General features: G+C 72.9%; 102 protein-coding genes and 1 tRNA gene (2 of these 103 running past the window's edge). 46 read left to right on the top strand and 57 right to left on the bottom strand.

The genetic code is table 11. From position 1 onward, the window contains the following. The 8 genes from IE124_RS02710 to IE124_RS02745 form a co-directional block, all read right to left on the bottom strand. A protein-coding gene (locus tag IE124_RS02710) for a DUF2252 domain-containing protein (protein ID WP_189504346.1) crosses the window boundary here: on the bottom strand, positions 1–789 show its 5' portion. 648 nt of this gene lie to the left of the window's left edge; the window shows 789 of its 1,437 coding nt (coding positions 1–789); its start codon is at positions 787–789; its stop codon lies off the left edge, out of view. 214 nt (positions 790–1,003) lie between these two features. Further along, positions 1,004–1,330: a carboxymuconolactone decarboxylase family protein gene (locus IE124_RS02715; protein ID WP_189504347.1), complete on the bottom strand. Its 327-nt coding sequence runs from the start codon at positions 1,328–1,330 to the stop codon at positions 1,004–1,006. A gap of 43 nt (positions 1,331–1,373) precedes the next feature. Next, positions 1,374–1,805, bottom strand: a complete 432-nt coding sequence (locus IE124_RS02720; RefSeq protein WP_189504348.1) for a DUF7144 family membrane protein — start codon at positions 1,803–1,805, stop codon at positions 1,374–1,376. 207 nt (positions 1,806–2,012) lie between these two features. Beyond that, positions 2,013–4,070: a phosphocholine-specific phospholipase C gene (locus IE124_RS02725; protein ID WP_189504349.1), complete on the bottom strand. Its 2,058-nt coding sequence runs from the start codon at positions 4,068–4,070 to the stop codon at positions 2,013–2,015. Positions 4,071–4,277: 207 nt separating this feature from the next. Further along, the gene (locus IE124_RS02730) at positions 4,278–6,527 is read right to left on the bottom strand and encodes an HEXXH motif domain-containing protein (protein ID WP_189504350.1); all 2,250 of its coding nucleotides are present in this window, start codon (positions 6,525–6,527) and stop codon (positions 4,278–4,280) included. A 20-nt stretch (positions 6,528–6,547) separates the two neighbouring features. Further along, positions 6,548–6,730: a hypothetical protein gene (locus IE124_RS02735; RefSeq protein ID WP_189504351.1), complete on the bottom strand. Its 183-nt coding sequence runs from the start codon at positions 6,728–6,730 to the stop codon at positions 6,548–6,550. An 83-nt stretch (positions 6,731–6,813) separates the two neighbouring features. After that, positions 6,814–7,983 carry an effector-associated domain 2-containing protein gene (locus tag IE124_RS02740; RefSeq protein WP_189504353.1) on the bottom strand — a complete coding sequence of 390 codons (1,170 nt, stop codon included), beginning with the start codon at positions 7,981–7,983 and terminating at the stop codon, positions 6,814–6,816. After that, positions 7,980–9,044 (bottom strand): RBBP9/YdeN family alpha/beta hydrolase, encoded by a 1,065-nt coding sequence (locus tag IE124_RS02745; protein WP_229832053.1) that lies wholly within the window; start codon positions 9,042–9,044, stop codon positions 7,980–7,982. Before IE124_RS02745 ends, IE124_RS02740 begins: the two co-directional genes overlap by 4 nt. 293 nt (positions 9,045–9,337) lie before the next feature. Here IE124_RS02745 and IE124_RS02750 point away from each other — a divergent pair, with 293 nt between their 5' ends. Continuing rightward, the gene (locus IE124_RS02750; protein ID WP_189504357.1) at positions 9,338–10,666 is read left to right on the top strand and encodes a cation:proton antiporter; all 1,329 of its coding nucleotides are present in this window, start codon (positions 9,338–9,340) and stop codon (positions 10,664–10,666) included. A gap of 270 nt (positions 10,667–10,936) precedes the next feature. Here IE124_RS02750 and fxsT read toward each other — a convergent pair whose 3' ends face one another. The 4 genes from fxsT to IE124_RS02770 all read right to left on the bottom strand — a co-directional run bounded on the left by fxsT (position 10,937) and on the right by IE124_RS02770 (position 18,778). Further along, a complete protein-coding gene (fxsT, locus tag IE124_RS02755) occupies positions 10,937–15,583 on the bottom strand; it encodes an FxSxx-COOH system tetratricopeptide repeat protein (RefSeq protein WP_189504360.1) in 4,647 nt (1,548 codons plus the stop codon). Beyond that, positions 15,583–16,689, bottom strand: coding sequence for an AAA family ATPase (locus tag IE124_RS02760; protein ID WP_189504362.1), 1,107 nt, complete (start codon positions 16,687–16,689; stop codon positions 15,583–15,585). Before IE124_RS02760 ends, fxsT begins: the two co-directional genes overlap by 1 nt. Further along, positions 16,686–18,206 carry a VMAP-C domain-containing protein gene (locus IE124_RS02765; RefSeq protein ID WP_189504364.1) on the bottom strand — a complete coding sequence of 507 codons (1,521 nt, stop codon included), beginning with the start codon at positions 18,204–18,206 and terminating at the stop codon, positions 16,686–16,688. Before IE124_RS02765 ends, IE124_RS02760 begins: the two co-directional genes overlap by 4 nt. Before the next feature lie 155 nt (positions 18,207–18,361). Next, positions 18,362–18,778, bottom strand: coding sequence for an organic hydroperoxide resistance protein (locus tag IE124_RS02770; RefSeq protein ID WP_189504366.1), 417 nt, complete (start codon positions 18,776–18,778; stop codon positions 18,362–18,364). A gap of 122 nt (positions 18,779–18,900) precedes the next feature. On the opposite strand from IE124_RS02770, the gene IE124_RS02775 reads away from it, so the two are divergent. After that, positions 18,901–19,383, top strand: coding sequence for a MarR family winged helix-turn-helix transcriptional regulator (locus tag IE124_RS02775; protein WP_189504368.1), 483 nt, complete (start codon positions 18,901–18,903; stop codon positions 19,381–19,383). 138 nt (positions 19,384–19,521) lie between these two features. On the opposite strand, the gene IE124_RS02780 is transcribed toward IE124_RS02775, so the two are convergent. From IE124_RS02780 to IE124_RS02790, 3 genes are read right to left on the bottom strand one after another with little or no spacing between them, the layout of a single operon-like run. Beyond that, entirely contained in the window at positions 19,522–21,024 is a 1,503-nt protein-coding gene (locus IE124_RS02780) for an MFS transporter (protein WP_189504371.1), read from the bottom strand. Then, positions 21,021–21,626 (bottom strand): NAD(P)H oxidoreductase, encoded by a 606-nt coding sequence (locus IE124_RS02785; protein ID WP_189504373.1) that lies wholly within the window; start codon positions 21,624–21,626, stop codon positions 21,021–21,023. The genes IE124_RS02780 and IE124_RS02785 overlap by 4 nt, the downstream gene beginning before the upstream one ends. Before the next feature lie 51 nt (positions 21,627–21,677). Next, entirely contained in the window at positions 21,678–22,505 is an 828-nt protein-coding gene (locus tag IE124_RS02790; protein WP_229832054.1) for an SDR family oxidoreductase, read from the bottom strand. A gap of 146 nt (positions 22,506–22,651) precedes the next feature. Between IE124_RS02790 and IE124_RS02795 the strand changes: the two genes are divergently transcribed. The 4 genes from IE124_RS02795 to IE124_RS02810 all read left to right on the top strand — a co-directional run bounded on the left by IE124_RS02795 (position 22,652) and on the right by IE124_RS02810 (position 31,989). Beyond that, positions 22,652–26,335, top strand: coding sequence for an AfsR/SARP family transcriptional regulator (locus IE124_RS02795; protein ID WP_229832056.1), 3,684 nt, complete (start codon positions 22,652–22,654; stop codon positions 26,333–26,335). A gap of 67 nt (positions 26,336–26,402) precedes the next feature. After that, entirely contained in the window at positions 26,403–26,849 is a 447-nt protein-coding gene (locus IE124_RS02800; RefSeq protein WP_189504375.1) for a GNAT family N-acetyltransferase, read from the top strand. Continuing rightward, positions 26,846–28,126, top strand: a complete 1,281-nt coding sequence (locus IE124_RS02805; RefSeq protein WP_189504377.1) for an MFS transporter — start codon at positions 26,846–26,848, stop codon at positions 28,124–28,126. The genes IE124_RS02800 and IE124_RS02805 overlap by 4 nt, the downstream gene beginning before the upstream one ends. Positions 28,127–28,290: 164 nt before the next feature. Continuing rightward, the gene (locus IE124_RS02810) at positions 28,291–31,989 is read left to right on the top strand and encodes a S8 family serine peptidase (RefSeq protein WP_189504379.1); all 3,699 of its coding nucleotides are present in this window, start codon (positions 28,291–28,293) and stop codon (positions 31,987–31,989) included. 63 nt (positions 31,990–32,052) lie between these two features. On the opposite strand, the gene IE124_RS02815 is transcribed toward IE124_RS02810, so the two are convergent. From IE124_RS02815 to IE124_RS02830, 4 genes are all read right to left on the bottom strand, one after another. Next, complete coding sequence (locus IE124_RS02815; protein WP_189504381.1) at positions 32,053–33,528, bottom strand: acyl-CoA synthetase; 1,476 nt, start codon at positions 33,526–33,528, stop codon at positions 32,053–32,055. 61 nt (positions 33,529–33,589) lie between these two features. Next, positions 33,590–34,774: an MFS transporter gene (locus IE124_RS02820; RefSeq protein WP_229832095.1), complete on the bottom strand. Its 1,185-nt coding sequence runs from the start codon at positions 34,772–34,774 to the stop codon at positions 33,590–33,592. 175 nt (positions 34,775–34,949) lie between these two features. After that, on the bottom strand, positions 34,950–36,605 hold the full coding sequence (locus tag IE124_RS02825; RefSeq protein ID WP_189504385.1) for a GAF domain-containing protein: 1,656 nt from the start codon (positions 36,603–36,605) through the stop codon (positions 34,950–34,952). Between the two features lie 45 nt (positions 36,606–36,650). Beyond that, complete coding sequence (locus tag IE124_RS02830) at positions 36,651–37,712, bottom strand: rod shape-determining protein (protein ID WP_189504386.1); 1,062 nt, start codon at positions 37,710–37,712, stop codon at positions 36,651–36,653. 374 nt (positions 37,713–38,086) lie between these two features. Here IE124_RS02830 and IE124_RS02835 point away from each other — a divergent pair, with 374 nt between their 5' ends. Further along, complete coding sequence (locus tag IE124_RS02835; protein ID WP_189504388.1) at positions 38,087–38,992, top strand: SCO2400 family protein; 906 nt, start codon at positions 38,087–38,089, stop codon at positions 38,990–38,992. Positions 38,993–39,026: 34 nt separating this feature from the next. Here IE124_RS02835 and IE124_RS02840 read toward each other — a convergent pair whose 3' ends face one another. Next, complete coding sequence (locus IE124_RS02840; protein WP_189504390.1) at positions 39,027–39,461, bottom strand: MarR family winged helix-turn-helix transcriptional regulator; 435 nt, start codon at positions 39,459–39,461, stop codon at positions 39,027–39,029. Positions 39,462–39,567: 106 nt separating this feature from the next. Between IE124_RS02840 and IE124_RS02845 the strand changes: the two genes are divergently transcribed. The 4 genes from IE124_RS02845 to IE124_RS02860 all read left to right on the top strand — a co-directional run bounded on the left by IE124_RS02845 (position 39,568) and on the right by IE124_RS02860 (position 42,903). Further along, complete coding sequence (locus IE124_RS02845; RefSeq protein ID WP_189504392.1) at positions 39,568–40,587, top strand: NADP-dependent oxidoreductase; 1,020 nt, start codon at positions 39,568–39,570, stop codon at positions 40,585–40,587. A gap of 63 nt (positions 40,588–40,650) precedes the next feature. Then, positions 40,651–41,073, top strand: coding sequence for an organic hydroperoxide resistance protein (locus tag IE124_RS02850; protein WP_189504394.1), 423 nt, complete (start codon positions 40,651–40,653; stop codon positions 41,071–41,073). Positions 41,074–41,236: 163 nt separating this feature from the next. Next, entirely contained in the window at positions 41,237–42,076 is an 840-nt protein-coding gene (locus tag IE124_RS02855; RefSeq protein ID WP_189504396.1) for an EI24 domain-containing protein, read from the top strand. A gap of 11 nt (positions 42,077–42,087) precedes the next feature. Beyond that, positions 42,088–42,903: a pectate lyase gene (locus IE124_RS02860; protein ID WP_189504398.1), complete on the top strand. Its 816-nt coding sequence runs from the start codon at positions 42,088–42,090 to the stop codon at positions 42,901–42,903. Positions 42,904–42,997: 94 nt separating this feature from the next. Here IE124_RS02860 and IE124_RS02865 read toward each other — a convergent pair whose 3' ends face one another. Further along, positions 42,998–43,960, bottom strand: coding sequence for a LysR family transcriptional regulator (locus tag IE124_RS02865; protein WP_189504400.1), 963 nt, complete (start codon positions 43,958–43,960; stop codon positions 42,998–43,000). Positions 43,961–44,106: 146 nt separating this feature from the next. On the opposite strand from IE124_RS02865, the gene IE124_RS02870 reads away from it, so the two are divergent. Further along, complete coding sequence (locus IE124_RS02870) at positions 44,107–46,293, top strand: M4 family metallopeptidase (protein ID WP_229832058.1); 2,187 nt, start codon at positions 44,107–44,109, stop codon at positions 46,291–46,293. A gap of 127 nt (positions 46,294–46,420) precedes the next feature. Here IE124_RS02870 and IE124_RS02875 read toward each other — a convergent pair whose 3' ends face one another. Together IE124_RS02875 and IE124_RS02880 are read right to left on the bottom strand one after the other, a co-directional pair. Then, positions 46,421–47,134, bottom strand: a complete 714-nt coding sequence (locus tag IE124_RS02875) for a carbon-nitrogen hydrolase family protein (RefSeq protein ID WP_189504402.1) — start codon at positions 47,132–47,134, stop codon at positions 46,421–46,423. Positions 47,135–47,141: 7 nt separating this feature from the next. Then, positions 47,142–48,071, bottom strand: coding sequence for a LysR family transcriptional regulator (locus IE124_RS02880; protein ID WP_229832061.1), 930 nt, complete (start codon positions 48,069–48,071; stop codon positions 47,142–47,144). 58 nt (positions 48,072–48,129) lie between these two features. Here IE124_RS02880 and IE124_RS02885 point away from each other — a divergent pair, with 58 nt between their 5' ends. Further along, positions 48,130–48,927, top strand: a complete 798-nt coding sequence (locus IE124_RS02885) for an NAD(P)-dependent oxidoreductase (protein WP_189504405.1) — start codon at positions 48,130–48,132, stop codon at positions 48,925–48,927. A 30-nt stretch (positions 48,928–48,957) separates the two neighbouring features. Here the strand turns inward: IE124_RS02885 and IE124_RS02890 are convergent, their stop codons facing one another. After that, positions 48,958–49,533, bottom strand: coding sequence for a TetR/AcrR family transcriptional regulator (locus IE124_RS02890; protein ID WP_189504407.1), 576 nt, complete (start codon positions 49,531–49,533; stop codon positions 48,958–48,960). A gap of 161 nt (positions 49,534–49,694) precedes the next feature. On the opposite strand from IE124_RS02890, the gene IE124_RS02895 reads away from it, so the two are divergent. Then, a complete protein-coding gene (locus IE124_RS02895) occupies positions 49,695–52,154 on the top strand; it encodes a beta-glucosidase family protein (protein ID WP_189504409.1) in 2,460 nt (819 codons plus the stop codon). Between the two features lie 58 nt (positions 52,155–52,212). On the opposite strand, the gene IE124_RS02900 is transcribed toward IE124_RS02895, so the two are convergent. Continuing rightward, a complete protein-coding gene (locus IE124_RS02900) occupies positions 52,213–53,136 on the bottom strand; it encodes an SGNH/GDSL hydrolase family protein (protein WP_189504412.1) in 924 nt (307 codons plus the stop codon). A 258-nt stretch (positions 53,137–53,394) separates the two neighbouring features. On the opposite strand from IE124_RS02900, the gene IE124_RS02905 reads away from it, so the two are divergent. Both IE124_RS02905 and IE124_RS02910 read left to right on the top strand, forming a co-directional pair. Further along, positions 53,395–53,889 carry a DUF3145 domain-containing protein gene (locus tag IE124_RS02905; RefSeq protein WP_055643740.1) on the top strand — a complete coding sequence of 165 codons (495 nt, stop codon included), beginning with the start codon at positions 53,395–53,397 and terminating at the stop codon, positions 53,887–53,889. 65 nt (positions 53,890–53,954) lie between these two features. After that, complete coding sequence (locus IE124_RS02910; RefSeq protein WP_189504414.1) at positions 53,955–55,529, top strand: outer membrane protein assembly factor BamB family protein; 1,575 nt, start codon at positions 53,955–53,957, stop codon at positions 55,527–55,529. 75 nt (positions 55,530–55,604) lie between these two features. Here the strand turns inward: IE124_RS02910 and fabF are convergent, their stop codons facing one another. The 5 genes from fabF to fasR form a co-directional block, all read right to left on the bottom strand. Next, positions 55,605–56,867, bottom strand: a complete 1,263-nt coding sequence (gene fabF, locus IE124_RS02915) for a beta-ketoacyl-ACP synthase II (RefSeq protein WP_150270616.1) — start codon at positions 56,865–56,867, stop codon at positions 55,605–55,607. A gap of 79 nt (positions 56,868–56,946) precedes the next feature. Beyond that, positions 56,947–57,195, bottom strand: coding sequence for an acyl carrier protein (locus IE124_RS02920; RefSeq protein WP_150270618.1), 249 nt, complete (start codon positions 57,193–57,195; stop codon positions 56,947–56,949). A 58-nt stretch (positions 57,196–57,253) separates the two neighbouring features. Beyond that, the gene (locus tag IE124_RS02925; RefSeq protein WP_189504417.1) at positions 57,254–58,324 is read right to left on the bottom strand and encodes a ketoacyl-ACP synthase III; all 1,071 of its coding nucleotides are present in this window, start codon (positions 58,322–58,324) and stop codon (positions 57,254–57,256) included. Positions 58,325–58,342: 18 nt separating this feature from the next. Next, positions 58,343–59,260, bottom strand: a complete 918-nt coding sequence (locus IE124_RS02930; protein WP_189504418.1) for an ACP S-malonyltransferase — start codon at positions 59,258–59,260, stop codon at positions 58,343–58,345. A gap of 89 nt (positions 59,261–59,349) precedes the next feature. Further along, complete coding sequence (gene fasR, locus IE124_RS02935; protein WP_189504420.1) at positions 59,350–60,531, bottom strand: fatty acid biosynthesis transcriptional regulator FasR; 1,182 nt, start codon at positions 60,529–60,531, stop codon at positions 59,350–59,352. Between the two features lie 94 nt (positions 60,532–60,625). Here fasR and IE124_RS02940 point away from each other — a divergent pair, with 94 nt between their 5' ends. Next, the gene (locus IE124_RS02940) at positions 60,626–61,339 is read left to right on the top strand and encodes a pirin family protein (RefSeq protein WP_189504770.1); all 714 of its coding nucleotides are present in this window, start codon (positions 60,626–60,628) and stop codon (positions 61,337–61,339) included. Positions 61,340–61,352: 13 nt separating this feature from the next. Here IE124_RS02940 and IE124_RS02945 read toward each other — a convergent pair whose 3' ends face one another. After that, on the bottom strand, positions 61,353–62,531 hold the full coding sequence (locus tag IE124_RS02945) for a L,D-transpeptidase (RefSeq protein WP_189504422.1): 1,179 nt from the start codon (positions 62,529–62,531) through the stop codon (positions 61,353–61,355). 206 nt (positions 62,532–62,737) lie between these two features. On the opposite strand from IE124_RS02945, the gene IE124_RS02950 reads away from it, so the two are divergent. From IE124_RS02950 to IE124_RS02970, 5 genes are read left to right on the top strand one after another with little or no spacing between them, the layout of a single operon-like run. Continuing rightward, positions 62,738–63,928, top strand: a complete 1,191-nt coding sequence (locus tag IE124_RS02950; protein ID WP_189504424.1) for a lipid II:glycine glycyltransferase FemX — start codon at positions 62,738–62,740, stop codon at positions 63,926–63,928. Continuing rightward, on the top strand, positions 63,925–65,607 hold the full coding sequence (gene murJ, locus IE124_RS02955; RefSeq protein WP_189504426.1) for a murein biosynthesis integral membrane protein MurJ: 1,683 nt from the start codon (positions 63,925–63,927) through the stop codon (positions 65,605–65,607). The genes IE124_RS02950 and murJ overlap by 4 nt, the downstream gene beginning before the upstream one ends. Before the next feature lie 49 nt (positions 65,608–65,656). Further along, positions 65,657–66,340, top strand: a complete 684-nt coding sequence (locus tag IE124_RS02960; RefSeq protein ID WP_055643751.1) for a response regulator — start codon at positions 65,657–65,659, stop codon at positions 66,338–66,340. Continuing rightward, positions 66,337–67,878, top strand: coding sequence for an ATP-binding protein (locus IE124_RS02965; protein ID WP_189504428.1), 1,542 nt, complete (start codon positions 66,337–66,339; stop codon positions 67,876–67,878). Before IE124_RS02960 ends, IE124_RS02965 begins: the two co-directional genes overlap by 4 nt. After that, on the top strand, positions 67,875–68,537 hold the full coding sequence (locus tag IE124_RS02970) for a hypothetical protein (protein WP_189504431.1): 663 nt from the start codon (positions 67,875–67,877) through the stop codon (positions 68,535–68,537). The genes IE124_RS02965 and IE124_RS02970 overlap by 4 nt, the downstream gene beginning before the upstream one ends. Positions 68,538–68,584: 47 nt before the next feature. On the opposite strand, the gene IE124_RS02975 is transcribed toward IE124_RS02970, so the two are convergent. Beyond that, positions 68,585–69,418, bottom strand: a complete 834-nt coding sequence (locus tag IE124_RS02975; RefSeq protein ID WP_189504433.1) for a serine hydrolase domain-containing protein — start codon at positions 69,416–69,418, stop codon at positions 68,585–68,587. Between the two features lie 51 nt (positions 69,419–69,469). Between IE124_RS02975 and IE124_RS02980 the strand changes: the two genes are divergently transcribed. Then, on the top strand, positions 69,470–69,886 hold the full coding sequence (locus IE124_RS02980) for a MerR family transcriptional regulator (RefSeq protein ID WP_189504435.1): 417 nt from the start codon (positions 69,470–69,472) through the stop codon (positions 69,884–69,886). Continuing rightward, entirely contained in the window at positions 69,883–70,899 is a 1,017-nt protein-coding gene (locus IE124_RS02985; RefSeq protein WP_189504437.1) for an aldo/keto reductase, read from the top strand. The genes IE124_RS02980 and IE124_RS02985 overlap by 4 nt, the downstream gene beginning before the upstream one ends. 55 nt (positions 70,900–70,954) lie before the next feature. On the opposite strand, the gene IE124_RS02990 is transcribed toward IE124_RS02985, so the two are convergent. From IE124_RS02990 to IE124_RS03020, 7 genes are all read right to left on the bottom strand, one after another. Further along, entirely contained in the window at positions 70,955–72,172 is a 1,218-nt protein-coding gene (locus IE124_RS02990; RefSeq protein WP_189504439.1) for an acyltransferase family protein, read from the bottom strand. After that, positions 72,169–73,158, bottom strand: a complete 990-nt coding sequence (locus IE124_RS02995; protein WP_189504441.1) for an alpha/beta hydrolase — start codon at positions 73,156–73,158, stop codon at positions 72,169–72,171. Before IE124_RS02995 ends, IE124_RS02990 begins: the two co-directional genes overlap by 4 nt. Positions 73,159–73,350: 192 nt before the next feature. Beyond that, positions 73,351–74,031, bottom strand: coding sequence for a response regulator (locus IE124_RS03000; protein ID WP_189504443.1), 681 nt, complete (start codon positions 74,029–74,031; stop codon positions 73,351–73,353). 86 nt (positions 74,032–74,117) lie between these two features. Continuing rightward, the gene (locus IE124_RS03005; protein ID WP_229832063.1) at positions 74,118–75,464 is read right to left on the bottom strand and encodes a sensor histidine kinase; all 1,347 of its coding nucleotides are present in this window, start codon (positions 75,462–75,464) and stop codon (positions 74,118–74,120) included. Positions 75,465–75,873: 409 nt separating this feature from the next. Beyond that, complete coding sequence (locus IE124_RS03010) at positions 75,874–76,863, bottom strand: DUF4429 domain-containing protein (protein WP_189504447.1); 990 nt, start codon at positions 76,861–76,863, stop codon at positions 75,874–75,876. A 74-nt stretch (positions 76,864–76,937) separates the two neighbouring features. Next, entirely contained in the window at positions 76,938–78,152 is a 1,215-nt protein-coding gene (locus tag IE124_RS03015; RefSeq protein WP_189504449.1) for an alpha/beta hydrolase, read from the bottom strand. A 75-nt stretch (positions 78,153–78,227) separates the two neighbouring features. Beyond that, the gene (locus IE124_RS03020) at positions 78,228–78,884 is read right to left on the bottom strand and encodes a TetR family transcriptional regulator (protein ID WP_189504451.1); all 657 of its coding nucleotides are present in this window, start codon (positions 78,882–78,884) and stop codon (positions 78,228–78,230) included. A 126-nt stretch (positions 78,885–79,010) separates the two neighbouring features. Here IE124_RS03020 and IE124_RS03025 point away from each other — a divergent pair, with 126 nt between their 5' ends. Together IE124_RS03025 and IE124_RS03030 are read left to right on the top strand one after the other, a co-directional pair. Beyond that, positions 79,011–80,636: an MFS transporter gene (locus IE124_RS03025; protein WP_189504453.1), complete on the top strand. Its 1,626-nt coding sequence runs from the start codon at positions 79,011–79,013 to the stop codon at positions 80,634–80,636. A 141-nt stretch (positions 80,637–80,777) separates the two neighbouring features. After that, a complete protein-coding gene (locus IE124_RS03030; protein ID WP_189504455.1) occupies positions 80,778–81,185 on the top strand; it encodes a peptidase inhibitor family I36 protein in 408 nt (135 codons plus the stop codon). On the opposite strand, the gene IE124_RS03035 is transcribed toward IE124_RS03030, so the two are convergent. Both IE124_RS03035 and aceE read right to left on the bottom strand, forming a co-directional pair. Beyond that, positions 81,166–81,972 carry a potassium channel family protein gene (locus tag IE124_RS03035; protein WP_189504457.1) on the bottom strand — a complete coding sequence of 269 codons (807 nt, stop codon included), beginning with the start codon at positions 81,970–81,972 and terminating at the stop codon, positions 81,166–81,168. The genes IE124_RS03030 and IE124_RS03035 overlap by 20 nt on opposite strands. A 71-nt stretch (positions 81,973–82,043) precedes the next feature. Then, positions 82,044–84,776 carry a pyruvate dehydrogenase (acetyl-transferring), homodimeric type gene (gene aceE / locus IE124_RS03040; RefSeq protein ID WP_189504459.1) on the bottom strand — a complete coding sequence of 911 codons (2,733 nt, stop codon included), beginning with the start codon at positions 84,774–84,776 and terminating at the stop codon, positions 82,044–82,046. 440 nt (positions 84,777–85,216) lie between these two features. Between aceE and IE124_RS03045 the strand changes: the two genes are divergently transcribed. The 6 genes from IE124_RS03045 to IE124_RS03070 all read left to right on the top strand — a co-directional run bounded on the left by IE124_RS03045 (position 85,217) and on the right by IE124_RS03070 (position 89,639). Then, the gene (locus IE124_RS03045; RefSeq protein WP_150270660.1) at positions 85,217–85,639 is read left to right on the top strand and encodes a DUF3052 domain-containing protein; all 423 of its coding nucleotides are present in this window, start codon (positions 85,217–85,219) and stop codon (positions 85,637–85,639) included. A 154-nt stretch (positions 85,640–85,793) separates the two neighbouring features. Continuing rightward, on the top strand, positions 85,794–86,252 hold the full coding sequence (locus tag IE124_RS03050) for a peroxiredoxin (protein ID WP_150270662.1): 459 nt from the start codon (positions 85,794–85,796) through the stop codon (positions 86,250–86,252). A gap of 137 nt (positions 86,253–86,389) precedes the next feature. After that, on the top strand, positions 86,390–86,965 hold the full coding sequence (locus IE124_RS03055) for a TerD family protein (RefSeq protein WP_024761283.1): 576 nt from the start codon (positions 86,390–86,392) through the stop codon (positions 86,963–86,965). 83 nt (positions 86,966–87,048) lie between these two features. Beyond that, positions 87,049–87,624 carry a TerD family protein gene (locus tag IE124_RS03060; protein WP_141298214.1) on the top strand — a complete coding sequence of 192 codons (576 nt, stop codon included), beginning with the start codon at positions 87,049–87,051 and terminating at the stop codon, positions 87,622–87,624. A gap of 29 nt (positions 87,625–87,653) precedes the next feature. Beyond that, on the top strand, positions 87,654–88,793 hold the full coding sequence (locus tag IE124_RS03065; protein ID WP_189504461.1) for a DUF475 domain-containing protein: 1,140 nt from the start codon (positions 87,654–87,656) through the stop codon (positions 88,791–88,793). Between the two features lie 108 nt (positions 88,794–88,901). After that, positions 88,902–89,639: a TerD family protein gene (locus IE124_RS03070; protein WP_189504463.1), complete on the top strand. Its 738-nt coding sequence runs from the start codon at positions 88,902–88,904 to the stop codon at positions 89,637–89,639. A gap of 125 nt (positions 89,640–89,764) precedes the next feature. Here IE124_RS03070 and IE124_RS03075 read toward each other — a convergent pair whose 3' ends face one another. Then, on the bottom strand, positions 89,765–90,673 hold the full coding sequence (locus IE124_RS03075) for a TerD family protein (protein WP_189504465.1): 909 nt from the start codon (positions 90,671–90,673) through the stop codon (positions 89,765–89,767). A gap of 186 nt (positions 90,674–90,859) precedes the next feature. On the opposite strand from IE124_RS03075, the gene IE124_RS03080 reads away from it, so the two are divergent. The 3 genes from IE124_RS03080 to IE124_RS03090 are packed head-to-tail and all read left to right on the top strand — an operon-like array spanning position 90,860 to position 95,580. Beyond that, on the top strand, positions 90,860–92,056 hold the full coding sequence (locus tag IE124_RS03080; RefSeq protein ID WP_189504467.1) for an HpcH/HpaI aldolase/citrate lyase family protein: 1,197 nt from the start codon (positions 90,860–90,862) through the stop codon (positions 92,054–92,056). Positions 92,057–92,074: 18 nt separating this feature from the next. Then, a complete protein-coding gene (locus IE124_RS03085) occupies positions 92,075–94,690 on the top strand; it encodes a phosphoribosyltransferase (protein WP_189504469.1) in 2,616 nt (871 codons plus the stop codon). 32 nt (positions 94,691–94,722) lie between these two features. Beyond that, the gene (locus IE124_RS03090) at positions 94,723–95,580 is read left to right on the top strand and encodes an HAD family hydrolase (RefSeq protein ID WP_189504772.1); all 858 of its coding nucleotides are present in this window, start codon (positions 94,723–94,725) and stop codon (positions 95,578–95,580) included. Positions 95,581–95,597: 17 nt separating this feature from the next. On the opposite strand, the gene IE124_RS03095 is transcribed toward IE124_RS03090, so the two are convergent. The 3 genes from IE124_RS03095 to IE124_RS03105 all read right to left on the bottom strand — a co-directional run bounded on the left by IE124_RS03095 (position 95,598) and on the right by IE124_RS03105 (position 98,232). Beyond that, positions 95,598–95,816, bottom strand: coding sequence for an FmdB family zinc ribbon protein (locus IE124_RS03095; RefSeq protein WP_189504471.1), 219 nt, complete (start codon positions 95,814–95,816; stop codon positions 95,598–95,600). 202 nt (positions 95,817–96,018) lie between these two features. Continuing rightward, a complete protein-coding gene (locus IE124_RS03100) occupies positions 96,019–97,344 on the bottom strand; it encodes a coiled-coil domain-containing protein (RefSeq protein WP_229832099.1) in 1,326 nt (441 codons plus the stop codon). Between the two features lie 129 nt (positions 97,345–97,473). Beyond that, a complete protein-coding gene (locus tag IE124_RS03105) occupies positions 97,474–98,232 on the bottom strand; it encodes a DUF4097 family beta strand repeat-containing protein (RefSeq protein WP_189504473.1) in 759 nt (252 codons plus the stop codon). 167 nt (positions 98,233–98,399) lie between these two features. Between IE124_RS03105 and IE124_RS03110 the strand changes: the two genes are divergently transcribed. After that, a tRNA-Val gene (locus IE124_RS03110) sits at positions 98,400–98,474 on the top strand. Between the two features lie 225 nt (positions 98,475–98,699). Here IE124_RS03110 and IE124_RS03115 read toward each other — a convergent pair. After that, positions 98,700–99,923: an FG-GAP-like repeat-containing protein gene (locus IE124_RS03115; RefSeq protein ID WP_189504475.1), complete on the bottom strand. Its 1,224-nt coding sequence runs from the start codon at positions 99,921–99,923 to the stop codon at positions 98,700–98,702. Positions 99,924–100,130: 207 nt separating this feature from the next. Between IE124_RS03115 and IE124_RS03120 the strand changes: the two genes are divergently transcribed. From IE124_RS03120 to IE124_RS03125, 3 genes are all read left to right on the top strand, one after another. Further along, positions 100,131–100,640: a flavoprotein gene (locus IE124_RS03120; protein WP_189504477.1), complete on the top strand. Its 510-nt coding sequence runs from the start codon at positions 100,131–100,133 to the stop codon at positions 100,638–100,640. Between the two features lie 144 nt (positions 100,641–100,784). Beyond that, a complete protein-coding gene (locus IE124_RS35270; protein WP_268246698.1) occupies positions 100,785–100,910 on the top strand; it encodes a hypothetical protein in 126 nt (41 codons plus the stop codon). A 56-nt stretch (positions 100,911–100,966) separates the two neighbouring features. Continuing rightward, the gene (locus IE124_RS03125; RefSeq protein WP_229832066.1) at positions 100,967–101,500 is read left to right on the top strand and encodes a DUF4231 domain-containing protein; all 534 of its coding nucleotides are present in this window, start codon (positions 100,967–100,969) and stop codon (positions 101,498–101,500) included. Between the two features lie 57 nt (positions 101,501–101,557). Here IE124_RS03125 and IE124_RS03130 read toward each other — a convergent pair whose 3' ends face one another. Then, the gene (locus tag IE124_RS03130; RefSeq protein ID WP_189504479.1) at positions 101,558–102,007 is read right to left on the bottom strand and encodes a lamin tail domain-containing protein; all 450 of its coding nucleotides are present in this window, start codon (positions 102,005–102,007) and stop codon (positions 101,558–101,560) included. A 134-nt stretch (positions 102,008–102,141) separates the two neighbouring features. Here IE124_RS03130 and IE124_RS03135 point away from each other — a divergent pair, with 134 nt between their 5' ends. Next, positions 102,142–102,951 (top strand): MBL fold metallo-hydrolase, encoded by an 810-nt coding sequence (locus IE124_RS03135; protein ID WP_189504481.1) that lies wholly within the window; start codon positions 102,142–102,144, stop codon positions 102,949–102,951. Here the strand turns inward: IE124_RS03135 and IE124_RS03140 are convergent. Beyond that, the gene (locus tag IE124_RS03140) at positions 102,893–103,651 is read right to left on the bottom strand and encodes a GntR family transcriptional regulator (RefSeq protein ID WP_189504483.1); all 759 of its coding nucleotides are present in this window, start codon (positions 103,649–103,651) and stop codon (positions 102,893–102,895) included. The two genes, IE124_RS03135 and IE124_RS03140, sit on opposite strands and share 59 nt — an antisense overlap. Positions 103,652–104,008: 357 nt before the next feature. Between IE124_RS03140 and IE124_RS03145 the strand changes: the two genes are divergently transcribed. Together IE124_RS03145 and IE124_RS03150 are read left to right on the top strand one after the other, a co-directional pair. Continuing rightward, complete coding sequence (locus IE124_RS03145; protein ID WP_189504485.1) at positions 104,009–104,230, top strand: hypothetical protein; 222 nt, start codon at positions 104,009–104,011, stop codon at positions 104,228–104,230. A 59-nt stretch (positions 104,231–104,289) separates the two neighbouring features. Continuing rightward, the gene (locus IE124_RS03150; protein ID WP_189504487.1) at positions 104,290–104,550 is read left to right on the top strand and encodes a DUF2277 domain-containing protein; all 261 of its coding nucleotides are present in this window, start codon (positions 104,290–104,292) and stop codon (positions 104,548–104,550) included. On the opposite strand, the gene IE124_RS03155 is transcribed toward IE124_RS03150, so the two are convergent. The 3 genes from IE124_RS03155 to IE124_RS03165 form a co-directional block, all read right to left on the bottom strand. After that, the gene (locus IE124_RS03155; protein WP_189504777.1) at positions 104,510–105,133 is read right to left on the bottom strand and encodes a DedA family protein; all 624 of its coding nucleotides are present in this window, start codon (positions 105,131–105,133) and stop codon (positions 104,510–104,512) included. The two genes, IE124_RS03150 and IE124_RS03155, sit on opposite strands and share 41 nt — an antisense overlap. A 138-nt stretch (positions 105,134–105,271) precedes the next feature. Continuing rightward, a complete protein-coding gene (locus IE124_RS03160; RefSeq protein WP_189504489.1) occupies positions 105,272–105,754 on the bottom strand; it encodes a DoxX family protein in 483 nt (160 codons plus the stop codon). A 188-nt stretch (positions 105,755–105,942) separates the two neighbouring features. Next, positions 105,943–106,593: an HNH endonuclease family protein gene (locus IE124_RS03165; protein ID WP_189504491.1), complete on the bottom strand. Its 651-nt coding sequence runs from the start codon at positions 106,591–106,593 to the stop codon at positions 105,943–105,945. Between the two features lie 218 nt (positions 106,594–106,811). Between IE124_RS03165 and IE124_RS03170 the strand changes: the two genes are divergently transcribed. Then, positions 106,812–107,588, top strand: coding sequence for an ABC transporter permease (locus IE124_RS03170; protein ID WP_189504493.1), 777 nt, complete (start codon positions 106,812–106,814; stop codon positions 107,586–107,588). Here the strand turns inward: IE124_RS03170 and IE124_RS03175 are convergent. Together IE124_RS03175 and IE124_RS35275 are read right to left on the bottom strand one after the other, a co-directional pair. Next, a complete protein-coding gene (locus IE124_RS03175; RefSeq protein ID WP_229832100.1) occupies positions 107,566–108,132 on the bottom strand; it encodes an HAD-IA family hydrolase in 567 nt (188 codons plus the stop codon). The two genes, IE124_RS03170 and IE124_RS03175, sit on opposite strands and share 23 nt — an antisense overlap. A 132-nt stretch (positions 108,133–108,264) precedes the next feature. Next, positions 108,265–109,401, bottom strand: coding sequence for a peptidoglycan-binding domain-containing protein (locus IE124_RS35275; RefSeq protein WP_189504496.1), 1,137 nt, complete (start codon positions 109,399–109,401; stop codon positions 108,265–108,267). A gap of 315 nt (positions 109,402–109,716) precedes the next feature. On the opposite strand from IE124_RS35275, the gene IE124_RS03185 reads away from it, so the two are divergent. Further along, positions 109,717–110,991, top strand: coding sequence for a M23 family metallopeptidase (locus tag IE124_RS03185; RefSeq protein ID WP_189504498.1), 1,275 nt, complete (start codon positions 109,717–109,719; stop codon positions 110,989–110,991). Positions 110,992–111,130: 139 nt separating this feature from the next. Continuing rightward, positions 111,131–111,961, top strand: coding sequence for a hypothetical protein (locus IE124_RS03190; RefSeq protein ID WP_189504500.1), 831 nt, complete (start codon positions 111,131–111,133; stop codon positions 111,959–111,961). A gap of 96 nt (positions 111,962–112,057) precedes the next feature. Here the strand turns inward: IE124_RS03190 and IE124_RS03195 are convergent, their stop codons facing one another. Together IE124_RS03195 and IE124_RS03200 are read right to left on the bottom strand one after the other, a co-directional pair. After that, positions 112,058–112,546, bottom strand: a complete 489-nt coding sequence (locus IE124_RS03195; RefSeq protein ID WP_189504502.1) for a GNAT family N-acetyltransferase — start codon at positions 112,544–112,546, stop codon at positions 112,058–112,060. A gap of 29 nt (positions 112,547–112,575) precedes the next feature. Further along, the gene (locus tag IE124_RS03200; protein WP_174867422.1) at positions 112,576–112,917 is read right to left on the bottom strand and encodes an antibiotic biosynthesis monooxygenase family protein; all 342 of its coding nucleotides are present in this window, start codon (positions 112,915–112,917) and stop codon (positions 112,576–112,578) included. 258 nt (positions 112,918–113,175) lie between these two features. Here IE124_RS03200 and IE124_RS03205 point away from each other — a divergent pair, with 258 nt between their 5' ends. Further along, complete coding sequence (locus IE124_RS03205; protein ID WP_189504504.1) at positions 113,176–113,664, top strand: GNAT family N-acetyltransferase; 489 nt, start codon at positions 113,176–113,178, stop codon at positions 113,662–113,664. On the opposite strand, the gene IE124_RS03210 is transcribed toward IE124_RS03205, so the two are convergent. Further along, positions 113,661–114,341: an O-methyltransferase gene (locus IE124_RS03210; protein ID WP_189504506.1), complete on the bottom strand. Its 681-nt coding sequence runs from the start codon at positions 114,339–114,341 to the stop codon at positions 113,661–113,663. The genes IE124_RS03205 and IE124_RS03210 overlap by 4 nt on opposite strands. Continuing rightward, positions 114,338–114,700: the end of a DUF2330 domain-containing protein gene (locus tag IE124_RS03215; RefSeq protein WP_189504781.1), read on the bottom strand. It continues 762 nt past the right edge of the window; the window shows 363 of its 1,125 coding nt (coding positions 763–1,125); its start codon lies beyond the right edge, outside the window — the gene reads right to left on this strand; the stop codon is at positions 114,338–114,340. Before IE124_RS03215 ends, IE124_RS03210 begins: the two co-directional genes overlap by 4 nt.

Genomic DNA, 114,700 nt, shown 5'->3' on the forward strand with positions numbered 1-114,700 from the left:
GCGCTCGAAATCGGGCATCAGGTCGCTCGCGGGGACGAGCAGCGGGGGGTCCGCCGCGATGACGGGCCGGCCGTCGACCGTCTCGGTGAGCCTGTCGAAGGCCTGCAGGCTGTCGCGGGTGCGGGCCTTCGCCATGGCGCGGGCCAGCTTCTTCCGTCCGCTCTTGTGGAGCTGGTCCGTCACCAGGGACTCCAGGCGGTCCGAGTCGATCTTCGCGTACCAGACGTCGATGGTGCGCATGCCCGCGAGGCGGATCATCGCCTCGCGGTACGCGCGGACCGTGTGCCTGACGATGCGGGCGCGCTCGGCGTCGTCGAAGCCGTTCGCCCGGGCCGCGATGACGAGGCTCGCCGACAGCCGCTTGACGTCCCACTCCCAGGGGCCCGGGAGCGTCTCGTCGAAGTCGTTGATGTCGAACATCAGCCGCCGCTCCGGTGAGGCGAGGAGGCGGAAGTTCAGCATGTGCGCGTCTCCGCACAGCTGGGCCGTGAGGCCCGAGCGGGGAGTGCCGGCAAGGTCGGAGGCCATGATCGCCGCGGCGCCGCGGTAGAAGCGGAAGGGGGACTCCGTCATCCGGCCGTAGCGGATCGGTACGAGCTCGGGGACCCGGGTCGACGACTGCGCCTCCAGGATCGTCAGCGGGTCGGTCCTGTCGCCGGACGGCCGGTACTCGGCGTGGCCGGAGCGCGGCGCGTGGCGCCGGGCCTTCCTGCCGAGCGCCGCGCGCTCCTTCGGCGTGGCGTGGCGCGCCGCGCGCGTCGCCGTGGTCGCCTTCCCGTTCCGGGCCATCGGTGCTCCTCTTGCCGGGTCTTCGTGCCGGCTGTGCCTGCCGTGCCGGCTGTGCCGTGCCGTATCTGCCGTGCCGGCCGTGCCTGCCGTACCGGCCGTTGGAATGCCCGGCGCGAGAGCCAGGTCGCCGGAAGGCATCCGTGGCCTCTCCGGTGTGGTCGCGCCGGGCATCAGTGTCGGAGTGGAGGTGGAGGTGGGGGAGTTCTCGCCGGGTTCAGTCCGGGGAGTCGATCTCGGCATCCGCGACGGCGATGGCGATGCCGAGCGCCGCGGAGATGTTGCCCGCCGCGGTCATGACGCGGGCGGTGCCCACGATCGGTGCGATGGCGACGAGGACGTCCTGCACCTGTTCCGCCGTCATGCCGGCCTCGACGGCGAGCTCGATGTGGGCCGCGTAGGAGATCGGCGGGGCGTCCGAGGCGGCGAGGGCCGCGATCCGCACGATCATGAGCATGTCCGGAGCCAGGCCGCAGCGCTCGATCGAGTCGACCGTCATCGCGGCGAGGGTGTCCAGGACAGGGGTTTCCGAAGCAGTGGCCATGTCGTGTGCCCTCCTGCGTGCTGTGGGGTGGGGTGGGGTGCTGTCAGTCGGTGGTGTGCGACCAGCTGGCGCACAGCGCCCAGATGATGAACACGTCGATGGCCAGGAGGGTGAGCGCCCACCACGGCTGGTACGGCAGCCAGATGAAGTTGGCGACCGCGCTGAGGCCGGCCAGGGTGATGCCGCCCGCCCTCGCCCAGTTCGCGTCCTTGAAGAGGCCCACCCCGGTCAGTACGACGAGGACGCCGATGATGAGGTGGATCCACCCCCAGGCCGTCAGGTCGAACTCGAAGAGGTAGTCGCCGACGCGGGCGTACACGTCGTCGTTGGCGATGGCCGTGATGCCCTGGAGGATGCCGAGGAGGCCCGCGAGGCACAGCAGCACCGCGGCAAGGATGGTGCCTCCGCCCGCGACACCGCCGCCGGACCGATGTCCCCCCGCGGTTCTCTGTGCTCCGGGAGTGTGCTGGCTCATGGACGTCACCTCGCAGCTTGCGATCCGTTGCCGGGTGTCCCTTCCGAGTATCAGGGCGGTCGTGGCGGTCCGCCCGACGACCGCCCGGGCGGACGTGCCGGTGGTCCGCACCCGCCCTCGGCGGAGCAACCCGGAGTGCGTTGATCGTCACCGTGCGTACCCGGTGGGGGCGCAGGCAGTTCCTCCACGCCCCCACAGCCGTACGGATCAGTACGTCAGGACGCCCGGGTCCGTGACGCCCGGAGCTCCCGTCTCCACATGTCCCGCGAGGCGCCGGAGGTAGTCGGCGGACGTGTTCGAGGTGATCGTCACGTCGTACCAGGCGCGGCTGGAGGTCAGGTCGACGGTGTGGGTGACCGTGGCGCCGCGCGGGACGAGGACCGTCGCGGGGCCGCCCGCGTAGGCGTGGGTGACGGTGAGGCGGGCATCGGCCGTTCCCGCGTTGGTGAAGGTCAGGTCCAGGTTGCCCGTGGTGGCGTTGTGGCGGGCGGTGACCTCGGGGACGGCCGTCTTGCCGGGGGAGCGGAAGTGGCGGAGGAAGCCGTTCGGGCCGTGGACGGTGAGGTCGGTGAGGCCCTTGGAGTACTTGGTGTTCCAGGTGTCCGCGAGGGACTTGCCCGCCTCGGTCGTGTACGTCCAGGGGGCGTCCGTGCGGTTGGCCGAGGTCACGTAGAACTGGGCGCCCGCCGAGGGGCCGCTGCCGAAGGACAGGCGGTACGTGCCGGCCGCGATGTCGGCGGCGCCGTCCACGTGAGGGGCGTACCGCAGCGGGCGGGTGGGCTTGGCGCCCGGCTCCTGGCGGGGCATCGTGCCGGTGGCCGGGGCGGTGGCCGGGAAGTCGGGGTGCCGGGCGCGGTCCGGCGGGTAGTAGCCGGCGGTCGGCGGCAGCGGGGCCGGCCGGGTGTTCGTGGTCGTGAAGTCGAAGGCCGAGGTCAGGTCGCCGCAGACCGCTCGCCGCCACGGGGAGATCTGGGGTTCCTGCACCCCGAAGCGGCTCTCCATGAAGCGGATGACCGAGGTGTGGTCGAAGGTCTCGGAGCAGGTGTAACCGCCGGTGGACCAGGGGGAGACGACGATCATCGGGACGCGCGGGCCGAGGCCGTAGGGCCCTGCCACGTACCCCGTCTTGCCCGGGAAGTGGTCCAGGGCCGTCGGGGTGGTCGACAGGCCCTGGGACGCCGAGGCCGGGACGTACGGCGGGACGACGTGGTCGAAGAAGCCGTCGTTCTCGTCGTACGTGATGAACAGCGCCGTACGCGCCCACACGTCCGGGTTCGAGGTCAGCGCGTCCAGAACCTGCGCGATGTACCAGGCTCCATAGTTGGAAGGCCAGTTGGAGTGTTCGGAGAACGCCTCGGGGGCCGCGATCCACGAGACCTTCGGCAGCCGGCCGGCCTGGACGTCGGCGCGGAGATCGGCGAGGTAGGTGTCGCCGTTCTTGACGCTCGTACCCGTGCGGGCCTTGTCGTACAGCGGGTTGCCGGGCTGGGCGTTCCGGTAGGTGTTGAAGTAGAGGAGCGAGTTGTCGCCGTAGTTGCCGCGGTACGCGTCGTTGATCCAGCCCCACGAGCCGGCGGCGTCCAGACCGTCACCCGTGTCCTGGTAGACCTTCCAGGAGATGCCGGCTGCCTCCAGTCGCTCGGGGTACGTCTTCCAGCCGTAGCCCGCCTCGGCGTTGTTGAGGACCGGGCCGCCGCCCGTGCCGTCGTTGCCGGTGTGGCCGCTCCACAGGTAGTAGCGGTTCGGGTCGGTGGAGCCGATGAACGAGCAGTGGTAGGCGTCGCAGATCGTGAACGCGTCGGCCAGCGCGTAGTGGAAGGGGATGTCCTCACGGGTGAGGTACGCCATCGTGGCCTTGGTCTTCGCCGGTATCCACTGGTCGTACCTGCCCTTGTTGAAGGCCTTCTGCCCGCCCGCCCAGTCGTGGTTCAGGCCCTGGAGGAACTCCATGCCGAGCTTGGCGCTCTCCGGCCGGAAGGGCAGGGTGACCTTCGTGCCGTCCGCCTGGTTCCAGACCGGCTTCCCGCTCGGCAGCGTCACCGGGCGCGGGTCCCCGAAGCCCCGCACGCCCTTCATCGCCCCGAAGTAGTGGTCGAAGGAACGGTTCTCCTGCATCAGGACGACGATGTGCTCGACGTCCTGGATCGTGCCGGTCGAGCCCTGCGCCGGGATCGCGGCGGCGCGCGCGATGCTCTCGGAGAGCAGGGTGAACGCGGCTGCCCCGCCGGTCAGCTGGAGGAACCGGCGGCGATCGATGTCGGTCATGGGGGAGTTCTCCTCGGGAGTGCGAGCGGTCGGTGGGGGTGCGGGTGCGCGCGCGGCCGGCCGTGCGGAGCCTGTGTGCGGGCGCCCCAAGGAGAGCGCTCGCGGCCCACGTCCGGAAGGCCGCCTCATGGCTGCCCGCCGTACGGTGGGCGAACACCCCGCAGCCGCCGCTGTTTGTCCGGGACCTGTCAGGCGGGTCTCCTGCTGTCAGGCCCCCGGCCGAGGGGCCCCGTCCGCCAGGCCGGCGATTCCGGCCGCGAGCCAGCGGGCCAGCCGCCGCGGGTCGGCCGTCGTGCCGATGACACGGAGCTCGCGGTGGACCGCCCGGGGGAGTTCGGGGCGCCGGAGCAGCGGGCGAGCGGCGGGCTCGGCGAGGGCGAGTGCCAGGACGAGACCGGTCCAGGCGTCGGGGTCCTCGGGGTCCTCGGCCAGCAGGCGGACGTAGCCGTCGGCCGCGGCCGGGTCGCCGGCGATCAGGGCGCGTTCGGCGGCGGACGGCGCGGGCGGGGCCGCGGAGGGGCCGGAGGGCGGGGTGCCGGGTTCCGGAGTCCCCAGCACCTGCCGGATCAGGCGGGTGCGGGCGTGGGACCAGCGGGCGGTGAGGTCGGGGACCACGGTGGACCCGGCGCCGCGGAGATCGGCCGCGGCCCCGGTGACGTAGGCCCTCGCGAGGGCGCGTACGGCGTCCGGGGCGGGCACCAGATGCCGTATCCGCCACTCGGTGCGGTGGTCCGTGGCGGCGAACCCAGCCATGGCGTCGATCCCGGGCCGGACCCGCCTGTCGGCCGTCCACGAGGGCAGCCGCGCGGCCATGCCCCGCAAGAAACGGCGTCCGTGGTCGGTCAGAGCGGGATCGGCGCCGAGGGTCTCGACGGCCTCCCGCGTCTGGCGCAGACCGAGGGCGAACTCGAACTCGGCCGAGGCCCGTTCGGCCGCGGGCGCCCGGTCCAGGCGGCGGGACCAGAAGTCGGTGATCCCCAGGAAGGCGTACGCACCCTGGAGCAGGCCACTCAGGGGGCGCGGGTCATCGCGCCAGGGGGCGTGGTGCCGCTCGGCGCCGTCGTCCTGCTCCAGCGTCAGCAGATGGAGCAGCGCGCCGAGTTTGGTGTGCTGGAACTCGTGGACCAGCGTCACGGCGAAGGTGACCGGATCCGGCGGCAGCGAGGTTAGCAGACCGCCGAAGGCATCCCCGGAGGAGGCGCTGAGCACCCTCCAGGTCGATAACGACCGCACGGGCGTCACACTGCGCAGACCCTCCGCGAGCGCCGCGGCCGCCTCCGGGTCGCTGTCCTCCAGGAGACCCAGCGCCAGGCGGAACCGCTCCCGCCAGCGGGCGGTGTCGTCCGGGGAGAGGCGGTGCGCGGGGAGCGGTTCGCTCAGGTCCCGGTAGGGGTCGATGTCGTCCAGCCAGACCCCAACGGGCCGTCCCGCCACGCGCGCGTGCATCCGGTGCGGAGCCTGCCACCCCGGTGCGTCGACGCCCAGCAGCCCGGCCGGGCCGTCCAGAACGGGTGGGCCGGCCGGGCCGGGAAGGTCGGGCGGGCCGACCGTGGCGGGAAGGTCGGGCGGGCCGGGCAGGTAGGGAGGACCAGGCGGGTCGAGCCGACCGGGCAGGTCGGGCGGTTCGGGAAGGTCGGGCGGTTCGGGCAGGTCGGGCGGGCCCGGCGGATCGAACCGCCCGGGCAGGCCGGGAGGGTCGGGCAGGTAGGGCGGGTCGGCGGGATCGGCGGGATCGGCAGGGCGGTCCGGGGCGGCGGGGTCGTCGGGCTCGTCCGGGTCGGGGTCGGCAGGGTCGTCCGGCTCGGTCGGCTCGTCCGGGTCGAGCCGACCAGACAGGTCGAGCCCACCGGGCGGACCGGGCGGACCGGGCGGACCGGGCCGGTCCGGCGGGCCCACGCACGCTCCGTGCGGGTCGACCCGCAGGCGTCCCGCCTCCACCACCACCTCCGCAGTCCCCCAGCGCGGCCGGTCCGGCAGCCGGGCGAGGCCGAGCGTGGGGAACATGACGCCGCCGTCCCGCAGGGGCACGGTGGTGCGCAGCGGCAGTCCCGTGCGCAGCGCGGCGACCGCGCACACCGTGAAGACGTGCCCGAGGTCGGTCCAGAGGGGCCCGTCCCCCCACGCCGTCCGCCGCAGCCGCCGCAGCCCGTGTCCCAGCCAGACCCCGACCTGCGGATGCAGCAGCAGCTCCCCGAAGACCTCCGGGGAGCGCTCCTGCGCGGCCGCGAGCGTGTCCCACACACTGTCCACGCCCGGCAGCGGACCGAGCGCGCCGGGCGTCTCCGCGACGGCGTCGAGGAGAGCCCGGAGCAGCAGGAGGCGCCTGCTGTACTCGGTGGTCCGCAGGAAGCGGACCGTACCGGCGTCGCCCCGGCCCGCGGCCAGGGCGTCGAAGTGCGCCGAGGGAACGAGATGGTGCGGGCTACGGGCGGGTTCGTGACGTCCGTCGGTCTGCACGGATCTCCTCCCGGGGACCGTCAGTCGGCCCGCCCGGGCTGCCCGTCCCCCCCGGCGAAGTTGACCCGCGGACACTCGATCTGACGGAGCAGCCGGTCCAGCGAGCGCGCATGCAGGCTCGGGCTCTGCGACCTGAGGGCGGACAGCGGCACCTCGCTGAGATCGATCAGCTCGGATCCCATGTATTCGTCGGACGCGTGCATGCGACAACCCCCTCACAGCCATGAACCCCGTTGACTTCATGATGGCGTAGGCAGGGGGGTTCGGGAAGAGCGTGATCCGCCGGTCAGCCGCTTGATCCGGGCGTCAGCCGGCGGTCGGCCCAGTCCTTCAGCTCGCGCTGCTCCAGGGAGCCCGGTTCGAGCAGGGCGAGCGCCTCGACGAGGGCCGCCAGTCCTCCCGGGTGGCGCCGGCAGGTCCGGACGATGCTGATGATGTCGGGGCGCGGCGCCCCCATGCGGGGGATCGCACCGGCGAGGTCGGGAGGCAGCATTCCGACCACCAGCTGACGGTGGTCCCGGTCCGCCATGCTCGGCCATCCGGCGAGCAGGCCGATGAGTTCGGCGAGAGCGGCGTCCGTCACCGGTTCCTCGAGGCGCCGGGTCGCCGGGAACTCAAGGCGGCGCTCGTCGCCCGCCCACGAGCGGTGCCAGAGCGCGGTGGGTCGCTGCCCGCTACCGGCGAACGGGCCGATGGAACCGCCCGACTGCCCGCCGGACCGTCCGCCGACCTGCCCGGTGGACCCTCCCGTGAACTCCCCGAGGACGGTGTCCGCGACCGCGTTCATGTCGGGCGGCCAGACGCCGCCGTCCGAAGCGGCCAGGGCGGCCAGTACGGCCCGGGAGAACGCCCCCGTCTGCCGTACGGGGTCGTTTGCCGCCCGCTGTCCGGGCCGGGAGGCCAGCAGGACGAACTGCTCCCGACCCGGCAACCGCTCGCCTCCGGAGGGCAGTTCGGTGGGTAGGGAGCGGGCGAAGCCGAGGTCCTCGACGAAGGTCTGGCAGGAGTCCACCAGCCAGATCTGGCGCCGGAAGCCCGGCAGGAGATCGGTGGTGAAGGCGGTCAGCCAGGCGTCCAGGTCCAGGTTCCGGCGGTCGTCCGGACCGGCGTCTGCGTAGAAGAGCCTGCGGTGCCCCTGCGGGTCGGTGACGCCGTGGCCGCCCCAGAACACCCATAGCAGGTCGCCCTCCAGCGCCGGCAGCCGGCGCGTCAGCACCTCCTGCACGGCCTCCCGTCCGGCGGTGCCCGCGGTGACGTCGACCTCGGGTCCGCCCGCGCCGGGCAGCGGATCGAGCAGCAGGAAGACGTTGGCCGCCGGCACGCCGTGCCCGCGCAGCCAGCCGGTGAAACGCCGGGCGTCGGCGGCGGGCCCCGGCAGGTCCCACGAGGGCCCGGCCGCGTACCGCTCCGCGCCGACGACGACGGCGTACGTGCGCTCCGGTCGCGCTCCCGTCACGGCAGCTCCTCCGCGAGGAGGCGGTACAGCTCGGGGTTGCTCCAGTAGGCGCTGTGCGCGAGGGGGAAGGGCTGGCGACTGTCGAGGGCCACGTCCCGGACCCGGTCCGGGAAGACGCCCGCGCCGACGTAGCTGAGCAGGTCCCGCCGGTCGTACACGTTCAGCCAGGGCGGTACGTGTCCGGGGAGCGGCGCGCCGTGCTCCAGGCTCGGCAGCGCCCCCAGCTCGTACAGGAACGGCGCCTGCGAGCCGACGGTGACGAGCAGCTCGACCTCCGGCAGCGCCCGCAGCACCAGCAGGTCCAGCGAGGCGATGCCGCCGAGGCTGTGCGCGAGCAGGACGACCGGCGGCTCGGCGGCCCGGACCGCCTCCGCGACGACCTCGCGGATCGCGCCGCCCCGGGACAGGTAGAGCAGCACGTCCCCGGCCGCCGGATGTGCCGCGTCGGTGAGCGCCGACCGCCGCTTCACGACCTGGGCGGAGGCCAGGCCGAGCGCCAGGCGCCCGGCGAGCTTCTTGACCTTCCGGGTGACGGGGCCGCGGTGCGTCCCGGACCCGCCGGAGGGATCGCCGGAGGGGTCGCCGGGGAGCAGGGCGACGATCCGGGCGACGGCCTCGTCGCGGGCGGTGCCGTCGAAGACCGGCGCCGCACCCGGCGGCTCGGCCCTGCGGCGTACCGCCTCGGCCGTGAACGCCCGTGCCAGCGCGTCGGCTTCGGAGCTCGCGGCGGGGGAGCGAAGGAACTGACGGCAGTCGGGCGAGGTGAGGACGGCGGCGACGGCGGCGGGGAAGTCCTCGCCGATGCCCGCGGCGTCCAGCAGTTCGCGCAGCCGGGCGTCCCCGGTGAGGGACTGGGCCGCCGAGGAGAGGGCCTCGCCCGGCGGTACGGCCCCCGGGGCCAGCTCCGCGCGGACGGCCGACTCCGGTGTGAGCAGGCGTAGTTCGAGCAGCGGGTCGAGATAGAGAAGTCCCCAGAACTCGACGTCCTCGTCGGGACCGTCGGCCTCCGCCCCCGGGGCGCCCGCCGCCGGCAGTCCGCGCCCGGTGCCGTATCCCGGCACGGAGGCGCCGTTCGAACGGAGTGCCGATCCCGCGCTTTCACCCCAATAGCAGGGAGTAACGGAGATCTCGGGCCGTAAGGGCCGCAATCCCTCCCGCACCAGCTCCAGGGTTCCGGTGAATCCCGGCTCTCGCACGCCCGTGCCGTGTACGAACAGCACCGTCGTCATGCTGACCCCCCGTCCGTGGCGGCATACGCCAAATGGCTTCCACGATAGGCCACTTGGCGCGTCGGCGGCTACACTCCGTAGGGACTGTGCCACAGTGGGCGGCATATGCCAGAAGGGGTGTGCCGGTGAGTTCGGACTCCGTCGTCACGCATGTCGTCGCAGCTCTCACCGTGGTGATCGCGACCTCCTCCGCCCTGGGCGCGGCGGCCCGCAGGTTGGGGCAACCGCCGGTCGTGGGCCAGCTCTTCGCAGGCATCGCGCTGGGCCCCAGCCTCCTGGGACTGCTCCCGGGCCGGGTCTACGAGACGCTCTTCCCGGCGGAGATCCAGCCCATCCTGACCTCCTTCGCCCAAGTGGCCCTGGTCCTGTTCCTGTTCGCCGTCGGATACGAACTGGACCTGGGACTCCTGCGCGGCCGGCGTGCGGTGGCCACCGTCTCCCTGGGCGGCTTCGTCGTCCCCATGGCGATGGGCGCCGGTCTCGTGCTCCTTCTCCCGGAGGCCTTCGCGGCGGTCAACGACGGGCGCCCGGTCGACGCCACCTTCACCCTCTACATGGCCGTGGCCCTCTCCATCACGGCGGTCCCGGTGCTCGCGAGCATCATCAAGGACCAGGGGCTGTCCGGGACCGTCCCCGGCACGGTCGCGATGGCCGCCGCCGGGGTCATCGACGCGCTGAGCTGGCCCGTCCTCGCCGTGGTGCTGGTGGGCGGCGCGCAGGGCTCGCTGCGGGACTGGCTGGTCAAGGCCGCCCTGCTGGCCGTGTACGTCCTGGTGATGCTCTTCGTCGTACGCCCCCTGCTGGCCTGGTGGAAGGAGCGGGCCGGTACCCGCGTGTCCCACCAGGTCCCCGTTGCCGTCTCCGTCGCGCTGGCATCGGCCTGGGCCACCAACGCGCTCGGCCTGCACGTCATCTTCGGCGCCCTGCTGGCCGGGGTCGTGATGCCCCGCCGCTCCGACGGCGCCCCGGACGGCAGCCTGCTGCGCCCGCTCCAGGACGCCGGGGGCCTGCTGCTCCCGGTGTTCTTCGCGGTCTCCGGGATGGCGGTCGCGCTCGACGGGCTGCACGGCTCCGACCTGCTGCTCCTGGTGGTGATATGCGCCGCCGCGGTGGTCGGCAAGGTGGCCTCCGGCACGCTCTCGGCGCGTGGCGCCCGCATCCCCTGGCGGGACTCGCTGCTGATCGGCGTCCTGCTCAACACCCGCGGGCTCACCGAACTCATCGTGCTCAACGTCGGGTTGGCGGCCGGGGTGATCGGCCCCCGGCTCTACGCCCTCCTGGTCGTGATGGCGCTCCTGACCACCGCCGCCGCGGGGCCGCTGATCAGACTGCTGCGCAGGCCCGCCAAGGGCCGCCCGACGAGCACCGGCACGCCCCCGGGGACCCTCTCGGGCCAGGGGGCCAAGGCGGGGCCGGTGCCCGCGGCGGACGCGGAGGCAGCGCCACTGCCGTAACGGGCCGGCGGCGCAAGGGCGTGTACGCCGACGGGCCGGCCGGGTCTCGCGATCCGGCCGGCCCGTCGTGCGTGGCCCGTGCTCCTCCCCGTAACCGGAGAGGTCCTAGGGGGGTGTCTTGCCGATCATGCCGGGCTCGCGACGTCCGGCACGGCACCTCGCCGCGTTGCCGAAACGCCTGAATAGCTCCGCTACTCAGTCGCTCCGGCGCCTTGCGATGCACCGCACCGGACGCCGCTCCCTGATCCGGCCTGATCGACAGGACACCCCCTAGAAGGGCACGGGTGCGATGTCGACGTCCGCCCGACGTCCGCCGGCCGAGGCGGCGATCGCCGGGTGGTCCTCGCCGAGCCGGCGACGGTAGCGGGTCAGGGTCTCGGTGTGCAGGACCGTGGCCTCGGCGTCGCGGCCCAGCGAACGCAGGTCCAGGACGACGTTGTTGGCGCAGGCCAGCGTGGTCGGGTGGTCCTCGCCGTGGTCGCGGGAAAGGATCTCCAGGGTCTTCTCGTCCAGCTCCAGGGCCTCCGCGAATCGCCCCTCGGCCGCGTACTGGCTGGCCGCGCCGATGGCCGTGGTCAGCGTGAGGATGTGCGCGTCGCCCAGCGAGTCGCGCATCCCCGACAGGGCCGCCGCGAGATGCTCCCCGGCGGCGTCGAGGTCACCGAGCTGCCGCAGGGTGATGGCCAGGTTGGTGCGGGCCGACAGCGTGTAGGGGTGGTCGGGTCCGAGCGTCGCCGCGTAGCGGTCGACGGTCGCCTCACCGAGCTCCCGCGAGCGCCGCAGCTGGCCGTCCTGCCGCAGGTCGACGACCAGGTTGGCCCCGCAGGCGACGGCGTCCGGGTGGTCGGGCCCGAAGCGGTTCACGAACTTCGTCCACACCGTCTCCGAGAGCTCCAGCGCCCCTTCGTGGTCCCCCGCGCGGCGGCGGCACACCGAGAGGACGCGGCCACAGCTGAGGGTGGTGGGGTTGTCCTCACCGAAGGCTGCGATGTAGCGGGCGTAGACGTCCTCCTGGTGGGCCGCGGCCTCCAGGTAGTCGCCGGTCTCGCGGATGTCGATCGACAGGCCGCTCAGCGTGTTCAGGGTGTCGAAGTGGTTCTCGCCCAGGTTGAGGGCGCGCAGCCGGGCCGTCTCCGTGTCGTACACGCGAGCCTCCCGGTACAGCCCCATCAGCCGCAGGCCGACGCCCAGGCTGTGGGCCGCGCGGAGGGTGGCCGGGTCGTCCTCGCCGAAGGCCCGCAGGGAACGCTCGTACACCGACCGGTTGATCTCCAGACCCCGCGCCATCTCGGCCCGCAGCCGCAGGCCGGTGCACAGCTGGATGAGGGCGTCGAGGGTGCCCTCGTCGTCCTCGCCGGCGGTCCGGACGTACGTGTCGGCCGTGCGCTGCATCATCGCGGCGGCCTCCTGGTACTCACCGAGCACGCGCAGGGTGAAGGCCAGCCACTTCGCCATCTCCAGCGTCTGCTGGTCCTCGGGGCCGAACTTCTCGGTCCAGATCTCCAGCGCCTCGCGGGCCATCGCCGCCGAGCCCTTGTGCTCGCCCCAGACGTAGAGGAACTCCACCATGCCCCGGACGAGGCCGCGCACCCATGGCGACTCGCACTCCACGGCCCGGGACACCACCACGTGCGGGAGCAGTGCCTGGTAGCGCGGCCACAGTTCGCGCGAGGCGGGGCTGTTGGGGTTGGCGTCGGCGAGGAGCAGATGGGCGCCGTGCCGCATGTCCGCCTGCTGCTGTGGGGACATGCGGTTGACCAGCACGGCCTGGACCAGTCGGTGCAGCTGGATCGTGTCGTGCCGGTGCTCGATGCGGGCCAGGGCGTAGACGTTGATCTCCCGGATGGCCCGGCCGAGTTTGATCGGATGCCGCAGGGCGTCGTCCAGCTCGGGGGCGATCGTGGTGCTCCGTGAGTTGTTGAACAGGGAGCGGGAGATCGGCTCGGGGGCGAAGAAGGAGCAGACCTGGAGGAGTTGGAGCGCGGACGGGTTGCGCTGTTCGAGCTGGCGCAGGCTGACGTCCCAGGCGGCGGCCACCGACATGGGGTAGTCGGGCGACGGGACGAGTTCGAGCATCAGCTCGGCGATCTTCTCGTTGATCAGCCGCAGGTACTCGGGCACGGCCATGCCGGTCACGGCCTGCCAGGCCGCCGCCTGCTCGATGGCGAGCGGGAGGTCGCCCAGGGCCTCGGCGAGCTTGTCGGCGTCCTCGTCGGTCAGGTCGCGGGCGCGCCGGCGGAGCAGCGACTTGCTCTCCTCGCGGGAGAAGACGTCGACGGAGAGCGTCCGGGCGACCCGGTCCCACTCCTGGTTCCGGGAGGTGATCAGGATCTTGCCCGTGCCGCCCGTCGGGAAGTAGGGGCGCACGGCCTCCACGTTCTCGGCGTTGTCGAAGACGAGCAGCCACCTGCTGTACGGGTCGCCGCGCCGCAGTGCCTCGCGGACGGCGGGAACGGCCCGGTTGGCCTCGCTGCCCGCGTTCAGGCCCATCCGCTGGGCGAGTTCGGTGAGCGCGGTCAGGATCATCGTGGGCTGTTCGGAGGGGATCCACCAGACGATGTCGTAGTCGGACGCGTACCGGTAGACGTACTCGATGGCGATCTGCGACTTTCCGACACCGCCCATGCCGTGGAGCGTGTGGGGCAGCACCGCCGAGGTGTCGCCGGTCAGCAGCTGCTCGCGGACCTGGGTGAGGAGGTCCTCGCGGCCGACGAAGTTGGGGTTGTTCGGAGGGACGTTGCCCCAGACGGCGGGTACGGACAGGCGCGAGTGGGTCGGCGGCTGGGGCTGGGGGGCGGCCGGGCCGGGGATCGGCGTGCCGTGGGCGGGAGTCGTCGCGCCGGCGGCAGGGCTCGCCCCGTTGTCCGACTGGCCGTCGGGACTCGGGCCAGGAATCGACTGGACTGGGGTGCCGTTCAAGGCCCCTCCGTCTTCGCGCTGGTGCTGGCTGGCAGTGGTGTCGGTCATGGCAAGGCCGCCCGTGTCGGAATTTTCAGGTGTATGACGGATATCGTGGACCAATGGCGCGACGTTCGGTACGAGCGACGCTCCCGGCGGGGCGGGAGCATCCGGTACGGGCGACGCTCCCGGCGGGCCGCCCTCAAGGGCCGCGCTGATCCGCTGTGCCCGCTCCAGGTAAGGCCCGGAGAGGGCGCGGAGCACGGCCAACTCGACCCGGACGAACGGAAGGCTTTCCTCCGTAAGTGGCGGGTCGGGTACGTCCTCCGGGGCGAGCAGGGCGCCGCGCAGCCCCCTGGCCGCCTCGAACCGGTCGCCGTAGAAGTCGGACATCGAGCGCGCCACCCGCGCGGTGTCCCCCCGCATCGCGCTCGCCAGCAGCGCCTCGCGAGCCCCGTCGACGAAGTCCAGCGGGGTCGGGAAGGCGGCGCCGAGCGGTTCCTCGGAAGGCAGCTCCTCGACCAGACCGCTGAGGAACAGCTCGGCCACGTGGGCCGGTTGGGCCTCCGGCACCAGCTTGCGCCGGACGTCCCGCACCAGACGCGGTTCGAGGACGGTGGCGGCCAGATGGGTGGCCAGCCGGAAGGCGGTGGGTGTGGCATGGCTGCGGAAGCGGCGGACGCGCTCCTGCACCGACGGTGCGCAGGGCTCGACCTCCTCGTCCTCCCAGGCGTCCGGGGCGGGCGCGCCGAGGAGCAGGACCGACGCGTCGGTCCACCCCGGCTCCGTACCGCCCACGAGCGCGGCCCAGCGGCCCAGCCAGCCGGCGTCCAGCTCAAGCACCGGAACCGCCACCCGCCAGGTCGAGGGAGGCGGGTCGAACGGGTCGCGCTCGGCCTCGGGGAAGTGCACGGACAGCTCGGTGTTGCGGGCGCCCGCGCGCGGGCCGTGGAGCCGCACCCGCCGGGGCGTCAGGGCGGTGCGGTGCCAGTCCCGCTGGGACAGCAGGTGCACGACCGCCGTCGGCCCCGCCGTCGCCCACAGCTCCAGGGCCCTCGCGCCGGCCTCGCCCCGCCACAGCGGTGCCAGGGCGTCGGTCAGGACGAGGACGATCCGGCGGCCGGTCCTGTCGACGAGCTCGGCGGGGTCGCCGGCCGGGCCGCGCTCCCCGTACGGGCCGCGGAGCACCACCTCCTCGCCGGCGGCGGTCTCGCGCACGCCCAGGCGGCGGACCCGGACGTCCCGGAAGGCGCCCGACTGCTCCACCACGGCGGTGAACTCGGCGACCGTCTGCTCCCAGATCGCCATGGTCACGTGGTCGTCGACCACGAGGACGAGGTCGAAGCGGCGCTCGTCCGCCGACCGGAGGTAGGGCAGCCACAGCCCGTCCTCGGCGGCGCGCTCGGCCGTGACCTCCTCGTCCAGCTCGATCTCGGACGCCGAGGGCACCACCTGTCTCAGCGGCCGCAGCCAGCGCCCGATGCCGGGCGCGTCCCGCAGGTCCGGTGCGGGGCCGGCCCGGACGTACACGTCCTGGAAGTCGCCCGTGAGGGGGTACGCGGAGACCGCGTCGCCCCCGGGCGGGAGCCGGTCGGGGCCGCCGGTTGCCACCCTGGGCCAGGGGAAACCGGGCAGCCCGCGCGCGGGGTCGGGACCGCCGCCGTTCGCGCCCGGGCCCGGGGCGCCACCGGGACCGCCGTCGGGAGCGCCACCGGCAGGGCCGCTGCGAGTCCCGTCGGCCGTGCCGCCCGGTGGCCCGTCGGGTGCTCTGTCGGGCGGCGGTCCGTGGCTCTCGGGCAGCCCGGAGCCGGCCGTCGGCCCGGGGGCGTCGGCCGGCTCGTGTCCCTCGGGGCTCCCGTGGCCGTCGAGCGGTCCGGAGAGGCCGGGCGGCACCGTCGGCCGGGGGCGCGGCGGGTCGGTGGACGGGGGAAGCCGTGCCGCGAGCGTCTGGTACGCGTGCAGCCACAGCGCCTCCGCCACCTCGAAGGCCTCCGGTTCGGGCCGGGCGTCGTCGTCCATCAGGGTGCTCCCGAGAGTTCGCGCCAGAGCGCGTCCAGCAGCTCGCCCCAGGCCTCGTCGTCCTCCCGGACGCCGGCCGTCCGCAGGAAGACCGCGTTCAGCAGCTGGTCCGTGGCCAGTCCGCCGTTCTCCCGGCTGCGCTCCATGAAGGCCCGGATCATGGCGTCGGGCCGGCCGCCCTGGTCCCGGAAGTGGGCGGCGATCATGGCGGCGAGCTGGTCCTCGCGCGGCGGGGAGACGTCCAGCCGGACGCAGCGGCGGAGGAAGGCCGGCGGGAACTGCCGCTCGCCGTTGCTGGTGATCACGATGAACGGGAAGGCCCGGCACTTCACCCGTCCGTCGGTCACGGTGACCGTCTGGTCCGGGTCGTCGGTGAACACCCGTGCCGCGCCCTCCTGATGGCGGGCGCGGACCAGCTCGGGGACGTCGTACGAGCCGTTCTCCAGGACGTGCAGGAGGTCGCTCGGCAGGTCGATGTCGCTCTTGTCGAGCTCGTCGATGAGCAGGACGCGGGGGAGTTCGTACGGCAGCAGGGCGGTGCCCAGCGGTCCCAGCCGGACGAAGTCCCCGATCCTCGCCCCGCCCGTGCCCTCCTCCGGGCCGCTCCCGGTCGCCTGGGGCGGCACCGGGAGGCCGGACCGGCCGCGCCCCAGGGAGGCCTGGGCCCGCCCGATGGCGTCGTACTCGTACAGCCCGGAGCGCAGGGTGCTGCGGGAGGTGATGCCCCAGTGGAGGACGCGGCCGAGGCCCAGCTCGCGGGCGACGAGGTAGGCCAGGGTGGACTTGCCGATGCCGGGCCGCCCCGTGACGAGGAGGGGCCTGCGGAGCAGCAGGGCGGTGTTGATCATGTCGATGTCGTGTGCGTCCTGCCGGGGCGTGGCGCGGCCCACCACGCCGAGGCGCCGGTCGCTCTCGGCGTTCTCGGCCGGTACGGGCGGCAGCACCGGGCCGCCGTCGAAGTCCCGCCAGCCGGGTGGCGCCGGCAGGATGTCGCCGAGGCGGATGTCGGTCAGCGGGCGGCCGGTTCCCCGGTAGATCCACCAGCTGCGGCTGCTGACGTGCCCGCCGTTCCGACCGCTCTCGACCGGATGTTGGACACCGCTCATGTTTCCCCCTCGTCGTCGTGTCCGCCCCGTACGCCCCCGGTGCCGGCCCCCGGCGACCCTGACCAGTCGACGATGCGGTTCGGGTCGTCGAACAGCACCGCGACATGCCGCCCGACATGGGCGTCGCGCTGTGCGGCGGCGGCGGTGGCGGCCTCGTTCCGCAGCTGCCGGACGCGCTGCGGCAGCTCGGCCGGCTTACCCCTCATGAGCTTCTTGGCCGCGCGCTTGCGGAAGTCGGCGGGTGCCCCGGGGCGGCGGTCCCAGACGGCCATCGGCACCCCCGAACGCAGGGCCGTCTCCAGGGAGTCCCGGCTGCCGCCAGGGCCCTGGAGCGGGGGGTCGTTGAGCGCGACGGCGACGAGCCGCTCGTCGGCGGTGAGCCTGCTGTTCCACTGGACGGGGTCGTGGCCGCGCTTGCCCGCCGTGTCCCAGTGGCAGACGGTGTCGTGGCTGTCCTGCATCTGCTGCCAGCGGTTGTGCCACCGCCGGTGGAACTGCGGTGCCCGCATGCGCTCCAGGCTGCGCAGCACGACGGGGTAGCTCAGGCACAGGGCGCTCGCGAAGGAGGACCGGGGGCCGAGCTGCAGCCATTCCATCGGATGGTTCAGGAGGTGGAAGGGGAGGACGAACTCCAGCACGGGGCTGCCGGGGCGCCCGGCCCAGTCGTTCTCCGCCCGGTAGACGAGCTGCTCCACGGTGGGCCCGACCTCGGCCAGGGTCACGACCCGGTCCTCGCCGCGCTCCGGGCGCCACGGCCCCGGACGGATCTGGCGCCAGTGGGACAGCAGATACCGGTCCGGGCTCATTCCGTGTTTGCACAACTGCACAACGAGACAGGCGGGAGCTGGTTGTGCCGCCGGGCCCCGGTCGCTCTCCGCGCGCATCGCGGCCAGCGGGGCCGCGAGCCCCAGCTTGGCGGCCTGGGCCTCGTTCCATTCGCGCAGGCCGACGGCGGTGGGGCCGTGGGCGGGCGACCGGTCGAGCGCGACGGCCACCTGCTCCACCAGCACCATGGTGGGGAGCAGTCCGTCGGGGCGGGCGTTGGCCCGGCTGAGGAAGTCGAAGGCCTCCCCGAGGGTGGCGACGGGCCGGTGGGGGAGGGGGAGGTCGCCCGCGGCCGCGTACAGCTCGCCGTGCGCGTCGAGGTGGTCGACGCGGGCCAGCAGCGCGCGGACGTCCCGTAACTCCGCTTCCGGCAGGGCCGCGAGGACCGGAGGGGCGGCGACGAGCTCCTTGATCCTCAGGACGGGGGCGGAGCCGGGGGCGTACACGTCCAGGGTGGCGAGCAGCTCGGGCAGTCCGCGCGGCTCCCGGAGGCAGGCCCGGACGATCTCCAGGGTGTCCAGCCGCGTCCGGCCGTGCCGGCGGACGTTCCCCAGCTCGGGTAACGGGCCGGCCAGCATGCTGATCAGGAGATCGCGTCCGTCCGGGGTGTCGAGACCCGTCACCGCGCACATCTGGTCCACCAGCGCGTGTTCGAGCGCCGGTGGATGAGCGACATGGCTCTCGCTGAACAATGGCCCCCCCGTCACGGATCCGAAGTTCCCGACTCCCCATCGGACATGGGCGGTTCGGGTGCCGTGGTCCCCCGCTCAGGGTATGGCGCGGGCCTGACGCGTCGCCACCCCGTACGCGGGATCCCCACCCGTTCCCTCCCCCGAAACCGTCCCGACTACTCGACGACCAGCTCGACCGCGATGTTCCCGCGGGTGGCCTTCGAGTACGGGCAGAAGGCGTGGGTCTTCTCCAGGAGGGCCAGGCCCGCCTCGCCCTGGAGGTGGTCGGGGAACTCGGCGCGCATGACGACCGCGAGGCCGAAGCCGCCGTCCGCCGGGTCCTTGCCGATGGAGACCTCGGCGGTGACCGAGGCCTCGGAGATGTCGATCTTCTCCTGGCGGGCGACGACGCCCATCGCGCTGGCGAAGCAGGCCGCGTACCCGGCGGCGAAGAGCTGCTCGGGGTTGGTGCCCAGGCCGTTGCCGCCGAGGGCCTGGGGGTGGGCGAGCGGGAGGTCGATGTGGCCGTCGGAACTGACGGCGCGGCCCTCGCGGCCGTTGGCGGTGGCGACTGCGGTGTAGATCGCGTCCATGGTTCTTCCGTTCCTGTCCTCGGGGGTGGTGTTCCCTCTGCGGTGTCCTCTCTATTGATAGCGCACGATTCAGTTGTGCACAACTCAATCGCGTGTGAGGTGTCCTCGCGTATCCTGGAGGCATGGAGACGCTCGACACGGTCCCGGACGAGGATTTCCTCCGGCTCGACCACCAGATCTGCTTCTCGCTGCACGCGGCGACCCGCGCCTTCAACGGCGTCTACCGCGAGGCGCTCAAGGAGCTCGGGCTCACCTATCCCCAGTACCTCGTCATGCTCGTGCTCTGGGAGCACGGCGAGCTGCCCGTGAAGGGGATCGGGGAGCGGCTGCGGCTCGACTCGGGGACCCTGTCCCCGCTGCTCAAGCGGCTCGAGGCCGCCGGATACGTCGAGCGGCGCCGCAGCCCCGAGGACGAGCGGTCCGTCACCGTGCGGCCGACCGGCGCAGGGACCGCGCTGAAGGAGAAGGCGCTCGGCGTCCCGCGCCGGATCGCCGCCGCGACCGGCCTCCCGCTGGAGGACATCCGCGACCTGCGGGAACGGCTCGACGCCCTGGCCGTCCGGCTCGACGGGGTCGACCCGGACGCCCTCGGCTCCTGCACCTGAACCACCGAGGACGCATGCGGCCGTCGGCTCCCGGGTGCCCCGCGGCCGGGGAACGCCGACTTCCCCCGGAGGGCGGACCGCCCTCCGGGGGAATGGATGGAGCTCTCTCGGTGGTCGTGCGGGGGCCCCGGGAGCGGCTCACGTGCGGGGGACGCCCCGCAGGAGGGTGAGGACCACGACCGCCGTCACCAGGGCGAAGGCCGCGCTCAGCCCCGAGGCCGTGTGCAGGGCCGTGGTGAACGCCTCCCTGGCCTGGGCGATCACGCCGTCGTCGGTCAGGGAGAGCGCCGCGCCCAGGCTCTCGTGGGCCGCCGCCGGGGCGTCCGCCGGGATGCCCGTGCGGTAGACGGCCACCGCGACGCTGCCGGTCACCGCGATCCCCAGGGCCAGCCCCAGGTCGTAGGCCGTCTGCCCGGTGGCCGCCGCCGCGCCCGCCTTCTCCGGAGGGGCGGCACCGACCGCGAGCGCCGTACCGAGGACGCTGATCGGCGCCGCGCCGAACATGATCACGGCGAGGCCCAGGGCGGCCGCGGTCACCCCGGAGGCCAGGGCGACCACCGCGTACCCGACGAGGGAGACGAGGAGCCCGCCGGCCAGGACGAAGGCAGGGCGGACGCGGGCGGCCACGAACGGCGTCAGCTGCGAACCGGCGATCAGGGCGGCCGCCCCCGGCAGCAGCCACAGTCCCGCGTCGAGCGGGGAGAGGCCGGCGACCGACTGGAGGTACTGCGGGATCAGGTACTCGACGCCGTTCAGCGCGGTCATCCCCAGGAGCAGGGCGAGCAGTGCGCCCGTGAAGGCCCGGCTCCTGAAGAGCCCGAGGTCCAGGAGCGGCGTCGCGAGCCGGTTCTGGCGGCGGGCGAAGAGGGCGGTGAAGGCTCCGCCGAGGGCGAAGGCGACCGCCGCCTCGGCCGTCGGGCCGTGCGCGGCCAGCGACTTCACGCCGTACACCAGCGGCAGCACCGCGAGGAGGAAGAGGGCCACGCTCGCCGCGTCGAGCCGGCCCGGCTTCGGGTCGCGGTACTCGGGCAGCAGCAGTGGGGCCGTGACCAGCGCGATCAGCATGACCGGCAGGCCCATCAGGAAGACCGACCCCCACCACCAGGCCGCGAGCAGCACCCCGCCGACGATCGGTCCGACAGCGAGGCCGACGGAGAGGGCGGTGACCCACATCGCGATGGCCGTGGCCCGCTGCCGGGCGTCCGCGAACATGTGGCTGATCAGGGCGAGCGTGGACGGCAGGACCGCCGCGCCGGCCACCCCGAGGAGGGCGCGGGCCGCGATCAGCGTCCCGGCGTTCGGGGCGTACGCGGCGAGCACCGAGGCGAGCAGGAAGCCCGCCGAGCCCGCCATCAGGAGCTTGCGCCGGCCGAGCCGGTCCCCGAGGGTGCCCATGATGACGAGGGTCGCCGCGGTGAGGAAGCCGTAGATGTCGGTGATCCACAGCAACTGGGCGCCGCTGGGCCGGAGATCGGCGGAGAGGTACGGGGTGGCCAGCCACAGCACCCCGAGGTCGGCCGTCATCAGGGTGACGGGGAGCAGGAGGACGGCGAGGCCGAGCCACTGGCGGGCCCCGGCCTTCGCGGGCGCCGCCTGGGGCGGGGAGACTTCGGGCCGGGCCGTGTCACGGGTCGTGGTCATCGCGAGAGCACTCCTTCCAGTGCCGCGTCCGCCTCGGCCAGCAGGGTCCGGACGCGCTCCGGGCGCCGGTCCTTCGGGACTCCGGCGAGCTCGGTGCCGTACACGATCCGTACGGACGCGTCCTTGATCCCGCAGTACTCCGAGACCCCGAGGCGCAGTTGGGTGTCCACGACGGCGGACAGGCCCTGGGCCTCGATCTCCTGGGCGGACTGGCCCATGAGGGCCAGCCACAGCATCCGCTTGGCGGCCAGACGGGGCTTGCTGCGCCCGTAGGCGAAGCCGTAGTTCCACACCCGGTCGATCCAGCCCTTGAGGACGGCGGGCGGCGCCATCCACCACACGGGGAAGACGACCACGATGTCGTCGGCGGCCAGGATGCGCTCCATGTGGGCGTGGACCTCGGGCGAGTACCTCTTCTCCCGGTCCTCCCAGTCCGGCTCGTCGGCCGGCCGCAGGACGGGGTCGAAGCCCTCGGCGTACAGATCGAGCACGTCGACGGTCCCTCCCTGGTCCTTCAGGCGGGCGTGGGCGAGGTCGGCGACCTGGGCGGTGAGCGAGTCGGAGCGGGGGTGGGCGTGGACGAGGAGGGTGTGCGGGGCCATGGCGGCGGGTCCTTCGGGGGAGGTGTGGGAGGGGAGGCGAGGGGTGACGGGTCAGAAGCCGAGGCCGGAGCCGCCGCTCGCGTCGATGTTCTGGCCCGTCACCCAGCGGGCGGCGTCGGAGGCGAGGAAGCCGACGACATCGGCCACGTCCCCCGGCTGGCCCACCCGGTTGAAGACGGAGAAGCCGGCGGCGTGCGCCTTGGCCGCGGGGTCGGCCATCCACGGGTGGATGTCGGTCTCGATCGTGCCCGGCGAGACGGCGTTGACCGTGATGCCCCGGGAGCCGAGGGTCTGGGCGAGGGTCAGGGTCAGCACCTCGACGGCGCCCTTGGACGCGGCGTACGAAGTCATGCCGGGGAAGGCGACCTTGGTGACCCCGGAGGAGATGTTGACGATCCGGCCGCCGTCGCGCAGCCGGCCGAGCCCCTGCTTGATGATGAAGAACGGCGCCTTGGCGTTGACCGCGAAGACCCGGTCGTAGTCGGCCTCCTCGACCTCGTGGATCAGGCCGGGGCCGGCGATCCCGGCGTTGTTGACGAGGATGTCGAGGCCGCCGTCCTGGCCCGCCCCGGCGTCGAAGGCGCTCCAGAGGGCCTCGGCGTCGCCGGGGAGGCCCAGTTCGGCGCGGATCGCGAAGGCGCTGCCGCCGGCCGCCTCGATCGCGGCGACCGTCTCCTTCGCCGCCGTCTCGTTGCCGGCGTAGTGGACGGCGACGCGGGCGCCGTCGGCGGCGAGGCGGAGGGCGATGGCCCGGCCGATGCCCCGGCTTGCGCCGGTGACGAGGGCGGTCTTGCCAGCGAGGGAGGGGGTGGCGACGGTGGCGACGGCGGTGGTGACGGCGGTGGCGACGGTGGTGACGGCGGTGGTGTCGGTGCTCATGGCGGGCTCCTCGTGAGTGTCTGTCGTGTCGTTTCCTGCTGACGGGAACGACTCTGCCGGGCGGGTGTTCGGGTCCGGCTCGGATCCTGTTCGGGCCTGGTCAGGGCTCTGTTCGGGCCCGGTTCGGGCCGGGTTACGGTGGCCGCATGCGATTCGCGGTGCTGGGGGAGACGTCCGTAGGGACCGAGGACGGGCAGCCGGTCCGGGTGCCGGAGCTCAAGGTGCGGGCCCTGCTCGCGGCCCTGCTCGTCGACGCGGGCCGGCCGGTCGCGGCGTACCGGCTCGTCGACGACCTGTGGGGCGACGAACCGCCCGGCAGCCCGCTGCGGGCCCTCCAGGCCAAGGTCTCCCAACTGCGCCGCGCCCTGGAGGAGGCCGAGCCCGGCGGGCGCGAGCTCGTCCTCACGCGGGCCCCCGGCTATCTGCTCGCCGTGCCCGAAGGGGCCCTGGACGCCCACCGGTTCGCGGCGCTCACCGCCCGCGCCCGGGACACGGCGGAGCCGCGCCCCCGGGCGGAGCTGCTCGGCGAGGCCCTCGGGCTGTGGCGGGGGCCGGCGTTCGCGGACTTCGCTGCCGAGCCCTTCGCCCGGGCGGCGGCCGACCGGCTGGAGGAGGAGCGGCTCTCCGTGCGCGAGGCGCTGGCGGAGACGCGCCTGCTGCTCGGCGAACATGACTTCGTCGTGGGGGAGTTGGCCGAGCTGGTGGCCCGTCACCCGCTGCGCGAACGGCTGCGCGCCGTGCAGCTGCGGGCCTTGTACCGGGCAGGCCGGCAGAGCGAGGCGCTCGCGGGATACGAGGAGCTGCGCGCCCTCCTCGCCGACGAGCTCGGACTCGACCCGAGTCCCGAACTGGCCGCGCTCCACACGGCGATGCTGCGACAGGACGCGGACCTGTCGGGGCCGGGGCCGGTGTCTGTGCCTGGGCCGGTGCCGGTGCCGGTGCCGGTGTCTGTGCCTGCGCCCTCGCCTGGGTCTGTGCCTGGGCCCGGGTCTGTGCCTGTGTCTGTGCCTGGGCCTGGGCCTGGGCCTGGGCCCGGGTCTGGGTCTGTGCCGGTGTCCGCGCCTGTTGCTGCCTTTGCGTCTGCCTCTGCCACCGCCTCTGCCCCTGCCCCCGCGCCTTCGTCCACCTCGGCCGGTGGGTTCGCGCGGGGCAACCTTCCCGTGCCGCTCAGCGGGATCGTCGGCCGTGACGAGGCGGTGGCGGAGGTGACCGGGCTGCTGCGCGAGCGGCGGCTCGTCACCCTGACCGGACCCGGCGGCGTCGGGAAGACCCGGCTGGCCGTCGAGGCGGCACGGCGGGTGGAGGAGGCCTTCCCGGACGGCGCGTGGCTCGTCGAGTTCGCCGGTGCGGGAGGCGAGCTCGCCGAGGTCGTCGCCGCCGCGCTCGAACTGCGCGACGACGGCGTGTGGGGGCTGCGGCCCGACGGAGAGCGGCCGCCCACCACGGCGGAGCGGCTCGCCGAGGTCCTGCGCGGGCGGCGCGCGCTGCTCGTCCTGGACAACTGCGAGCACGTCGTCGACGAGGCCGCCTCCCTCGCCGAACTCCTGCTGCGTGCCGCGCCGGGCCTCGTCGTCCTGACGACGAGCCAGGAGCCGCTGGCGCTCGCGGGCGAGACGCTGTGGGCGGTGGAGCCGCTCGACGCGGACGGCGCGGTCGCGCTGTTCACCGCCCGGGCGACCGCCTCCTCGCCGGGCATCGCGCTCGACGCTTCGGCCCGGGAGGCCGTACGGGGGATCTGCCGCCGCCTCGACGGCATCCCGCTCGCCCTGGAGCTGGCCGCGACCCGGGTCCGCGCGCTCGGCGTGCATGGGCTCCTGGAGCGGCTCGACGACCGGTTCCGGCTGCTCGACGCGGGCCTGCGCGGTGCGCCCGCCCGGCAGCAGACGCTCCGGGCGGTCATCGACTGGAGCTGGGACCTGCTGGGCGCCCCGGAGCGGACGGTCCTGCGCCGCCTCGCCGTCCACGCGGAGGGCTGCACGCTGGCGGCGGCGGAGCGGGTCTGCTCGGGGGAGGGCGACGTGGCCGTCGCCGACGTCCTCGGGCTGCTCGTGCGGCTCGTGGACCGCTCGCTCGTCGTGGCCGTCGACGGGCCGGACGGTCCGCGCTACCGGCTGCTGGAGTCCGTGGCCGCGTACTGCCTCGAACGGCTGGCGGACGCGGGCGAGACCGAGGCCGTACGGGAACGCCACCTCGCGTACTACCTCCGCGTCGCGGAGGAGGCCGGGACCGCCCTGCGCGGCCCCGACCAGCGCCGCCGCCTCGCCCGCCTCGACGCCGAGACCCCGAACCTGCGGGCGGCCCTCGACCGGGCGCTCACCGAGACCGGCCGCGCGGGGTCCGCGCTCCGGCTCGTCGACGCGCTCGCCTGGTACTGGATCATGCGCGGCCGGCTCGGCGAGGCGCTCCGCTCGGCGACCGCGGCCCTGCGGGTGCCGCCGGCCGACGGCGGCGAGGCCGGGACAGAGCCCGGACTCGCCGCTCTCCGGGCCCGGGTGGGCGTCTGGCGCACGGGGCTCGCGGTCATGGGCGGCGACGGGACGGACCGGCGCCGCCTGATCGAGGAAGCCCTGGCGGCCTACGAAGCGGCGACGACGGACGCGACGGAAGGTGCCGCCCCGGCCGCCCCGGCCGCCCCGGCCGCCCCGGCCGCTGCGACCGCCCCGGCCGCTGCGACCGGCCCGACCGCCCCGGCCGCCGTGGTCGGCTCACCCGCCGTGAGGGCTCTGCCCGACGAGGCCGGCTCGACCGGAGCGACCGGTTCGACGACGGGCCTGACCGGCCCGACCGCCCCGGCCGCCGCCCCAGCCCCCTCCGCCATCACCCCCTCCACCTACGAAAGCGCCGCCGGCCTTCCCTGGGCGCGTTGGTTCCTCGCCCACGCGCTCTGCGGTACCGGCAGCCAGGTCGAGGGCGGTGAGCTGACCGGTGGCGCCCTCGACGGCTTCCGGGCCCGTGGCGACCGCTGGGGCGAGGCCGCCGCGCTCGCGGATCGTTCCGTACAGCTCCTGCTCCGGGGCGACGTGGCGGGCGCGGAGGCCGACGCGGCCCGTTCCGACGCGCTGTTCGCCGAGCTCGGCGACGCCTGCTCCCGGCTGTGGACCGTCTACCCGCTCGCGACCGCCGCCGAGATCCGCGGCGAGTACGAGCGCGCCGACCGTCTCAAGAGGGCCGGTCTGGCGGCGGCCGAGAGCTTCGGCCTGACGACCGAGGTGCCCGACCTGCTCGCCGGGCTCGGCCGTACGGCCCTGCTCCGGGGCGATCTCGCCGAGTGCCGGACCTATCACGAGGCCGCCAGGGACCGGGCCGCCGAGGTCGGCTTCCGCGCGGGCCAGATCAACGCCGTCCTCGGCCTCGGCCTGGGCGCCCGGCGAGAGGGCCTCCACGAGGAGGCCGAGCGCCACATGCGGGAGGTCCTCGACTGGCACCGTTCGGTCGGCCTCGACTCGGCCAACGCCCTGATCCTGGCCGAACTCGGCTTCTCGGCGCTCGCGCGCGGTGACCTGGCGCAGGCCCTGAAGCTCCAGGAGGAGGGGTACGGCACCGCGCTGACCTCGGGCGACCCGAGGGCGGTCGCGCTCGCCCTGGAGGGCCTGGCCTCTGCGCACGCCCCGGCCGGCCGGGCCCGGGGCGCCGCGCTCCTGCTCGGCGCGGCGGCCGCGCTGCGCGCCTCGACGGGCGCGCCGCTGCCCCCGGCGGAGCGCGCCGACGTCGACCGTACGGAGGCGGCGGCCCGCGCCGCCCTCGGCGAGGAGGCCTTCGTGGCGGCATTCGCCCACGGCACGAACCTCACGCACGGCAGCGCCGTGAGCGAGGCGGCCCACGAGGACTGAAGGCCCCCCATCCCACGTTCACCAAACTGTAAGGAGTAACTGGCACCTACGCCCCTATACTCGCCCCATGCCCGACATCACCATCCGGCGCGCCACCGCCGACGACTCCAAGCGGCTCACCCGGCTCGTCCGGACCTCCGCCGCCTACCGGGGCGACTACGCCGCCATGGTCGACGGGTACCAGGTCGGCGGGGCGTACATCGAGCACCACCGCGTCTTCGCCGCCGTCGACGGGAACGACCGGGTGCTCGGGTTCTACGCCCTCCTCGTCGACGAGGCCGAGCTCGACCTCGCCTTCGTCGCCGACTCCGCCCAGGGCCTCGGCATCGGACGACTGCTCATGGAGCACATGACCGGGCAGGCCAGGGCCGCCGGACTGCATGCCGTACGGGTCGTCGCGCATCCGCCCGCCGAGGAGTTCTACCTGCGCACCGGTGCCGTCCGCACCGGCACCCTCCCGCCCGCCGGACGGATCCACTGGGCCCGCCCCGAGCTGCGGTACGACGTCGCGTGACCGCCACCGAGAAGCAGCACGAGCAGCAGCCCGAGCAGGGCGAACAGGCCCGCCGCAGGGTCTTCGCCGACCTCACCCCGCTCCGGACCTCCGCCGACTACCGCCGCCTCTGGTTCGGGAGCACCGTCTCCTGGGTCGGCCAGGGCATGACCGCCCTCGCCGTCTCCCTCCAGGTGTACGAGATCACCCGCTCGCCCTTCTCCGTCGGGCTCGTCGGGCTGTTCTCCCTCGTCCCGCTCGTCGTCTTCGGCCTGTACGGCGGCGCCGTCGCCGACACCGTCGACCGCCGCAAGCTCGGTCTCGCCAGCGCCCTCGGCTCCGCCGTCCTGTCCGTGGCCCTCGCGGGCGCCGCCTTCGCCGGCTTCCACCGCGTCTGGTTCCTCTACGGGATCGTCGCCCTCCAGGCCGTGTGCGCCGCGCTCAACGCGCCCGCCCGCAGTTCGATGATCCCCCGGCTCCTGCCGCCCGAGCAGCTGCGCGCCGCCAACGCGCTCAACTCGATGGTGATGACCTTCGGGACGCTCGTCGGGCCCAGCCTCGGCGGTCTGATCGTCGGCGTCGCCGGCTTCCAGGCCGCGTACCTCGTCGACGCCCTCGCCTTCTCCGCGAGCCTCTACGCGATGTGGCGCCTGCCGTCCATGCTCCCGGACCGGACGGGGAGCAAGAGGGCGTCCGTCCTCGACGGGCTGCGCTTCCTCGCCACCCGCCCCAACCTGCGCATGACGTTCTTCTCCGACTTCTGCGCGATGATCCTGGCCCACCCCCGCGCCCTGTTCCCGGCCGTCGCCGTGCTCTGGTACGGCGGGGACGCGAAGACCACCGGACTCCTCGTCGCCGCGCCCGCGTTCGGGGCGCTCCTCGGCGGCGTCCTCTCCGGCTGGCAGGGACGTATCCGCCACCACGGGCAGGCGATCCTGATCGCCGTCGCCTGCTGGGGCACCGCCATCGCCGTCTTCGGGCTGACCCGGAACCTCTGGCTCGGGCTGCTCCTGCTCGCGCTGGCCGGCTACTCGGACACCGTCTCGATGATCTTCCGGAACACGATGATGCAGGTCGCCGCGCCCGACGAGATGCGCGGCCGGCTCCAGGGCGTCTTCATCGTGGTCGTCGCGGGCGGGCCCCGGCTCGGCGACTTCCTCGCGGGCTCCGTCGCCGACCTGACGTCACCGGCCGTCGCCATCACGGGCGGTGGCATCGCCTGCGTCCTCGCCATCGGCCTCCTGGCCCTCTACGGCCGCCGTTTCCGCCGGTACGACGCACTCGACCCCACTCCGTGAGGCTCCGTGCGGGTTTCGACCCGAAGCAGCCGTCCTGACCTGGCGGTTGGCCGCCACGGCACATAACCGCCAGGACCGACGGGAGTCAACTTCCGCCCCGGAGGCGAAGACTCCTCGCGGCACCCGGAATACCCCCTACCCCGGGTCCGCGAGGAGTTTCGTCGATGACGTCGAGGATCACCCCCTTCGGCAGAGGGAGGGCCGGCCTGCTCGCCGCCGGCATCTCGCTCGTGATGCTCTCGGCCGGGCAGACCGCCGCCGCGCCGGGCACCACCACCCCCGTACCCGCGACCTTCACCGGGGCCAAGGGCACGGGCACCAGCACCACCGTCACCCTCCTCACCGGAGACCGCGTCACCCTCACCGATCTCGGCGACGGCAAGCAGACCGTCACCGTCGACCGGGCCGAGGGCGCCACCGGCGCGATACGCACCCAGGTCGTCGACGGACGCGTCACGGTCGTCCCCGACGAGGCCGCCCCCTATCTGGCCTCCGGTGCGCTCGATCCTCGCCTCTTCGACGTCACGGGCCTCGCCGAGCAGGGCTTCACCGGCGAACTGCCGCTGATCGTCACGTACGGAGCCAAGGGCGCCCGGGCAGCCGCCCCCGCCCCGCGCGGCGCCGAGACCGTCCGCGCCCTCCCCAGCATCGGCGGCGCGGCCGTCACCGCCACCGACCCCGCCGCCTTCTGGCAGGGCTTCACGGCGAAGGGCGCGACCTCCCGCGCCGCCGCCCCCGGCAAGGTCTGGCTCGACGGCCGGGTCGAGGCCGCCATGGCCGACTCCAACGTCCAGATCGGCACCCCGAAGGCCTGGGAGGCCGGCCTCACCGGCAAGGGCGTCAAGGTCGCCGTCCTCGACACCGGCGCCGACCTCGCCCACCCCGACCTCGGCGGCCGGGTCGCCGAGAGCAAGTCCTTCATCGAGGGCCAGGAGGTCGCCGACCGCAACGGCCACGGCACGCACGTCGCCTCCACCGTCGGCGGCTCCGGCGCCGCGAGCGACGGCAAGGAGCAAGGCGTCGCCCCCGGCGCCACCCTCGCCGTCGGCAAGGTCCTCAGCGACGAGGGCTCCGGCTCCGAGTCGCAGATCATCGCCGGCATGGAGTGGGCCGCCAAGGACATCGACGCGAAGATCGTCTCGATGAGCCTCGGCTCCCGCGAACCGAGCGACGGCACCGACCCGATGGCGCAGGCCGTCAACACCCTCACCGCCGAGACCGGCGCCCTCTTCGTCATCGCCGCCGGGAACTCCGGCTACCCCGGCTCCATCGGCTCGCCCGGCACCGCCGACTCCGCGCTCACCGTCGGCGCCGTCGACTCCGCCGACGAGGCCGCCTACTTCACGAGCCAGGGCCCCCGCTACGGCGACCAGGCCCTCAAGCCCGACCTCTCCGCCCCGGGCGTCGACATCCTCGCCGCCCGCTCCCAGCTCGTCGCCGGCAGCGGCCCCTACACCTCGATGAGCGGTACGTCGATGGCGACCCCGCACATCGCCGGCGTCGCCGCGCTGCTCGCCGAGAAGCACCCCGACTGGACCGGCGCCCAGCTCAAGAACGCCCTGATGTCCTCGTCGAAGACGCTCGACGCCTCCGCGTACGCCCTCGGCGCCGGCCGGGTCGACGTCGCCGCCGCGATCGCCGCGAACATCACGGCCACCGGCTCCGCCGACCTCGGCTTCGCCTCCTGGCCGTACGAGGAGAACAAGCCGGTCACCAAGACCGTCACCTACACCAACTCCTCCGACGCGCCGGTCGAGTTGAACCTCGCCGTCGAGGGCATGCCTGCCGGGGTCGCCGCCCTCGCCGACACCACCCTCACCGTCCCCGCCCACGGCTCCGCGAGCACCACCGTCACGGGCGACGGCACCAAGGCCCCCGTCGGGCAGTCCTCCGGCCGGATCACCGCCACCGCCGGCGGCGCCCCCGTCGCGCACACCGCGCTCGGCCTGGTCAAGGAGGAGGAGCGCTACACCCTCACCGTCCACGTCAAGGACCGCGACGGCGCCCCCACCGCGGCCTTCCTCGGCATGAAGAAGCTGGCCGGCGGCGAGGATCCCTTCCCGGCGGCCGTCGGCGACTCGGGCACCGTGCAACTGCGCCTCAAGCCCGGCACGTACACCGTCGACACGTTCCTCGACGTGCGCGGCTCGCACGGCGCGGACTCCCTCGGCCTCGGCTTCCTCACCGCTCCCGAGGTCGTCCTCGACCGCGACCGGGAGATCACCCTCGACGGACGGCAGCTGCGCGAGATCCGCGCCGAGGTCGAGAAGCGGACCGAGTCCCGGCAGCTCCTCATGGAGTACGACCGGAAGGCGAACGGGACCTCCTACACGGACATCGTCCAGGTGCCCATGACCTACGACTCCCTCTTCGCCGCGCCGACCGCGCCCGTCACCAACGGCACCTTCGAGTACCGGACCGTCTGGCGCCTCGGCAAGCCGACGGTGGAGGCGAGCGTCGACGGCGTCCGCCTCTCCGGCGCCACCGCGCAGGGCGGCGCGACCCTCCTCGAAGGCCGCCACCGCCTCGGCCTCGTCGACGCCGGCACCGGAACCCCCGCCGAGTACACGGGCAAGGACGCCTCCGGCAAGGCCGTCCTCGTCCGGCTCACCGCCGGAGCCGACCCGACGCAGCTGGCCCAGACCGCCCAGGACGCGGGAGCCATGGCCCTGTTCGTCACCGACGACCAGCCGGGCCGGCTGATGAAGTGGTTCGGCACCGCCGACTACGAGGACCGGCCGCTCTCCGTCGCCACCGTCAACACCGCCGACGCGAAGCGGCTCGCCGCCGGCGCGGCCCGGGGCCAGCGCGTCGACCTGACCGGCACCCGCTTCACCCCGTTCACCTACGACCTCTCCGAGGGTCACCCCCGCGCCATCGGCAAGGACCTCGTCTTCCGGCCCGACGAGGACGAACTGGCCACGATCCGCTCCACCTTCCACGCGCCGACCAAGCGCGCCGAGCTGGGCGGCGAGTTCCGCTACTCGATCACCGACACCTTCCCGATCGGCGTCGGCTTCAAGGAGTGGATCGGCTTCCCGACCGAGCGCACCGAGTACGTCTCCACCGGCACCGGCCAGCGCTGGCACGAGTCCGTCGACCTCGGCGACTCCCTCGAAGAGCGCGGCGGCACCCCCTCCTACAAGGGCGGCAGCCGCGTCGACCTCGACTGGTTCGGCCCCGTCTGGCACCCCTGGCTCGGCACCGGCCTCGGCTGGGGCCAGCAGCGCACCGGCAACGACCTGCGCTTCAACACCCCCGGCTGGGGCGACTCGGGCACCGACCACACCGGCTTCGGCAACGTGTGGGGCGACGACTCGATGACCCAGTACACCGAGGTGTACGTCGACGGCGTCCGCGTCGACCGGAAGAAGAGCTCCGGCGCCTACGCCTGGGACGCCCCGGCGCAGGAGGCGACCTACAAGGTCGTCACCGACACCACGCTCGACCCGGCCCGCTGGCGGCTCGCGACCAAGGGCCACACCGAGTGGACCGTCCGCTCGGCCGAGACCCCGAGCGACCGGATCACCTACCTGCCGATGCTCAACCTCGGCTTCGACCTGGACACCGACATCAACGGCGACGTCCGGGCCGGAAGCAGGCTGCCCGTACGGACCTTCGCGGAGTACGTGAAGGGCGCGGCCGGCACCGGAAAGATCACCGGCGGCACCCTGGACGTCTCCTACGACGAGGGCAGGACCTGGTCGAAGGTCGCCCTCAAGCCCTCGTGGCGCGGCGCCTCCTGGACCGGTGAGCTGCGGATCCCGGCCGGGGCGGGCTCCGTCTCGCTGCGGGCGGGCGCGAGCGACGACCAGGGCGGCACGGTCACCCAGGAACTCGTCCGCGCGCTCGGCGTGAAGTAGCGCCGACCCCGTACGAGGCCGGGCCCCGGTGAGCCGGGGGCCCGGCCTCTTCCTCTGCCTTCGTCAGCGAGCCGCCGGGAGCGCCTTCTTCAGGATCTTGCCCATGTCGTTGCGGGGGAGCGCCTCCAGGTAGCGCACCACCCGCGGCCGCTTGTGCGGGGCGAGCAGGCCGGCCACGTGCTCCGCGAGCTCCGTCTCGGCCGGTGGCGCCGAAGCGTCCGCCGGCACGACCCAGGCCACGATCCGCTCGCCCAGGTCCGGGTCCGGCTCGCCCGTGACGGCAGCCTCCCGGACGCCGGGGTGGTCGAGGAGCGCGTTCTCGATCTCGCCCGCCCCGATCTTGTAGCCGCCGCTCTTGATCAGGTCGGTCGCCTTGCGGCCCACCAGGCGCACCGCGCCGTCCGCCTCGCGGACGGCCATGTCGCCGGTGCGGAACCAGTCGCCGTCGAAGGCCGCGGCCGTCGCGTCCGGCCGGTTCAGGTAGCCGGAGAAGAGGTTCGGGCCGCGGACCTGCACCTCGCCGACCGTCTCCCCGTCGTACGCGCCCAGCACGGAACCGTCCTCGTCCACCAGCCGCAGGCCGACGCCCGCGAGCGGGGTCCCGACGCTGCCCGGCCGGGGCTCGCCGCCGGGCCGCACGCCGGTGTTCATGAGCGTCTCCGTCATCCCGTACCGCTCCACGACCGCCCGGCCCGTCGCCGCCGTGATCCGCTCGTGGTCGTGCACCGGCAGCGCCGCCGAGCCCGAGACGAGGAGCCGCGCCCCCGTCAGCGCCTCCGTGAGGCGGGCGTCCTCGCCGAGCGCGTCCGCGATCCGGTGGTACATGGTCGGTACGCCGAACAGCATCGTGCCGCCCCCGGCGCCCAGCTCCCGCGCCACGCCCTCCACCGAGAACGCCCCCAGGTGCCGGACCTCGCCGCCCCGCCGCAGCGGGCCCAGGATGCCGAGGATCAGCCCGTGGACGTGGAACAGCGGCAGCGCGTGCACGAGCACGTCGTCCGCCGTCCACTCCCAGGCCTCCGCCAGCGCGTCGAGGGAGGCGGCGATCGCCCGCCGGGAGAGCACGACACCCTTCGGGGGGCCGGTGGTGCCCGAGGTGTAGACGACGAGGGCGGGGGACTCGGCGTCGTCCGGTTCCGTCACCGCGGCCGCGGGCCCGGCCGCCGGAGCGAGGTCCACGTCGATCCGGGGGAGCGCGGCGAGTCCGGTCGGCAGCTCGTCCTTCGGAGCCGCGAGCACCGCGCCGGGCGCGCTGTCGCCGAGGATGTGCGCCAGCTCCCGCTCGCCCGTGCGCGGATTGAGCGGTACGGCGGGCACGCCCGCGAGCAGGGCGGCCACCACCGCGACCGCCGTGTGCGCGCTCGGCGTGGCCCAGACGGCGACCCGGCCCGTGCCCCCGATCCGTACCGCGAGGGCCCCGGCGGCGCGGGCCAGTCCGGCGTACGTCAGCGTGTCCGGGCCGCAGCGCAGCGCGGGCCGGCCGGAACCGGCCCCCACTGCGGGGGAACGGGTATCCAGGGCGGGGAAGAGCGCACTCACCGGTCGTACTCCTCGGGTCGATGTCGAGGTCGAGGGTTGCCCGGTGAATTCTGCCCGCCCATCAGGGCTGACGGACTGTGATCTTCGTCGGCTCGGGCTCCGGCTCCGCCCCGCCCGGCCGGATCGAGCGCATCCGCCCGTAGGCGTACACACAGCCCGCGAGCGCCAGGTCGGAGAGGAGCATGAAGCCGATCGAGTACGAGTCCTTGGCGCTGTAGATCGCGCCCATCACCAGCGGCGGCACGAAGCCGCCGAGGCCGCCCATCGCGCCGACGATGCCGGTGACGCTGCCGACCTGGGCCTGCGGTGTGACCTGCGAGACCAGGGCGAAGACGGAGCCGCTCGCCGTGCCGAGACCGGCGGCCATGACGAGCAGGGCGATCGTGCCGCCCGGGTTCAGCTTCGGGTCGAAGGCCTGGACGATCGCGAAGACGGCGACCACCCCGAGCGCGCCGGCCGTCACGACCGCCGGGTGGACCCGGTCCGAGAGCCAGCCGCCGATCGGCCGGAAAACGACGGTGACCAGGGCGAAGCCGGCGGCCTTGGTGCCCGCGTCCGTCGGGTCGAGCTCGTACCAGGTCTTCAGGTACGTCGGCAGGTAGACGCCGAAGGCGACGATGCCGCCGAAGCCGATCGCGTACAGAGCCGACAGCTCCCACGTCACCCGCAGCCGCCCCGCCGAGCCGAGCCGGCTCGCGAGGGAGGCGGTGGGCACGGGCCGGTCGGGCCGGTCGGTGATGAGGAGCGCGGCCAGCACCGCGTACACGGCGAGCGCGATCGCCACCACGATGAAGGGGAGGTTCTCGCCGTGCTCGGCGATCCGGGGCGTGAAGTAGCCGGAGAGCGCGACGCCGCCCATGCCCATGCCGAAAACACCGAGCGCGAGACCGCGCTTGGCCGGCGGGAACCAGGAGTTGACCAGCGGGATGCCGATGGCGAACGTCGTGCCGCCGAGGCCGAGGAGGAAGCCGACGACCAGCATCAGGGCGTAGCTGTCCTTGGCGACGATCAGGAGGAGCACGGGGACGATCGTCAGTGCCGAGACGACCGGGAACATCAGCTTCGCGCCGTACTTGTCGGTCAGCGCCCCGGCCGGGATGCGGCCCACCGAGCCGACCAGGACGGGCACCGCGACGAGCAGCGACTGCTGGAAGGAGCTCAGGCCGAGCCGGTCGCCGTACCAGCTCGCGATCGGCGCGATCAGGTCCCACGCCCAGAAGGTGAGCGTGAAGCCGATGGTGGCCATCACCAGATTGCGGTAGGCCGCCGCTGTCGGGGTCTTGGTCTCGGTGTCCACGCCACCAGTCAAGATCCCGACGGAGGCCGGGGCGCGCCGGACTGCTCCGTATGGGGGGTGTCCGGAATGCAGCGCCGTCTGCCCGCAGGGCCGGGCGGGCCAGGCGGGATTTTCCGGACACCCCCTAAGGCCACTCGACCGTGGTCGGCGGGGTCCCGTCGTCCTCGACCCGGAGCCGTACGCCCTCGCCCGCGCCGCCCGCCGTCACCTCGACGGTGATCGCGGTGATCCCCGACCGCCGGTGGGCCGCCGCGAGCGCCCCGCGCAGGGCGGCGAGGAGCTTGCCGGCCTCCTCGTCCTCGACGAGGGTGTCGACCGCGCCCGAGAAGTGCACGGACGGCTGGAAGCCGAGCAGGGCCGCCGCCCCGCCGGTCTCGCGCAGGACCCGGCCGCGGAAGGACGTCGGCGCGTCGGCCGGGGGCTGCTGGAGCGCGAAGATGGTCGTCCGGACCTCCTGGATCGTCGAGTCCAGCTCGTCCACGGCCCGGCCGATGAGCGCGCTCTCGTCGAAGTCGGGCTCGTCGGTGGGGTCGTCAGGGTCGGCGGTGGCGGTGGGGTTGTCGGGGTCGGCGGGGACGCTGTTGTCGGAGGGGCTCACGGGGCCGCCGGATCCCGGCGCGGGCGACGCGCCGGCCGCGCGCCGCCGGGTCGACTCCAGCATCATCTCCGTGGCGAACAGCCGCTGCACGACCAGGTCGTGCAGGTCCCGCGCGATCCGGTCCCGGTCCTCGTACACCGCGAGCCGCTCCCGGTCGTGCCGGGCGCCTGCCAGGACCAGAGCCAGAGCCGCCTGCGAGGCGAACTGCGAGGCCAGCAGGCGGTCCACCGCCGAGTACGGAGGGCCTCCGTGCCGCCGGGGCAGAGCGAGCGTGCCGATGAGCTTCCCGCCGCTCTGCAGCGGCAGCATCATCGACGGGCCGAAACGCGACCGGACATGGGTGGTCATCCGGGGGTCCGTCGCCGAGTCCTCCACGAAGACCGGCTCGCCGCCGAGCAGTTGGACGAGGACGGGGGAGCCGGGCGCGATCGTCGTGCCGACCAGATCGCCCGGGTCGTCGTTGGTCGAGGCGGCGACGATCTCCATCCCGCCCTCCGGGGTGGGCTGGAGGACCACACCGGCCGAGGCGCCGGCGAGGATCCTGGCCTGTTCGGCGACGGTCATCAGGGCGTTCTCGGCGGACTCGCCGGTGAGGAGGGCCGTGGTCACGGCCGCCGCGCCCTCGATCCAGCGCTCCCGCTGCCGGGTCGTCTCGTACAGGCGGGCGTTGCCGATGGCGATCCCGGCCTGGGAGGCGAGGATCCGGAGGAGCGTGAGGTCCTGCTCGGTGAAGGGGCCCGTCCGCTTCTCGGTGAGGTAGAGATTGCCGAAGACCTGGGTGTGGACCCGGATCGGGACGCCGAGGAAGGAGCGCATCCTCGGGTGGCCCTCGGGGACCCCGCACGAGCGCGGATCCGACGTCAGGTCGTCGACCCGCAGCGGCCGCGGGTCCTGGGTCAGGACGCCGAGCAGCCCGGTGTGACCGTCGGGGAGCCCGCGGACGCGCTGCCGCTCCTCCTCGGTCATGCCGGACGTGAAGAGGTCGGTGAGCCGGCGGCGCTCGGGGTCGACGACCCCGAGCGCGCCGTAGCGGGCCCCCGTGAGTTCGGCAGCCGAGTCCACGAGGTGCTGGAGGGTGGCGTGGAGTTCGAGATCCGTACCGACGCTGAGGACCGCTTCGAGCAGCAGGGGCAGGACGGCGTTCTGTTCGTCCACGTCGTCGGCCTCGTCCATGATCGTCATGGTCTCATTGTCGTACGAATCGTACGAATTGGGTGACTGTGGGGGTCAGTCGTCGTCGGCGAGCGGGTCGCGCACGGACAGCGGGTCGAGGATCATCGGCTGGACCTTGCCCTCCAGCATCGCGCCGAGCCCCAGGACCGCGCAGACGTCGGGCCGTTCGGCGATGTGCACCGGCATGCCGGTCGCCTCGCGCAGCATCTGGTCGAGGCCCGGCAGCAGGGCGCTGCCGCCGACCATCATGATCCCGCGGTCGGCGAGGTCGGCCACCAGGTCCGGCGGGCAGTCGCGCAGCACCTTCCCGATGCCGTCGAGGACCGCCGTCAGCGGGGTGTGGATCGCCTCCCGTACGGCGGCGGTGTCGACGGTCACCGAGCGGGCCAGGCCCGTGGCGACGTCCCGGCCGTGGATCTCCGTGGAGGCGGGGCCGTGCGGCGTCAGGCCGTTGCCGCTGAGGGCGAGCTGGAGCGGGCGCACCGACTGGCTCGGCAGCATCAGCTCGTGGTGGTGGCGCAGGTGCTGGATGACGGCGTGGTCGATGGCGTCGCCGCCGATCGGGATCCGCTCCGCCGTGACGATCGCGCCGAGCGAGAGCACCGCGACCTGCGTGGTCGCCGCACCGCACACCATGATCATGGTGGCGGTCGGCTGCTCGACCGGGAGTCCGCAGCCCACGGCGGCGGCGATCAGGGTGTCGACCAGCTCGACCCGGCGCGCGCCGAGACCGACGAGGGTCTCCACGGCGGCGCGCTGGGCGAGCGGGTCGCTGTCGTGGGGGGTGCAGGCCGCCGCGCGCAGCCGCGGCTTGCGGCGGAGCTGGCGGCGCAGCTTCTCGCCCAGGAGGTGGCGGAGCATCCGCTGCGCCATCTCGATGTCGACGACCGTGCCGCCGGAGACGGGCCGGGCGACCCGGATGTAGTCGGGGGTGCGGCCCGTCATCTTCTCCGCCAGCGCGCCGACGGCGATCAGCGCTCCGGTACGGGTGTTGACGGCGGCGACGCTGGGCTCGTCGACGACGAGTCCGGCGCCCTTGACGAAGACCCGGGTGCGCGCGGCCCCCAGGTCGACGGCGACATGGCAACGGCGCAGTTGCTCAAGGCTGACGGTCACGGCGGATCCTCCGGAATGCGGTGCTGGCACGGGCGAGGTGTTTCGCGTTGCGGTCCTGTTCGCATCGTGCGACCGCCCCGGGCCCGGCGCGCGCTGGGCTGAGCCGCCCGGGCCACCCGTGAGCGCCGGAAGGGAGCGGGTGAAGGGCGGGTGAAGGGCGGGAGGAGGGCCGGGTGAAGGGTGGGGGAGGAGCGGGAGAAGGCTGCCGGAAGCGTGCCGGAGGCGCGCCCGGAAGGGGGCCCGGTGTGGCCCGAGACGATCCTGACCGAAGCGGGAGAATCGCGACGCACCGCCGACGACCTGCGGTTTCCTCACAGGATCCTCACTTCCGTGCCTACCTGTCGCCGCACCGCGCCGCATAGCTTGTGGGCCCCATGGATTACTGCCACGCGTGCCGGCGGCATCTCAACGGGGCCCTCGCCTGTGCCGGGTGCGGGACCCCTGTCGAGGAACTGCGGTACGAGACCCCCCACGCACCCGTTCCGCCCGCCGAGCCCGAGTACGTCTACGAACTGGACGTCGTCGAGCCGCCGCGACCGGCCACGGGCGGCCGTCGCGCCGCCCGCACCGCCGCGCGGGGCCGGTCCGCCGCGCGCGGGGGCAGACGGGCGAGGGCGCGCCGGGGGCGGACGGTGCTGCTGGGGACGGTGGGCCTGGTCCTCGCGGCCGGGACGCTGGGCGTGGTGCAGCTGGCCCTGCAGGAGCCGGAGGCGAGCGGTGCGGCCACGGCCGTGCAGGAGCAGGAGGTCGTCGAGACCTCGATACCGCCCGTGCCTCCCGAGAGCACCGAAAGCCCGGAGAGCACCGAGGGCGCCGGCCCGCCGGACGGCTCGGCCCCGTCGGAGGTCACGGTCGCGCCGAGCACGAACGCGCCCACACGTGACCACCGGATCGGCACGGGCACGGAATCAGGATCCGGTTCCGGTACGGGGTCGGGCTCCGGTACGGGTACGGGTTCCGGCTCCGGCGCGGATTCCGGTTCCGGCTCCGGTACGGGTTCCGGTTCCGGCGCGGGGGAGGGTGCCGGCGGCGACCCGGCCGGATCGCCGACGCCCACGGGCCCGGCGTCCCCGTCCTCCGCCGCGCCCGATGTCCCGCAGCCCGGCACGCCGACGGCCTCGGGCACGGCCACGGCGACGCCCACGGGTACCGGGCCCGCCCCGAGCGGCTCACCGTCGGGAGGGGCGCCGGTGACGGCTTCGCCAAGCCCTACGCAGACCCCCACGCCCACCCCGACCCCGACCCCGACCTGCACCCGATTCCTCTGGTGGTGCGTCTGACCGTCGGGCGGAACCGGGGGCGTCCTGTCCGGCCCTAGGGGGTGTCCTCGCCGAGCATCCGCCTCAGCAGGTCCCGCAGAAGGGTCCGCTCGACCTCGGTCAGCTCGCCGAGGGGCTCGCGGGCGAAGTCCAGCGACTCGCGCAGCCGCCGGGCCGTGTCCTGGCCCTCGTCCGTGGGGACGGCCAGCTTGACCCGCCGGTCGTCCGGGTCGGGCCGGCGCTCGACCAGGCCGCGGGCCTCCAGGCGGTCCACGATCCCGGTGATGTTGGACGGCTCGCACTTCAGCTTCTGGGCGATCCTGCGCATCGGCAGCGGATCGAGCGAGAGCAGCCCGAGGACCCGGGCCTGCGCGCCGGTCAGCGAGTGCTGAGCGGCCGCCTGCTCGTACTCCTCGTAGTAGCGCGCCACGACCGTGCCGATCAGCTCGACGACTTCGAGGGTCAGGGGGTCCGTGCGTGAGGTGGCCATGGGCATCATCCTACCCGGATACTTGACAACATGAAATATTAAGGCGCATGGTTGTTTCAGTCAGTGAAACATTCGTGTTCTGAAGCTTTGCCTGGAGGCCGTGCTCATGTCCGTTCTTCCCGCGTCCAGCCGTGAGTGGCACCTCGTCGCCCGTCCGCACGGCTGGCCGACCGCAGCGGACTTCGCCCTGCGCGAGGTCCCGGTGACCGAGCCCGCCGAGGGCCGCATCCTCGTGCGCAACCTGCACTTCTCCGTCGACCCGTACATGCGCGGCCGGATGAACGACGTGAAGTCGTACATCCCGCCGTTCAAGCTGGACCACCCCATGGACGGCGGCGCGGTCGGCGAGGTCGTCGCGTCCAACGCGGAGGGCTTCGCCGTCGGCGACCACGTCCTGCACGGCCTCGGCTGGCGCGAGTACGCGGACGTCCCCGCGCAGCACGCGACCAAGGTCGACCCGGCGCTCGCCCCCCTCTCCGCCTACCTCGGCGTGCTCGGCATGACCGGCCTCACGGCCTACGCGGGCCTCTTCGAGGTCGCCTCCTTCAAGGAGGGCGACACGGTATTCGTCTCCGGCGCGGCCGGCGCCGTCGGCAGCCAGGTCGGCCAGATGGCGCGGCTCAAGGGCGCCTCCCGGGTCATCGGCTCCGCCGGCTCCGACGAGAAGGTGAAGTTCCTCGTCGAGGAGCTCGGCTTCGACGCGGCCTTCAACTACAAGAACGACCCGGTCAAGGACCAGCTCCGCGAGGCCGCCCCGGACGGCATCGACGTCTACTTCGACAACGTGGGCGGGGACCACCTCGAAGCCGCGATCTCCTCGCTCAACGTGCACGGCCGCGCCACCATCTGCGGCATGATCGCGCAGTACAACGACACGGAGCCGGTCCCCGGCCCGCGCAACATGGCGATGATCATCGGCAAGCGGCTGCGTCTCCAGGGCGTCCTGGTCGGCGACCACTACGGCCTGCAGGACCAGTTCGTCCAGGAGGTCGGCGGCTGGCTCGCCTCCGGAGAGCTGAAGCACCGAGAGACCTTCGTCGACGGCATCGAGAGCGGCGTGGACGCCTTCCTCGGACTGCTGCGCGGGGACAACACCGGAAAGATGATCGTCTCGGTGAACCGCTAGTCTTCCCTCAGCCGCCGCGATCGTGGGCGCGAGTCGCGGCGAACCGAAGAAGGAATGACCAGCATGTCCATTCAGCACACCGACGTTCTCTACACCGCCGTCGCCACCGCCGAGAACGGCCGTGACGGCCGGGTCGCCACCGACGACGGTCAGCTCGACGTCGTCGTGAACCCGCCCAAGGCGATGGGCGGCTCGGGCGCGGGCACGAACCCCGAGCAGCTCTTCGCCGCCGGCTACAGCGCCTGCTTCCAGGGCGCGCTGGGCGTCGTCGCCCGCAACGAGAACGCCGACGTGTCCGGCTCGACGGTCACCGCCGAGGTGGGCATCGGCAAGAACGACGACGGCTTCGGCATCATCGTCAAGATCTCGGCGACCATCCCGAACGTGGACGCCGAGACCGCCAAGAGCCTGATCGAGAAGGCCCACCAGGTCTGCCCGTACTCCAAGGCGACCCGCGGCAACATCACGGTCGAGCTCGCCGTCTGAGCTCCGGACCGGCACACTGAGTGAGGGCCGCACCCCGACCGACCGGGGTGCGGCCCTCGCCGCGTCCCCGGCGGTGGCCCGCACAGGGGCGCCCCGGCGAGGCCGCTCCGTGGCCCGTCAGGCCCGTCCTGGCCGCCCGACCGGCCCAAGTAGGGTGACTCCCATGCGTGATCTCGGGGTGGGTTTCAAGTACCTGGTGCAGGGCCAGAAGTGGGTGGGCTCGCACGGGCGGTGGTTCGGGTTCGGGCTGCTGCCCGGGCTCGTGACCCTCGTCCTCTACGTGGGCGCCCTCGTCGGCCTCGGCTACGGAGCCGACGACGTGGCGGCCTGGGCGACGCCGTTCGCCGACGACTGGAGCTCGCCCTGGCTCGGGTTCCTCCGCGGGACGCTCACCGGCCTGGTCTTCGCCTTCGGGCTCTTCCTCGCGGTCATCACCTTCACCGCCGTGACCCTCCTCGTCGGCCAGCCCTTCTACGAGTCGCTCTCCGAGGAGGTCGACCGCAGCCAGGGCGGTGACGTGCCCGAGTCCGGGCTGCCCCTCTGGCGCGAGCTGTGGATCTCGGCCCGTGACAGCCTGCGGGTCCTGCTGCGGGTCGCGTTCTACGGCATCCTGCTCTTCGCCTGCGGCTTCATCCCGGTGATCGGCCAGACCGTCGTCCCCGTCCTCGGCTTCTGCGTCTCCGGCTTCTTCCTCGCCGAGGAGCTCACGGCCGTCGCGCTCCAGCGCCGGGGCGTCGAGCTCAAGGAGCGCCTCACCCTGCTGCGCGGCCGCCGCTTGGCCACCCTCGGCTTCGGCGTGCCGCTCACCCTCGCCTTCCTGGTGCCGTTCGTCGCCGTCTTCCTGATGCCCGGCGCCGTCGCCGGAGCCACTCTGATGGCCCGCGACCTGCGCGGCGAGACGGCCGGCGACGACCGGGACGGCGACGCCCAGGAAAACGATCAAGAACGCGGCAACCTTCCCTCCTCCGGTGGCGACAAGGGAGTGCACCACCTCCCCCACTGAGGAAAGAGCACATGACGTCACACAAGCGGAAGACCGGCCGCCGCCGCGCACTCGTCGGCGGCCTGAGCGCCCTCGGCATCACCGGCGCGGCGATCGTCACCACCAGCCTCCTCGCCCCCGCGGGCGCCGCGACGCTGCCCGCCTGGCCGCAGGCCAAGGGCAGCACGCCGGTCCCCACGACCATCGAGGTCTCGGGCACCTACGACGGCAAGCTCAAGCGCTTCGTCGGAGCCGGGGAGCTCGGCTCCGACGGGCAGAGCGAGAGCCAGCAGCCCCTCTTCGTCCTCAAGGACGGCGCGACCCTCAAGAACGTGGTCATCGGCACCCCCGCCGCCGACGGGGTCCACTGCCTCGGCAGCTGCACCCTCCAGAACGTCTGGTGGGAGAACGTCGGTGAGGACGCCGCCACCTTCAAGGGCACCTCGAAGACGGCGGTGTACGCAGTCCACGGCGGCGGCGCGAAGGGCGCGTCCGACAAGGTCTTCCAGTTCAACGGCGCCGGCAAGCTGGTCGTGAACAAGTTCCAGGTCGCCGACTTCGGCAAGCTCGTCCGCTCCTGCGGCAACTGCAAGAAGCAGTACCCCCGCACGATCCTGATCAACGACGTCGACATCACCGCACCCGGCAAGTCGATCGTCGGGGTCAACGCCAACTACGGCGACACCGCGAGCCTGCGCAACATCCGCATTCACGGCGACACCAAGAAGAAGATCAAGCCGTGCACCCGCTTCACCGGCAACAACACCGGCAAGGAGCCCAAGGAGATCGGCACCGGCCCGGACGGCACCACCTGCCGCTACGTGGCCGGCGACCTCTCCTACGACTAGGAACCCGGACGCCTAGGGCGCCTAGGACGCCTAGGACCCTCAGGGCACCGACGGCACCCGGTCCGCGCCGCCCGCGGCGTGAGGGCCGGGTGCCTCAGGCGTCGAGGACCGGGTGCAGCTCCGGCCGCGCGTCCCACCAGTCCCGGTAGAAGGCGTTGTTGTCCACGTTCGCCAGATAGGCCCGGCCCGCCGCCCGGTACAGCAGCTCCGCGTGCGGGGCCGGGACGGCCGCCCGGTTCCAGGCCAGCCGGATCCGCCCCAGGACCGGGTCGCCCTCCAGCGGCCGCAGCACCGTGCCCGCCGCGGCCGGCGCCGTCGGCTGGCTCATCGAGATGGCCCGGCCCGCCGCGATCAGGTCGTAGTGCATCTTCCGGTCGGCCACCCGGTGCCGCAGCGAGGGAGTGAACCCGGCCCGCGCGCAGGCCGCGACCAGCGCCTCGGGGCCGCCGTCGTCGTCCTCCACCAGCGTCATCCAGTCCTCGCCGGCCAGCTCGGCCAGCGCGATCCGCTCCTTCCCGGCCAGCGGATGCCCGGCCGAGAGCCGCACGCAGAACGGCTCCTTGGCCACCAGGGTCCGGGCCGTCGTGCCCTCCGGCAGCGGCACCTCGTGGTCGTTGACCTCCCCGTACAGCACGGCGTCGTACCGCCCCGCACCGAGCTGCCGGGTCAGCGTCGTCGCCGAGTGCTCCACCGTCACCGCGATCTCCTGCCCCGCGATGACCCGCTCCAACTCCCCGAGCAGCCCGTCGACGAGGACGAGCAGGATGCAGCCCAGGCGCAGCGGGGTGTGCGGGGAGACGGCCCGCGCCCCGGCGGCCAGCGCGTCCATCTCGCCGAGCACCAGCCGCGCCTTCGACAGCACGAACTCGCCCAGCGGAGTGGGCTCCACACCGTGCCGCCCGCGCAGGAACAGCTCCCCGCCCGCGACCCGTTCGATCCGCTTCAGCTGTGCCGAGAGAGCCGGCTGCGAGACCCCGAGCCGGCCGGCCGCACGCCCCAGACTGCCCGCCTCCGCTATCCGGCAGACGGCCTCCAGATGCCTCAACTCCAGCTGCATTTCAGCAGCGTACGCAGCACCGGACGGCCGCACCATAACCCGCGTCTTATGCCGGATGAGATGTCCCGAACTGGCCATGTCCACGCCCATACTCGGCGCGACGATCCGTCTCCCCCACCACGATCCCACCCCGATCGGAGCAGACGTTGCACCCCAGCAGAATCACGGCGGCCGTGGCCGCCCTGGCGCTCTCGGCGAGCCTCGCGACCGCCCTCGCCGGCACCGCCACCGCGGCCCCGCAGGCGCAGCCCGTACCCCCGGGCCACGGCAAGTCCCTCGCGCTCGCCGCCGCCGACGGCGCCGCGGCCAGCGGCCTCGACGAGCTGCGGCACGGCGCCGACGAGGAACTCGTCCGCACCTCCGTCACCCCCTGGTCCAACGGCCTCTACTTCGCCGCGTACGAGCGCACCTACCGCGGCCTCCCGGTCGTCGGCGGCGACGCGGTCGTCGTCTCCGACAGCGCCGGCAAGGTCCGCGACGTGACCGGTGCCAAGGCCCCCGCCATCAAGGTCTCCACCAAGGCCAAGGTGACGGCCGACGCCGCCCTCGCCACCGCACGCGAGCAGCTCGCCTCCGTGGAGAGCGCGAGCGCCCCCGAGCTGACCGTGCTCCTCAAGGGCGGCAAGGCCGTGCTGACCTGGCACACCCGGGTCGTCGGCCAGACCGCGCAGAACGTGCCGAGCGCCCTCGACACCTACGTCGACGCGCGCACCGGCTCCATCGCCCAGGCCACCGACAAGGTCCAGCACGCCGACGGCCGTGGCTACCACAACGGCAACGTCACCATCGACACCGCCGCGAGCTCCATGACCGACACCAGCCGCGGCGGCTTCAAGTGCGGCGGCCAGAACGGCAGCGCCTACACGGGCTCCTCGCCCTGGGGCAACAACGGCGCCAACGACCTGGTCACCGCCTGCGTCGACATCATGTACGCGGCCCAGCGCGAGTCCGACATGCTCAAGCAGTGGCTCGGCTACAACGGCATCAACGGCCAGGGCGGCATGGTCCCGGCCCGCGCCGGACTCAGCCAGGTCAACGCGTACTACGACGGTACGAAGACCACGTACGGCCGCAACCAGAACGGCACCAACCAGCTCACCGGCATCGACGTCGTGGCGCACGAGTACGGCCACGAGATCTTCGACCGGACCCCGGGCAGCGCCGGCTCGTCCAACGAGAACGGCGGCATGAACGAGTCGACCGGCGACATCTTCGGCGCGCTCACCGAGCACTTCGCCAACAACCCGAACGACACCCCCGACTACACCGTCGGCGAGGAACTGAACTTCACCGGCAACAACCAGCCGATCCGCAACATGTACAACCCGTCGCTCATCAACAACGACCCGAACTGCTACACCCAGTTGACCTCCGGCACCGAGGTGCACGCGGCGGCCGGCCCGCAGAACCACTGGTTCTACCTCCTCGCCGAGGGCTCCAACCCGGGCAACGGCAAGCCCAACAGCCCCATATGTTCCGGTGGTCCCTCCTCCGTGACCGGCATCGGCATCCAGAAGGCCGGCAAGGTCTTCATGGGCGCGCTGCTCATGAAGACCTCCTCCTGGAACCACCTCGCCGCCCGCAAGGCCACGCTGACCAGCGCCAAGAACACCTACGGCAGCGTCGAGTGCAACGCGGTGAAGGCGGCGTGGAACGCGATCGGCGTCCCGGCCCAGTCCGGTGAGACCGACTGCGGCGGCACCACCAACCCGGACTTCTCGCTCGCCCTGAACCCGGCCACGGGCTCGGTCCAGCCGGGTGCCTCCGTCACCTCGACGGTGAACACGAGCACCACCGGCGGCAGCGCTCAGACCGTCCAGCTCTCCGCGAGCGGCGCCCCGAGCGGTGTCACCGTCTCCTTCAGCCCCTCCTCGGTGACCTCCGGCTCCTCCTCCACGATGACCGTGCAGGTCGCGGCCGGCACGGCCAACGGCACCTACCCGATCACCGTCACCGGTACGGGCTCCGCCACCCACACCGTCACCTACCAGCTGTCGGTCGGCACCACGACGCCGCCCACCGGCTGCGCGAACTCCGAGTACAGCTACCAGGGCAGCCTGACGTCCGGCCAGACCGGGGTGCAGCCAGACGGCTCGTACTACTACTCGGCGACCTCCGGCACCCACGCGGGCTGCCTGCGCGGCCCGGCCGGCACCGACTTCGACCTCTACCTGCAGAAGTGGAACGGGTCGGGCTGGGTGGACGTGGCGGTCGGCGGCACGGCGACCGCCGACGAGAACACCAGCTACTACGGCACCGCGGGCTACTACCGGTACGTGGTCCACGCGTACAGCGGCTCCGGCGCGTACACGCTGGGCCTGAGCGCCCCGTAACGGGGACGGGGCACCGTCACGGGCCGGGGGTCCCGTGACGGACCTCCCCGAGCCGGGCGGCCGTATGTCCCGACGGCCGCCCGGCTCCTTCCCGTGAACCCGTCCCGCCGGATCCGCCGGCCGCCGGTCAGCCGACCTCGGCGAGCACGAACCCCGGCTTCTCCGGGCCCGCGTCGGCGATCCGCCCGCCGTCCGGACCCCAGACCCCGGCGGCGCCGCCGCCCACGCCGTCCTCGTTGGACCCGAGGACATTGCCGAGCACCACGTACAGGCCGAAGTCCCGGGCCCGTACCGGATACACCGTCTCGAACGAGTCGTTGTCGGCCGTGAGCACCGAACTCGCCAGATACACCGCGCAGTCGTCCGCAGCCGCCCGCTCGGCGAGCTCGGGGAAGCGGTTGTCGTAGCAGGTGGCCGTCGCGAACCGGACCCCGTCGAGCGCGAACCGCCCGTCGGCCGTTCCCGGCGCGAAGACCTCCTTCTCGATCCCGTACAGGTGCTGCTTGTCGTAGCGGGCGAGGAGCCCGCCGTCGGGACCGATCACCAGCGAGGTGACCCCGGTCCGCCCGTCGGCCGTCCGCACGGGCCCGTTGACCACGGCCGCCGCCGAGACCTCCCGGCAGGCGGCCCGTACCGGTTCGAGGCGCGGGTCGTCCTCGGTGAGGACGAGAGCGGGAGTGTCCCGGATCAGGGACGGCTCGTACCCGCTGAGGCAGAGCTCGGCGAAGACGACCACCCGGGCCCCCTCGGTCCCGGCGGCCCGGACGAGCCCGGCGATCGTACGGACGTTGGCGTCGATGTCCCCGGCGACCGGGGCGAACTGGGTGGCTGCGACGATCATGCCCCCATCATCCCGCCCGCCCGCCTCCCGGGAACCCCCGGGACCGGCGCATCGCCTCCGCCGTCTCCCGCAGCAGCCCGAGGAAGGCGCTCGCCGCCGCGGTCGGCGTCGACGGGGTCGCCGCGCAGACCCGCCGGTACGGGACGTCGTCCGGGTGGATCGTGACGAGGGCGACCTCCCGGGGGACGGACGCCGCCGCGAGCGCCGGGACGAGCGTGATGCCGAGACCGGCGGCGACCGCGCCGAGCTTGGCGATCCAGTCGTGCGCGAGGAGTCCGGTACGCGGCCGGAAGCCGGCGGCGACGGCCGGGCGGAAGAGGGTGTCCTCCAACCGCTCGGCGCCGACGATCCACTCCTCGGCGGCCAGCTCGGCCAGCCGCACCGCCCGCCGACCCGCATGCGCGTGTCCGCGTTCCAGGGCCACCAGCATCGGCTCGTCGAGGAGGTGATGCAGCGTCACGCCCTCCGGCGGGGGAGTGGCCAAGGCCGGGGCGACCACCGCGAGGTCCTGCTCCCCGGCGGCGAGCTGCCCCAGATGCTTCACGGACGGTCCCTCGGTGCGGGTGACCTTCACCCCCGGGTGCCGGCCGCGGAACACGGCCTGCGTACGGGGGACGAGCGCCGCGTTGGCGCTGGAGAACGACCCGAGCCGGAGCAGCCCGCCCTCCAGGGTGCGCAGCGCCTCCAGTTCGGTCCGGGCGGCGAGCAGCCGGTCCCGTACGGCCTCGGCGTGCGGCAGCAGCACCCGGCCCGCCTCGGTCGGGCGCACCCCGCGCGGCAGCCGCTCGAACAGCACCGCACCCGTCTCGTCCTCCAGGGCCTGGACCTGGCGCGAGACCGCGGACTGGGTGTACCCGAGGGTGCGGGCGGCGGCGGTGAAGGACCCCTCGCGGGCGACGGCGAGGAAGACCTCGTACAGGACATGACCATTCGGCATGGCTGCCATGCTAGACATTCGCTTGTCGCATGGGAGGGCCTTGCCTAGCGTCGTCCCCATGAACAGCGCACAGCAGAAGATCGCCTTCATCGGTCTCGGCTCCATGGGCCTCCCCATGGCCCGCCGGCTCCTCGACGCCGGGCACCCGTTGACCGTCTGGAACCGCACGGCCGCCAAGGCCGACGCGCTGGTCGCGGACGGCGCCGTGCGCGCCGCGAGCGCCGCCGATGCCGTCCGCGACGCCGATGTCGTCATCACCATGCTCGCGGACCCGGCCGCCGCCCTCGCCGTCGCGGACGACCTCCTCCCGGCCCTGCGCCCCGGCACCCACTGGATCGACACCTCGACCATCGGCCCCGACGCCGTCCGCGCCCTGGCCGCCCGGCTCCCCGAGGGGGTCACCCTGATCGACGCGCCCGTCATGGGCAGCGTGGACCGGGCGGCCGCGGGCGAACTGCTGATCCTCGCGGGCGGCGACACCACTCCCGTCGCCGCCGTCCTCGACCGGCTCGGCCAGGTCACGCCGTGCGGCGGCCCCGGCACCGGCGCCGCCCTCAAGCTGGTCCTCATCGACGCCGCCATCGGCGGGGTCGCGCTGGTCGCCGAGGTGCTCGCGCTCGCCGGGGCGCTCGGCCTGCCCCGCGAACTCGCCCTCCGGATGCTCTCCCAGGGGCCGCTCTCCGGCGCCGTGGCCCGCGCCACCGCCACCGGCTCGCACTTCCCGGTCGCCCTCGCGGCCAAGGACGTCGCCCTGGCGACCGCGGTGACGGAACTCCCCGTCCTGCGGTCCGTCCACACCGCGCTCACCCGGGATCCGGCCCTGCTCGGCGAGGACCTGTCGGCCGTCATCCGCTAGGGGGTGTCCGGGGGCCCCGCCCCCGTACCCCTACGGACGCTCCTCGCCTCCGTGCAGGAGGTGCAGGAAGTCCCGGAAGGCGGCCGGCATGTCCACCGCCGAGGGGTCCAGGAGCCACTGGTACTGCAGCCCGTCCATCATCGCCGTCAGGAGCGGCGCCGCCCGCTCCGGGCTCAGCCCGCTCGGCAGCCGGTCGCCGAACTCCAGACGCAGCACCTGCGCCATGTTCGCCCGCACCTGTGTGTACCGCTCGGTGAAGAAGGCGCGCGCCGGGTGCTCGTCCGTGATGCTCTCGCCGAGCAGGGCGGAGAAGGTCTGCACGATCCCGGGCCGCATCGCGTTGTACTCGACGAGCGATTCGAGCAGGTCGAGCCGCCAGCCCTCCCGGTCCCGGCCGCCGCTCGTGTCCCACCGGTCGCGCTCCTCCAGGACCGCGATGAGCAGGGCCTCCTTCGTCGGGAAGTAGTGCAGCAGCCCCTGCTGCGTCAGCCCGACGCGCTCGGCGACGGAGCCGAGGGTCGCGCCCCGGTAGCCGCGCTCGGCGATCACTTCGAGAGCGGCGCGCAGGATCTCCGCCCGCCGCTCCTCGCTTCTGGCCCGCACCATCGCCGTGGCCTCCTCTCACAGGGTCGTCCCAACAGGAGGACGGTACCCGGTCACCACTCCATCCAGATAACGGAATCATCACGGAACCTACCGATCTACAGGTAGGTGGGTGCACGATGGGCGCATCGGGGTCATCGGTACGTCAACGAGGAGGTACGGCCATGGCGGAGAACAGCGCGGAGACCGCGCGGAACGCTGCCGTCGAGGCGGCGCTCGGCAAGCTCGACCTGGACAGCAAGACGCGGCTGCTCGGCGGCCAGGACATGTGGTCCCTGCCCGCCCTGCCGGAGATCGGCCTGAAGTCGCTGGTCATGTCCGACGGGCCCATAGGCGTCCGAGGCGTTCGCTGGACCGCCGACGACCCGTCCGTCGCCCTGCCGTCCCCGACCGCACTCGCCGCGGCCTGGGACCCCGGGCTCGCCCGCCGCGCCGGCCGGCTCCTCGCACAGGAGGCCCGCCGCAAGGGCGTCCACGTCCTCCTCGCGCCCACCGTCAACCTGCACCGCTCGCCCCTGGGCGGCCGCCACTTCGAGGCGTACAGCGAGGACCCGTACCTCACCGGCGAGATCGGCACCGGCTACGTCCAGGGCGTCCAGGACGGCGGCGTCGGCACCACCGTCAAGCACTTCGTCGCCAACGACGCCGAGACCGACCGCTTCACCGTCGACAACAAGGTCACCGCGCGCCCGCTCCGCGAGCTCTACCTCGCCCCCTTCGAGGCCATCGTCAAGAACGCCCACCCCTGGGGCATCATGACCGCCTACAACCAGGTCAACGGCGTGACGATGACCGAGCACCGCCACCTCGTCAACGAGGTCCTGCGCGGCGACTGGGGCTTCGACGGCTACAACGTCTCCGACTGGATGGCCGCCCGCTCCACCACCGGCGACATCGAGGGCGGTCTCGACGTCGCCATGCCGGGCCCGCGGACCGTCTACGGCGAGGCCCTGGCCGCCGCCGTGCGCGCCGGCGAGGTCGAGGAGGCCACCGTCGACGCGGCCGTACGCAACGTCCTGCGGCTCGCCGCCCGCGTCGGCGCCCTCGAAGGCGCCCCGGCGGCCGTCACCGAGCACCCCGCCGCCATCGACGGCGACGCCCTCGCCCGCGAGATCGCCCGCCGCGGCTTCGTCCTCGTCCGCAACGAGAACGGTGCCCTGCCCCTCAGGGACGGCACGGTCGCCCTCTCCGGCGCCGCCGCCCGCGACGCCCGCGTCCTCGGCGGCGGCTCCGCCCAGGTCTTCCCCGACCACGTCGTCTCCCCGCTCGCCGGCCTCACCGCCGCCCTGCCCGACGGCGCGCTCACCTTCACGATCGGCGCCGACCCCAGCGAGGAACTCACCCCCGCCGAACAGGGCTTCACCCTCCGCGCCCGCTGCCGCGACGCCGAGGGCCGGGTCCTCGGCGAGGGCACCCTGCCCAACGGCCAGGTCCAGTGGATCGGCGACGACCTGCCCGCCGGCGTCACCCACGAGACCCTCGCCTCCATCGAGGTCCTCGGCACCTTCACCCCGCGCGAGACCGGCGAGCACTCCTTCGGCACCCGTGGCCTCGGCGCCTTCACCCTCGCCGTCGCCGGCGAGACCGTCTTCGACGGCGTCCAGGCGATGGGCCCCGAGACCGACCCCTTCGAGGCCTTCTTCGGCTCCCCGGTCGAGCGCGCCAAGGTCGCGCTCACCGAGGGCGAGACCGTCGAGGTCTCCCTCCTCCACACCCTCGACAAGGAGTTCGCGGCCCCGCTGCCGGCCGTCATGTTCTCCTTCGTCCACCTCGGTCCGCGCCGGGACCCCGACGAACTGATCACCGAAGCCGTCGAGGCCGCCCGCGCCGCCGACACCGCCGTCGTGGTCGTCGCCACCACCGAGCGCGTCGAGTCCGAGGGCTTCGACCGCAAGGACCTCGCCCTCCCAGGCCGCCAGGACGACCTCGTACGGGCCGTCGCCGCCGCCAACCCGAACACCGTCGTCGTCGTCAACGCCGGCTCCCCGGTCGAGATGCCGTGGCGCGAGGACGTGGCCGCGATCCTGCTCAGCTGGTTCCCCGGCCAGGAGGGCGGCGACGCCCTCGCCGACGTCCTCACCGGCGCCGAAGAGCCCGGCGGCCGCCTCCCCACCACCTGGCCCGCCGTCCTCGCCGACGCCCCCGTCACCGAGGTCACCCCCGCCGAGGGCGTACTCGACTACAGCGAGGGCGTCTTCATCGGCTACCGCGCCTGGGACAGGGCCGGCGTCACCCCCGCGTACGCCTTCGGCCACGGCCTCGGCTACACGACCTGGTCGTACGACTCCCTGACCGCCACCCCCGAGACGGTCACGGTCCGGCTCACCAACACCGGCGACCGCACCGGCCGCGAGGTCGTCCAGATCTACCTGGTGCCCGTCTCCACGGCGTCGACCGGCGCGCCGAGCGCGACGGTGGAGCGCCCGGCGCGCTGGCTCGCCGCCTTCACGGGCGTCGAGGCCGGGCCCGGCGAGACCGTCGAGACCGAGATCGCGCTGTCCCGCCGCGCCTTCGAGATCTGGGACGAGGAGAAGGACGACTGGACCTTCGTCCCCGGTGCCTACGAGGTCGTCGCGGCCCACTCCCTCGTGGACGCCCGCCTGACCGCCACCCTGGAGATCTGACCTCCGATCCCCGTGGACCGGGCCCCGGGACGGCACCTGACAACCGTCCCGGGGCTCCTCACTCCTTCGTGATCCGCCGGTACGCGAGCTCCGCGAGCCGCGCCTGCCCGTCCCGGCTCGGATGGAACCAGTCCCACGGGCTCAACTGCCCGCCGTCGAACCGGAAACCGAAGACCGCCCCGCCGTCGTACCGGCAGCGCTCGTCCTCGGCGCAGACCTCCTCCAGGACCTTGTTGTACGCCACGACCCGCGCCCGCACCGCCGTCCGGCGCCGCTCCGCCGCGGGGCCCAGATCCTCCGCGTCCTTCAGCATCGAGCCGCAGATCCCCAGCTTCCACACCTCAAGGCCCGCCGGGCTGAGCCGCCCCGTCGACCACAGGTGCTTCAGGTCCGGCACGCTCGACACGTACACCTGCGCCTTCGGCGCGCCCGCCCGCAGCCTGGCCAGCGCCGTCTCGAAGGAGAAGCGGAAGTCGTCGACCGGGGTCATGAGTGCCGGCGTCGGCCGGCAGGCGTCGTTGGCGCCCATCATCACCGTCACCAGCTCCGGCTTCTCGGCCGCCGCCCCCGCCATCTGCTCGGGCAGCTCCGCCATCCGCGCCCCCGTCCGCGCCAGGTTCCAGCTGCGCGTGGCCACCTTCGCGGGGCCGAGGAGCCGCAGCGCCAGGCTGTTGACGGCCGCGTCCGTCCCGGTCGCCCAGGACACCTCGGGGCAGTCCGCGAGGACCGCGCAGGCGTCGAAGGCGCGAGTGACGGAATCGCCGACGGCGGCGACGGAGCCGGGCGAGACGTCCCACAGCGAGTCCGGCGTCGGACTCGGCACGGGCGTCCGGGCGGGCGTCCGGGCGGCCGCCGGGGCGCGGCTCTCGGCCGGATCCGCCGCGCCCGGGCTCCCGGCCGTGCAGCCCGCGACCGTCCCCGCGCACAGCAGCGCCGCCGCCGCGGAGACGGCTGCGGTACGGATTCTGCGTCGACCGCGCATCCCCGGCCCCTCCTTCGGCGTCCTGGTGGGTGAAAGGTTCGTGTTCCCGGGCCCTCGGACCGACCGTACGTCACACCGATGACGGTGCGGCACGGTAGCTTTTCCCCCGTCGAACCAGAGGCGCCTTCGCCGACGGGCTCCGGTAAATTACATCACGTCACATGCTGTCCCCTTTTTGAGGGTTTGCGATGTTTTACTCCGGATGCTGTTAACTGAGGCCGCTGGGAAGGCGAACCTCGTCCCACACTGGAGGTCCCGGTGACGACACGTGGAGTCCTGTACGTACACTCCGCACCGCGCGCGCTGTGCCCGCACGTCGAATGGGCGGTCGCGGGTGTCCTCGGTGCGAGGGTCCAGCTCGACTGGATCCGCCAGCCGGCGTCCCCCGGCACCTGGAGAGCCGAGTTCTCCTGGAAGGGGCAGACCGGCACCGCCTCCAAACTCGCCTCCGCGCTGCGCGGCTGGCAGATGCTCCGCTTCGAGGTGACCGCGGAGCCCTGCCCCACCGCCGAGGGCGAGCGCTACAGCGCCACCCCCGACCTGGGCATCTTCCACGCCGTCACCGGCATGCACGGCGACATCCTGATCCCCGAGGACCGGCTGCGGGCCGCCCTGGCGCGCTCCCTCCAGGGCGAGACGCAGCTGGAGGCCGAGGTCGCCAGACTCCTCGGGAAGCCCTGGGACGACGAGCTGGAGCCCTTCCGGTACGCGGGCGAGGGCGCGCCGGTCCGCTGGCTTCACCAAGTCGTCTGATGGGCTTCACCCGCGCGTTGTAGATTCCGCCCGGGCACGCAGGGGGCGCGCCGGGCGGGAGAGAAGTGACACCTCAACGCAGGGGGCCCGCCACGGGCGCCGTGGCGCTGTCGGGGGCCGCGTTCGGCGCGGCGGCGGTGCTCCTCGGGGCGGGAGTCGTCGCCGGCGGGTGGCCGACGGGCTGGGCGGCGGCGGTCTGCGCCCTGGTCCTCGCGGCCGTCGGGGTGACCGTCCTCGCGGCGACGCGCCGTACGGCCGGGGGCGCGCGGACACCGGACACCGAGCCGCAGGACGCGGTACCGCGCGGCCACCCGAGCCCCGACGGCACCGCCACGCCGGGCCGTTCCTCCTCCTCCTCCTCCTTCGTCGCCGCCGTCGTGGCCTGGTCCGTAGCCGTCCTCGCCGCCGGCATCTGGGCGGCCACGTCCGGGGACGAGGACGAGCGAGGCGGCGGGGGGAACGCGAAGGGCGGCCCGTCGACGTCCGCACAGTCCACGCCGTCCGGGCGGTCCGCGGCGCCCTCCTCCCTCGCCGAGGACACGGCCGTCGCGTGGACGGTCCCCGCCGTCGGCCAGAAGTACGACGAGGGCGTCGGTGCCTGGACCCTCGGCCCGACCGTCGCCCAGGGGCGGATCGACGGCCTCTTCGCCTACGACGCCGCCGACGGCTCCGTCCGGTGGAGCGTGCCCGCACCCACCCGCGAGGCCCTGTGCGCGATCACCCCGGACACCGAGGAGGGCATCGGGCTCGTCGCGCACGGCCGGCACGAGAAGCCCTGCGCGACCCTGCTCGCCGTCCGGACCTCCGACGGCAAAGTCATGTGGAAGCGGAAGCTCGCCGGGACGGGCCTCGTCGGCCACGCGCTCGCAGTCGGCGGCACCACCGCCGTCACCGCCGAGGACGGAGCCGTACGGGCCCGCTCCACCGAGTCCGGCGAGCAGCGCTGGCAGCGCCCGGCGCCCAAGGGATGCCGGCCCCTGACGCTCGACGCCGACGCCACCCGCACCCTCCTCGTCGAACAGTGCGGCACGGGCGCGCGACTCCTCGCCCTCGACACCCGTACGGGCGCCCAGCGGTGGACCCGGGACCTGCCCGTCGAGTCGCCGGCCACGGCTTCGCTGGTCTCCGTCACCCCGGCGGTCGTCGCGGTCGACGAGGCGGACGCCCGCGGCACCCACGCCTTCCTGGGCTTCGACGACGAAGGAGCCCCGACCGTGTCCGTACCGCTCACCGGACCGGAGGGAGTCCTCTCCGCCCACGGGGACGTGGGCGACGGCTTCGCCGGCCGGCCCCTCGCCGTCGACGGGCTCCTGATCACGCTCGCCGAGAAGGCCCCGATGGGGTCGAGGGCCGTCGTGGCGTTCTCCCTGAAGGACGGCAAGAAGGCCTGGACGCACCGCGAGGAAGGCGCGACAGCGATCGCCGCCGAGCCCGATGGCCGCGTCGCCTGCCTCGCGTACGGCGACACGATCACTCTCCTCGAACCCGCCGACGGCAGGGTGTCCACCGTCCTGAAGCCCGACACGCCCGAGCTCCCGGCGGTCTCCATCAGGCCGCTACTGCTCCCCGTCACCGGCGGCCACGTCGTCCTCAACCAGATCAACATGTCGGCCGAACCGGCGGCCTTCGCCCTGCGCTGACAGCGGGACGGAACACGACGGAGGCCCACCCCCGTGCAGGGGGTGGGCCTCCGTCGTCAGGCGGGGATCAGGCGATCAGACCGTGCGGAACGCCAGGACCACGTTGTGGCCGCCGAAGCCGAAGCTGTTGTTGATCGCGGCGATCGTGCCCTGGGGGAGCGCGCGGGGCTCGCCGCGGACGATGTCCGCGTCGACCTCGGGGTCCAGCTCGTCGACGTTGATCGTCGGCGGGGCCAGGCGGTTGTGCAGCGCCAGGACCGTCGCGACGGTCTCGATGCCGCCGGCGCCGCCCAGGAGGTGACCGGTCATCGACTTGGTCGCGGAGATCGCGACGTGGTCGAGGTCGTCGCCCAGGACCTTCCGCAGCGCCTTGATCTCGGCGACGTCACCCTGCGGCGTCGACGTGGCGTGCGCGTTGAGGTGGACGACCTCGGACGGCTTGAGGTCCGTCGAGTCGAGCAGGTTCTGCATCGCGGCGGCGATGCCCCGGCCGGTCGGCTCGGGCTGCGCGATGTGGTGGCTGTCGGCCGACAGGCCCTGGCCGAGGACCTCGCAGTAGATGCGCGCGCCGCGCGCCTTCGCGTGCTCCTCGGACTCCAGGATCACGACGCCCGCGCCCTCGCCGAGGACGAAGCCGTCCCGGCCGGTGTCGTACGGACGCGAGGCCTTCGTCGGCTCCTCGTTGTTCTTGGACATCGCCATCATGTTGGCGAAGGCGGCGATCGGCAGCGGGTGGATCGCGGCCTCGGTACCGCCGGCGATGACCACGTCGGCACGGCCGGTGCGGATCATCTCGACGGCGTAGCCGATCGCCTCGGCACCCGACGCGCACGCGGAGACCGGGGTGTGGACGCCCGCGCGGGCGTTCACCTCCAGACCGACGTTGGCGGAGGGGCTGTTCGGCATGAGCATGGGCACGGTGTGCGGGGAGACGCGGCGTACGCCCTTCTCCTTCAGCACGTCGTACTGGTCGAGCAGCGTGGTGACACCGCCGATGCCGGAGGCGATGACGGAACCGAGCCGCTCGGGCACGATTTTCTCGTCCTCGCCGGCGGGGGCGGTGTAGCCCGCGTCGGCCCAGGCCTCGCGGGCCGCGATCACGGCGAACTGCGCCGAGCGGTCCAGCTTGCGGGCGAGCGGGCGGGGCAGGACGTCACCGGGGTCGACGGCGGCGGCCGCGGCGATCTGGACGGGCAGCTCCGCGAAGCGCTCGCCCTCCAGGGGCTTGACGCCGGAGCGTCCCGCAAGCAGACCTTCCCAGGTCGTTGCGGAGTCGCCACCCAGCGGTGTGGTTGCGCCGATACCGGTGACGACCACGGTGCGATTGGTCGAGCTCACAGGAATTCGTTCTCCATGTGTGTGATGGTCGGAATACGGCGCCACCGCCGGGTGGCGGACCGAGTCAGCAGGGGCCGAATCAGGCCTGGTGCTTCAGGATGTAGCCGGCGGCGTCGCCGACCGTCTTGAGGTTCTTGACGTCCTCGTCCGGGATCTTGACGTCGAAGCGCTCTTCGGCGGCGACGACGACCTCGACCATGGACAGGGAGTCGACGTCCAGGTCGTCGGTGAAGGACTTGTCCAGCTGGACGTCTTCGACCGGGATGCCGGCGATCTCGTTGACGATCTCGGCGAGACCCTCGACGATCTGCTCCTGGGTGTGAGCCATAGTGGCGCTCCTTCTTGCGGTTACTTCGGTAAAGGGGGCTTCCGGAGGATCCGGGTGCCTAGGGGAGGGTAACGACCGTCGCGGCGTAGACGAGACCCGCCCCGAAGCCGATGACGAGCGCGGTGTCGCCGCTCTTCGCCTTCCCGGTCGCCAGGAGCCGCTCCATCGCGAGCGGAATCGAGGCGGCCGAGGTGTTGCCGGTGGTCTCCACGTCACGGGCGACCGTGACGTGCTCCGGCAGCTTCAGGGTCTTCACCATCGAGTCGATGATCCGCATGTTCGCCTGGTGCGGGATGAAGACGTCCAGGTCGTCCGCCGTGATGCCGGCGGCGTCCATCGCTTGCTGGGCGACCTTCGCCATCTCGAAGACGGCCCAGCGGAAGACCGCCTGACCCTCCTGCGTGATGGCGGGGAACTTGATGTCGCCGGCCTCGTTGAGGGGCAGCTTCGAGACGTCGCCACTGGGGGTCCCCCCTGCTCGAGCGGAGTCGAGAGCTTGGGGGAGGAACTCGTTCCACGGCACGGTCTGCTTGATCGTCTCGGACTTGTCGCCCTCGGAGCCCCAGACGGTCGGGCCGATGTGCGGCTCGTCCGAGGGGCCGACGACCACGGCACCGGCGCCGTCGCCGAACAGGAAGGCCGTCGCGCGGTCCTCCAGATCCGTCAGGTCGCTGAGCCGCTCGACGCCGATGACGAGGACGTACTCCGCGGAACCCTCGACGATCATGCCCTTGGCGAGCGTCAGGCCGTAGCCGAAGCCCGCGCAGCCGGCGGAGATGTCGAACGCGGCCGGCTTCCCGGCGCCGATCTTGTCGGCGATCTCGGTGGCCACGGCCGGGGTCTGCTTGAAGTGCGAGACCGTGGAGACGACCACGGCGCCGATCTGCTCCGGGGTGATCCCGGCGTCGGCGATGGCCTTGCCGGAGGCCTCCACCGACATGGCGGTGACGGTCTCCTCCGGAGAGGCCCAGTGGCGGGTGGAGATGCCGGAGCGTGAGCGGATCCACTCGTCGGACGAGTCGATCGTCTCGAGGATCACCTCGTTCGGCACGACCCGGGTCGGGCGGTAGCCGCCGACACCCAGGATCCGCGCGTACGGGGCGCCCTTGCTGGGCTTGATCTTCGACATGCTTCTCGACACTCCTTCTCAGACGGCCGCGTGCTGGGCGATGAGCGTACGGGCCGCGTCGAGGTCGTCGGGGGTCTTGAGGGCGACCGTGGCCACGCCCGGCAGGGCGCGCTTGGCGATGCCGGTGAGAGTGCCGCCGGGGCACACCTCGATCAGGGCGGTCGCGCCGAGCTCCTGGAAGGTCTCCATGCACAGGTCCCAGCGGACCGGGTTCGCGACCTGGCCGACCAGGCGCGCGAGGACCTCGGCACCGGTGGCGACGGTCCGCCCGTCCTTGTTGGACACGTACGTCACGGTCGGGTCCGCCGGGGACAGCGCGGCGGCCGCCTCCTCCAGCTTCGCGACCGCGGGAGCCATGTGGTGCGTGTGGAAGGCGCCGGCGACCTTGAGCGGGACGACCCGGCGGACGCCCTCGGGCTTGTCCGTGGCGAGGTCGGCGAGCTGCTCCAGCGTGCCGGCGGCCACGATCTGGCCGGCGCCGTTCACGTTGGCCGCGGTCAGGCCGAGCTTCTCCAGGTGCGGGACGGTCACCTCGGGTTCGCCGCCGAGCAGCGCCGACATGCCGGTCGCGGTGATCGCGGCGGCCTCGGCCATCGCGAGACCACGGGTCCGGACGAGACGCAGCGCGGCGGTGTCGTCGAGGACACCGGCGAACGCGGCGGCGGTGATCTCGCCGACGCTGTGACCGGCGACGGCGCCGGGCGCCACGTCACCGAGGGCCGCGGCGGAGAGCAGGCCGGCGGCGACGAGCAGCGGCTGTGCCACGGCGGTGTCACGGATCTCGTCCGCGTCCGCCTTCGTGCCGTAGTGGACGAGGTCGAGCCCGATGGCCTCGGACCAGGCCGCGATGCGGTCGGCGGCGCCGGGGAGTTCGAGCCAGGGAGTCAGGAAGCCGGGCGTCTGAGCGCCTTGGCCGGGAGCGACGAGTACGAGCACCCTCACACTCTCTCTTGGGGACGGCTCCCGGCGCCCGTGAGGACAAGGACGAAGAACCGTCGGGGGAATTGTTGGTCTTCGACAAAAGTCTAGGACTGGGTATCCCCGTCGGCCAAGCGTCCGAGGATGAGCGCGATCCGCAGCGTGAACGCGGAGCGGACATCGGAGGGTGACCAGCCGGTGACGTCGGTCACACGTCGAAGCCGGTAGCGCACGGTGTTGGGGTGCACGAACAGCATCCGCGCCGCGCCTTCGAGGCTGCTCGCCTGCTCCAGATAGACGCTCAGCGTCTCAAGGAGAGCCGAGCCCGCCTCCTCCAGTGGTCTGTAGATCTCCTCCACCAGCTGCTCGCGCGCCGAAGGGTCGGAGGCGATGGCGCGCTCCGGGAGGAGATCGTCCGCGAGGACGGGGCGGGGCGCGTCCTGCCAGGCGGAGCAGGCCTTGAGGCCGGCCGCCGCGGCCTGTGCGGAGCGGGTCGCGGCCAGCAGGTCGGGGACGACGGGGCCGGCCACGACCGGGCCCGGTGCGTACGGGCCGATCAGCGACTTCGCCACGGCGAGGGGATTGTCGTTGCCGCCCGCGATGACGACGAGCCGGTCGCCGAGGACACCGGTGAGGACCTGGAGCTTGGCGTGCCGGGCGGCCCTCCGGATCGCCTCCACGGTCAGCTCGCTGTCCCCGTCGGGGGCGGTGCCGAGGATCACGCAGACGTGGTCCGGCGAGTTCCAGCCGAGGGCGGCGGCACGCGAGACGGCGCCCTCGTCGGCCTCGCCGGAGAGCACCGCGTTCACCACCAGCGACTCCAGGCGCGCGTCCCAGGCGCCCCGGGCCTCGGCGGCCTGCGCGTACACCTGGGCGGTGGCGAAGGCGATCTCACGGGCGTAGACCAGCAGCGCCTCGCGGAGCACGGACTCGTCGCCGGGAGCGGCGACCTCCTCGATCGCCGACTCCATGACCTCGATCGTGGTGCGGACCATCTCCACGGTCTGGCGCAGGGTGATCGCCCGGGTCAGCTCGCGGGGCGCGGTGCCGAAGACGTCCGTCGAGATCGCCTGCGGCGTCTCGGGGTGCCGGAACCACTCGGTGAACGCGGCGATACCGGCCTGGGCGACCAGGCCGATCCAGGAACGGTTCTCGGGCGGCATCGCCCGGTACCACGGCAGCGTCTCGTCCATGCGGGCGATCGCGCCCGCGGCGAGCCTCCCGGAGGACTGTTCGAGGCGCTTCAGGGTCGCGGAGTGCGGGTGAGCGGCGTTCGTGGGTTCTGGCACGGGGACAAGACTGCCTTATCAGGGCGCCGACGTGCGGGGGCGGGGCGGATTCGCCGGCGGGACCCGGGCCCGTGCCGGATACCGTGAGCCCGTGATGCGTATCCAGCGGGCGGCCGAGCGGTACCCCGGGGGCGACCCGGCGGCCGGGATCGAGACCCGGCACGCCCTCTCCTTCGGTTCCTCCTACGACCCGGACAACCTCCGCTTCGGCGCGGTCCTCGCCTGCAACGAGGAGCGGCTCGCGCCCGGCGCGGGCTTCGACGAGCACCCGCACAGCCACACCGAGATCGTCACCTGGGTCGTCGAGGGCGAGCTCACCCACCACGACACGGCCGGTCACACCACCGTCGTCCGCCCCGGCGACCTCCAGCGGCTCGGCTCCGCCGGGGGCGTCCGGCACGTCGAACGCAACGACGCCGCCGTCCCCCTGGTCTTCGTGCAGATGTGGCTCGCGCCGCTGGTGCCGGGCGGGGACCCGTCGTACGAGGTGGTCCGCGGTCTCGACGGGCCGTACGACCTGCCGGCGGCGGACGCGCGGCTGCACGTCCTGCGTCCGGCGGCGGGCGAGCGCACCGCCGTACCGGCCGCCGACTTCGCGTACGTCCACGTCGTACGCGGCACGGTCCGGCTCGACGACGACGGCATCAGCACCGGCACCGGCACCGGCACCGGCACCAGTACCGGCGTCGAGCTCGGCCCCGGTGACGCGGCCCGGCTCACCGGTGCCGAGGGAGGCACGCTCGTCGCCACGACCGGTGCGGAGGTCCTGGTCTGGGAGATGCGGGACCCGCGCAAGGGCCTGGGCTGACCGGGCCGGTCCTTCAGGCGAGCGCGCTCTTCGCCTTCCACTGCGCCCAGCTCAGGTTCCACGCCCCGTAGCCGTTGCCCTCCGCGACCGTGCCCTTGGTGTCGCGGCCGGTGATCTCGAAGGGGTCCCCGACGTTCACCGAGGCGTAGAACGACGAGGCGTTCTCGTCGCTCATGCCGATGCAGCCGGAGCTCTTGTTGGCCTTGCCGAAGTACGCCGCGTTCCACGGGGCCGCGTGCGCGTACATGCCCGACCAGGTCAGCCGCATCGAGTAGTCGACCATCTTGTCGTAGGCGTCGCCGAGGCCCACCGTCTCCGAGTTCATGTTGATGGTGCCCTCCTTCGCCATCAGGACGGCCGTGCCCCGCCAGGAGCGCTTGTCGCCGCCGGGGGTGCCGCCGGAGACCGGGATCGTGCGCACCGCGCGCCCGTCGCGCTCCAGCGTCAGCTTCTGCCGGTCCAGGTCGACCTTGACGACCTGCGCGGCGCCGACGGTGAAGCCGGTGCGGTAGTCCCGTACGAACCAGCCGCCTCCCGAGTCGGTGCCGTCGAGGTCCGCTTCGAGGGTGACCTTCGTACCGGGCTTCCAGTAGGTCCTGGGCCGCCAGTCCGCCCGGTCGCGGCCCGAGTAGTCCTTCACCCAGCCCCAGGACCCCTCGGTGGAGTTCGAGGTGGTGACCTTCAACTGCCGCTCCACGTCCGCCTTCTTCGTCACCGGCAGGTCGAAGACGATCGACAGCGGGTGCCCGATGCCCACCGTCGTGTTCTTGCCGGGCGCCAGGGTCAGCTTGTTCACCGCCTTCGGCTCCGGCGTCACGAAGGAGGACCGGGTCGTCGACTCCTTGCCGTCGGCGGTACGGGAGGTCACCTCCACCGTGTACGAGGCGCCCGGCACCGCCTTGCGGTCCGACGTCCAGCTCGTGCCCCCCGCGCCCGTACGGCCGGCGAGGACCCCGCCCTCCGCGTCGGAGACCTTCACCGCCGCGAGCGTGCCGCCCGCCGCGGTCACCGAGACGGGCCGGCCGGCCGCCGGGTCCACGACCGTCACCTTCGCCGGGGACGCGCCCGACGAGGCGGCACCCGACGACGGGCCGGCGCCCGGGCCGCTCGCCGCCTGGGCGGAACAGGCGGTGAGCGAGACGCCCAGCGCGACGGCCACGAGGACGGAACGGGGCGTGCGTATCGGCAGCACGGAAGACCTCCGCGGTGAGGGAAGAAGGTGGGATGTTCCGGACTGTAGGCCGACCGGCCGTCCCACGGGCCGCCGGAGGCCCGTATGACGAGGGCTGAGGCGGAACGGTCATCGTCCGGTCACAATGACCGAGCGCTTCCGTCGAATTCGGCTGTGAGCCTGCTGTGCGCCCCACCACCGAGGGGCGGAACCAGGAGGCTCCCGTTGTGTCAGCGCTGCTCGTGACGGCCGCACCCACCGACCGCCGTGCCCCCGCGGGCCCGGTCAGGCTCGGACCCGTGACACCCGAGACGTACCGCGCGTTCCTCGCCTCCCGCGCCACGGGCGCGGACGGGCCCAGCTTCCTCCAGCTGCCCTCCTGGGCACAGGTCAAGGACGGCTGGACCCACCAACTGCTCGGCTGGGGGCCGGAGTCCGGCGAGCTCACCGGCGTCGCCCTCGTCCTGCTCCGCGCCTTCCCCGGCACCCGCAAGTACTTCGCCTACCTCCCCGAAGGGCCCGTCGCCGACTGGTCGGACCCCGACCTGGACGGCTGGCTCTCCCCGCTCCTCGGCCACCTCCGCGCCTCCGGCGTCTTCGCCGTGCGCATGGGCCCGGGCCCCGCCTACCGCCGCTGGAGCGCCGCCACCGCCAAGGCCGCCACCGGTCCCGGCCGCCGCCTCGCCGACGTCCTCGCCGACGAGGTCGACCCGCTCGGCACCGTCGTCGCCGAGCGCCTGCGCGCCCGCGGCTGGCGCAAGTGCGGCGGCGACTCCGAGGACGGCGCCGACGCCCAGCCCCGCCACGTCTTCCAGGTCCCGCTCGCCGGCCGTTCCACCGACGACCTCTGGTCCGGCCTCAACCAGGAGTGGCGGCGCAACGTCCGCAAGGCCGGCAAGTCCGGCGTCGAGATCACCATCGGCTCCGCCGCCGACCTGCCCGAGTTCTACCGGCTGCTCCGCATCACCGAGGAGCGTGACGGCTTCCGCCTCGGCCGCTCCCTCGCCTACTACGAGCGCCAGTACGCCGTCCTCAACGCCGAACAGCCCGGCCGGATGCGGCTCTACCTCGCCCGCCACGAGGGCGAGATCCTCGCCGCCCACACCATGGTGACCGTCGGCGCCCGCGTCTGGTACCAGACCGGCGCCTCCGCCGACCACCGCCGCGAGGTCCGCCCCTCCAACGCCCTCCAGTGGCGCATGATGCTCGACGCCCACGCCCTCGGCGCCGCCGTCTACGACCTCCGCGGGGTACCCTCCACCCTCGATCCGGGCGACCGCGCCCACGGGCTCCTGCGCTGGAAGCTCGGCACGGGCGGACAGGTCGTCGAGACGCTGGGGGAGTGGGAGATTCCGATGCAGGGCACGACCAACGGGGCGCTGTTCCGCGCCTTCCAGGCATATCTGGCCCGCCGATGACGGCGACGCTCACCGAACCCGCCGTACCGAAGAAGGCGGCCGCGCCCTCCGCGCTCCGCAGCGGCGCGTTCATGGCGGCGGGCTCGCTCGTCTCCCGTGCCACCGGCTTCGTCCGGGCCGCCGTCGTCGCCGCCGCGCTGGGCGCGGGCCTCGTCGCCGACGGCTACGCGGTGGGCAACTCCGTCCCCACCATCATCTACACGCTGCTCCTCGGCGGTGCCCTCAACGCCGTCTTCGTGCCCGAGCTGGTCAAGGCCGCGAAGGAGCACGAGGACGGCGGCGTCGCCTACACCGACCGGCTCCTCACCCTCTGCGCGCTCGCCCTCACCGCCCTCACGGCCGCCGCCGTGTTCGCCGCGCCGCTGATCGTCGACACGTACACCGACTATGCGGGCGAGCAGCGGGAGATGACGGTCGCGTTCGCGCGCGCGTGCCTGCCGCAGATCTTCTTCCTCGGGCTCTTCACCCTGCTCGGCCAGGTCCTCAACGCCCGGGGCCGCTTCGGCGCCATGATGTGGACTCCCGTCCTCAACAACGTGGTCGTCGTCGCCGTCTTCGGCCTCTTCCTCGTCGTCGGCGACGGAGGGGAACTCACCCCCGGCGAGACCGCGCTCCTCGGCTGGGGCACCACCGCCGGCATCGCCCTCCAGGCCCTCGCCCTCCTGCCCTCGCTGCGCGCCGCCGGCTTCCGCTGGCGCCCGCGCCTCGACTTCCGCGGCAGCGGCCTCGCCGCGCCGCTGCGCTCGGCGGGCTGGCTGGTGCTGCTCGTCCTCACCAACCAGGGCGCGTACTGGGTGACCACCTGGCTCGCCACCTCCTCGGGCACCGAGACCCCCGGCGGCTCGGGCCTCGCCGGATACAACAACGCCTATCTGCTGTGGGCCGTCCCGCACGGCATCGTCACCGTCTCCCTCGTCACCGCGCTGCTGCCCCGGATGAGCGCCGCCGCCGCCGACGGCGACCTCGCGGGCGTCCGCCGGGACGTCGCCTACGCGCAGCGGACCAGCGCGGCGGCCGTCGTCCCGGCAGCCTGCGCGCTCCTCGCCCTCGCCGTGCCGCTGATGACCGTGGTCTTCGGGTACGGGGAGACCGGCGCCGACGACGTCCGGGCGATGTCCTGGATCCTGATGGCCTTCGCGCCCGGCCTCGTCGCCCTCTCCGGCCAGTACGTGTGCACCCGCGCCTTCTACGCCCTGCGCGACACCCGTACGCCCTTCTTCCTCAACCTGGTGATCGCCGGGCTCAACGCCGGGCTGTCCCTCGCCGCGTACCACTACCTCCCGGCCCACTGGGCCGTCGCGGGCATGGCCGCGGCCTACTCGCTCGCCCTGTGGGCGGGCTGGGCCCTCACCGCGTACGTCCTCGGGCGCAGGCTGCGGGGCGCCTCGGCAGGGGCCACCCCCGGGGAGAGCGGCGGCGACGGCAGGAGGAGCGGCGACCGCGACGGCGCGGGCTCCGCGCTCGTGCGGCTCCTCGTCGCAGCCGTGCCCGCCGCCGGATACGGCCTCCTCGTCGCCGACCTGACCGGCGAGGCCGGCTCCGTCGTCGCCGGTCTCGCCGGCGGTCTCGCCGTCCTCGGCGTCTTCGCCCTGCTCGCCCGCCCCCTCCGCCTCGTCGAGGTGCAGGCCCTCCTCGCCACCGGCACCACCCGCCTCCGCGCCCTCGGGCGCCGGGCGTGACCCGCCGCCCCCTCCGGGGGCGTCCGAACGACCCTGGGATACTCCACAGATGCCCCGCGTGCTCCTCATAGAAGACGACCCCTCCGTCCGCGAGGGCGTCGAACTCGGGCTGCGCCGCCGGGGACACGAGGTGCGGACCGCGGCCACCGGGGAGGCCGGACTCGCGGCCCTCGGGGAGTTCCGGCCCGACCTGCTCCTCCTCGACCTGATGCTCCCCGGCATGAACGGCGTCCAGGTCTGCCACCGGGTCCGGGAGAGCAGCCAGCTCCCGATCATCATGCTCACCGCCCGCGGCGACGACTTCGACGTCGTCATCGGCCTGGAGGCCGGCGCCGACGACTACATCGTCAAGCCCGCCCGCACCGAGGTCATCGAGGCCCGCATCCGGGCCGTGCTGCGGCGCATCGAGGAGCCCGGCGCGGGCCGCCCGGGCGTCGAGTTCCACGGGCAGCTCGCCGTCGACCGGGCCGGACTCACGGTCGCCAAGGCGGGCGAGCGGCTCGCCCTCGCCCCCTCCGAGCTGAAGCTGCTGCTCCACCTCACCGCCGCCCCCGAGCAGGTCTTCAGCCGGCAGCAGCTCCTCGAACACGTCTGGGAGCACAGCTACCACGGCGACGCCCGGCTGGTCGACGCCTGTGTCCGGCGCCTGCGCAACAAGATCGAGGACACCCCCGGCGAACCCCGCTACATCCAGACCCTGCGCGGCTTCGGCTACCGCTTCGGACCGCTGTGAGGACCTGTACGGCCCCCGAGCCGGCCCCCGAGACGGCGGGGGAGACGGCCGCCGGGGCGGACACGCAGGCGGAGACCCGGAAGCGCAGGTCCCGGCGCCCGCGCCGACGCCCCTTCGGCCTGCGTACCCGGCTCGTCCTGGCGTTCCTGCTCGTCGCCGCCGTCGGCTGCGGCACCACCGCCGCCCTGACCTACCGGGCCGCCCGCAACGCCATCCTGGAACAGGCCCAGAACACCGCCCTCTCCGCCTTCCGCGAGCAGGTCCAGGGCCTCAACATCGCCCTGCCCCCCTCGGCCGATTTCCTGGGGGACCAGGTCCGACGGATCGCCCGTCAGGGCAAGCCCCGCACCTGGCGCGTCTACGCCGAGTACGGCGACGTCCGGGTCTCCTCCACCGACCGCCCGACCTCCTCCGTCATCACCCCCGAGCTGAGGGCCCGGGCCCACGCGAACGCCGAATCGCCGCACGGCAGCTTCCAGCGGGTCGTCAAGAACGGCACCCCGTACCTGACCATGGCCGTCCCCGCCCTCTTCCACGTCTTCACGGCAGAGGACGCGGCGCGGCCCACCGGGCTCGTCCTCTACGCGGTCATGGAGCTCGACGAGGAGGAGGCCAACGTCGAGGCCATGGTCACCGCCGCCCGCGACGGGGCACTCCCCGCCCTCGCCGTCGCCCTGATCCCCGCGCTCATCGCGTCGCGCGGTGTGCTGCGCCCCGTGCGGGAACTGGGCATCGCCGCCCACAACATGGGCCGCGGCCGGCTCGACACCCGGATCCACGCCAAGGGCAGCGACGAACTCTCCGACCTCGCGCGGACGTTCAACGAGTCCGCCGCCGAGCTCGAACGGTCCGTCGCCGAACTCCGCCGCGCCGAGGCCCGCGCCCGCCGCTTCGCCTCCGACGTCTCGCACGAACTGCGCACCCCGCTCGCCGGCATGCTCGCCGTCACCGAGGTCCTCGACGAGGACGCCGCCGCCGGGACGCTCGACAGCGACACCGCCCGGGCCGTCCGGCTGGTCAGCGCCGAGACCGGCCGGCTCGCCGTCCTCGTGGAGGACCTGATGGAGATCTCCCGCTTCGACGCGCGAGCCGCCGAGCTCCACACGGACGAGGTCGACGTCGCCGACTGCGTCCGCAAGACGCTCCAGAACCGGCACTGGACCGACCCCGAGTCCGTCGTGCCGTACTTCACCCCGGGCATCAGGGCCCGGCTCGACCCGCGCCGCTTCGACGTCGTCGTCGCCAACCTCGTCGGGAACGCCCTGCGGCACGGCGGGGCGCCGGTGACCGTCCGGGTGTACGAGGAGGGGGACCGCTTCGTGACGGAGGTCGCCGACCGGGGGCCGGGCATCCACCCGGACGTCCTGCCGCACGTCTTCGACCGCTTCTACAAGGCGGACCCGGCGCGGACGCGCTCGGCGGGCAGCGGGCTCGGCCTCGCCATCACCCTGGAGAACGTCCGGCTGCACGGCGGCACCGTGGAGGCCGGCAACCGTCCGGAGGGCGGCGCCGTCTTCACGGTGCGGATGCCGCTGTGACCCGCCGCTCGGCCGCCGCCGCTCTCCGCCGCCGGGCCGCCGCCGCGACCGGCCGCCGGGCCGCCGCCGTGGCTCTGGCCGGGCTCCTGCCGCTGGTGGCCGCCTGCGGGATCCAGGGGAGCGACGTCGTCGAGGCGGGCGGCGCCCCGACCGTCCTGGTCGCGCCGAACCCCGAGTCCCGGATGATGCTGTACTTCGTCGGCCCGGACGGCCGCTCCATGCCGGTGGCCCGCGACGTCGGGTTCGGGAGCTCCGACAACCCCTTCGGGCCGGACTACGTCCTGGGCAGCGGGGACGGCCACGAGACCGCTCCCCCCGACAAGGCCCTCCTGGCCGAGAGGGGGGCCGCCGGCGACAAGGCGCTCGCCGCGCTCCTCGCCGGACCGAACGACGCCGAGACCGCAGCGGGTCTGACCACCGGTCTCCCGTCCGGCCTGGCCGCCCCGCACGTCACGGAGGACAAGCCCGCCGGCACCGAGGGCCGCCGGCTGCTGCGCGCGCGGGCCCCGTTCCCGGTCACGGGCCTGTCGGAGACGGCCGTGCGCCAGCTCGTGTGCACGACCGTCTACGCGCAGGACCGGTTCGGCCTGGCCGAGGTCGTCCTCATCGGCCCCGACGGCGCCCTGCCCGCGGCCACCTGCGACGACGACACCGACTGAGGAGCGCCGCCCAGGTAGGCGGGCGCCCAGGTCGGGCCGCTCCCAGGTCAGGCGGCGCGCAGCTCCGCGAGGACCGCGTCCGTGAACGGCGGCCAGGCCTCGACCGCCCACGCCCCGAAAGGCCGGTCGGTCAGCGCCACGCACGCGGCGCGCGCGTCCGGGTCGATCCACAGGAAGGTCCCCGACTGCCCGAAGTGCCCGAAGGTGCGCGGCGAGGACGTGGCGCCCGTCCAGTGCGGGGACTTGCCGTCGCGGATCTCGAAGCCGAGACCCCAGTCGTTCGGCCGCTGGTGCCCGTAACCGGGCAGGATGCCGGTCAGACCGGGGTACGTGACGGTCATCGCGTCGAGGACGGTCCGGGCGTCGAGCAGCCGCGGCGCCTGCACCTCGGCGGCGAACCGCACCAGGTCGTCGACGGTCGAGACGCCGTCCTTGGCGGGCGAGCCCTCCAGGCTCGTCGAGGCCATGCCGAGCGGTTCCAGGACCGCCTGGTGCAGATACTCGGCGAACGGGATGTCGGTCGCCTTGGCGACGTGGTCGCCGAGCGCCTCGAAACCGGTGTTGGAGTAGATCCGGCGGGCGCCGGGCGCCGCCATGACCCGGTTCTCGTCGAACGCGAGCCCAGAGGTGTGCGCGAGCAGGTGGCGGACCGTCGCGCCCTCGGGCCCGGCCGGCTCGTCGAGGTCGATCGCCCCCTCCTCGTACGCGACGAGGACGGCGTAGGCCGCGAGCGGCTTGGTGACGGAGGCGAGCGGGAAGCGCTGCCCGGTGGGGCCGTACGACCCGGCCAGGGTGCCGTCCGCACGGACGACTGCGGCGGCCGCCGTGGGGACGGGCCAGTTCTCGATCGACGCCAGGCTCGGCACGCTGCTGCTCTGCATGGGGCCGAGCCTACTTGCTTCGAGTGCACTCCAACGTTTTAGCGTGGAGTCATGAGCGTGATCGCGAGCACGGCCACGAGTGCGGGCAGCACCCGTGCGCACTACACCATCAGCGAGGTCGCGGCCCTGACCGGCCTGTCGGCGCACACCCTGCGCTGGTACGAGCGGATCGGCCTGATGCCGCACGTCGACCGCTCGCACACCGGGCAGCGCCGGTTCAGCGAGCGCGACCTCGGCTGGCTGGGCTTCGTCGGCAAGCTGCGGCTCACCGGCATGCCGGTCGCCGACATGGTCCGGTACGCCGAACTCGTCCGCGAGGGCGATCACACCCGCGACGAACGGCGGGAGCTCCTGGAGACCACCCGGCGGGACGTCCTCGCCCGGATCACCGAGCTCCAGGACACGCTCGCCGTGCTCGACATCAAGATCAGCCACTACGGGACCGCATGCGGAGGCACACCCACATGACCAGGATCGACACCGTACGTCTCGGCGGCCGGAACGGGCCGGAGATCGGCGTCCAGGGCTTCGGCGCCATGGGCATCAGCGAGTTCTACGGCGACACCGACGAGGCCGCCGCCCGCGACACCCTCGACGCGGCCCTGGAGGCCGGCGTCACCCTGATCGACACGGCCGACATCTACGGCAGCGGCGCCAACGAGGAGTTCCTCGCGCCCTTCGTCGCCGCCCACCGCGACGAGATCACCCTCGCGACCAAGTTCGCCATCGAGCGGCGCGCCGACGACCCCTCCTACCGGGCCGTCCGCAACGACCCCGCGTACATCAAGCGGGCCGCGGAGGAGAGCCTGCGCCGCCTCGGCGTCGAGACCATCGACCTCTACTACATGCACCGCCGTGACCCGGAGATCCCCTTCGCCGAGTCCGTCGGCGCGATGGCCGAGCTCGTCCAGGAGGGCAAGGTCCGCCACCTGGGGCTGAGCGAGGTGACCGGGCCCGAGCTGCGCGAGGCCCACGCGGTGCACCCGATCGCCGCGCTCCAGTCGGAGTGGTCGCTCTTCTCCCGGGACGTGGAGCGCAGTGCCGTCGGCGCCGCCGCCGAGCTCGGCGTCACCCTCGTGCCGTACTCGCCGCTCGGCCGGGGCTTCCTGACCGGGGCGTTCGCGGACGCCGGCAAGGAGCTGTCGGGCGGTGACTTCCGCCGGTACCAGCCGAGGTTCACCGGCGAGAACGCGGAGCGGAACGCCGCCCTCCTCGACCCGGTCCGGAAGATCGCCGCCGCGCACGGCGCCACCCCGGCGCAGATCGCCCTCGCCTGGGTGCAGCATCGGTCCGCCGTGCACGGCCTGACCGTCGTCCCGATCCCCGGCACCCGCAAGCGCTCCCGCCTGGAGGAGAACGCGGCCGCCACCCGGATCGTCCTCACCGCGGCCGAGCTGGCCGAACTGGAGCCGATCGCGGGTCTGGTGGCGGGCGACCGCTACCCGGACATGAGCCACACGTCCCTGGCCCGCGAGGTCTGAGACCGCTCGGCCGAGCCGCCCGGTCGAGCCGCCCTGCCGGGGCGCCCGCGCCCGGTCACCCGAGCCCCAGGGCGAAGACCCCGAATCCGGCCGCCAGCAGTCCCGCCAGGACGCGGCGCGCCGGGCCGGTCGTCGTCCAGGGTGACTCGAAGCCCCGCGCGAACCGCCCGATCAGGACGAGCAGCCCCGCGAAGACCGGCATCCACGCCAGCCGGGCCAGGATCCAGCCGACCGAGTCCGGCGCGCCGACCAGGCCGGGGACCTCCCCGAGGTACGAGCCGGGGATCGCCGCCGTGAGCATCGCCGTCTGGTGCCAGCACAGGATCGTCATCGCGGACAGGTTGACCACCACGACCGGAGCCCACAGCGCGGGCCGCTTCAGGAGCCGGCCGAGCCGCTCGCGGAGCAGGATCGCCGCACCGCTCTGCGCGGCGGCGAGGGCGAGGACGAGCAGCGACGGCGGGTGCGAGTTGGTGCGGGCCTCGCCGGGGACGCCGACCATGGACGCCGGGTACCCGAAGGCGAGCAGCAGGGTGGCGAAGAGCGCCGCCCCGCCGAGCAGCAGCGCCCAGGCGTGCTTGCGGGTCACCCGGCCCAAGCCCCACGAGACGCCGAGCTGATAGGCGAAGAGCCAGCCGGGCAGGATGTTCAGCAGGCTCAGCCAGGACGGCACGGCGTCGGCGTACGGCCCGTAGCGGAGGAAGTCGACCACGGCTACCGAGCCGAGCAGCGGCGCGGCGGCCCAGACCCCGAGGCGGCGGGCGACCCGGACGCAGTACGGGGTGAGCGCGGTGACCACCGTGTAGACCCCGACGAACCACAGCGGCTGGACGACGAGGGTGGACGCCGTCCGCAGGCTGTCCACGGGCACTCCGAGCCCGAAGTGGAGCAGCGGGAGCAGCGCCGCCCACACGGCGGTGACCCCCAGGACCGGGCGGCCGAGACGGGCCAGCCGGCCCTTCAGCCACGCGCCGGTCGAGCCCTTGCGGCGCCGGTAGGAGAGGACGGAGGCGTAGCCGCCGACGAGGAAGAAGATCCCCAGCATCTGGAGGACCCAGCTGACCGGGGCGAGACCGGCGAAGGTGCCGAGCGGGGACGCGTTGTGGATGGCGCCGTCGGTGGAGAGGGTGAAGCCGCCGAGCAGCCAGTGCCCGGTCGGCACGGCGAGCAGGGCGAGGGCGCGGAGCCCGTCGATCGCCCGGTCGCGGTGGGCGGGGGTGGAGGACTCGATCTTCGCGGCCGTCTTCCGGGCCGTCATGGCGAGGGTGCTCATCGGACGTCTCCCTCGGCGATCGAGGCGAAGGCGCGCAGGGAGCTGGTGCCGGGCGCGAAGTAGCCGCCGTGGCCGGTGGCGTCCTCGGCCGGGATCCGGCGGGCCCCGAAGGCCGGGTCGGTGGGGTCTGCGCCGTGCCCGAGCCCGGCGAGCTCGACGTTCGGGATCCGGTCGATCCAGTCGGTGGGATCCTTCGCCGCCCAGACGCGGGCGGAGGTGCCGAGTTCGGCGACGTTCGCGGCGCGCATCCCGGGGGAGCCGAAGACCACGAGGTCCTTCGCCTTCAGGTCGCGGGCGGCGAGGCCGCAGACGACGGAGCCGTAGCTGTGACAGAACACCGTCGGCTCGGCGGCCCCGGCGGGCCGGACGGCCGCGAGTCCGTCCACGAAGCGGGTGAGACGGTCCGCCCCGGCCTCGGCGAGCCGGCCGGTGGCCGCGTCCAGGCCGACGCCGACGGGGGTGGTGTAGCCGGCCCAGGCGACGACGGCGGTGCGGCCGCCGGTCGCCCGGTGCAGCTCCCGCGCCATGTCCGTGAGCGGCGTGAGGTGGTCGAGGTCGGTGTCGGAGCCGGGCACGATCACGGCGACCTGCTCGGCCCGCGCCGGGTCCCCGTACACGAGGGCGGCCTGACCCCGGCCGCGCGGATCGTGGGCCAGGACCCGCGCCCCGGCGATCCGGCCGTGCGTGGCCCGCTCGTTGGCCTCGTACCGCAGGGCGAGGGGGGCGCCGTCGAGGTTCCCGACGACCGTGGGGTGCGTGCGGGCCAGTTCCCTCTGTCGTACGGGGGCGAGTCCCGCGAAGAACCGCGCGGTCCCGGCCGGGCCCATCCGCTCGGGGTCCGGCAGCCCCGCATCCCGCCAGGCCCCCGTTCCGACAGGTGCTCCGGTGACGGCCTCCTGGGCGTCCCCGGACGCCCAGCCGGCCGTCCCGGCGATCACCGCGGCCACCACGGCCGCGGTCGTCAGGGTCCTCGCGAAGCGGCGCATGTGGTCGCCCTCCCTCTCCGGTTTCTCGCTCTTTCGTCGGCGAGAGGAAGGTAGGAAGACGACGGGTGACGGCACGTCACACCGGGGAGCCAACCACGGTTTGATACCGGGGTAGGGGGTGGAGGAGCAGCCAACCCCAGGGCGAGGGTGGGGTTTTCCCCCGGGGGGTGCCCGGGGGAGTGCCCGGAGGGCTCAGCTCGCGCCGGGGGTGACCAGGCCCGACTCGTACGCGAAGACGACGGCCTGCGCCCGGTCGCGCAGGTCCAGCTTGGCGAGGACCCGCCCGATGTGGGTCTTCACCGTCTGCTCCGCGAGGACCAGTCGGTCGGCGATCTCCTGGTTGGACAGGCCCCGGGCGATCAGCTCCAGGACCTCCGTCTCGCGCGGGGTGAGGCCGTTCAGACGGAGCGCGGTGGTGTCCCGGCGCGGGGCGGGCCGGGAGGCGGCGAAGTCGGCGATGAGCCGGCGCGTCACGGACGGGGCGAGCAGCGCCTCGCCCGCCGCCACGATCCGTACCGCCGCGATGAGGTCGGCGGGCGGCGCGTCCTTCAGGAGGAAGCCGGAGGCGCCCGCGCGCAGCGCCTCGTACACGTAGTCGTCCACGTCGAAGGTGGTCAGCATCAGCACCTTCGGCCGGTGCGTGACGCCGGTCGGCGGGTGGAGGATCTCCCGGGCCGCCGCGAGCCCGTCCATCTCCGGCATCCGCACGTCCATCAGCACGACGTCCGGATGCGTCGAGCGGGCCACGTCCACGCCCTGCCGCCCGTCCGGCGCCTCGCCCACCACGTCGATGTCGGGCTGGGCGGCGAGCAGGGCGGCGAAACCGGCCCGCACCATGGCCTGGTCGTCGACGATGATCACGCGGATGGTCACTCGGGGTCCTCGGGGGTCGGAGTGGGGGTCGGGTTCGGAGCCGGGCCTCTGCCGGGTCCGGGTGCCGGGTCCGTCGCCGGTACCCCTCAGGGAGCCGGTTCCGGTTCCGCGGCGGGCGCCGGGTCCGCCGTCAGCGGGAGCCGTGCGGCCACCCGGAAGCCGCCGTCCGGCAGCGGCCCGGTGTCCAGCGAGCCGCCCGTCAACCGTACGCGCTCCCGCATCCCGACGAGACCGTGCCCGGTGCCGGCCGCACCCCGCTCCACCCCGGAACCGGCCTCCTCGCCGGGCCCGTTGACGACGAGGACGGTCAGCCACCCGTCGTCCGAGACCCGCACCGACACGCGCGTCGCGGCGCCCGGCGCATGCCGGACGACGTTGGCGAGGGCCTCCTGCACGATCCGGTACGCGGACAGGTCCACCGCCTGCGGCACGTCCTTCAGACCGGCGGCGAGCGACAGCTCGGCCGGCACCCCGGCCCGCACGGTCGCCTCGACCAGCTGCTGGACCCGGTCGAGACCCGGCTGAGGGGCCCGCTCGCCCTCGCTGCCGTCGCTGCGCAGCACCGAGAGCAGCCGCCGCATCTCGGCCAGCGACTCGCGCGCGCTCGTCGCGATGGAGGTGAACTCCTCGCGCGCCGCGTCCGGGAGGTCCGGGATGCGGTACGGGGCCGAGTCGGCCTGCACGGTGATCACGGACATGTGGTGGGCGACGACGTCGTGCAGCTCGCGCGCGATCCTCGCCCGCTCCTCCAGGAGCGTGCGGCGGGAGCGCTCGGCCTCGTTGATGATCTCCTGCTCGACGAGCCGCCGCTGCGCGTCGCCCCGGGCGCGTACGGCAGAGGTGAGCAGCAGCAGGACGCCGCTCAGCACGAGCAGCAGCGTGTGGACGCTGGTGTCCCCGTCGGGCCGGAAGATCTCCAGGACGAAACCGGCCGCGCCGGTCGCCAGCCAGACGCCGAACAGGGCCCGGCGGGACTCCCGTAGGCCGAGCGCGACCATCAGCGCGCAGTAGCCGATGACGACCGGAGGGGTCCAGGGCCACAGGTCCCCGTGGGGACCGTCGGAGGCGAGGAGGGGGAGCGCGCCGAGCACGTCGGCGGTGAAGATCACCCACCAGGCCTGGAGGGGCCGGGAGACGGCGAGCAGCAGCGGCGTGGTCTGGGCGGTGGCGAGGGCCCCGGCCAGGGCGCCGTTGAGGCCGTAGTCGTTGACGAGGACGGTGACGGTGGTGGGCAGCAGCGAGGCGACGAACGCGACGGCGACGACGTACGGCAGCAGGCGCACCCACCGCGAGGAGGCCTCGGAGAGCAGGGGTGCGCCGGGGGTGGTCGGGGTGGTGAGCGCGGCCCCGAGGCCCTGGAACAACGCGCGTGACCTTGCGCTGAACCGGCTGAGGCGGGCGGTGGGCGGCTCGTGCCGCTGTTCGGTAGCCATGACCCGCTCAGGGTAGGCAGCGGCCGTGGGCGCGGGCGTCATACCGGGGTGGGGGCCGCGACCCGATACCGAGGTATGACGCCGGGGCTGGTATCCCCTCCGCTCGGACCCAGAGCTCCGCGCTCCGCTGGGACCCAGAGCTCCGCGCTCCGCTGGGACCCAGAGCTCCGCGCTCTCCTCGGACTCAGAGCTCCGCGCTCCCCTCGGACCCAGAGCTCCGCGCTCTCCTCGGACTCAGAGCTCCGCGCTCTCCTCGGACTCAGAGCTCCGCGCTCCCCTCGGACCCAGAGCTCCGCGCTCTCCTCGGACTCAGAGCTCCGCGCTCTCCTCGGACTCAGAGCTCCGCGCTCCCCTCGGACCCAGAGCTCCGCGCTCCCCTCGGACCCAGAGCTCCGCGCTCTCCTCGGACTCAGAGCTCCGCGAGGAGTTCCGCCTTCTTCGCCGAGAACTCCTCGTCCGTCACGAGCCCCGCCCGGTGCAGGTCTCCCAGGTGCCGGATCCTTTCCGCGACCGCCCCGGGGTCGCGGCGCGCCGTGTCAGGGGCGCCGGCCGTGACGGCGGCGGGCGTGCGGTCCTTCCCCCGGATGGCGGCGAGGACGGCCGCCGCGAAGGGGAGGGACTCGTGCACCGGCCCGAGGCCGAGTCCGAAGACGACCGAGGCCGGGTCCCGGTCGGGCTGGGCGGGCCGGGCGCCGCCGTCCCGGGGCACCAGCCGCAGGTACCCGTCGAGGATCTCCGGCGAGCGCCACTCGACGCCGCTGAGCTCCCGTACGGAGAAGGTCTGGTCGCCGGCCTTCCACTTCTCTGAGGACGCGCCCGTCCAGGACCAGCGGAAGGCCACCTCCGACGTCCCGTCGAAGCTCGCCCGCCCGTCGTACGTCTTGAAGGACAGCGGCCCCGTGGGCGCGGCCACCAGGAAGCCGTCGGTGGGGCGCACGGCCATGCCGTCGTCCCCGGCGCCCCTGCCCTCGGCGGGGCCCGCGTCCGTGAAGCCGCCGTCGGCGAAGCCCGTGTCCGTGAAGCTCGTGTCCGCGAAGCCGCCGTCGGCGAAGCCCGCGTCCGCCGGGAGCAGCGCCCGCAGCTCGTCCCGGTAGTACTCGGCGAGCGTCTCCCGGTCCGCCGGCAGCACCAGACGGTACGGGTCGCAGGCCTCCTTGAGCTGCCCCGCGGCCGCCTCCATCAGCGGATCGGCGCCGGGCCGCGGCACGGCGTGCAGCACGACGGTGCCCCGCTTGCCGGGCGTGAGCGTCACGGACGCCAACGCCTCGTGCGGTACTCGTCGTTCGCGTAGCGCGCTGAAGAGCTTCGGCGTGTTGCGGTTCCCCCGTTCGAAGCGGATGACGAGGGCATCGCTCTCGAACTCCCAGGTGGCATGAATTCCGGCCAGCACATCACCCATACGCCTCATCGTATGCGGCGTATGCCTGTGCGTCGCCCCTGTGAAAGGTCGGGAAATTCCGTGATCTACGCGCGTCAGGCCGCTTCCGCACCGGATATTCCATGGTGGCAAGCGCTGTCGGCACGTGCGCAGACCAGGTCCTGGTAGGAACCGACGCCTATCGCGGCGAAGTTGCCGAGGCTCTCCGTGCCCGGCTCGAAATAGCCGCTGTGACCGGCGGCTCCGCCCGCAGAGAGCAGCCGCGCGCCGAATTCCGGTTCCACCGGGTCCGCGCCGTGCCCGACCCCGCCGACCTCCAGGTGCGGCACGTCCTCGATCCAGTCGTCCGGGTCCCGCATCGCCCACACCCGGGCCGTGGTGGCGAGCTCCGCGGCGCGCTCCACCCGCATGCCGGGGCTGCCCGCGACGGCGAGATCCGTCACCCGGGAGGGCAACTCGGGCGCGGCGAGCCCGCACAGGACGGAGCCGTAGCTGTGGCAGAAGAGCGCCACCCGGGCGCCACCGGGCAGCGCCGAGGTCAGCTCCACGAGCCGTACGGCTCCGTTCGCGGCGAGCCGGCCGGTCATCGCGTCGACGCCGACCCCGGCGGGTGCGGTGTAGTCGGCCCACGCGATGACGGCGACCCGGGCGCCGGGGGAGGCCCGCCGCTCGGCGGCGTACAGCGCCTGGGCCATGCCGGCGGGTGCCGCGTACCGGCCGTGGGTCTTCTGGAAGGTGAGGAGGGTCGTGTCGACGCCGGGCACGATCACCGAGACCCGCCGGGCCCGCTCCAGATCGCCGAGGACCTCGGCCGCGCGCCCCTTGCCCGTCGGGTCGAAGGCCAGGACCTGACGGCCGGGCCGCATCAGGGAGGCGAAGCGGTCGGCGCGCCGTCGCGCCTCGTGCCGGCCGTCGGCGGAGAGGCGCGTGCCGTCGAGCCTGCCACGCTCGGCGTCGAGCGCCGCCGCGAGCGTGAGCCGGTTGGCGCGGTAGCGCAGCGCGACGGGGACGCCGTTGAGATTGCCGACGACGAGCGGGTGCCGCTCGGCGAGCCGGGCGCCGCCGGCCGGTCCGAGCCGGGCGAAGAACGCGGCGACCGTACGGGCCGGGGTGGCCGACGGATCGGGCAGCGGCTGGTGGCCGACGCGGTCGCGCGCCCACGCGGCGAGCGCGGCCGCCCGGGACGGTCCGGGCTCGGGACGGTGCCGGATCGCGGTCCACCCGGTGGTCGCGAGCAGCACGAACACGACGGCGAGCGCGAGGAGCGTGCGCGTCACGGCGAGGGCGGGCGAGGCGTCGGCGGTGGTCACGGGGCGCCACCTTACGGGGGCCGGAGCGGGTGGCCCAAAGGGTGTCGCCCGGCATTTCGGAGCGGTACGGAGCGCCTACGGGGCGTCGCCGGCCGCCCCGGTACGCCAGTGCGGGGCGAGCGCCGGGCCGAGGTGGTCGAGGTAACGCTCGGTGAGGGCGCGGATGCCTTCGAGGCTCTGGTCCGTGCCCCGGACCCACATCTGGCCGGTGACCCGCATGACGCCGCTGAAGGCCGCCACCGCGATCCGCGGCCGCGGGTCCCCGTCCACGTCGAGGCCTTCCCGGTCGGCGATGATCCGGGCGATCGTCTCCTCCGTCTCCGCCGAGCGGCGCAGATGGAAGGCGAGCAGCGCGGGGGTCGACTCGATCATCTGGAAGTTCCGCAGGTACAGCTCGACGGGGACGACGTCGGCGATGGCCTCACCGGCGTGGTCCCAGGAGCTGAGGACGGCGTGCCGCAGCGCGTCGAAGGGGCCTTCGGCCGGCGGCCGCTCGCCGAGGGCTCGCACGAACAGCTCCTCGACCATGTGCTGGACGGCGAAGGCGACCTCTTCCTTGGAGCCGAAGTAGCGGAAGAAGGTGCGCTGGGAGACTTCGACGGCCTCGACGATCTCGTCGACGGTCGTCCGCTCGTACCCCTGGGTGGTGAAGAGCTCCAGGGCCACCCGGATCAGTGCGTCGTGCGTGCGCTGCTTCTTCCGCTCGCGGAGGCCAGGGGTGGGAACGGTCAATTCGATTCTCTTTTCAGGTGCTTCGTCCGAGTCCGGGCGTAGTCAGGGTACCTGTGAGCTACGTGACAGTTACCGGCGTGTGAATCGCTTTGTCAATTGTCAGTGACTGACACTAGCCTCGCTCGCATGACTAGTCAGACCACCGTGGAAAAGGCCCCGCAGGGTCAGGGGGGCATCGCCCGGGAACCCGTACCGGGCCCGGCGAAGGGACTGCGCGGGCACCCGTGGCTGACCCTGTTCGCCGTCGCCGTGGGCGTGATGATGGTCGCGCTCGACGGCACGATCGTCGCCATCGCCAACCCCGCTATCAAGACCGACCTCGGCGCCACGCTCGCCCAGGTCCAGTGGATCACCAACGGCTACCTCCTCGCCCTCGCCGTCGCCCTGATCACCGCGGGCAAGCTCGGCGACCGCTTCGGCCACCGCCAGACCTTCCTCATCGGCATCGCCGGCTTCGCCGCGGCCTCCGGGGCGATCGGCCTGTCCGACTCGATCGGTGCCGTGATCGCCTTCCGCGTCCTCCAGGGCCTCTTCGGCGCCCTGCTGATGCCGGCCGCGCTCGGCCTGCTGCGCGCCACCTTCCCCGCCGAGAAGCTGAACATGGCCATCGGCATCTGGGGCATGGTCATCGGCGCGTCCACGGCGGGCGGCCCGATCGTCGGCGGCCTGCTCGTCGAGCACGTCAGCTGGCAGTCCGTCTTCTTCATCAACGTGCCGGTCGGTGTCGTCGCGCTCGTCCTCGGCCTGGTCATCCTCAAGGACCACCGCGCCGAGAACGCGCCGCGCTCCTTCGACGTCCTCGGCATCCTGCTGCTCTCCGGTGCCATGGCCTCCCTCGTCTGGAGCCTGATCAAGGCCGGCGAGTCCTGGGGCTGGTCCAGCGGCAAGACCTGGGGCTGCCTGATCGGCGCGCTGGTCCTCTTCGGGCTCTTCGCCTTCTGGGAGACCAAGGTCAAGGAGCCGCTGATCCCGCTGGCCATGTTCCGCTCCGTGCCGCTCTCGGCCGGTGTCGTCCTGATGGTCCTCATGGCCTTCGCCTTCATGGGCGGCCTGTTCTTCGTGACCTTCTACCTCCAGGGCGTGAAGGGCCTCAGCCCGGTCGACAGCGGTCTGCACCTGCTGCCGCTGACCGCGATGATGATCGTCTCCTCGCCGCTGGCCGGCGCGCTCATCACCAAGTTCGGGCCGCGCGTGCCGCTCGTCGGCGGCATGGTCTGCACCGCCGTCGCGATGTTCGGCATGATCACGCTCTCGGCCGGTACGAGCACCTTCGCGATGTCCCTGTGGTTCGCGCTGCTGGGCCTGGGCCTCGCCCCGGTCATGGTCGGCGCCACCGAGGTCATCGTCGGCAACGCCCCGCTGGAGCTCTCCGGCGTGGCCGGCGGTCTCCAGCAGGCCGCCATGCAGGTCGGCGGCGCGCTCGGTACGGCGGTGCTCGGCGCCGTCATGTCCTCCAAGGTGGCGGACTCCTTCGCGGGCAACTGGAAGGAGGCCGGCATCCCGGCCCCGGTCAACCCGCAGCTGGAGCAGGCCGCCGAGTTCGGCATGGCCCCGCCGGAGCTCGCCGAGGCGCCGGGGATGACCCCGGACCTCTTCGAGAAGATCTCCGGCGTCATCCACGACACCTTCCTGGACGGCATGGGCCTGGCGTTCACCGTCGCCGGCGGCGTCGCGGTCGTCGCGGCCCTCGTCGCCACGCTCACCAAGCGCGGGGCGAACGCGGAGGCGGGCGGCATGGGCGGTCACATCTGACGTCCACGGAGTCCCGTGATCAGGGTTCCCGTAGGGGGCCGTCACCCGTTCGCGTGAACGGGGGCGGCCCCTCTTCCGTCGTGGGGGAGACCTCCGTCATGCTCGTGATTACAGAGAGTAATCAAACGGGGGTTCATCGGCATGAACGCGTACACGCAGTCGTATACGAAGTCGGCTCCGGCCGCGATGGTCGCGGTGGTCCTGACCGCACTCCTCAGCACGATCCTGGTGGCCCCGGCGGCGGCAGCGGCCCCCTCCGGCACCACCCTCGGGGCCTGCGGTCCGGGCCGCCTCTGTCTCTGGCCCAAGCCCGACTTCAAGGGGCGCGTCCAGAGCCACGAGCTGGCCACGACCGACATCGAGAGCTGCGTCGCCCTGCCGCAGGGCACCTCGGCACAGTCCCTCGCGAACCGCACGGGGCGGCCGGTCACCACGTACCAGTCGGCGGAGTGTGCGGAAGCGGGGGAGTTCGAGACGTACCCGGGGCGCGGGACGTGGGTGCCGCAGACGCCCTACGAGGTCAGAGCGTTCAAGATCTGGGAGCGCTAGGAACCGTGGGCCCGTCGGGCTCGACCGGGCCGGAAGGCACGGGGACGGCGCGTGACCCGTCCGGCGGGGAGAGCCGCGCGACCTCCGCGCGGAGCTCCCGGACCTCCAGGGTCAGGGCCTCCAGGAGCTCGGTCTGCCGGCGCTCCACCGCGTCGTCCCGGTCGAAGCGGGAGATGAACCAGGCCACGATGTTGGCGGTGACGACACCCAGCAGGGCGATGCCCGAGAGCATCAGACCGACCGCGAGGACCCGGCCGAGACCCGTGGTCGGGGCGTGGTCGCCGTAGCCGACCGTGGTCATCGTGGTGAAGGACCACCAGACCGCGTCCCCGAGCGTCTTGATGTTGCCGTTCGGGGCGTCGCGCTCGACGTGCAGCACGGCCAGCGAGCCGAACATCATCAGCCCGACCACCGCGCCCGCCACATAGGTGGTGAGCGTGATCTGCGGGGCCATCCGGGCCCGCCGGCCCACGAGGAGGAGCGTGGAGACGACCCGCAGCAGCCGCAGCGGCTGCACCATCGGCAGCACGACCGCGAGCAGATCGAGGGGGTGGGAGCGGACGAAGGCCCAGCGGGCCGGGGCGAGGACGAGCCGGACGAGGTAGTCGAGGGCGAAGGCCGCCCACACCGCCCATTCGACCTGGGTGCACAGCCGGTGTACCCACGGGGCGGCGCCCGGAGCCACGATCGGCACGGCGTAGGCGACGCCGAACGCCACCGCGAGTACCAGCAGCGGCGTCTGTGTGCGCTCTTCCCAGCTCTTCCAGCGAACCTTCATGCCGGGCATCGTAGAGAACGCCGAAGGGCGGCGGGACCATCGGTCCCACCGCCCCTCACCAGGCGCTATGCGCTACGGACTCAGGCGTCGCCGCCGGCGGCGCCCGGGTCGGCGGCCGCCACGTCGAGCAGCTGGTAGCGGTCGACGGCCTGCTTCAGGGCCGACCGGTCGACCTTGCCCGCGCGTGCCAGCTCGGTCAGCACCGAGAGCACGATCGACTGGGCGTCGATGTGGAAGTAGCGGCGGGCCGCACCCCGCGTGTCCGCGAAGCCGAAGCCGTCCGCGCCCAGCGAGGTGTAGGTCCCCGGCACCCAGCGGGAGATCTGGTCCGGGACCGCGCGCATCCAGTCCGAGACCGCGACGAACGGGCCCTCGGCGCCCTGGAGCTTGCGCGTCACGTACGGGACGAGCTGCTCCTCGTCGGGGTGGAGCAGATTGCGCTCCTCGACGGCCACGGCCTCGCGGCGCAGCTCGGTCCACGAGGTCGCGGACCAGACGTCGGCCCGGACGTTCCACTCCTCGGCGAGGATCCGCTGCGCCTCGATCGCCCACGGCACGGCGACGCCGGAGGCCATGATCTGCGCCGGGATCGCACCGCCCTCGGCAGGCTTGAAGCGGTGGATGCCGGCGAGGATGCCCTCGACGTCCACGTCCGCCGGCTCGGCCGGGTGCTGGATCGGCTCGTTGTAGACGGTCAGGTAGTAGAAGACGTCCTCGGCGGCCGGGCCGTACATCCGGCGCAGGCCGTCCTTGACGATGTGCGCGATCTCGAAACCGAAGGCCGGGTCGTAGGCGATACAAGCCGGGTTGGTCGAGGCGAGCAGGTGCGAGTGGCCGTCCGCGTGCTGCAGGCCCTCGCCGGTCAGCGTCGTGCGGCCGGCGGTGGCGCCGAGCACGAAGCCGCGCGCCAGCTGGTCGGCCATCTGCCAGAACTGGTCGCCGGTCCGCTGGAAACCGAACATCGAGTAGAAGACGTACACCGGGATCAGCGGCTCGCCGTGCGTGGCGTACGCCGAGCCCGCGGCGATCAGCGAGGCCGTGCAGCCGGCCTCGGAGATCCCGTCATGCAGCATCTGACCGGTCGGCGACTCCTTGTAGGCGAGGAGGAGTTCGCGGTCCACCGCCTCGTACTGCTGGCCCAGCGGGTTGTAGATCTTGGCGCTCGGGAAGAAGGCGTCCATGCCGAAGGTGCGGTACTCGTCGGGGGCGATCAGCACGAAGCGCTTGCCGATCTCCTTGTCCCGCATGAGGTCCTTCAGGATGCGGACGAAGGCCATCGTGGTGGCGATCGACTGCTGCCCCGAGCCCTTCTTGGCCGCCGCGTAGGTCTTGTCGTCGGGAAGGACCAGCGGCTTCGCCCGCACGACACGGGTCGGCACGTACCCGCCCAGCGCGCTGCGCCGGTCGTGCATGTACTGGATCTCCTCGGAGTTCCGGCCGGGGTGGTAGTACGGCGGCAGGCCGTCCTCCAACTGCCGGTCCGTCACCGGGATGTGCAGTCGGTCGCGGAAGCGCTTGAGGTCGTCGACCGTCAGCTTCTTCATCTGGTGGGTCGCGTTGCGGCCCTCGAAGTTCGGGCCCAGCGTCCAGCCCTTGACGGTCTGGGCGAGGATCACGGTCGGCTGGCCGGCATGCGCCTTCGCCGCCGCGTAGGCCGCGTAGATCTTCTTGTGGTCGTGGCCGCCGCGGCCCAGGTGCAGGACCTGCTGGTCCGACATGCCCTCGACCATGGCGCGCAGCCGGTGGTCGTCGCCGAAGAAGTGGTCGCGGATGTAGCCGCCGGTCTCCGTTGCGTACGTCTGGAACTGGCCGTCCGGGGTGGTGTTCAGCTTGTTCACCAGGATGCCGTCGCGGTCCTGCGCGAGCAGCGGGTCCCAGGAGCGGTCCCAGATCAGCTTGATGACGTTCCAGCCGTTGCCCCGGAAGATCGACTCCAGCTCCTGGATGATCTTGCCGTTGCCGCGGACCGGGCCGTCGAGCCGCTGGAGGTTGCAGTTGACGACGAAGGTCAGGTTGTCCAGGCCCTCGCGGGCGGCGATGGAGAGCTGGCCGAGCGACTCGACCTCGTCCATCTCGCCGTCGCCGAGGAACGCCCAGACGTGCGACTTGGAGGTGTCGGCGATGCCGCGCGCCTCCATGTACCGGTTCATCCGCGCCTGGTAGATCGCGCCGAGCGGGCCGAGGCCCATCGACACGGTCGGGAACTCCCAGAAGTCCGGCATCAGCCGGGGATGCGGGTACGACGAAAGGCCGTTGGGGAACTTCGACCTCTCCTGGCGGAACCCGTCGAGCTGGGTGTCGTTCAGCCGGTCCAGGAGGTAGGCGCGGGCGTAGATACCGGGGGAGGCGTGCCCCTGGAAGAAGATCTGGTCGCCGCCGTCGCCCTCGTCCTTCCCGCGGAAGAAGTGGTTGAAGCCGACGTCGTAGAGGGAGGCCGAGGAGGCGAAGGTGGCGATGTGACCGCCGACGCCGATGCCGGGGCGCTGGGCGCGCGAGACCATCACGGCCGCGTTCCACCGCGTCGCGTTGAGGACCTTGCGCTCGATCTCCTCGTTGCCGGGGAAGAAGGGCTCGTCCTTGGTGGCGATGGTGTTGACGTAGTCCGAGCTGCGCATCTCGGGCACGGCCACGCGCTTCTCGCGTGCCCGCTCGATCAGGCGGAGCATGAGGTAGCGGGCCCGCTCACGGCCCCGCTCGTCGACGGCCGCGTCGAGGGAGTCGAGCCATTCCTGGGTCTCTTCCGGGTCGAAATCCGGGACCTGGCTGGGAAGGCCGCCAATGATGATCGGGTTGCGATCGGATCCGGGAGCCACGCTCTTCCTTCACTTGTCGGTGGTGCCCACGGGGCCACGGAGTGGTCGGGGGTTGTCCATCGTGTACCCCGTCGGCGCCAGACGTCACATTTACCGAGGGGTAACCCCTACGGGGGTCCCGGCGGTGTCCGCGGTGTCCTCCACGTCTTCGGATGTGTTCAAATCGCAACCTTACGCCCAACTCGCGCATGCGTTTCGTCCGGACGTTCGGCAGACTGAAAGCTCAGAAGTCCGTAAACCGGGATGAATCATGTGGGACTGATCACGGAGTGCGGCCGGAGCGTGCCGGATGTTGGGGCGAGACGGCCCCAAACGTCACCGTTTCGGCGGTCTCCGCGGCCCAGTACTTGCGCGATGAGCCCCGGCACGTGTGGACTACGGCCAGCGCCGCGCGCATACGCGTGGCCCACAGCATTTTCCGAATGAGCAGGAGGCAAGCCGTGAGCGCGACCGCGGACCACGCGGAGGAGCGGACCAACCCGGCAGCGAGGCTGGGGTTCGAGCCCGGACAGGTGGTCCAGGAGATCGGCTACGACGACGACGTCGACCAGGATCTCCGTGAAGGCATCGAGTCCATCATCGGCGCCGAGCTCGTGGACGAGGACTACGACGACGTCGCCGACGCCGTCGTGCTCTGGTTCCGCGACGAGGACGGCGATCTCACCGACGCACTGGTGGACGCCATCGGTCTTCTGGAGGACGGCGGCGTGATCTGGCTGCTGACGCCGAAGACCGGCCGTGACGGCTACATCGAGCCGAGCGATATCAACGATGCCGCGCAGACTGCTGGTCTCTCCCAGACCAAGAGCATCAGCGTCGCCAAGGACTGGGCGGGCGCCCGTCTGGTGGCCCCCAAGCGCTGATCACCAAGTTGCGAGACGCCCCCGCCGGTACGCCGGCGGGGGCTTTCGCACGCAGGCCGTAGGCTGGGCCTCACCGATTCGGCCCATGGGGCCGATTCGCTCCGCGGGCCGGTCGGGTCCGGGGTTCGGGCTCCGGCGGAAGGATGCGTGGGCGATGGCGATCGAGGTCGGCACCGAGGCCCCGGGATTCGAGCTGAAGGACAACCACGGACGCACCGTGCGGCTCTCGGACTTCCGCGGCGAGAAGACCGTGGTGCTGCTCTTCTACCCCTTCGCCTTCACCGGTGTCTGCACCGGCGAACTGCGCGAGCTGCGGGACAACCTCCCGACGTTCGTCAACGACGACACCCAGCTCCTCGCCGTCTCCAACGACTCGATCCACACCCTGCGCGTCTTCGCCGACCAGGAGGACCTGGACTTCCCGCTGCTCTCCGACTTCTGGAAGCACGGCGAGGCCTCCCGCGCCTACGGCGTCTTCGACGAGGAGAAGGGCTGCGCCGTGCGCGGCACCTTCATCATCGACAAGGAGGGCGTGGTCCGCTGGACCGTCGTGAACGCCCTGCCGGACGCCCGGGATATCGGCGACTACGTCAAGGCGCTCGACGCCGTCTGAGCCGGGTCGCGGCCGACACCTCGGATTCGCCGGGCGAATCGACTGTTTCGACCGGGAACCCGTCACTAGGATCCACTCGTTGATCCGATGCCAACGCACGACTGGGGCGCTGCCCCTGAAAACGTATGGAGGGACTCGTGGGAGTCAGCCTCAGCAAGGGCGGCAACGTCTCGCTGACCAAGGAGGCCCCTGGCCTCACCGCCGTGACCGTCGGTCTGGGCTGGGACGTCCGCACCACCACCGGTACGGACTTCGACCTCGACGCCAGCGCCATCCTGGTGAGCGAAGAGGGCAAGGTCCGTAACGACCAGGACTTCGTCTTCTTCAACAACCTGAAGAGCGCCGACGGCTCGGTCGAGCACACCGGTGACAACCTCACCGGCGAGGGCGAGGGCGACGACGAGCAGGTCAAGGTCAGCCTGGCGACCGTGCCGGCCGACGTGAGCAAGATCGTCTTCCCGGTGTCGATCTACGACGCCGAGAACCGCCAGCAGTCCTTCGGCCAGGTGCGCAACGCGTTCATCCGCGTCGTGAACCAGGCCGGCGGCGCCGAGATCGCCCGCTACGACCTCTCCGAGGACGCCTCGACCGAGACCGCCATGGTCTTCGGCGAGCTCTACCGCCACGGCGCGGAGTGGAAGTTCCGCGCGGTCGGTCAGGGGTATGCCTCAGGTCTGCGCGGGATCGCCGCGGACTTCGGCGTCAACGTCTGAGCCGAACCGTTCGAACCGTCCGGCGCCGCACACTCCGTGCGGCGCCGGACGTGCCTCATCACCACCGGGGAGGAACTGATCACATGGGCGTCACACTCGCCAAGGGAGGCAATGTCTCCCTCTCCAAGGCCGCTCCCAACCTCACCAAGGTCCTCGTCGGGCTCGGCTGGGACGCGCGCTCCACCACCGGAGCCCCCTTCGACCTCGACGCCAGCGCCCTCCTGTGCCAGGCCGGCCGCGTGCTGGGCGACGAGTACTTCGTCTTCTACAACCAGCTCCGCAGCCCCGAGGGCTCCGTCGAACACACCGGCGACAACCTCACCGGCGAGGGTGACGGGGACGACGAGTCCCTCATCGTGGACCTCACCCAGGTCCCGGCCCACTGCGACAAGATCGTCTTCCCCGTCTCGATCCACGACGCCGACAACCGGGGGCAGAGCTTCGGCCAGGTCAGCAATGCCTTCATCCGGGTCGTGAACCAGCTGGACGGCCAGGAACTCGCGCGCTACGACCTCTCCGAGGACGCCTCCTCCGAGACCGCGATGATCTTCGGCGAGCTCTACCGCTACAACGGCGAATGGAAGTTCAGAGCGGTCGGTCAGGGGTACGCGTCCGGGCTCCGGGGCATCGCTCTAGACTTCGGGGTCAACGTTTCGTAAAGCCATGTAATTTCACGATGGGGTAGACAGTGGTTCTGAAAACCTTCGGCTGGTCGTTCGCGATCACTGCGCTCGGTCTGGTCGCAGCGGTGCTCTACGGGGGGTGGGAGGCATTCGGGATCGTCGCGATCCTCTGCGTCCTCGAGATCTCGCTGTCCTTCGACAACGCGGTGGTCAACGCCGGAATCCTGAAGAAGATGAATGCCTTCTGGCAGAAGATCTTCCTCACCATCGGCGTGCTCATCGCCGTCTTCGGCATGCGACTGGTCTTCCCCGTCGTGATCGTCGCCATCAGCGCCAAGATCGGCCCCATCGAGGCCGTCGACCTCGCGCTCAACGACGCCGAGCGCTACGAGCAGCTCGTGACCGACGCCCACCCGTCGATCGCGGCCTTCGGCGGCATGTTCCTCCTGATGATCTTCCTCGACTTCATCTTCGAGGACCGTGACATCAAGTGGCTCGGCTGGCTGGAGCGCCCGCTGGCCAAGCTCGGCAAGGTCGACATGCTCTCGGTCTGCATCGCCCTGATCGTCCTGGCGATCAGCGCCATGACCTTCGCGACCCAGGCCCACCAGCACGGCGGAACGCACATCGACGCGGCGTCGACCGTCCTGCTCTCGGGCGTCTTCGGCCTCATCACCTACCTCGTCGTCGGCGGTCTCTCCAGCTTCTTCGAGAACAAGCTGGAGGAGGAAGAGGAGCGCGAGCACGAGGCCGAGGAAGAGGCCAAGCGCAGCGGCAAGAAGGTCACCGCGGTCCAGCTGGCCGGCAAGGCCGCCTTCTTCATGTTCCTGTACCTGGAGGTCCTCGACGCCTCCTTCTCCTTCGACGGCGTCATCGGCGCCTTCGCCATCACCAACGACATCGTCCTGATGGCGCTCGGCCTCGGCGTCGGCGCCATGTACGTCCGTTCGCTGACGGTCTACCTGGTCCGCCAGGGCACCCTCGACGACTACGTCTACCTGGAGCACGGCGCGCACTACGCGATCGGCGCGCTGGCCCTGATCCTCATGGTCTCCATCCGCTACCAGATCCCCGAGGTGATCACCGGTCTCATCGGTGTCGCCCTCATCGCCTGGTCCTTCTGGTCCTCCGTCCGGCGCAACAAGGCCCTCGCGGCGGCCGAGGGCGGCTCGGGAGACAAGACCGAGGTGTCCGCCGGGGTGTGACACCCCCGGTAGCGAGGAACGCTTCACTGCGGGGCGGTCGGTGCACCCGACCGCCCCGCAGGCATGTGTGCGGTGATCAGTGGGCGATCAGTGGGGGGTGAAGGCGTCATGGCCTTCTGGGACAACCTGTTTCCGGGGCGGACGGCGCAGTTCGACATGGGCGGCACCGCGTCCAGCACGATCGACCTGACGAAGCGGCGCCCGTCGGTCTCGCTCACCAAGCAGGGCGCCGGGACCGGCAACCTCCGGGTCAACCTCTCCTGGCGGATGCGGACCTCCGACCTCGAAGGACGCTCCCGGCAGAGCGGCCGGCTGCTGCGCAACCCCTCGCAGCTCTTCAAGCCCGAGGTCGTCCAGGCCCACACGCAGGGCATGGTCAACGTCGACCTGGACCTCGGCTGCCTCTACGAGCTCACCGACGGCAGCAAGGGCGTCGTGCAGCCCCTCGGCGGCTTCTTCGGCGACCTGAACGCCGCCCCGTACGTGAAGCTCAGCGGCGACGACCGCTTCGGAGGCTCCTCCGGAGAGACGATCTTCATCAATCTGGACCACAAGGACGAGATCAAGAGGCTGCTCTTCTTCGTCTACATCTACGACCAGACGCCGGCCTTCGACCGCACCCACGCCAAGATCACGCTCTACCCGAGCAACGGCCCCCGGATCGAGATCGACCTCGACGAGCGGGCCCCGCAGGCCCGCTCCTGCGCGGTCTTCTCCGTGGACAACACCAAGGGCGACCTGACGGTCCGCCGCGAGGTGCGCTTCGTGTACGGCTTCCAGGCCGAGCTGGACCGCCTGTACGGCTGGGGACTCCAGTGGGGGCGCGGCTACAAGACCAAGGCGTGACCGTGCGCTCCCGGGCCTCAGGGTGTCCTGAGCGCTCGGCGTTCACCCGGGGCTCGGGGTGTCCTGAGCCCCGGGAGCTCATCCGGGGCTCGGGGTGCTCCCGTCTCCCGGTGCCTGCCCGGGTCTCAGGGCCTGACGAACTGGGGACCCATGGGGGGCATCCGGAACTCCGGAGCCGCGTGCGGGTCGGTCCGGTGGACGGGCTGGGGGTAGCCGTACGCGGGGGCCGGGGCGTGCGCGGGCGCTCCGCCCTGAGAGGTCCCCTGCGGGTACCCGTAGGAGGGCGCCCGGTCCGGCATGGGCGGCACCGTCGGCTGCGGCGGCACGGGTGCGTGGACCACCGTCGCGTCGAGGTCCGGGGAGCCGGCGACGGGGAGATCCGGGGCCGGGGCGCCCGTCGTGCCGTCCTGGGCCTCGGGGAGGTCCTGGGCCCCCTGAGCGGCCCCCTGGGCGGCCTCCTGCGCGGCCTCCTGCGCGGCCTCCTGGGCGTCCTCGTCGACCGAGATGCCGAAGTCCGTGGCGAGGCCGACGAGACCCGTCGGGTAGCCCTGCCCCACCGCGCGGAACTTCCAGCCGTCCCCGCGCCGGTACAGCTCGCCGCAGATGACCGCGGTCTCCTCGCCGGTCTCCGCCGTCACGTCGAACAGCGCCAGCGGCTCACGGTCCGGTCCCGCGGTCGCGTCGTACAGCAGGATCCGCAGGTCGGAGACGGACCGGAAGGTGCCGCCGTCGGAGGAGGCCGCGACGACCACCCGGTCGACCGAACCCTCCAGGCTGCCCAGATCGGCCTCCACGGTGTCCGTCAGGCCCTGGCCCACCCGCTTCTTCGGCAGCCGCCGCACACACCCCGAGGGGTGGCGCGGCTGGTTGTAGAAGACGAAGTCCTCGTCGGACCGCACGCGGCCCTCGGCGCCGAGGAGCAGGGCCGAGGCATCAACGTCGGGGACCCCGGGGCCCGGGGTCCAGCAGAGCACGGCCCGTACGGCCGCGGTGTCGAGAGGGACGTTGGAGCCCTTCAGCATCGCGTGCGTCATGACCGTAATCCTGCCCTCCCGCCCGACCCGCGGACAACGCGGGGGCGCCACCGATACCGGGACGAGATGACGGATGCTGACGAGTTACCTGAATTTCATGCACGAAGGGAACTACGGACACCCGCACCTACGTACTATTACCGGCCACGTGTCGTCAGGGCCAGGAGAGGCAGACGGGGGACTTACATGCGTCATTTCGGGCACATCCCGTCCGCAATGCGGACCGGGTTGTTCCACAGCGAGCCGGCCGAGTTCACGGCCGACTCGCCCGCACGCACGCTCGCCGTGGCCCTCGGCGCCACGCTCTACAGCCCGGCCACCCGGCCGCGGCTGGCCGACGACATCCGCAAACAGGCGGCGCGCGGCGTGGTCTCCATGGTGCTCTGCCTGGAGGACTCCATCAGCGACGCCGACGTCCAGGAGGGCGAGAACAACCTCGTCCGCCAGTTCGCCGACCTCGCCGCCGGAGCCGAGGAGGCCACCCGGACGGACGCGGAGACCGCCATCGGTGTGCCTCTGCTCTTCATTCGCGTACGCGATCCGCGCCAGATCACCGACCTCGTCGACAGGCTCGGCGACACGGTCCGACTGCTGTCCGGATTCGTACTGCCCAAGTTCACCGAGACGCGTGGCCGCGCCTTCCTCGAAGCGCTTGCCCAGGCCGAGCGGACGAGCGGCAGGCGGCTTTTCGCCATGCCCGTCCTGGAGTCCCCCGAACTCCTCCACCTGGAGACCCGGGCCGAGACCCTCGCCGGGATCGCCTCGATCACCGACAAGTACCGCGAGCGCGTCCTCGCCCTGCGCCTCGGCGTCACCGACTTCTGCTCCGCCTACGGCCTGCGTCGCTCGCCCGACATGACCGCCTACGACGTCAAGATCGTCGCCCACGTCATCGCCGACGTCGTCAACGTCCTCGGCCGCTCCGACGGCACCGGCTTCACCGTCACCGGGCCCGTCTGGGAGTACTTCCGACCCGGCGAGCGCATGTTCAAGCCCCAGCTGCGCCGCAGCCCCTTCCTGGAGGGCCGCGCCGAGGACCTGCGCACCGCCCTCATCGAGCACGACCTCGACGGGCTGCTGCGCGAGATCGAGCTCGACCGCGCGAACGGCCTGCTCGGCAAGACCTGCATCCACCCCACCCATGTGGTGCCGGTGCACGCACTCTCCGTGGTCAGCCACGAGGAGTGGAGCGACGCCCAGGACATCCTGCGGCCCGAACAGGGCGGCGGCGGGGTGCTGCGCTCCGCGTACACGAACAAGATGAACGAAGTGAAGCCGCATCGCGCGTGGGCCGAACGCACCCTGCTGCGCGCCGAGGTCTTCGGCGTCGCGAAGGAAGACGTCGGCTTCGTGGATCTGCTCACCGCCGGACTTGCCGGCTGACGAAAGGACGTCGACGACGTGGTGTGGACCGGAACGTGGGTCGCGGAGCGACTGGGCGTCGAACTGATCGGCGGCGAGGAGCTACCGGCCCTGTTGGGCCTCGCACTGCGTCGCAACCCCAAACGGGCGCACCTGCTCGTCTCCAGCGTGCTCGGCAAGCACGTGCCGCAGCGGCCCTCCGTCGTGTACGGCTCCGGCCTCGGCCTCGGCGTGCGCGTCCGTGAGCTCCTCGGCGACGAGGAGGCGGCGCGCTCGGTCGTCCTCGGCTACGCGGAGACCGCCACCGCCCTGGGCCATGCCGTCGCCGACGGCCTCGGCCTGGCCCCGTACCTCCACTCCACCCGGCGGCCGGTGGCCGGGGTCGCCCCCGCGGGCGGCTTCGAGGAGTCCCACTCGCACGCGACCTCGCACCTCCTGCTCCCCGAGGACCCCACGCTCCTCGCCGGCGGCGGGCCGCTGGTCCTCGTCGACGACGAGTTCTCCACCGGGAACACCGTCCTCAACACCATCCGGGACCTGCACGCCCGCTACCCGCGCGAGCGGTACGTCGTCGTGGCCCTCGTCGACATGCGCTCCACCGCCGACCTCGGCCGGCTGGACGCCTTCGCGGAGGAGATCGGCGCCCGCGTCGACCTGATCTCCGCCGCCGCCGGGACCGTACGGCTCCCTGAGGGCGTCCTGGAGAAGGGCCGCGCCCTGGTGGCCCGGCACGAGACCGCGCACGCCGCCCCGGCGGCCCCCGGCGGGAAGTCGGCCCCCGTGCGGGTCACGCTCGGCTGGCCCGAGGGCCTGCCCGACGGCGGACGGCACGGCTTCACGCCCGAGCACCGCGAACACCTCGAAGAGGTCCTGCCCGCCCTGGCGGCGAGGATCGCGGAGGCACTGGAGGACGGCCGCGGCGACAGCGACAGCGGTCGCGTCCTCGTGCTCGGCTTCGAGGAGCTGATGTACGCGCCGCTGCGCCTCGCAGGCGCCCTGGAGGACACCGGGCACGACGTCCACTACTCCACCACGACCCGCTCACCCGTCCTCGCGGTCGACGACCCCGGCTACGCGATACGCACCCGGCTCGTCTTCCCGGCCCACGACGACCCGGCCGACGGCCCCGGCGAGCGCTACGCGTACAACGTGGCGGGCGCCGGCTTCGACACCGTCGTCCTCGTCGTCGACTCCGCCGCCGACACCCCGGAACTGCACGCCCCGGACGGCCTGCTGGCCCAGCTCGCCGCACACGTCCCGCACGTCGTGCTCGCGGTAGTCCCCGCGTACGAGCCGGCGGCCACCCTGTCCATACCGGGGGCCACTTCGTCCGCACCGGCGGTCGCCTCGTCCGCACCGGCGGCCGCTTGGTCCGCACCGGCGGTCGCCTCGTCCGCACCGGCGGTCGCCTCGTCCACGCCCACGGTCTCCGACTCCGAAGCTCCCGAAAGGAGCTCCATGCTGCCCGAGCCCCTCCGCGGCCCCGCCTTCTCCTCGTACGCGCCCGAGGAGGTCGGCTGGCTGCTCCAGGACCTCTCGGACGTCGAGCTGGAGGCGCCCACCGAGGAACGCGAGGAAGCCATCCAGGGCGGCGGCGCGCACTACGCCGAATCGCTCCCCGTCGAGTACCAGCCCAGCGCCCGCTACCAGGAGCTCTTCCACTCCGCCCTGGAGAGCTCCGCCGCCCGGATGGCCCGCGCGGTCGGCACCGTCACCGAGACCGTCCTCGCCGAGCTCCCCCTGCGCCGCGGACGGCAGGGGAGGGACCCCCAGGGCCGCGGCCCCGTCCTGGTCTCGCTCGCCCGGGCCGGCACCCCCGTCGGCGTCCTCATGCGCCGCTGGGCGAAGGCCCGCCACGGCCTCGACCTCCCGCACTACGCCGTCTCCATCGTGCGCGGCCGCGGCATCGACGCCAACGCGCTGCGCTGGCTCGCCGCCCACCACGACCCCGCTGACGTCGTGTTCGTCGACGGCTGGACGGGCAAGGGCGCCATCACCCGCGAACTCGCCGAAGCGATAAAGGAGTTCGAGAAGGCGGAAGGGATATCGGGCTTCGACCCGGAGATAGCGGTCCTCGCCGACCCCGGCTCCTGCGTCCGCACCTACGGCACCCGCGAGGACTTCCTCATCCCCTCCGCCTGCCTCAACTCCACGGTCTCCGGCCTGATATCCCGCACCGTGCTCCGCTCCGACCTCGTCGGACCGCATGACTTCCACGGCGCCAAGTTCTACCGCGAGCTGGCCGGATCCGACGTCTCCGGCGCCTTCCTCGACGCCGTCACCGCCCGCTTCGACGAGGTCGCCGAGACCGTCGACGTGGACGTCAAGGAACTCCTCGCCGCCGACCGCACCCCCACCTGGGAGGGCTGGGCCGCCGTCGAGCGGATCAGCGAGGAGTACGGCATCCACGACGTGAACCTGGTCAAGCCCGGCGTCGGCGAGACGACCCGCGTCCTGCTGCGCCGTGTCCCCTGGAAGATCCTCGCCAAGCGGGGCGCCGACGCCGACCTCGCACACGTCCGGCTGCTCGCCGAGCAGCGCGGTGTGCCCGTCGAGATCGTCGACGAACTCCCGTACAACTGCGTCGGCCTGATCCACCCCCAGTACACCAGGGGTGCGACAGGCGCCGACGGGAAGGCGGTGGTGTCCCAGTGAGCACGCCACTGACCGCGCCACTGACCGCATCGCTGACCGGACCGCTGACCGCGCCGCTGACCGGACCGCCGGCCACACCACTGGCCACGACCCTGGTCGCGAGCGACCTCGACCGCACCCTCATCTACTCGAGCGCGGCCCTCTCCCTCGGCATGCCCGACGCCCAGGCCCCCCGGCTCCTCTGCGTCGAGGTCCACGAGTCGAAGCCGCTCTCCTACATGACGGAGGACGCGGCCGGACTCCTTGAGCGGCTGGCCGACGAGACCGTCTTCGTGCCCACCACGACACGGACGCGCAAGCAGTACCAGCGCATCCAACTCCCGGGCGCCGCACCGAAGTACGCGATCTGCGCGAACGGCGGGCACATCCTCGTCGACGGCGTGACCGACCGCGAATGGCACGCGAAGGTGGTGAACCGGCTGGCCGAGGAGTGCGCGCCGCTCTCCGAGATCCGCGCCTACCTCACCGCCACGACGGACCTGTCGTGGGTCCGCAAGCACCGGGTGGCCGAGGACCTCTTCGCCTACCTCGTCGTCGAGCGCGAGCGGCTCCCCGCGGAGTGGCTGGGACGCTTCGGCGAGTGGGCGGGGGAGCGCGGCTGGACCGTCTCCCTCCAGGGCCGCAAGGTGTACGCGGTGCCGAAGCCGCTCACCAAGAGCGCGGCCGTCCGCGAGGTCGCCCGCCGGATCGGCGCCACGCTCACCCTGGCGGCGGGGGACTCGCTCCTCGACGCCGACCTGCTGATGGCCGCGGACCGGGCATGGCGCCCGGGCCACGGCGAACTCGCCGAGAGCGAGTGGACCGCCCCCCACCTCGACGTCCTCGCGGAACGCGGGGTCGCGGCGGGGGAGGAGATCCTCCGCCGCTTCCGCGCGGCGGCGGCGAGGTAGTACCGGGGCGCGAGGGCTCAGCCGCAGCAGCCCCCACCGCAACAGCCACCGCCGCCACCGCCCGCACCCTGGGCGGGGGCGGCGGAGCTGCTTCCGCCCACGGCCACGGCCGAGAGCAGCTTCACGGTGTCGTCGTGCCCGGCGGGGCAGGCGGCCGGGTCGGAGGACTCGGCCATGGGACGGCTGAGCTCGAAGGTGTCGCCGCAGGTGCGGCAGCGGAATTCGTAACGAGGCATGGGGACAGGCTAACGGGGGCGGGGCGAGGAGGGCAGTGAGGCGGGGAGGCCGGCCCCGGGCTCACGGCCGTCGGCCCGTCGGCCCGTCGGCCTCGGACACGAAGCTCCTGAGCTGAACGCCCCCGCTGGCTCAACGCCTACCAGGGCTGAACGTCCCCCAGGCTTGACGCCTGCCCGACCAGCCCTCAGCGCCTCCCCAGCTTCAACGACCGGCGGCGGCGGTGCCCCGGTCCTCCCGGATCTGCTCGACGACTCGGGCGGCGTCGGTACGGACGCCCTCCAGCTCGGTCAGGAAGTGCCAGTAGTCCGGGTGCCGGCCCTCCAGCGAGCCGACGGCCCGGTCGAGCCGGGCGACGGCCTGGTCGAGGGGGCGGGCGTGGCGCGGGTCGGGCGTGTTGCGCCCCGCCATCGCCAGCCGCTGGGCGTCCCGTACCGCGAAGCGGGCGCGGTCGGTCTCCGCCTTCGGGTCCTTCGCGACGGCGTCCAGGCGGCGCAGCCGCTCCCCGGCCGCCGACACGGCCTCGTCGGTCGTGTCGAGGAGCGCGCGGACGGTGGAGAGCCGGGAGGTCGCGTCGGGCCAGCGCTGCTCCTCGCGGGCCTTGGCGGCCTCGGCGAGCCGCTCCTCGGCCTGCCGGAGCGTGCCGGTGGCCTGCTCGGGCACGTGCTGGAGGTCCTGCCAGCAGGCTGCGGAGAACCGCCGCCGCAGCTCCGAGAGGACCGGCTCGACGCCCTCGGTGCGCGTGGTCAGGGCCTCGGTGCGGGTGCGGAGGGAGACGAGGCGCTTGTCGATCTCGGCGGCGCGCTGCGGCAGCCGCTCGGCCTCGGCGCGTACGGCCTCGGCGTCCCGCAGGACGCGGTCGGCGCGCTGGAGGGTCTCGGGGACGCCGTGCCGGCCGGCGCCTTCGTTGAGGCGGGTCAGTTCGGGTCCGAGCTGTGCGAGCCGCAGCGCGAGGTCGTCCGCGCGCAGCCCCCCGTCCCGTACGGCGTCGAGGGCGCCGCTCGCGCCGCGCAGGGCCTGCCGGGCCCGCTCGACGGCGGGGACGAGCCGGGCGAGCTGGGTCTCGGCGCGGTCGAGCAGGGGCGCGAGGCCCTCCTCGAACCGGTCGAGCTCGCCCCTGACCCGGTTCAGCTCGTCCTTGGCGCGGGTCAGCTCGGTGCGGGCGCGGGAGGCGGTCGCCGCGTCGAGCTCGTCACGGTCGAGGTCGTGGGCGTCGACGGCGGTGATGTAGCCGTGGCTGACCTCGTCGATACGACGCCCGAGGGCCTCGAACCCCTCGACGGCGCGGCGGGCGTCCGGGGAGCTGTCGGCTGCGGTGATCGTCTCGATGGAGATCCGCAGCCCGCGCTGGGCGGTGTCGAGCTCGTAGAAGGCTGCGGCGGCTTCGTCCTTGGCGGCCTGGGCCTCGGCCCGCTGGCTTTCCCCGCGGCCGCCGAACCAGCGCCGCGTACCGCCGCCGGCGAAGGCCTGTGGCAGCAGCGCGCCGACAAGCAGCGGCAGCGCGAGGGCCAGCCGGAACGTGGACGGAATCCTGGGCGGCGCACTGCCCCCAGGGGGTGTCCTGCCGTCGCTCGCCGCCACGTACCTCTCCCCGTGCTGTGTCCGCCGTCACCGGTCCGGTTCATTCTCCCACCCGGTAAGGACGAACACACGGGCCGATCAGTTCGCCGTTCGGACGGAGATGTCGCCGTCCTCACTGCGGATGCTCAGGGAGTGCTCGCCGCCCTCGCGCCGCGGGACGTCGAGGCTGACGTCGCCGTCGCCGCTGGAGGCGGTGGCGTCGTACTCGGCGGTGGGCACGGTGACGGAGACGTCGCCGTCCTTGGTGACGACGTCGAGGCTGCGGGGGACGGCCCCGAGGGTGACCGTCACGTCGCCGTCGTCGGAGTGGGCGAGGACCTTCGGCGCGCGGGTGTCGCCCTCCACCTCCAGGTCGCCGTCCTTGCTGCCGAGATCGACGTCCGCGGTGCTCCCGGCGACCCGGACGTCACCGTCGTCGGACCGTACCTTCAGGGGCGTGGCGAAGCCCTCGGCCCTGATGTCGCCGTCCTTGTTCTCGACGCTGACGGCGACGTCACGCGGGACCTTGACGCGGTGCACGGCCTCGCAGTGGGAGGCGACGGCGTCGCACTCCACCCGCAGCGTGAGCCGCCCGTCCTCCAGCTTCCAGCTGGTGTCGGGCCCCGACCCCATGACCACCCATCCGTCGACCTGCCGCTCGACGAGGACGTCGTCGACGTCGGCGGGCGTGAGGACGAGTTCGGAGTTGTCGGAGTCGACGACGAGGGTCTTGCCGTCGAACGCGAAGGTCTTCCTCTCGACCGGCGCCTCTCCGGCGTCGGCCGTCCCACAGCCACTGAGCGCGAACAGAGCGGCGAGGACTCCGCCGGCGGCGAGGAGCGGGTTGCGTACGTTCATGGCGATCTCGATCCCCCAGGAGAAAACGTCGGTTCGACGACAGTACGAGCCCCCCACCCCGCGTCACGATCCGGCGACCCACCGTCCGCGGGGTGGGGCTACCCCCCGCCCGCACACTTCGGATTCGGCCCCCACCCCTCGGCCATGTACGCTGTTGTCTCTTCCACGGGTGCGTAGCTCAGGGGTAGAGCGCTGCTCTTACAAAGCAGATGTCGGCGGTTCGAAACCGTCCGCGCCCACCAGTGCAAAGGCCACCGCAGCTCCTTGCTGCGGGGGCCTTTGACGGTAGTTGTCGGCGGCAGTCTCACTCGTGACGGCGATCTGCCGGAACGGACGGATGAGGTTCATCGGCTCGACCGTGCGACCGGTGCGCGTCGTGAACCGGCGTGATCACTCGTGGTCGCCGCCGCGCTGACGCAGATACAGCGGAAGGCCTCCGTCCCATGGGCGGAGGCCTTCACTGCGGACTAGAAGACGCCGTTCAGGCCCCACCAGTCGGTGGCCTTCCGTACGGCCGGTCCGAGCTTGCCTGTTCCTGTGCCCGGGTAGATGAGCAGGCAGCCGTCCCCCGCGGGGCACAGAGTGGTGGAGGTGCCGATCCCCGTGATCGCGGCCAGGTCGTTGCTGCCGTCGCCGGTGTAGTCGGCGGGCGCGAGGAGCGAGGCCATGGAGTTCCAGCCACCGCCGATGAGCACGCGGGCGCCGTAGGCCCCCGCCTTGCCCGGGTAGAACCAGAGCTTGCCCGTGGACGCCTCGCGGGCGACCAGGTCGGGGTGGCCGTCGTTGTTCATGTCCCCGACGCCGGTCAGGGCGTTCATGCCGTTCCAGCCGCCGGAGCCCAGGAGCTTGCGGGCGCCGAGGGTGCCGGCGGCCGTGCCCGGGTAGAGCCAGAGCTTGCCCGAGGCCTTCTCGACGGCGACCAGGTCGGAGCGGGTGTCGCCGTTCAGGTCGCCGGCGCCGACGAGCTGGCCCATGACGTTCCAGCCACCGGTGCCGATGAGCTTGCGGGTGCCGAAGGCGACCGTGCTCATGCCCGAATTCTGGCCCGGGTACAGCCAGAGTCTGCCCGTGGCCGCCTCTCGCGCGATCACGTCCTCCTGGCCGTCCTGGCTGAAGTCGCCGTGGCGCACGAGAGCGTTGAAGGTGTTCCAGCCGCCCGTGCCGAGGAGGTCGACGGTTCTGCCTCCGGGCAGGAACCAGAGCTCTCCCCGCTTCGTGCGGACGAGGACGTCCGGGCTCCAGTCGCCGTTGAAATCACTGAACCCGGACGAGCCGGTCTCGGTCGAGGTCCAGGTCGGCGTCGATCTCGGGTAGCAGTCGTCCTCGGTCGGGACCATTCGTACCGATCCGCCGAAGCCGTTGAACCAGCCGGTCTCCTTGAAGCCGGGCGCGAGCGCCATGAAGCCGCCGGAGGTGCCGTAGTTCGTGCCGCTGAACAGGCAGGCCCACTTGGACGTGCGGTTGTTGACCGACCGGAACGTGCCGTTCCAGGTGCCGAGTGACAGTGCGGTCGATGTCGTCTTGTACATCGTGCCCGTGGCGTTGCCGGTCTTCCAGGCGCAGAAGTAGCCGGACGGGCAGTCGCTGGTCGCGGCCTGCGCGGGCGACGTGCCCGCCCCCAGCAGACCCGCAGCGGTGAGCCCCAGCGTCGTGGCCACCGTGGCCAGGCGCCGGAGTATGGATGTGCGCAATTGATCCCTCCCTGACGTGGCGCGGAGAGATCTCGACGCGCCACGCGGGCACCGTATCCCGTCCTGCGACGATCACGACACGCAGGTGGAGCCAGCGGGGCTGCCACAAGGCCGTCCGTGCCCGCGTCGTTTCTGCGGGGCCGGGGCGGTCCGGCCCGTCTCGGGGGTGGGCTGTGCAGCCGTGGTGGTTGCGTAGGGTCGGAGACCATGAGCACTCGGACCCTGTATCTGTTCGCCTCGGCGGCCCCGCCCCTCTTCGATGTCGCGCGCGTCATCGAGGACGCGCAGGCCGAAGGCTGGGACGTCTGCCTCGGTCTCACGCCGACGGCTGCCAGATGGCTGGCCGAGTCCCTCGACGGTCTTGCCGTGCTCACCGGGAACCCGGTCCGGTGGGAGTACGGGCTGCCCGGGCAGCCGGACGTGTGGCCGTCGGCGGACGCGATCCTCGTGGCGCCGGCGACCTTCAACACCGTGAACGCCTGGGCCCTCGGGCTCACGGGCACGTTCGTCGTCGGCGTCGCCGCGGAGGGCGTCGGTACGGGCGTTCCGACCGTGGCCGTGCCGTGCGTGAGCGCGGCCCACGCTCAGCACCCGCAGTTCGACCGGTCGATGGAGACGCTTCGCGGGGCCGGGGTGACCGTGCTCCACGGCGATCCGGCGGCGTATCCGTGGCGGGGCGCCCTGGACGCGGTGGGGAACCCGGGAGCCCGCGTCTGATCTTGGACATGACGAAGTCGGCCCCCTTTGCCCGCAGGAGGAGGGGGCCTTTCCTGTGTCGTCGGGGCCCGGACGTACTGTGGCCGCGGAGGTGGGACCGTGAGCGAGTCGGACTGGGATGACGACAGTGACTACAGAGCGGCTGTGCGGCGTACGCGGGTCCTGACGGGGTTCGGGCTGGTCGCCGCGGTCGGTCTGATCGGGCTCGTGGTGGCGACCGCTCTCGCGGTGGCGTTGGTTCTGGGAGTGAGAGGGGGCATCGACTGGTAGGGGGGACCTGCGTCGGGAAGTTGACGCGGGGTTGCGCAGGCCGGTGTACTCCCGGCATGGCTGACGTGGGGGACGCGCCCGAATCCGTGGTGCAGGGCGGGGAGATGACCCCGCAGCGGTACATCGAGACCAGGCTCGTGCAGTACCAGGAGTGGTACGACGTCAAGGCGACCCGGATGAAGGCGATGCATCTGCGGATGCGGACCGTGTCCGTCGTCGGCGGGGCGCTCGTGCCGGTGTTCGTGAACGTCGACCTGGCGTTCGCTCGGGTCACGGCCACCGTACTGAGTGTCGTGGTCGTCGCCGCCGTGTCGCTGGAGAGCGTCTACCGGTATCGCGAGCAGTGGAAGAACTACCGGTCGACCGAGCAGCTCCTCGGCCACGAGCGGGTCTACTTCGAGACCAAGGTGGGGCCGTACCAGGGTCTTTCGCGGCGGGACGCCTTCTCCGCGCTCGTCGCCCGGGTCGAGAGGGCCATCGCCGGTGAGAACTCGGCGACCTTGAACGTGATGACGCTCGGTGGGCAGGTCAATGCCGACGTGGCGCAGCAGGGTGTGCCCGCCGCCCGGCAGGAGTCGGAGAGTTCCTGAGACGGCCGGGGGCCCCGGGTTCTCCGGGGCCCTCGGTTCGTCAGGCGTGGTGCGGGGTCAGCACCACTTGTAGTCGACCCGCGTCGAGTTGTACGAGCAGCTGTCGACCCACGTGCCGTTCGCCTTGCGCAGCGTCGCCGTGTCCTTGTCGTTGTTCCAGACGTACCAGCCGCGGTTCTGGTAGACGTTCGTGGACGTGTTCGTGCCGCGGCCGGTGCGGACCGTGACGATCTTGCCCTTGCCGAGGGTGAAGTTGCCGAAGGTGTACTTGTGGTTGGCGGCGTCCCGCACCGTCCAGCCCCGCAGGTTCACCGCGGCGCCGGTCGTGTTGCGTATCTGCACGTACTCGGCGTTGAGGCTCGAGTTCGCCCCGCGGTCCGAACCCGGGCTGTCGTAGTAGATCTTGTACAGGTGGACCGAGCCGGCGGCCTGGGCCGGCGAAGGCAGCAGCAGGACGCCGGAAGCGGCGGCCGCGGTCACCGCCGCGAGCGTGCGTGCACGAAGCATGAATGTCCCTCAGTTTCTGCCGGGCGCCCGCCGATGGGGCCCGGCGAGCACACAGGATACGCACGTCCTTCACCTCGCCCGCACATGTTCGGACAGGAGGAAGAGGGGGTGGGGGTGGAGCCTAGGGTGGGGGTATGGGTTCTGATGCGTTTCGGGTTGTCGTTCTCGGGTCCGCCACTCCGTATCCCCGGCCCGGCAACCCCTGTTCCGGCCATCTCGTCGAGGGTGGTGGCGTCCGCGTCTGGGTGGACGCAGGGACCGGCACCCTCGCCGAGCTCCAGCGGCACGTCGCACTCGGCGACATCGACGCCGTCTGGATCTCGCACCTCCACGCCGACCACTGCGCCGATCTGCTCACCGCGTACTACGCGCTGCTGTACGCCGGACTCGACGTGTCCGTGCCCGTGCCCCTCTTCGGGCCCGCCGGCATCGCCGACCGGCTGGCCGGATTCCTGACCAACGGGCCCGAGCGCAGCCCCGTGGAGAAGGCCTTCGCCGTCGAGGAGCTCCACGACGGGCACGTCGCCACCGTCGGCGGGCTCACCCTCCGGTCGCGCGCCGTCGACCACGCCGGACCGGACGCCTTCGCCCTGCGCGTCGAGAGCGAGGACGGGCGCTCGTTCGTCTACTCCGGGGACTGCGAGCCCTGTCCCCCGCTCGTCGAACTCGCCCGGGGGTGTGATCTGTTCTTCTGTGAGGCCGACGGGGCTGTGCCCGGGCACCACACCCCCGCGCAGGCGGGACTGAGCGCCGCCGCGGCCGGTGTCGGGCGGCTCGTCGTGACGCATGTGGGGGCCGGGGTCGAGCCCGGCGAGGCCGTCGCGCTCGCCGCCGCCGGGTTCCCCGGCCCCGTCGCCCACGCCGACCCCGGCGCGTGGTTCGAGGTCACGCGTCGAAGTCGTACTCCAGGACGTACGCCGACGAGTCCAGCGTCATCTCGTTGAGCTCCACCGCCACCCCTGGCCCCGTGAACGCCGTCCGGCCGATCAGGACCACCGGAGTGCCGAACTCCAGGGCGAGCCGGTCCGACTCGTCCGCCGTCGGCATCCGGCAGCGGATCTCCTCGCGGAAGCGCACCGGCCGGTGCCCCAGCTCCGTCAGCCGGGCGTAGGTGCCGCCCGGGCCCGTGTCCGGTTCCGTGATGGGCGTCCCGCGCACCAGTTCCGCGGAGAGGTACGAGACCGAGAGCAGCACCGGCTTGGCGTCCAGGACGAAGCGGCGGCTGCGGACGCAGACGGGCGTGCCCGGGGCGAGGTTCAGTGCCCCGGCGACCCTGGCTCCGGCAGCCGCCTCCGCCACCTCGATCTGGTCGACGACCAGGTCCCGGTCCTCCACGTCCGCCGACCAGACCGAGCGGCCGCTGCCCCAGCGGTCACCGGCGAGGCGCGGGATGCCCCGGCGGCGCAGCGGGCGGAAGACCCGGACGAAGACCCCGGCGCCCTTGCGGGCCTCTGCGAGGCCTTCGTTGCGCAGGACGGAGAGGGCCTGGCGCGCCGTCATCCGTGCCACCTCGTAGGTCGACATGAGGTCGTTCTCGCCGGGGAGCCGGTCGCCCGGCGCGAAGGCGCCTGACTGGATCGCGGTTCTCAACTCGTCGGCGATGCGCTGGTACTTGGGCCGACGAGCGCTGTCCTGGTCAGTCACGGGTGGACCACTCCCTTCATCTGCGGGACACCCTAGGGCCTGTCGTCACCTTCCCGTCCGCCCCGCGACGCCTGCCACGCACTCTCCCCATACCGGGCGAAAGCCCACGTACGCCCGGTACGCGGGCTTCCACCCGGCCGAGAGCACGCACCAGACGCCGCGGGGCCGCCCTTCGGGCAACGACGGGAAGGTGACGACAGACCCTAGGCGCACCCCCGGGCCGGGGTGCACACGTGTGCGCCGTCCCGCCCGGTCGATCCATCCAACGGGGGACATCTCTAGAGATACGTTGACAGGGCGGGGCGTCCCCGCTTCTCTGGTGGTCCCCAGCTTCAGGATTCGGGACGGAGGGGATGCGTGCAGCCACTGCCGGAGGTCGGTGACCTCGTCCGTGACACCGCCACCGGGCGGGTCGGTTTCTATGTGGAGAGCGCTTCCGGACGCTTGCGGATCCGGGCCGTCCACGGTGGCGCCGAGTGGGACGCCGAGCCCGCCGACGTACAGCTCGCCACTCCCCTGCGCGAGCTCCGGGCCCGCGCCGCCGAGATCAACGCGCGTAGTCGGCGCGGGCTCGCGTGACCGAGGCGGTTGGTCGCGTGACCGAGGCGGTTGTCAGTGGGGCGCGCCACACTGGAGGCATGTGCCGCAGCATCAAGACGCTCCGACCGCCCGCGCTGCCCGAGGAGGCGACCGAGGAGGACTTCCACGCCGCCGCCCTGCAGTACGTCCGCAAGGTCTCCGGCTTCCGCGCGCCCGCCGCCCACAACCGCGAGGTCTTCGACCGCGCCGTGGACGAGATCACGGACGCGACCGCGAGACTCCTCGCCGGTCTGGAGGTGCGCGGGGCGCACCCCGCCGTCACGAGACCGGCGCGGGAGCCGCAGCCGGACGCCGTATGAGGTACGCGGCGAGGCCGCCCGCGAGGAAGAGCGCGAGGGTCGACACCCCCGCGCTGAACCAGGTCGCGCCCAGCCACTGACCGCCGAGCCAGCCGAGGCCCACGCTGTAGGAGGCCCAGGTCACGCCGGCGAGCGCCGACCACGGCAGGAAGTCCTTGCTCCTCCGCTTGGCCGCGCCCGCGCCCAGGGAGACCACGGAGCGGCCCGCCGGGGCGAAGCGCGCGAGGACCACGAGCAGCCCGCCACCCCTGGCCAGCGCGGTGCCGAGACGTTCCTGCGCCAGGGAGAGGCGGCGTGAGCGGGCGATCGCCCGGTCCAGCCTGGCGCCGCCCCGGCGAGCCAGGCGGTACGCCAGGAAGTCGCCGAGCACGGAAGCGGAGGCCGCGCAGAGGAGCAGCGGGAGGACCGAGGGCACGTCGGGGGAGGCCGCGGTGGCCGTCGCCGCGGCCGTGGCGGCGGTGATCACCAGGAAGCCGCTCGGCAGCACGGGCAGGAAGACGTCGAGCAGGATCGACGCCGTCACCACCGGGTAGATCCACGGGCCGGCGGTCAGCGACCGCAGCGAGCCGAGGCTGTCGAGCAGATTCACAGAGCCAGAGCCTACGCGGGGGTGGGCGAGGCCCTGCCGGGCGGGTGCCGGAGCGGTGTGCGCGGTCCGTGCGGCGCACGGGAAGGGCCGGAAACCGTCCTCCGGCTTCCGGCCCGTCCGTCGGTGCGGGGCTCAGGCCGTGATCGGCGCGCCCTGCTTCTCGTGCTCCTGGCCGGTTTTCGCGTCCGCGCCGCCCCGGGCGCCGAAGAGGCTGTCGAGGGCCAGCGCGCCCGGGCCGGTGAAGACGAGCAGCGCGAGGGACCAGCAGAACAGGGCCGCGGTCTCGCCGCCGTTCTGGAGCGGGAAGAGGGCCTCGGGCTGGTGGACCTTGAAGTACGCGTACGCCATCGAGCCCGAGGCGAGGAACGCGGCGCTCCGGGTGCCGAGGCCCGCCAGGACCAGGACGCCGCCGACGAGCTGGATCACGGCCGCGTACCAGCCCGGCCAGGTCCCGGCCGGGATGGTGCTGCCGCCCATGGCGCCGCCGAGCACGCCGAAGAGCGAGGCCGCGCCGTGGCAGGCGAAGAGCAGGCCGACCACGATGCGGAAGAGGCCGAGCGCGTAGGGCTGGGCCTGGTTCAGGCGGCCTATGAGGCTGTTCGAGCTGTTGTTCATGGGGGTGACTCCTTCGGCCTGACCCTGTCCGTGGGGAGGACGGGGTGTGGGGGACGGAAACCGACGAGGCCGCAAGGTTAGGCACCCCTCACGAGTACTTGCAAGTTCAACATTCGGCCACCGGGGGGTGTGTGGCGAGGCTCACTCCCCGGGGCCGCTCCGGTGACGGTGCTTCAGGAGGTGAGGGGTCAGCAGCCGTTGAGCACGGACTGCAGGGCGCTCTTCTCGGCGGAGTCGACACTGAGGTTCCAGTGGTGCTTCACGTGCACCCAGGCCCTGGCGTACGTGCAGCGGTAGGCCGTGCGCGAGGGCATCCACTCCGCCGGGTCCAGGTCGCCCTTGGCCTGGTTGACGTTGTCGGTCACGGCTATGAGCTGGGGGCGGGTCAGGTCGTTCGCGAAGGCCTGGCGCTGCGCGGTGGTCCACGCGTTCGCGCCCGAGCGCCATGCCTCGGACAGGGCGACGACGTGGTCGATGTCGAGGTCGGAGGCGGCGGTCCAGGTGGCGCCGTCGTACTGCGAGTACCAGCTGCCGCTGACGGAGGCACAGCTGGAGTCGGTGACGACGTTCACGCCGTCGCGCTTGAGGACGGTCTCGCGGGTGTTGCACGCCCCGGACTGGGTGATCCAGTGCGGGAAGAGATCCCTGCTGTAGCCGGTGGAGGAACCTTCCGCCTTGACCGTGAGGGCGGCCAGATAGGTGCGGGCGGTGGCCGCGCTGACGGGGGTGGGCATGGCGGCCTGGGCGGCCGGTGCCGTGGCGAGGAGGCCGGTGGCGGCGAGGCCGGCGGAGGTGGCCAGGACAGCGAGTCGACGCGCGTAGATCATGCCGACGGGCATGTGAACTCCCTTGAGGTGGGGGATCTTGGCCGGCACCGCCCCCGTGGGGGCGCCGGGCGCCGGCCCGGTCATCGTGGCGGCGCGAGGTTTCCTTGCGGGGTGCGCCAGGTAACAGGGTGGCGACATGGGCACGTCACATCAAGGGGTGTGGCGTGCCTGATGGAGCAACAGATTCCGCGAGGTGCCGCCGCGTTGCGGCCGGGCTCTACTGTGGCTGTGTGCTTCTGGACGTGAACGTCACCTTTGGGGCGGTACTCGCCGTCCTGCTCGCCCTCGCCGCGAGTGTCGTCGCCCTCGCGCACCTCGGCCGGGCCCGCGACACCCTGTTCGCCGGAGCGCGCGCCGCCGTCCAGCTGGTCGCCGTCTCGCTCGTGATCGGGTGGGTCGTCCGCTCCGTACCGCTGCTGCTGGGCTTCCTGCTCCTGATGTACGCCGTGGCGGTACGGACGGCGGGGCGGCGGGTCGTGCCCGCGCCGGGCCGCGGCTGGTGGTGGGCGGGCGTGCCGATCGCCGCCGCCGTCGCGCCGGTGGTCCTCGCGCTCGTCGTCACCGGGCTCGTGCCGGTGAAGGGGATCACGCTCGTGCCCGTGACCGGCATCCTCGTCGGCGGTGCGCTCACCGCCACCGTCCTCGCGGGGCGGCGCGCGCTCGACGAGCTGAGGACGCGGCGGGGCGAGGTGGAGGCGGGGCTGGCGATCGGGCTCGTCGAGCGCGAGGCGCGGCTCGAGGTGGCGCGGAAGGCGGCGGCGGACGCCCTGCTCCCCGGCATGGACCAGACGCGCACGGTGGGTCTCGTCACGCTGCCGGGGGCCTTCGTGGGCATGCTGCTCGGCGGCGCTTCACCGCTGCACGCGGGCGCCGTCCAGCTCTTCGTGCTCATCGCGCTGCTGGCGGTACAGGCGGTGGCCGCCGCGACCACCCTGGAGCTGGTCGCGCGCGGCCGGATCAGCCGGGAGGCGGGGGAGGGGGAACCTACGCCAGGGCGCTCAGGGTGATCGTGCCGTCCGGCGCCGCCTCGACCCGCAGACCGGTGAGGTCCTCGACGTGGAGGTCGGGCGCGAAGGCCGCCGCGCGCGGGCCGACGCCCACGATCCGCATGCCGGCCGCGCGGCCCGCCTGGATGCCGGCCTCGGAGTCCTCGAAGACGACGCAGTCCGCCGGAGCGAAGCCCAGCTCCGCCGCGCCCTTGAGGAAGCCCTCCGGGTCCGGCTTGCTCGCGCCGACGCACTCCGCGGTGACCCGGACCGAGGGCATCGGGAGGCCGGCCGCACCCATCCGCGCCTGGGCGAGGGCCTCGTCGGCCGAGGTCACCAGGGCGAACGGCAGAGCGGCGATCGCGGCCATGAAGGCGGGGGCGCCGGGGACGGGCACGACGCCGTCGAGGTCGGCGGTCTCCTCGGCGAGCATCAGCCGGTTGTCGGCGTGGTTCTCCGCCATCGGGCGGTCCGGGAGGAGGACGGCCATCGTCGCGTACCCCTGGCGGCCGTGGACCACCTTGAGGACGGCGTCCGCGTCGAGGTCCTGCCGCCGGGTCTCCAGGGAGGGGTGCGGAGAACGAAGCGGTCCCGCCCGCCGGTCAGGGAGTACGGGCGGGGCCACTTTGTTTTTCTACGATACAAAACCGGGGGCCGTCTTGGCCAGCCGGTCCCGCCCGCAGCGGATCCCGTGCCGTCAGAGCCAGGTGCTCCGCTCCAGTGCCTCGCGCGTGGCGGGGCCGTACACGCCCTTCGGGTCCTCCTCGATGAACATCCAGGACTGGTAGTTCTTCACCGCACGCCAGACCCCCTGTCCGTACTCCCCGTCGATGGGCCCGTCATAGGCCCCCGCGAGCTCCAGGCGCTGCTGGAGCTCCTCCACCTCGGGGCCGCTGGAGCCGTAGCTCAGTGTCTCGACGGACTCCTCGGTCTCCTCCGGCGGCGCCGGCTCCTCGGGTGCCTGTGAGGTGGGCGGGGCCGTCGTCGTCGGCGCGGTCGTCGGCGCCGTGGTCGTCGGGGCGGCCGTGGTGGTGGCGGCCGGAGGGGCCGCCGCGCCGGTCGTGGCGCTGGGGGACGGGGCGGTCCGGGAGGCGGAGGGGGTGGACGTGGCGGACGGGGAGGCGGACGTGGCCGTCGGGCGTACGGACGGGGGCGACGAGCTCGGCTCCGGGGTCTCGGAGGAGGGGGAGGGGGACGGGGCCTCCGACACGGCGACGTTCAGGGAAGCGCTGGTGGTGATCTCCAGGCCGGTCGCCCGGTCGTCGCTCTCGTCCCCGCCGCCGAGGACGGCCGCCGCGAGGGCGGCGGTGCCGGCGACGGCGACGGCGGCCACCGCCGCGACGACCATCCCGCGCCTGCGCCCCCGCGCCGGCGCGTGTCCGTCCGCCGGGCCCGCGCCGCGGTCGCCGCGGCCGATGCCGTGCAGCAGCAGGGGCATCGTCTCGGAGGGGTCGGTGTGCGGGTCGGCGTACGGGTCGGCGTACGGGTCGGGCTGCGCCGCCGGGTACGGGGCCGGCGGGCCGTCCGGGCGGATCGCCGCCAGTCGGGCCGTCGGCGGATCCTCCGTCGCGTAGTACCCCGAGGCACTCCCGGGTCCCGCGGCGCTCGCGTGCCCCGACGGTCCTGCGTGCCCCGAGGGTCCCGCAAGCCCCGACGGTCCCGCAGGTCCCGTGAGCCCCCCAGCCCCCGAGCCCCCCTCGGGCCCCTCCGCGTCCAGCGTCACGTACGGCCTGATCCGCAGCGGATCGAAGTCCTCGGCCGCCGCTATCTCCGCCTGGGCGCAGGCGCAGCCAGGTCTTTGTACACCGCATTCAGGACAGACATGTCCGGTCATGATGGGTCCCCTCCCCGAGACAACTGCGAGCGATTATGCAGCCCGCCCCTGTTCGAGGGGTGACGGCGGTATCTCCCGGTAGGCCATAACCGGACATTCAGATCAGGGGAACGCGTCGCCCCGGGACGGCCCGAGGAGACGGACGCTGCCGTGAGGCGAGGACGCGGTGGCCGATGCGGCCGGTCGGGTGCAGTTCGGCACCTGCCTCCGGCGCCCTCCGCCGGGAGCGGCGTGTCGCCGGATTACATGGGCCTGCGCCTCTGCGCGAGGCGTACCGGCGTCCTCACGGCCGGATCCGACGATCGAAAGAGCGCAATGGCAGAGCGCGAACCCCGCAGACGCACCGGCCGCAGCCCGCTATTTCGCGGGCTCGCCGCTGCCGTTCTCGCGGCCGGCATGCTGGTGGCCTCGACGGGACCCGGCTACGGGACCGACGGGGCGCCTCCGGCGCCCGGCGCACAGTTCACTCCGCTGACGGCGGCGGTGATGACCGAACCGGCGCCGTTCGTCGCCACGGACGGCAAGACGCACCTTTCGTACGAACTCCTCACCACGAGCGCACTGTCCGAGAGCACGCCGGTGCGGCTCGACCGCGTCGACGTCCGGGACGCCCGCACGCACCGGGTCGTGGGCTCGCTGAGCGGGCAGGCGCTGGCCGACGCCGCCAATCCGGTGGGCGACCCCCTGCCGGGTGCGGACGCGTACACCCCGGCGCCCCCGGGACCGACGCCGACCGTCATCCAGGGCTCCCAGCAGTGGGTCATCTGGATCGACCTGGTCCTCGACCGCGGCCAGCGGGTGCCCAAGGCACTCGAACACCATCTCTCGGGCGCCGTCCTGACCCCCGCCGGCCCCTCCGCGTTCGAGGAGACGGTGCAGATCACCCCGACCTCCCGCGCCGAGCCGCTGAACCTGGGCGCGCCGGTCCGCCCCGGCACCTGGTACTCCAGTGAGTCGTGCTGCGGCAACACCCACCACCGGCGCGGACTCGGCCCGATCAACGGCCGCTTCTACGTGCCGCAGCGCTTCGCGATCGACTGGTACCGGGTCGGCGAGCAGGGGCAGACCTGGGAAGGCGACCCCGCCCGGCTCGACAGCTACCTGAGCTACCGTCAGCCGGTCGTGGCCGCGGCCGGCGGCAGGGTGGTGGAGGTCCAGGACGGAGTCCCGGAGAACACGCCGCCCATCACCCCGCCCGTCCCGCCGATCCAGGACACCGTCGGCAACCACGTCACCGTGAAGGTCGCGCCGGGCCGCTACGTGCTCTACGCCCACATGAAGCCCGGCTCCCTCAAGGTCCGGAAGGGTGACCACGTCGAACCCGGCCAGCTCCTCGGGCTGATCGGCAACAGCGGCAACTCGACCACGCCGCACCTGCACTTCCAGGTGATGACCACGGCCGAGTTCTTCCCGACCGACAGCCCGCCCTTCACCTTCCGGAAGTTCCGCGTCGTCGGACAGGTCCTCCCTCGGATCTGGGACGACAACCTGGGGACGCAGCCGACGGGCGTCCTGCCCCTCACTCCCTCGCCGAACCAGGGCCTTCACCATGCCCGGTATCCGCTCGACCGCGAGGTGCTGGTGTTCTGACCGGATTCTCCGGTCGGACGGACGGCAAGGGCGTCCAGCCGCCTCTCAACTGGGCGCCCGCACGCCCTCTATGACTGCCGCTCAGCGCCCCTCAGTAGGCTGTCCCCCTCCAAGATCGCATCACAGGGGGATGGGCAGGATGAACACCGAGGATCCACGTCACGCGAACGGCCCGTACAGCGGCTACGAGGGCAACAGCGGGTACGAGGGCAACGGCCCGTACGGCGCGAACAACGGCCACGGCGGTTACGTGGCGAACGGCGCGTACGGTACCCAGATACCGGCCGCTCCGGCACGCGCGACCCAGCACCGAGGGGCCTGGATCGGCGCGGGAGCCACGCTGGTGGCGGCGGTCATCGGTGTCGTCGGCACGTACATGGTGAGCAGCAACAACGGCAACGCGAACCCCGCACCGCCCGCCGCGCAGGGCCCGGCGACCGGCACCACCACTCCCGGAGAAGAGGCCCAGGGCGGTGACCAGGCTGCCTCGGACTCGTCGGAGAGCCCGGAGTCCACGGAGAGCCCGGAGGGCACGCAGTCCGCGGAGGCCTCGGAGGCCCCGGCGCCCACGACTCCGCCCGGGAAGCCGGCCGGCACCGTCGAATGGCAGGGTCCGCTGGCGATCACGTACACGGACGACAAGGACCTGGACTCGGTGCCCCCCGTGGAGTCCGAGATCCGCGAGGAGAACGACTTCTCCGTGTACACGTTCGGCACGACAAAAATGCTGCAGCCCGACAACGGGGTCAAGGCGCTGGTGTGGAAGGACTCGGCCAAGGCGCCCACGTACGCGGACTGCGCCGGTGTCGTCGACACCCTGGGAACCTCTGAGGAGATCAAGATGAAGACGGGCCTGGTCGTCTGCGCGAGCACGAACGACGGCCGCCTCGCCCGGCTGACCGTCAAGGAGATGACCGGCCAGGTCTCCGACGTGACCGGTATCTTCGACGTCGTCGTCTGGAGCCGCTGAGTCGGCTCTCGGACACCTGCGTCCGCCGGAGACCCCTGCGCCTGTCGGAGCCCCCTGCGTCTGTCGGAGACCCTGCGTCTTCCGGAGACCCCTCCGTCAGAACAGCTCCTTGCCGTACCAGATGTCCATGTACGGGCCCGTGCAGTACGCCGGGATCTCGACGTACCCGTGCCGTGCGTACAGGGCGCGTGCCTCGACCAGGTCCAGGCGGGTGTTGAGGACCATCCGGCGGGCGCCGAGGCCGCGCGCCGCGTCCTCCAGCTCGCCGAGCAGGGCACCGGCGCCGCCCAGGCCGCGGAAGGCGTGGCGCAGGAAGACCCGGGTCAGCTCGGCGCGTTCGCCGTCGAGCATCAGGACCCCGCCGCAGCCGGCCGCCTTGCCCTCGTACCGCGCGACGAGGAACTGCCCGGTCGGCGGGGTGAGCAGCTCGACCCCGTCGTTCGTGAGGCCCTCGTCGAGCTCCGCGGCGGTCGCGGGCCGCTTCCAGTAGCGGCTGGCGACGTCGTCGTAGTAGTCGCGGCGCAGGGCGGCGGCGTCCGGGGTGTCGACGGCCTCGGGGGAGAAGTTCCAGGTCATGCGCGCCATTGTGCGGCGCGCACGACCAGGGACGCAGCTCAGTTCTTCGGGGACGCCTGCTGGACGACCTCGAACGACCAGAGGGTGGACCCGGTGGCGGCCGGCTTCGGCCGCTCGCCGCCCTCGCCGCCCGCACCGCTGCCGCCGCCCCCGTGCGCGGCCTTCATCGAGCCGTTCATCCAGTTCTGGAAGTCCTCCTCGCTGCGCCAGCGGGTGTAGACGAGGTACTGGTCGGTGCCCTCCAGCGGGCGCAGCAGCTCGAACCACTCGAAGCCGTCGGAGCCCTCCACGGCCCCGGCGCGGGAGGCGAAGCGCTGCTCCAGGACCTCGCGCTGCTCGGCCGGAACGGTCAGGACGTTGATCTTCACCACGCTGGGCACTGGACACCTCTCACGACGTACGGATGTGCCTGCAGTCTCCTACATCGGCACGTCGGGACGGCGTGAGGTCCGCTTCCCGGCGCGGACGCGGTACGGGAGCCGGCGGCGCGGTGGCTGCCACGCGGAGCGCCGCCGACGGCCCAGGGGGTGCTTCGACTTCGATCCGGAACACTCCGGCAGACACGGAAAACCGCTACCCGGGCGCCTGTGCGACTGGCTACGCTCACCCCCTCTGACCAGCACAGATGTGGGGAACGCATGACGCAGCAGTTCACCGACCGCCAGGGCCGGGCCGTGGTGCTCGAGGAGATCACGGAGGGCAACTGGCGCGATGTCGCCGACGTGGCGCCCGCCGACGAGCAGCGCCGGTACGTGGCCGCGCTCGCGGCGCGCTACCTCCTGCTCTCCCAGCGCGGCGACGTGTGGACGTCCCTCGGCGTCCGCGCCGGTGACACCGTCGTGGGCCACGTCATGTGGGCGTACGACGACGGGGACGGCACCCACTGGATCGGCGGCATGGTGGTGAGCGCGGCCGAGCAGGGCAAGGGAGTGGGCCGCGCCACCCTGGGCGCCGTGATCGAGCGCCTGTCGGATCTGCCGGACTGCCGGCAGATCCGACTCTCCTGCCACCCGGACAACACCTCCGCCGCCGGCCTCTACGCCTCGTTCGGCTTCCAGCCGACCGGGGGCCTCGAGGACGAGGAGATCGTGATGGCGCTTCCGGTCGGCCAGGACGACGGTGCCTAGCCGACGACGCGGGCCAGCAGCAGGCCGTCGTGGCCCTTCGTGCCGACCGTCTGGAACGCGGTGGCGTCCAGGCGCGGTTCGCGGGACACGAGTTCGAACATCTCGCGCGTGCCCGTGATCGCCGGGTCGTCGGGGTGCGCGGTGGCGACCTTCCCGCCGCGCACCACGTTGTCGACGATGATCAGCGTGCCCGGGCGGGACAGCTTCAGCGCCCATTCCACGTACCGCGGGTTGTTGACCTTGTCGGCGTCCACGAAGACCAGGTCGAAGGGGCCCGCGCCCTCCTCCTCCAGGCGCGGCAGGGTGTCCAGGGCCGCGCCCGTGCGGACCTCGACGAGCTTGTCGAGACCCGCGCGGGCGAGGTTGGCGCGGGCGACGTCCGCATGGGCGGGGTCGTACTCCAGGGTGATGAGCCGGCCGTCGGCGGGCAGGGCGCGGGCGAGCCAGATCGTGCTGTAGCCGCCGAGGGTGCCGATCTCCAGGATGTTCCGGGCGCCCAGCGTCACGGCGAGCAGGTGCAGCAGCTTGCCCTGGTTCGGGGCGACCGCGATCTCGGGCAGGCCGGCCGCCGTGGACGCGGCGAGCGCGCCGGTCAGCGCCTCGTCCGCCGGGGCGAGCAGCTCGGTGATGTAGCGGTCCACATCACCCCATTCGGGGTTTACCTGAGGGTTCGTCATGCGGTCGAACGTACACCTGGGGCGGGCTGGGAGCGGCGCCTCGACGCCCGTACGGCGAGGAGCGTCGCCGCCGCCGCGAGCAGTGCGCCGCCGCCGACCGTCACCAGCCAGGCCGGGACGTCGTCACCGATCGTCAACAGGCGGTCGTTGTAGACGACTTCGCGGTACGGGGTGTCGGAAACCGCGCGGAGGCGGTGGTCGTCGTCGATGCGGTCCGGGTGGGGGAACTCCTGTTCCAGGGCGGTCAGATGGACCGGTACGCCGCCGGTGAGCCCAGTGACGGCGGCGCTCTCGTCGCCGTCGATCCGGCCCGCGAAGGTCACCTCGGGGCGGTCGCCGCCGATGGGGGAGCGGGGCTC

This window comes from Streptomyces narbonensis (assembly GCF_014649015.1).
Lineage (GTDB): Bacteria > Actinomycetota > Actinomycetes > Streptomycetales > Streptomycetaceae > Streptomyces > Streptomyces narbonensis.

Coding starts and splice junctions, on each gene's coding strand:
- IE124_RS02715 (WP_189504347.1), bottom strand. CDS start 1,330: ATGGCCACTGCTTCGGAAACCCCTGTCCTGGACACCCTCGCCGCGATG.
- IE124_RS02720 (WP_189504348.1), bottom strand. CDS start 1,805: ATGAGCCAGCACACTCCCGGAGCACAGAGAACCGCGGGGGGACATCGG.
- IE124_RS02725 (WP_189504349.1), bottom strand. CDS start 4,070: ATGACCGACATCGATCGCCGCCGGTTCCTCCAGCTGACCGGCGGGGCA.
- IE124_RS02735 (WP_189504351.1), bottom strand. CDS start 6,730: ATGCACGCGTCCGACGAATACATGGGATCCGAGCTGATCGATCTCAGC.
- fxsT (WP_189504360.1), bottom strand. CDS start 15,583: ATGGACGACGACGCCCGGCCCGAACCGGAGGCCTTCGAGGTGGCGGAG.
- IE124_RS02760 (WP_189504362.1), bottom strand. CDS start 16,689: ATGAGCGGTGTCCAACATCCGGTCGAGAGCGGTCGGAACGGCGGGCAC.
- IE124_RS02770 (WP_189504366.1), bottom strand. CDS start 18,778: ATGGACGCGATCTACACCGCAGTCGCCACCGCCAACGGCCGCGAGGGC.
- IE124_RS02775 (WP_189504368.1), top strand. CDS start 18,901: ATGGAGACGCTCGACACGGTCCCGGACGAGGATTTCCTCCGGCTCGAC.
- IE124_RS02780 (WP_189504371.1), bottom strand. CDS start 21,024: ATGACCACGACCCGTGACACGGCCCGGCCCGAAGTCTCCCCGCCCCAG.
- IE124_RS02785 (WP_189504373.1), bottom strand. CDS start 21,626: ATGGCCCCGCACACCCTCCTCGTCCACGCCCACCCCCGCTCCGACTCG.
- IE124_RS02790 (WP_229832054.1), bottom strand. CDS start 22,505: ATGAGCACCGACACCACCGCCGTCACCACCGTCGCCACCGCCGTCACC.
- IE124_RS02795 (WP_229832056.1), top strand. CDS start 22,652: ATGCGATTCGCGGTGCTGGGGGAGACGTCCGTAGGGACCGAGGACGGG.
- IE124_RS02800 (WP_189504375.1), top strand. CDS start 26,403: ATGCCCGACATCACCATCCGGCGCGCCACCGCCGACGACTCCAAGCGG.
- IE124_RS02810 (WP_189504379.1), top strand. CDS start 28,291: ATGACGTCGAGGATCACCCCCTTCGGCAGAGGGAGGGCCGGCCTGCTC.
- IE124_RS02820 (WP_229832095.1), bottom strand. CDS start 34,774: ATGGCCACCATCGGCTTCACGCTCACCTTCTGGGCGTGGGACCTGATC.
- IE124_RS02825 (WP_189504385.1), bottom strand. CDS start 36,605: ATGACGATCATGGACGAGGCCGACGACGTGGACGAACAGAACGCCGTC.
- IE124_RS02835 (WP_189504388.1), top strand. CDS start 38,087: ATGGATTACTGCCACGCGTGCCGGCGGCATCTCAACGGGGCCCTCGCC.
- IE124_RS02840 (WP_189504390.1), bottom strand. CDS start 39,461: ATGGCCACCTCACGCACGGACCCCCTGACCCTCGAAGTCGTCGAGCTG.
- IE124_RS02845 (WP_189504392.1), top strand. CDS start 39,568: ATGTCCGTTCTTCCCGCGTCCAGCCGTGAGTGGCACCTCGTCGCCCGT.
- IE124_RS02850 (WP_189504394.1), top strand. CDS start 40,651: ATGTCCATTCAGCACACCGACGTTCTCTACACCGCCGTCGCCACCGCC.
- IE124_RS02855 (WP_189504396.1), top strand. CDS start 41,237: ATGCGTGATCTCGGGGTGGGTTTCAAGTACCTGGTGCAGGGCCAGAAG.
- IE124_RS02860 (WP_189504398.1), top strand. CDS start 42,088: ATGACGTCACACAAGCGGAAGACCGGCCGCCGCCGCGCACTCGTCGGC.
- IE124_RS02865 (WP_189504400.1), bottom strand. CDS start 43,960: ATGCAGCTGGAGTTGAGGCATCTGGAGGCCGTCTGCCGGATAGCGGAG.
- IE124_RS02875 (WP_189504402.1), bottom strand. CDS start 47,134: ATGATCGTCGCAGCCACCCAGTTCGCCCCGGTCGCCGGGGACATCGAC.
- IE124_RS02880 (WP_229832061.1), bottom strand. CDS start 48,071: ATGCCGAATGGTCATGTCCTGTACGAGGTCTTCCTCGCCGTCGCCCGC.
- IE124_RS02885 (WP_189504405.1), top strand. CDS start 48,130: ATGAACAGCGCACAGCAGAAGATCGCCTTCATCGGTCTCGGCTCCATG.
- IE124_RS02890 (WP_189504407.1), bottom strand. CDS start 49,533: ATGGTGCGGGCCAGAAGCGAGGAGCGGCGGGCGGAGATCCTGCGCGCC.
- IE124_RS02895 (WP_189504409.1), top strand. CDS start 49,695: ATGGCGGAGAACAGCGCGGAGACCGCGCGGAACGCTGCCGTCGAGGCG.
- IE124_RS02900 (WP_189504412.1), bottom strand. CDS start 53,136: ATGCGCGGTCGACGCAGAATCCGTACCGCAGCCGTCTCCGCGGCGGCG.
- IE124_RS02920 (WP_150270618.1), bottom strand. CDS start 57,195: ATGGCTCACACCCAGGAGCAGATCGTCGAGGGTCTCGCCGAGATCGTC.
- IE124_RS02925 (WP_189504417.1), bottom strand. CDS start 58,324: ATGTCGAAGATCAAGCCCAGCAAGGGCGCCCCGTACGCGCGGATCCTG.
- IE124_RS02940 (WP_189504770.1), top strand. CDS start 60,626: ATGCGTATCCAGCGGGCGGCCGAGCGGTACCCCGGGGGCGACCCGGCG.
- murJ (WP_189504426.1), top strand. CDS start 63,925: ATGACGGCGACGCTCACCGAACCCGCCGTACCGAAGAAGGCGGCCGCG.
- IE124_RS02960 (WP_055643751.1), top strand. CDS start 65,657: ATGCCCCGCGTGCTCCTCATAGAAGACGACCCCTCCGTCCGCGAGGGC.
- IE124_RS02975 (WP_189504433.1), bottom strand. CDS start 69,418: ATGCAGAGCAGCAGCGTGCCGAGCCTGGCGTCGATCGAGAACTGGCCC.
- IE124_RS02980 (WP_189504435.1), top strand. CDS start 69,470: ATGAGCGTGATCGCGAGCACGGCCACGAGTGCGGGCAGCACCCGTGCG.
- IE124_RS02985 (WP_189504437.1), top strand. CDS start 69,883: ATGACCAGGATCGACACCGTACGTCTCGGCGGCCGGAACGGGCCGGAG.
- IE124_RS02990 (WP_189504439.1), bottom strand. CDS start 72,172: ATGAGCACCCTCGCCATGACGGCCCGGAAGACGGCCGCGAAGATCGAG.
- IE124_RS02995 (WP_189504441.1), bottom strand. CDS start 73,158: ATGCGCCGCTTCGCGAGGACCCTGACGACCGCGGCCGTGGTGGCCGCG.
- IE124_RS03005 (WP_229832063.1), bottom strand. CDS start 75,464: ATGGCTACCGAACAGCGGCACGAGCCGCCCACCGCCCGCCTCAGCCGG.
- IE124_RS03010 (WP_189504447.1), bottom strand. CDS start 76,863: ATGGGTGATGTGCTGGCCGGAATTCATGCCACCTGGGAGTTCGAGAGC.
- IE124_RS03025 (WP_189504453.1), top strand. CDS start 79,011: ATGACTAGTCAGACCACCGTGGAAAAGGCCCCGCAGGGTCAGGGGGGC.
- IE124_RS03030 (WP_189504455.1), top strand. CDS start 80,778: ATGAACGCGTACACGCAGTCGTATACGAAGTCGGCTCCGGCCGCGATG.
- IE124_RS03035 (WP_189504457.1), bottom strand. CDS start 81,972: ATGCCCGGCATGAAGGTTCGCTGGAAGAGCTGGGAAGAGCGCACACAG.
- IE124_RS03050 (WP_150270662.1), top strand. CDS start 85,794: ATGGCGATCGAGGTCGGCACCGAGGCCCCGGGATTCGAGCTGAAGGAC.
- IE124_RS03060 (WP_141298214.1), top strand. CDS start 87,049: ATGGGCGTCACACTCGCCAAGGGAGGCAATGTCTCCCTCTCCAAGGCC.
- IE124_RS03070 (WP_189504463.1), top strand. CDS start 88,902: ATGGCCTTCTGGGACAACCTGTTTCCGGGGCGGACGGCGCAGTTCGAC.
- IE124_RS03075 (WP_189504465.1), bottom strand. CDS start 90,673: ATGACGCACGCGATGCTGAAGGGCTCCAACGTCCCTCTCGACACCGCG.
- IE124_RS03080 (WP_189504467.1), top strand. CDS start 90,860: ATGCGTCATTTCGGGCACATCCCGTCCGCAATGCGGACCGGGTTGTTC.
- IE124_RS03095 (WP_189504471.1), bottom strand. CDS start 95,816: ATGCCTCGTTACGAATTCCGCTGCCGCACCTGCGGCGACACCTTCGAG.
- IE124_RS03105 (WP_189504473.1), bottom strand. CDS start 98,232: ATGAACGTACGCAACCCGCTCCTCGCCGCCGGCGGAGTCCTCGCCGCT.
- IE124_RS03120 (WP_189504477.1), top strand. CDS start 100,131: ATGAGCACTCGGACCCTGTATCTGTTCGCCTCGGCGGCCCCGCCCCTC.
- IE124_RS03125 (WP_229832066.1), top strand. CDS start 100,967: ATGGCTGACGTGGGGGACGCGCCCGAATCCGTGGTGCAGGGCGGGGAG.
- IE124_RS03130 (WP_189504479.1), bottom strand. CDS start 102,007: ATGCTTCGTGCACGCACGCTCGCGGCGGTGACCGCGGCCGCCGCTTCC.
- IE124_RS03135 (WP_189504481.1), top strand. CDS start 102,142: ATGGGTTCTGATGCGTTTCGGGTTGTCGTTCTCGGGTCCGCCACTCCG.
- IE124_RS03150 (WP_189504487.1), top strand. CDS start 104,290: ATGTGCCGCAGCATCAAGACGCTCCGACCGCCCGCGCTGCCCGAGGAG.
- IE124_RS03160 (WP_189504489.1), bottom strand. CDS start 105,754: ATGAACAACAGCTCGAACAGCCTCATAGGCCGCCTGAACCAGGCCCAG.
- IE124_RS03165 (WP_189504491.1), bottom strand. CDS start 106,593: ATGCCCGTCGGCATGATCTACGCGCGTCGACTCGCTGTCCTGGCCACC.
- IE124_RS35275 (WP_189504496.1), bottom strand. CDS start 109,401: ATGACCGGACATGTCTGTCCTGAATGCGGTGTACAAAGACCTGGCTGC.
- IE124_RS03185 (WP_189504498.1), top strand. CDS start 109,717: ATGGCAGAGCGCGAACCCCGCAGACGCACCGGCCGCAGCCCGCTATTT.
- IE124_RS03190 (WP_189504500.1), top strand. CDS start 111,131: ATGAACACCGAGGATCCACGTCACGCGAACGGCCCGTACAGCGGCTAC.
- IE124_RS03195 (WP_189504502.1), bottom strand. CDS start 112,546: ATGGCGCGCATGACCTGGAACTTCTCCCCCGAGGCCGTCGACACCCCG.
- IE124_RS03205 (WP_189504504.1), top strand. CDS start 113,176: ATGACGCAGCAGTTCACCGACCGCCAGGGCCGGGCCGTGGTGCTCGAG.
- IE124_RS03210 (WP_189504506.1), bottom strand. CDS start 114,341: ATGACGAACCCTCAGGTAAACCCCGAATGGGGTGATGTGGACCGCTAC.